At 65.9% G+C, this 115,343-nt stretch carries 93 protein-coding genes, 1 tRNA gene and 2 pseudogenes; 38 read left to right on the top strand and 58 right to left on the bottom strand.

Annotation, left to right across the window (positions count from 1 at the left end):
- Window positions 1–198: 198 nt before the first annotated feature.
- From B0E47_RS04435 to B0E47_RS04365, 16 genes are all read right to left on the bottom strand, one after another.
- A complete protein-coding gene (locus B0E47_RS04435; protein ID WP_077512795.1) occupies window positions 199–669 on the bottom strand; it encodes a nuclear transport factor 2 family protein in 471 nt (156 codons plus the stop codon).
- A 23-nt stretch (window positions 670–692) separates the two neighbouring features.
- Window positions 693–1,751, bottom strand: a complete 1,059-nt coding sequence (locus B0E47_RS04430) for a hypothetical protein (RefSeq protein WP_217318895.1) — start codon at window positions 1,749–1,751, stop codon at window positions 693–695.
- A gap of 57 nt (window positions 1,752–1,808) precedes the next feature.
- Complete coding sequence (locus B0E47_RS16705; protein WP_139351329.1) at window positions 1,809–2,081, bottom strand: hypothetical protein; 273 nt, start codon at window positions 2,079–2,081, stop codon at window positions 1,809–1,811.
- 17 nt (window positions 2,082–2,098) lie between these two features.
- Window positions 2,099–3,328, bottom strand: coding sequence for a hypothetical protein (locus tag B0E47_RS04420; protein WP_077512792.1), 1,230 nt, complete (start codon window positions 3,326–3,328; stop codon window positions 2,099–2,101).
- Window positions 3,329–3,424: 96 nt separating this feature from the next.
- The gene (locus B0E47_RS04415; RefSeq protein WP_077512791.1) at window positions 3,425–4,387 is read right to left on the bottom strand and encodes a hypothetical protein; all 963 of its coding nucleotides are present in this window, start codon (window positions 4,385–4,387) and stop codon (window positions 3,425–3,427) included.
- A 326-nt stretch (window positions 4,388–4,713) separates the two neighbouring features.
- Entirely contained in the window at window positions 4,714–6,486 is a 1,773-nt protein-coding gene (locus B0E47_RS04410) for a tetratricopeptide repeat protein (RefSeq protein ID WP_077512790.1), read from the bottom strand.
- A complete protein-coding gene (locus B0E47_RS04405; RefSeq protein WP_077512789.1) occupies window positions 6,483–8,312 on the bottom strand; it encodes a hypothetical protein in 1,830 nt (609 codons plus the stop codon). Before B0E47_RS04405 ends, B0E47_RS04410 begins: the two co-directional genes overlap by 4 nt.
- Before the next feature lie 42 nt (window positions 8,313–8,354).
- The gene (locus tag B0E47_RS16995) at window positions 8,355–8,603 is read right to left on the bottom strand and encodes a hypothetical protein (RefSeq protein WP_168171003.1); all 249 of its coding nucleotides are present in this window, start codon (window positions 8,601–8,603) and stop codon (window positions 8,355–8,357) included.
- Entirely contained in the window at window positions 8,600–10,438 is a 1,839-nt protein-coding gene (locus B0E47_RS04400; RefSeq protein ID WP_077512788.1) for a hypothetical protein, read from the bottom strand. Before B0E47_RS04400 ends, B0E47_RS16995 begins: the two co-directional genes overlap by 4 nt.
- On the bottom strand, window positions 10,435–12,201 hold the full coding sequence (locus B0E47_RS17095; protein WP_077512787.1) for a tetratricopeptide repeat protein: 1,767 nt from the start codon (window positions 12,199–12,201) through the stop codon (window positions 10,435–10,437). Before B0E47_RS17095 ends, B0E47_RS04400 begins: the two co-directional genes overlap by 4 nt.
- Entirely contained in the window at window positions 12,194–13,948 is a 1,755-nt protein-coding gene (locus B0E47_RS04390) for a hypothetical protein (protein ID WP_077512786.1), read from the bottom strand. Before B0E47_RS04390 ends, B0E47_RS17095 begins: the two co-directional genes overlap by 8 nt.
- Window positions 13,941–15,866 (bottom strand): hypothetical protein, encoded by a 1,926-nt coding sequence (locus B0E47_RS17090; RefSeq protein ID WP_077512785.1) that lies wholly within the window; start codon window positions 15,864–15,866, stop codon window positions 13,941–13,943. Before B0E47_RS17090 ends, B0E47_RS04390 begins: the two co-directional genes overlap by 8 nt.
- Window positions 15,863–17,860 (bottom strand): tetratricopeptide repeat protein, encoded by a 1,998-nt coding sequence (locus tag B0E47_RS04380; protein ID WP_254422816.1) that lies wholly within the window; start codon window positions 17,858–17,860, stop codon window positions 15,863–15,865. Before B0E47_RS04380 ends, B0E47_RS17090 begins: the two co-directional genes overlap by 4 nt.
- Before the next feature lie 79 nt (window positions 17,861–17,939).
- Window positions 17,940–19,613 (bottom strand): hypothetical protein, encoded by a 1,674-nt coding sequence (locus tag B0E47_RS04375; protein ID WP_139351328.1) that lies wholly within the window; start codon window positions 19,611–19,613, stop codon window positions 17,940–17,942.
- Window positions 19,610–21,433, bottom strand: a complete 1,824-nt coding sequence (locus B0E47_RS04370; protein WP_139351327.1) for a tetratricopeptide repeat protein — start codon at window positions 21,431–21,433, stop codon at window positions 19,610–19,612. Before B0E47_RS04370 ends, B0E47_RS04375 begins: the two co-directional genes overlap by 4 nt.
- Window positions 21,434–21,867: 434 nt before the next feature.
- Window positions 21,868–22,860, bottom strand: a complete 993-nt coding sequence (locus B0E47_RS04365) for a pteridine-dependent deoxygenase (protein ID WP_077512781.1) — start codon at window positions 22,858–22,860, stop codon at window positions 21,868–21,870.
- A 92-nt stretch (window positions 22,861–22,952) separates the two neighbouring features.
- Here B0E47_RS04365 and B0E47_RS04360 point away from each other — a divergent pair, with 92 nt between their 5' ends.
- From B0E47_RS04360 to fabG, 8 genes and pseudogenes are all read left to right on the top strand, one after another.
- Window positions 22,953–23,222: a phosphopantetheine-binding protein gene (locus B0E47_RS04360; protein ID WP_077512780.1), complete on the top strand. Its 270-nt coding sequence runs from the start codon at window positions 22,953–22,955 to the stop codon at window positions 23,220–23,222.
- A 100-nt stretch (window positions 23,223–23,322) separates the two neighbouring features.
- Window positions 23,323–24,042 (top strand): xanthomonadin biosynthesis protein, encoded by a 720-nt coding sequence (locus tag B0E47_RS04355; RefSeq protein ID WP_254422802.1) that lies wholly within the window; start codon window positions 23,323–23,325, stop codon window positions 24,040–24,042.
- Complete coding sequence (locus tag B0E47_RS04350) at window positions 24,039–24,341, top strand: hydroxymyristoyl-ACP dehydratase (protein ID WP_077512779.1); 303 nt, start codon at window positions 24,039–24,041, stop codon at window positions 24,339–24,341. Before B0E47_RS04355 ends, B0E47_RS04350 begins: the two co-directional genes overlap by 4 nt.
- A complete protein-coding gene (locus tag B0E47_RS04345; RefSeq protein WP_077512778.1) occupies window positions 24,338–25,294 on the top strand; it encodes an acyltransferase in 957 nt (318 codons plus the stop codon). Before B0E47_RS04350 ends, B0E47_RS04345 begins: the two co-directional genes overlap by 4 nt.
- Entirely contained in the window at window positions 25,221–25,877 is a 657-nt protein-coding gene (locus B0E47_RS04340; RefSeq protein WP_077512777.1) for a LolA-related protein, read from the top strand. Before B0E47_RS04345 ends, B0E47_RS04340 begins: the two co-directional genes overlap by 74 nt.
- Before the next feature lies 1 nt (window position 25,878).
- Window positions 25,879–28,185, top strand: a pseudogene (locus B0E47_RS04335) (MMPL family transporter); the annotation flags it as partial.
- A 183-nt stretch (window positions 28,186–28,368) separates the two neighbouring features.
- The gene (locus B0E47_RS16980) at window positions 28,369–28,773 is read left to right on the top strand and encodes a phosphotransferase (RefSeq protein WP_168171006.1); all 405 of its coding nucleotides are present in this window, start codon (window positions 28,369–28,371) and stop codon (window positions 28,771–28,773) included.
- Between the two features lie 15 nt (window positions 28,774–28,788).
- On the top strand, window positions 28,789–29,526 hold the full coding sequence (gene fabG, locus B0E47_RS04330) for a 3-oxoacyl-ACP reductase FabG (protein WP_077512776.1): 738 nt from the start codon (window positions 28,789–28,791) through the stop codon (window positions 29,524–29,526).
- Window positions 29,527–29,760: 234 nt separating this feature from the next.
- Here fabG and B0E47_RS17325 read toward each other — a convergent pair whose 3' ends face one another.
- Window positions 29,761–29,895 (bottom strand): helix-turn-helix domain-containing protein, encoded by a 135-nt coding sequence (locus B0E47_RS17325; protein ID WP_256363531.1) that lies wholly within the window; start codon window positions 29,893–29,895, stop codon window positions 29,761–29,763.
- A gap of 302 nt (window positions 29,896–30,197) precedes the next feature.
- On the opposite strand from B0E47_RS17325, the gene B0E47_RS04320 reads away from it, so the two are divergent.
- Window positions 30,198–30,812 (top strand): hypothetical protein, encoded by a 615-nt coding sequence (locus B0E47_RS04320; protein ID WP_139351326.1) that lies wholly within the window; start codon window positions 30,198–30,200, stop codon window positions 30,810–30,812.
- Between the two features lie 41 nt (window positions 30,813–30,853).
- Here B0E47_RS04320 and ilvA read toward each other — a convergent pair whose 3' ends face one another.
- The 20 genes from ilvA to B0E47_RS04230 form a co-directional block, all read right to left on the bottom strand.
- Complete coding sequence (gene ilvA / locus B0E47_RS04315; RefSeq protein ID WP_077512774.1) at window positions 30,854–32,410, bottom strand: threonine ammonia-lyase, biosynthetic; 1,557 nt, start codon at window positions 32,408–32,410, stop codon at window positions 30,854–30,856.
- On the bottom strand, window positions 32,407–32,655 hold the full coding sequence (gene ilvN, locus B0E47_RS04310; RefSeq protein WP_077512773.1) for an acetolactate synthase small subunit: 249 nt from the start codon (window positions 32,653–32,655) through the stop codon (window positions 32,407–32,409). Before ilvN ends, ilvA begins: the two co-directional genes overlap by 4 nt.
- A 182-nt stretch (window positions 32,656–32,837) precedes the next feature.
- Window positions 32,838–34,706, bottom strand: coding sequence for a biosynthetic-type acetolactate synthase large subunit (gene ilvB, locus B0E47_RS04305; RefSeq protein WP_256363530.1), 1,869 nt, complete (start codon window positions 34,704–34,706; stop codon window positions 32,838–32,840).
- 71 nt (window positions 34,707–34,777) lie between these two features.
- On the bottom strand, window positions 34,778–35,119 hold the full coding sequence (locus tag B0E47_RS04300; RefSeq protein ID WP_077512772.1) for a hypothetical protein: 342 nt from the start codon (window positions 35,117–35,119) through the stop codon (window positions 34,778–34,780).
- Between the two features lie 222 nt (window positions 35,120–35,341).
- A complete protein-coding gene (gene ilvC / locus B0E47_RS04295; protein WP_077512771.1) occupies window positions 35,342–36,358 on the bottom strand; it encodes a ketol-acid reductoisomerase in 1,017 nt (338 codons plus the stop codon).
- 91 nt (window positions 36,359–36,449) lie between these two features.
- Window positions 36,450–38,156, bottom strand: a complete 1,707-nt coding sequence (locus tag B0E47_RS04290) for a dihydroxy-acid dehydratase (protein WP_077512770.1) — start codon at window positions 38,154–38,156, stop codon at window positions 36,450–36,452.
- 273 nt (window positions 38,157–38,429) lie between these two features.
- Entirely contained in the window at window positions 38,430–39,524 is a 1,095-nt protein-coding gene (leuB, locus tag B0E47_RS04285; RefSeq protein WP_077512769.1) for a 3-isopropylmalate dehydrogenase, read from the bottom strand.
- Entirely contained in the window at window positions 39,521–40,102 is a 582-nt protein-coding gene (gene leuD / locus B0E47_RS04280; RefSeq protein ID WP_077512768.1) for a 3-isopropylmalate dehydratase small subunit, read from the bottom strand. The genes leuB and leuD overlap by 4 nt, the downstream gene beginning before the upstream one ends.
- A gap of 160 nt (window positions 40,103–40,262) precedes the next feature.
- Complete coding sequence (leuC, locus tag B0E47_RS04275; protein ID WP_077512767.1) at window positions 40,263–41,672, bottom strand: 3-isopropylmalate dehydratase large subunit; 1,410 nt, start codon at window positions 41,670–41,672, stop codon at window positions 40,263–40,265.
- On the bottom strand, window positions 41,669–42,670 hold the full coding sequence (locus tag B0E47_RS04270) for a branched-chain amino acid transaminase (protein WP_077512766.1): 1,002 nt from the start codon (window positions 42,668–42,670) through the stop codon (window positions 41,669–41,671). The genes leuC and B0E47_RS04270 overlap by 4 nt, the downstream gene beginning before the upstream one ends.
- Window positions 42,667–44,268, bottom strand: a complete 1,602-nt coding sequence (locus tag B0E47_RS04265; protein WP_077512765.1) for a 2-isopropylmalate synthase — start codon at window positions 44,266–44,268, stop codon at window positions 42,667–42,669. Before B0E47_RS04265 ends, B0E47_RS04270 begins: the two co-directional genes overlap by 4 nt.
- A 110-nt stretch (window positions 44,269–44,378) precedes the next feature.
- A complete protein-coding gene (locus B0E47_RS16975; RefSeq protein ID WP_168171000.1) occupies window positions 44,379–44,516 on the bottom strand; it encodes a hypothetical protein in 138 nt (45 codons plus the stop codon).
- Between the two features lie 201 nt (window positions 44,517–44,717).
- Window positions 44,718–46,118, bottom strand: a complete 1,401-nt coding sequence (gene thrC, locus B0E47_RS04260; protein ID WP_077512764.1) for a threonine synthase — start codon at window positions 46,116–46,118, stop codon at window positions 44,718–44,720.
- Window positions 46,115–47,104, bottom strand: coding sequence for a homoserine kinase (locus B0E47_RS04255; RefSeq protein ID WP_077512763.1), 990 nt, complete (start codon window positions 47,102–47,104; stop codon window positions 46,115–46,117). The genes thrC and B0E47_RS04255 overlap by 4 nt, the downstream gene beginning before the upstream one ends.
- Window positions 47,101–48,222 carry a homoserine dehydrogenase gene (locus B0E47_RS04250; protein WP_254422814.1) on the bottom strand — a complete coding sequence of 374 codons (1,122 nt, stop codon included), beginning with the start codon at window positions 48,220–48,222 and terminating at the stop codon, window positions 47,101–47,103. The genes B0E47_RS04255 and B0E47_RS04250 overlap by 4 nt, the downstream gene beginning before the upstream one ends.
- A gap of 347 nt (window positions 48,223–48,569) precedes the next feature.
- The gene (locus tag B0E47_RS04245; RefSeq protein WP_217318894.1) at window positions 48,570–49,274 is read right to left on the bottom strand and encodes a class I SAM-dependent methyltransferase; all 705 of its coding nucleotides are present in this window, start codon (window positions 49,272–49,274) and stop codon (window positions 48,570–48,572) included.
- A gap of 64 nt (window positions 49,275–49,338) precedes the next feature.
- Window positions 49,339–50,535, bottom strand: a complete 1,197-nt coding sequence (locus tag B0E47_RS04240) for a YncE family protein (RefSeq protein ID WP_254422801.1) — start codon at window positions 50,533–50,535, stop codon at window positions 49,339–49,341.
- Window positions 50,536–50,570: 35 nt separating this feature from the next.
- Window positions 50,571–51,404 (bottom strand): creatininase family protein, encoded by an 834-nt coding sequence (locus tag B0E47_RS04235; protein ID WP_254422800.1) that lies wholly within the window; start codon window positions 51,402–51,404, stop codon window positions 50,571–50,573.
- Between the two features lie 71 nt (window positions 51,405–51,475).
- The gene (locus B0E47_RS16970) at window positions 51,476–51,628 is read right to left on the bottom strand and encodes a hypothetical protein (protein ID WP_168170999.1); all 153 of its coding nucleotides are present in this window, start codon (window positions 51,626–51,628) and stop codon (window positions 51,476–51,478) included.
- A gap of 96 nt (window positions 51,629–51,724) precedes the next feature.
- Window positions 51,725–53,716, bottom strand: a complete 1,992-nt coding sequence (locus B0E47_RS04230) for a bifunctional 2',3'-cyclic-nucleotide 2'-phosphodiesterase/3'-nucleotidase (protein ID WP_077512761.1) — start codon at window positions 53,714–53,716, stop codon at window positions 51,725–51,727.
- Between the two features lie 183 nt (window positions 53,717–53,899).
- On the opposite strand from B0E47_RS04230, the gene B0E47_RS04225 reads away from it, so the two are divergent.
- From B0E47_RS04225 to B0E47_RS04205, 5 genes are all read left to right on the top strand, one after another.
- Window positions 53,900–55,612, top strand: a complete 1,713-nt coding sequence (locus B0E47_RS04225; RefSeq protein WP_077512760.1) for an LTA synthase family protein — start codon at window positions 53,900–53,902, stop codon at window positions 55,610–55,612.
- A 210-nt stretch (window positions 55,613–55,822) separates the two neighbouring features.
- Window positions 55,823–56,080, top strand: coding sequence for a hypothetical protein (locus tag B0E47_RS04220; protein WP_254422799.1), 258 nt, complete (start codon window positions 55,823–55,825; stop codon window positions 56,078–56,080).
- A gap of 99 nt (window positions 56,081–56,179) precedes the next feature.
- A complete protein-coding gene (locus tag B0E47_RS04215) occupies window positions 56,180–57,202 on the top strand; it encodes a glycerophosphodiester phosphodiesterase (protein ID WP_077512758.1) in 1,023 nt (340 codons plus the stop codon).
- A 105-nt stretch (window positions 57,203–57,307) separates the two neighbouring features.
- Window positions 57,308–58,054: a lysoplasmalogenase gene (locus B0E47_RS04210; RefSeq protein ID WP_254422798.1), complete on the top strand. Its 747-nt coding sequence runs from the start codon at window positions 57,308–57,310 to the stop codon at window positions 58,052–58,054.
- A complete protein-coding gene (locus B0E47_RS04205; RefSeq protein ID WP_077512756.1) occupies window positions 58,051–59,319 on the top strand; it encodes a sterol desaturase family protein in 1,269 nt (422 codons plus the stop codon). The genes B0E47_RS04210 and B0E47_RS04205 overlap by 4 nt, the downstream gene beginning before the upstream one ends.
- Window positions 59,320–59,352: 33 nt before the next feature.
- On the opposite strand, the gene B0E47_RS04200 is transcribed toward B0E47_RS04205, so the two are convergent.
- Window positions 59,353–61,851: a TonB-dependent receptor gene (locus B0E47_RS04200; RefSeq protein ID WP_077512755.1), complete on the bottom strand. Its 2,499-nt coding sequence runs from the start codon at window positions 61,849–61,851 to the stop codon at window positions 59,353–59,355.
- A gap of 309 nt (window positions 61,852–62,160) precedes the next feature.
- On the opposite strand from B0E47_RS04200, the gene B0E47_RS04195 reads away from it, so the two are divergent.
- On the top strand, window positions 62,161–63,672 hold the full coding sequence (locus B0E47_RS04195; RefSeq protein WP_077512754.1) for an amino acid permease: 1,512 nt from the start codon (window positions 62,161–62,163) through the stop codon (window positions 63,670–63,672).
- Between the two features lie 6 nt (window positions 63,673–63,678).
- Here the strand turns inward: B0E47_RS04195 and B0E47_RS04190 are convergent, their stop codons facing one another.
- Window positions 63,679–64,764: a GGDEF domain-containing protein gene (locus B0E47_RS04190; protein WP_077512753.1), complete on the bottom strand. Its 1,086-nt coding sequence runs from the start codon at window positions 64,762–64,764 to the stop codon at window positions 63,679–63,681.
- A 285-nt stretch (window positions 64,765–65,049) separates the two neighbouring features.
- On the opposite strand from B0E47_RS04190, the gene B0E47_RS04185 reads away from it, so the two are divergent.
- Window positions 65,050–66,951 (top strand): M61 family metallopeptidase, encoded by a 1,902-nt coding sequence (locus tag B0E47_RS04185; protein ID WP_077512752.1) that lies wholly within the window; start codon window positions 65,050–65,052, stop codon window positions 66,949–66,951.
- 309 nt (window positions 66,952–67,260) lie between these two features.
- Window positions 67,261–67,337 (top strand) — tRNA-Arg (locus B0E47_RS04180).
- A gap of 270 nt (window positions 67,338–67,607) precedes the next feature.
- Here the strand turns inward: B0E47_RS04180 and B0E47_RS04175 are convergent.
- The 8 genes from B0E47_RS04175 to B0E47_RS04140 form a co-directional block, all read right to left on the bottom strand.
- Window positions 67,608–67,967, bottom strand: coding sequence for a hypothetical protein (locus B0E47_RS04175; RefSeq protein ID WP_139351324.1), 360 nt, complete (start codon window positions 67,965–67,967; stop codon window positions 67,608–67,610).
- Between the two features lie 452 nt (window positions 67,968–68,419).
- On the bottom strand, window positions 68,420–69,721 hold the full coding sequence (locus tag B0E47_RS04170; RefSeq protein WP_077512750.1) for a S8 family serine peptidase: 1,302 nt from the start codon (window positions 69,719–69,721) through the stop codon (window positions 68,420–68,422).
- The gene (locus B0E47_RS04165) at window positions 69,718–70,350 is read right to left on the bottom strand and encodes a hypothetical protein (RefSeq protein WP_077512749.1); all 633 of its coding nucleotides are present in this window, start codon (window positions 70,348–70,350) and stop codon (window positions 69,718–69,720) included. Before B0E47_RS04165 ends, B0E47_RS04170 begins: the two co-directional genes overlap by 4 nt.
- Window positions 70,347–70,931 carry a sigma-70 family RNA polymerase sigma factor gene (locus tag B0E47_RS04160; RefSeq protein WP_077512748.1) on the bottom strand — a complete coding sequence of 195 codons (585 nt, stop codon included), beginning with the start codon at window positions 70,929–70,931 and terminating at the stop codon, window positions 70,347–70,349. The genes B0E47_RS04165 and B0E47_RS04160 overlap by 4 nt, the downstream gene beginning before the upstream one ends.
- Before the next feature lie 76 nt (window positions 70,932–71,007).
- A complete protein-coding gene (locus B0E47_RS04155; protein WP_254422797.1) occupies window positions 71,008–71,868 on the bottom strand; it encodes a hypothetical protein in 861 nt (286 codons plus the stop codon).
- 127 nt (window positions 71,869–71,995) lie between these two features.
- A complete protein-coding gene (locus tag B0E47_RS04150) occupies window positions 71,996–72,706 on the bottom strand; it encodes a c-type cytochrome (protein ID WP_254422796.1) in 711 nt (236 codons plus the stop codon).
- A 14-nt stretch (window positions 72,707–72,720) separates the two neighbouring features.
- Entirely contained in the window at window positions 72,721–75,351 is a 2,631-nt protein-coding gene (locus B0E47_RS04145; protein WP_077512745.1) for an MtrB/PioB family outer membrane beta-barrel protein, read from the bottom strand.
- Window positions 75,352–75,374: 23 nt separating this feature from the next.
- Complete coding sequence (locus B0E47_RS04140) at window positions 75,375–76,496, bottom strand: DmsE family decaheme c-type cytochrome (protein ID WP_139351323.1); 1,122 nt, start codon at window positions 76,494–76,496, stop codon at window positions 75,375–75,377.
- 340 nt (window positions 76,497–76,836) lie between these two features.
- On the opposite strand from B0E47_RS04140, the gene B0E47_RS04135 reads away from it, so the two are divergent.
- The 15 genes from B0E47_RS04135 (at window position 76,837) to B0E47_RS04065 (ending at window position 91,906) form a co-directional block, all read left to right on the top strand.
- Complete coding sequence (locus B0E47_RS04135) at window positions 76,837–77,274, top strand: FdtA/QdtA family cupin domain-containing protein (RefSeq protein WP_077512744.1); 438 nt, start codon at window positions 76,837–76,839, stop codon at window positions 77,272–77,274.
- Complete coding sequence (locus tag B0E47_RS04130; protein WP_077512743.1) at window positions 77,259–77,924, top strand: acetyltransferase; 666 nt, start codon at window positions 77,259–77,261, stop codon at window positions 77,922–77,924. Before B0E47_RS04135 ends, B0E47_RS04130 begins: the two co-directional genes overlap by 16 nt.
- A gap of 7 nt (window positions 77,925–77,931) precedes the next feature.
- A complete protein-coding gene (locus B0E47_RS04125; RefSeq protein WP_077512742.1) occupies window positions 77,932–78,885 on the top strand; it encodes a hypothetical protein in 954 nt (317 codons plus the stop codon).
- Window positions 78,872–79,804: a GNAT family N-acetyltransferase gene (locus tag B0E47_RS04120; protein WP_077512878.1), complete on the top strand. Its 933-nt coding sequence runs from the start codon at window positions 78,872–78,874 to the stop codon at window positions 79,802–79,804. The genes B0E47_RS04125 and B0E47_RS04120 overlap by 14 nt, the downstream gene beginning before the upstream one ends.
- The gene (locus B0E47_RS04115; RefSeq protein WP_077512741.1) at window positions 79,804–80,946 is read left to right on the top strand and encodes a DegT/DnrJ/EryC1/StrS family aminotransferase; all 1,143 of its coding nucleotides are present in this window, start codon (window positions 79,804–79,806) and stop codon (window positions 80,944–80,946) included. The genes B0E47_RS04120 and B0E47_RS04115 overlap by 1 nt, the downstream gene beginning before the upstream one ends.
- The gene (locus tag B0E47_RS04110) at window positions 80,943–82,193 is read left to right on the top strand and encodes an O-antigen translocase (RefSeq protein ID WP_077512877.1); all 1,251 of its coding nucleotides are present in this window, start codon (window positions 80,943–80,945) and stop codon (window positions 82,191–82,193) included. Before B0E47_RS04115 ends, B0E47_RS04110 begins: the two co-directional genes overlap by 4 nt.
- A gap of 2 nt (window positions 82,194–82,195) precedes the next feature.
- Window positions 82,196–83,122 (top strand): glycosyltransferase, encoded by a 927-nt coding sequence (locus B0E47_RS04105; RefSeq protein WP_077512876.1) that lies wholly within the window; start codon window positions 82,196–82,198, stop codon window positions 83,120–83,122.
- Window positions 83,119–84,309 (top strand): hypothetical protein, encoded by a 1,191-nt coding sequence (locus B0E47_RS04100; RefSeq protein ID WP_077512740.1) that lies wholly within the window; start codon window positions 83,119–83,121, stop codon window positions 84,307–84,309. The genes B0E47_RS04105 and B0E47_RS04100 overlap by 4 nt, the downstream gene beginning before the upstream one ends.
- 10 nt (window positions 84,310–84,319) lie before the next feature.
- On the top strand, window positions 84,320–85,144 hold the full coding sequence (locus B0E47_RS04095; protein WP_077512739.1) for a Wzz/FepE/Etk N-terminal domain-containing protein: 825 nt from the start codon (window positions 84,320–84,322) through the stop codon (window positions 85,142–85,144).
- Between the two features lie 149 nt (window positions 85,145–85,293).
- Window positions 85,294–86,181: a class I SAM-dependent methyltransferase gene (locus tag B0E47_RS04090; RefSeq protein ID WP_077512875.1), complete on the top strand. Its 888-nt coding sequence runs from the start codon at window positions 85,294–85,296 to the stop codon at window positions 86,179–86,181.
- A 25-nt stretch (window positions 86,182–86,206) separates the two neighbouring features.
- The gene (locus B0E47_RS04085; RefSeq protein ID WP_174566953.1) at window positions 86,207–87,418 is read left to right on the top strand and encodes an amidohydrolase family protein; all 1,212 of its coding nucleotides are present in this window, start codon (window positions 86,207–86,209) and stop codon (window positions 87,416–87,418) included.
- The gene (locus B0E47_RS04080; RefSeq protein WP_077512737.1) at window positions 87,418–88,116 is read left to right on the top strand and encodes a class I SAM-dependent methyltransferase; all 699 of its coding nucleotides are present in this window, start codon (window positions 87,418–87,420) and stop codon (window positions 88,114–88,116) included. Before B0E47_RS04085 ends, B0E47_RS04080 begins: the two co-directional genes overlap by 1 nt.
- A gap of 15 nt (window positions 88,117–88,131) precedes the next feature.
- Window positions 88,132–89,643, top strand: coding sequence for a radical SAM protein (locus B0E47_RS04075; RefSeq protein ID WP_077512736.1), 1,512 nt, complete (start codon window positions 88,132–88,134; stop codon window positions 89,641–89,643).
- 2 nt (window positions 89,644–89,645) lie between these two features.
- Window positions 89,646–90,782, top strand: a complete 1,137-nt coding sequence (locus B0E47_RS04070; RefSeq protein WP_139351322.1) for a glycosyltransferase family 4 protein — start codon at window positions 89,646–89,648, stop codon at window positions 90,780–90,782.
- On the top strand, window positions 90,779–91,906 hold the full coding sequence (locus B0E47_RS04065; protein ID WP_077512735.1) for a glycosyltransferase family 4 protein: 1,128 nt from the start codon (window positions 90,779–90,781) through the stop codon (window positions 91,904–91,906). Before B0E47_RS04070 ends, B0E47_RS04065 begins: the two co-directional genes overlap by 4 nt.
- Here the strand turns inward: B0E47_RS04065 and B0E47_RS04060 are convergent.
- The 5 genes from B0E47_RS04060 to B0E47_RS04040 form a co-directional block, all read right to left on the bottom strand.
- Window positions 91,903–92,826, bottom strand: a complete 924-nt coding sequence (locus B0E47_RS04060) for a flavin reductase (protein WP_077512734.1) — start codon at window positions 92,824–92,826, stop codon at window positions 91,903–91,905. The two genes, B0E47_RS04065 and B0E47_RS04060, sit on opposite strands and share 4 nt — an antisense overlap.
- Window position 92,827: 1 nt before the next feature.
- Entirely contained in the window at window positions 92,828–93,400 is a 573-nt protein-coding gene (locus B0E47_RS04055; protein WP_254422795.1) for a class I SAM-dependent methyltransferase, read from the bottom strand.
- Between the two features lie 100 nt (window positions 93,401–93,500).
- Window positions 93,501–94,328, bottom strand: coding sequence for a class I SAM-dependent methyltransferase (locus B0E47_RS04050; protein WP_254422794.1), 828 nt, complete (start codon window positions 94,326–94,328; stop codon window positions 93,501–93,503).
- Window positions 94,329–94,497: 169 nt separating this feature from the next.
- Window positions 94,498–95,715 carry a nucleotidyltransferase family protein gene (locus B0E47_RS04045; protein ID WP_077512731.1) on the bottom strand — a complete coding sequence of 406 codons (1,218 nt, stop codon included), beginning with the start codon at window positions 95,713–95,715 and terminating at the stop codon, window positions 94,498–94,500.
- Window positions 95,690–97,201 (bottom strand): radical SAM protein, encoded by a 1,512-nt coding sequence (locus B0E47_RS04040; protein ID WP_077512730.1) that lies wholly within the window; start codon window positions 97,199–97,201, stop codon window positions 95,690–95,692. The genes B0E47_RS04045 and B0E47_RS04040 overlap by 26 nt, the downstream gene beginning before the upstream one ends.
- A gap of 254 nt (window positions 97,202–97,455) precedes the next feature.
- Here B0E47_RS04040 and B0E47_RS04035 point away from each other — a divergent pair, with 254 nt between their 5' ends.
- The 4 genes from B0E47_RS04035 (at window position 97,456) to B0E47_RS04020 (ending at window position 103,924) form a co-directional block, all read left to right on the top strand.
- Window positions 97,456–98,493: a serine kinase gene (locus tag B0E47_RS04035; protein ID WP_254422793.1), complete on the top strand. Its 1,038-nt coding sequence runs from the start codon at window positions 97,456–97,458 to the stop codon at window positions 98,491–98,493.
- 59 nt (window positions 98,494–98,552) lie between these two features.
- Window positions 98,553–99,164 carry a peroxiredoxin gene (locus B0E47_RS04030; protein WP_077512729.1) on the top strand — a complete coding sequence of 204 codons (612 nt, stop codon included), beginning with the start codon at window positions 98,553–98,555 and terminating at the stop codon, window positions 99,162–99,164.
- A gap of 159 nt (window positions 99,165–99,323) precedes the next feature.
- Entirely contained in the window at window positions 99,324–101,087 is a 1,764-nt protein-coding gene (locus B0E47_RS04025; RefSeq protein ID WP_077512728.1) for an ABC transporter ATP-binding protein, read from the top strand.
- A 413-nt stretch (window positions 101,088–101,500) separates the two neighbouring features.
- On the top strand, window positions 101,501–103,924 hold the full coding sequence (locus B0E47_RS04020) for a TonB-dependent receptor (RefSeq protein WP_077512727.1): 2,424 nt from the start codon (window positions 101,501–101,503) through the stop codon (window positions 103,922–103,924).
- 166 nt (window positions 103,925–104,090) lie between these two features.
- Here the strand turns inward: B0E47_RS04020 and B0E47_RS04015 are convergent, their stop codons facing one another.
- The 4 genes from B0E47_RS04015 to B0E47_RS04000 all read right to left on the bottom strand — a co-directional run bounded on the left by B0E47_RS04015 (window position 104,091) and on the right by B0E47_RS04000 (window position 110,226).
- Complete coding sequence (locus B0E47_RS04015) at window positions 104,091–107,291, bottom strand: S41 family peptidase (protein WP_077512726.1); 3,201 nt, start codon at window positions 107,289–107,291, stop codon at window positions 104,091–104,093.
- A gap of 148 nt (window positions 107,292–107,439) precedes the next feature.
- Complete coding sequence (locus tag B0E47_RS04010; protein WP_077512725.1) at window positions 107,440–108,036, bottom strand: hypothetical protein; 597 nt, start codon at window positions 108,034–108,036, stop codon at window positions 107,440–107,442.
- Window positions 108,037–108,258: 222 nt separating this feature from the next.
- Window positions 108,259–109,083 (bottom strand): NADPH-dependent 7-cyano-7-deazaguanine reductase QueF, encoded by an 825-nt coding sequence (gene queF, locus B0E47_RS04005; RefSeq protein WP_077512724.1) that lies wholly within the window; start codon window positions 109,081–109,083, stop codon window positions 108,259–108,261.
- A 135-nt stretch (window positions 109,084–109,218) separates the two neighbouring features.
- Window positions 109,219–110,226, bottom strand: coding sequence for an aldo/keto reductase (locus B0E47_RS04000; RefSeq protein ID WP_077512723.1), 1,008 nt, complete (start codon window positions 110,224–110,226; stop codon window positions 109,219–109,221).
- Between the two features lie 105 nt (window positions 110,227–110,331).
- Here B0E47_RS04000 and B0E47_RS03995 point away from each other — a divergent pair, with 105 nt between their 5' ends.
- Window positions 110,332–111,231 (top strand): LysR family transcriptional regulator, encoded by a 900-nt coding sequence (locus B0E47_RS03995; protein ID WP_077512722.1) that lies wholly within the window; start codon window positions 110,332–110,334, stop codon window positions 111,229–111,231.
- A gap of 29 nt (window positions 111,232–111,260) precedes the next feature.
- Here B0E47_RS03995 and B0E47_RS03990 read toward each other — a convergent pair whose 3' ends face one another.
- Window positions 111,261–112,013 carry a glutathione S-transferase family protein gene (locus B0E47_RS03990; RefSeq protein WP_077512721.1) on the bottom strand — a complete coding sequence of 251 codons (753 nt, stop codon included), beginning with the start codon at window positions 112,011–112,013 and terminating at the stop codon, window positions 111,261–111,263.
- Between the two features lie 198 nt (window positions 112,014–112,211).
- Between B0E47_RS03990 and B0E47_RS03985 the strand changes: the two genes are divergently transcribed.
- Window positions 112,212–114,548 carry a DPP IV N-terminal domain-containing protein gene (locus B0E47_RS03985; RefSeq protein WP_077512720.1) on the top strand — a complete coding sequence of 779 codons (2,337 nt, stop codon included), beginning with the start codon at window positions 112,212–112,214 and terminating at the stop codon, window positions 114,546–114,548.
- A 54-nt stretch (window positions 114,549–114,602) separates the two neighbouring features.
- Here B0E47_RS03985 and B0E47_RS03980 read toward each other — a convergent pair.
- A pseudogene (locus B0E47_RS03980) lies at window positions 114,603–115,343 on the bottom strand (peptidase M56); the annotation flags it as partial.

Below are 115,343 nucleotides of genomic sequence, written 5' to 3'. Positions count from 1 at the left end.
CTGCAGATCGGCGATCTACTTGCTGCGCTGATCGACGAAGGACGTCATCTACGCGTAGCGCCAACCATCGATCTCCACCAGCAGCTCGCTGCGGCAGATAATGAAAGTGGGCAGAAGTAGATTTTTCCGCATCTGTGTTTCGCTCTATTGGCAGTGATGCATTCACGCACAGTCCGGTTCGCCAGGAATCTGCCGAGGCTAGCGCACCCAGGATTCGTGGCCGTACACGATGCGCCAGCCATCTGCGAATTTCCGCCAGATGCTGGTGACCGTAAAGGTTCCGACCGCCGGCTTCCCGTCAGGACCGGTCCGCCGCGAGGACAGGGTCGCGGTGGTCACCCATGCATCGGGCGCAAGTTGCAAGAACTCGGTCGCGGTAGTCGGCCTGTAAACCACGTCGGATTTGCCGCCGCGCCACCACTTCAACTGCTGCGCATACAATGCATCCCAGCCATGGATGACCCTGCCGTTGAACGCGAAAGCCAATTCCGGGCCGTGTTGGAAGGCCGCCATGAAACGCTTGGCGTCATGTGCTTTCGCTGCGCGCCCCATGTTGGCCTCGACAGCTTCGATCTGCTGCTGCGCCGACAACGATGCGGATTGCGCGCAAGCGATGCCCGCGAAAAGGCCCATGCAAAGCATCACAACCACCAGGCAAAACCGTTTCATGCGAGTTCTCCTCGATTCGAGCCTCAGGGCTCGCGCGAGGCGGCATAAGCCGCCACCGCGATCATGTCGCGCAAGCTCAGGTGCAACGCTTCCCGCTGCATCGGCGCGGCACCGGCATTGCTACGGCCGCCAGTCTGAAACAGGATTAGCTCACGGACGATATAGGTCGGCGACCGGCCCGCGAGCGGCGGGATATTGCCGACGCCTCGCAGATCGGCGCCGTGGCAGGATTCGCAGGCTTGCGCGGCGCCGATACCTTTCGCCGCGATCACCGCGCCGCGCGCGATGCTGCCGGGCGGCACGTACGCGATGAACCCGAAGCGCGTATCGCGCAATTCGGTGCGTTCCATGTCGGTAGAGGTTTCGATGATGCGCTCGCCGATCGGCTCGCGTGCGCCCCCGGCATCTGCCGCCAGCATCCAGTGCGCGATGTGCGTCTTCGGCACCGTCGGGGATTCGATCACCCGCGTCCACGGTTTGAACTCGAGCTTCGAGAAATAGGCCGCGGCGAGTCGGAGATCGACGTCGCCGACGTTGCGTGCCTCGGCTGGCATGAATTTCGCCGTGGCCGCCCGCCCGCTGGCGCGCTCGCCGCTGCGAAACGCCTTGACCTGCTCGATGATGTAAGCAGCGGGCAAGCCCGCAAGCGCCGCATTCTCGGGACGGCCTTGCCCGTTCGGCAGATGGCAATACGCGCAGGCCCACGCCGGCTTGCGGCCGCGGGCCACGATGCGCGGCATCGGCGGATGATCCTGCGGGAACCAGTCGGGTGCACCGAACATGGCGTCGTACTGCGCCAGCGTGTAGCTGCGCGTGCTGCCCGGCACATGCAGCGGTTTGTGCATATCCGGCGGCGGCGTGTTCGGGTCGGGCGGCGGATTGAGCGGAAACGCCCAGGTCATCGCGGTGCGGATTTCGGCATTCCTCGATGTCCGCGCATTCTGTGCAAGGACAACCGAGCTGCCCGTCACCAGCAACACAAGCGATACGGCTACTGAAATGGTGGTCCATTTCCCAATTTCGGTACGCACATCAAAACCCCGATCGACAAAGGAATGTTTTCGGATTCGCGTCGTCTGCAAACACAGGTGATTACTGCGCCGCCGTTTCCGGCGGCTTGTACGGCAATCCCGTCTTCTTCAGCACTGCCTTGAAGCGCGGATCGTCGCGGATCGGGTCGAAACCCGGATCCCACAATGGATGACCGTGCCGTTGATGGCGAAGACCAGGTTCGGACCGCGCACCATCGTCGCCATGAACGCATCGGTATCGTGCGCGTTCGCGGCCTGGAACATCTTCGCCATCTGCGGCCGGATCGCCTGTTCCGCCGCCGACAAAGCCGGTTGCGCGCAGGCACTTCCCGCAAACAAGCCCATGCAAACCATCACCACAACCGCAACGATTTTCTTCATGTGCGTTCTCCTCGTCCTCATGGATTGCTGAATACGGCGCCGTGCGGCATGGCGCTGCCTTGCCAGCCGTCCGGCCACGTGCGTGTGAAATCGATCACCGCCGGGTCAAGCTTCAGTTCGCCCGTCTGGCGGTCGATCGTTGCAAATCGCACCTTGGTATCGAGCGCACCGTAACCGGTGACGACCAAGCGACCTCCGCCCGGCTCGAGCGCCAGCCAGTGCGGATATTCGTCCGGCGGCAGCAGGATACGGCTGACTTCGCGCGGATGCTCCGGATCGCGCATGTCGAGACTCACGATGGCGTGTCCGCTTTGCGCGGCTTCCACCAGAAAATTGCCGACGGCCACCGGCACTTCGCATGTGCGGTAGCCGAAGTCGTAGACATGCTGCAGCGTAGGATGGTCGCCCGTCAGATTCCGGACCAGGAAGAGACCGCAATTGAAGGTCGGAACGACGACCGTCTTGCCGTCGGCAAGCAGGCGCGGCTCGGACGAATCCGCAGCCGTGTCGTAATACCAGTCGGGTTGCGGCGGCAGCGGCATGGTCTGCATCAGCTTCAGATCGGAAAGCCGCCAGACCTGCGCCACATGGCTGACCTGCGCAGCCATCATGTCCGCGCTGCCGGTGACGACGCGGTCGTGTTTTTCGTCCACCGCCAAGCTGTACGGGCGAACGTCGGGATGCCCGGCCACGGCTGCCGAAGCGGTCTTCACGACCTTGCCTTGCGGATCGAACTCGACCAACCCGCCTGCGGCATGGTTAAACCCGCCGGAATACTGGAACGTTGCCAGTGTGTTGCCGTTGGAGAGATGGACAAACGAGTGGGGGTAACCGAATGCGCCGACACTGCCGAATTTCCGCGCGAGGCGCGGATGCACGGGATCGCGAAGGTCGAAGACGTAAGTGCGATCCCCGAGCCAGTCGTTGGCGTACAGGATGTCGTTCGGGGGTTCCGCGTAGTTCGTGTGATGTGCCTGCGCCGCATCTCCGACCGGCAGCATCGCCACGAGTTTGCCGAACGATGGACCAGGGCGGATGTCGAACACCGCGAGGAAGTCCTTGCCCAATCCCAGACCGCTTCGCCGCGCGGGAATGTCGGCCGGCGTCATCTCCGGCACCGAGGCATGAGGATGTTGGGCTTCCATCGCCCACACAAAGAGATAGTGGCTGGAACCCGGCGCTGCGTCGGCGATCCGAGGGGAGATCAGAGCCAGCAGCAGCGCGCAGCAGGAAATGGTTTTCTTCATGGATCACCCCGCCATGTGTTGATGATTTGTCGCGAAGAAGGCCGAGGCGATTGCACGGTGGATACAGCGCCGCATCCCGCGTCGTGTTACTGGAAGTCAAGGTTTGCGCGAGGCCGCATACGCGGCGACGTCGATCATGTCATTCAGCGTCAACTGCGCGGCTTCCGCGCGCATCGGCGCCGCGCCGGGATTGGTACGGCGTCCCAGCCGGAACAGGATCAGTTCGCGTGCGATGTAAGTTGGCGAGCGCCCGGCGAGATACGGAATGTCGCCAACGCCTTGCAGCTTCGTGCCGTGACAGGATTCGCACGATGCCGCCGCGCCGGTGCCGTTCGCGGCGATGACCGCGCCGCGCGAGATGCTGCCCGTCGGCACGTAGGCGAGGTAGCGGACGCGATCGTCGGACAGGGAGTAGTCACTGAAACTTGCTGGCGTTTCGATGATGCGCTCGCCGATGGGTCCGCGCGCATCGCCCTCGTCCGGCACCTGCACGAAATATTTCCAGTGCATCTTCGGCACGCTCGCCGTTTCGACCACGTGCACGCGCGGAACGAACTTCGTCGCCGAGAAACAGTCGGCTGCCTGCTGCAGATCGGCCGGCGTCAGTGCGCGCGCTTCATCGATCATGTCGTGCGCAGTCGCGGGGCCACCGATGCCGCGCTTGCCGGCGTGGAACGCGGCTACCTGTTCCAGGATGTACGCTTTCGGCAGGCCGTCCAGCGACGCCGTGGCGGGGACACCGATGCCGCTGATCAGGTGGCACTCGGCGCAAGGTCGGGCCGGCTTGCGACCCACCTCCACGATGTGCGGCGCAGGCGGATGATCCTGCGGAAACCAGTCCGCGTCATCGATGCCATCCATCTGTGCCTGCGTGTAATTCACTGCGCTGCCGGTCACGTGCAGGACCTTGCGCGGATCGGACTTTGGCTTCGGCGCGTGCGGATCCGGCGGCGGCGGGAATACTGGAAACGCCCACGCTTCCGCGGCGCGGAATGGATCATCGCCCGCTGCATTCGCGGCCGTTGCGGCGATCGCCGCGCCGGCAACACATGCGAACACACACACTGCCGCACAGGCGGCAGCCCGAGCTTTCAAATGGAAACGCATGACATCCCCACCGCAGAAAAGGAGTGACTCCCTACCCGAATCGACGTGCGCATCATGCGCAGTCTTGATGCCATGCCGCGGCCGGTTGGCCGCCTCCCGCAGCGACGCCACGCTATCGGCGCGATTCCCGCCGCACAAGTGCCGCGAATGCGCACTTTCGGAAAGCCTTTGCACCGTCATGACCGATGCAGAGCGCAATCGGCGGGCGGGAAGACCAGGCGAATCCCGCCGGGGCAACGAAACCGGGTGCGCGGCGGCAGTGGCGGGCGTATTCCGCCTTACGGCAGCGCCTTGGCGCCGGTGGCCGGCAGGCCGACCTTTCGGCAGAACGCGGCGAAGCGTGGATCATCCTTGTAGCGCAGGATGAACGGATCGGTGAGCAATCGCTGGATGCCCGGATCACGGGTATCCCACGCGCGATCCAGCCACTGGAACATGTTGTCCGGGTCCTTGCGCAAGCCATACACCTCGGCGATCTGGTAAGCCGATCCGTCAGCGCTCTTTGCGATCAGGTTCTGCAGCGCCGCATCGGCCGCAGCACGGTCGTCGCCGACTTGCAGGGCGAAGGCCAGCGCGATATCGCGCCATGTGCCGGGCGGTTCCCGTTGCGCCGTGGCCAGCGCGGCCTTGGCTTCGCCGCGCTGGATCTGAATGAGCGCGAGCCCGGCGGGAAGGAACGATTTGCCCGGCATGACCTCGATGGCCTTGCGCGCCGCGAGCTCGGCCTGATCGAGCTGGCCCGCGGCAGCGAGGTTCCAGCCCAGCCAATACCAGGCGGCGCCACTGCGGGGATCGGTCGCGATGGATCGCCGGATCAATGGGATCGCCCGCCGTGGGTCTCCGAGTGCCCCGAGCACGAGGCCCAGTCCAAACTGCGGCAGGCTGTCATTGGGTGCAAGCTCCACGGCACGACGGTATTCGGCCTCCGCCCCGGTCCAATCGAAATCCGCCCACTGCAGCAGCACCGCGCGCGACACGTGCGCCATCGCCATGTCGGGATCCAGTTGCAATGCCCGCTCGGCCGCGGCCCGGCCCTTGACGAAGGCTTGCCGCTGTTCCTCGCCGCTCAGGAACGTGCCTCCGAGCGTCGCCCACGTGTAGGCCAGATTGGCATAGGCCCGTGCGTAATGCGGATCGATCGCGGTCGCCTGTTGGAAAAACGCGATCGCCTCGTGGGCGTCTGCCGGATCGATCAGGACGGCATGGAAGCGTCCGCGCGAATACGCGTTCCATGCATCAAGGCTTCCGCTGGGCGGCCGATCGCCCTGCGGTGCCGCCTTGCCGTTGTCGAGCAACTTCGCTTTCAGCGCGGCGGCGACCTTTTGAGTGATGTCGTCCTGCAGCGCGAACAGATCCTTGTACGGCCGGTCGTAGTGCTGCGACCACACCGCCGTGCCGTCGGCGGCTTTGATCAGGGTCGCGCTGACGCGCACGACGTCGCCGGCGCGTTGCACGCTGCCTTCCAGCAGATGCGCCACGCCGAGTTTCTCGCCGATGGTCTTCGGATCGTCGCTGGAATTGCGGAACTTGAACGATGAATCGCGCGCGATCACCTTCAGGCCCGCGAACTGCGACAACGCGGTGATCAGGTCTTCCGACAGGCCATCCGAAAAATACTGCTGGTCCCTTTCGCCGCTTTCGTTGCTGAGCGGCAATACCGCGATGGACTTGTCCGTGATTCCACCCGTTCCCCTGGGCGAGATGAATCGATCGGTCAGCAGCAGCACCACCGCCACGGCGAGCACCGCGATGATCCACTTGTCCAGCTTGCGCCCGGTCGAATGCGCGACCGAATCGTCCGGCGCGATTTCGCTCTCGCGCCTCAGCCCCTGCGGCGTCCATTCATAGAACCACGCGAACGCGATCCAGAACGGAAAGCCAACGCATGCGGCGATCACGAACCAGCGCGTGATCCATGCCGGCGCGCCAAGCGGCGGCCCGAGCTGCGAAATGCCCTGCGCCAGCGCCCACACGGCACCGGCGTACAACGCTGCCGCGCGCAGCACATTGCGGCGCTTGAGTTCTTCGAACAAGGAGTACCTTGTGCTCATGGTGCCGCCGCATCCTGCGGCACGTAAGGCAATCCCACCTTCTTCAGCACCGCCTTGAAGCGCGGATCGTTGCGGATGGGATCGAACGCCTCAATCCAGAGCAATTGCGGAACCGTGCTGTTGCCTCGCGCCGCGAATTCTTCCAGCGCATCCAGGGCGCGATCGCGCTCGCCCAACTGGATCAGGAACATGGCATGCACGATCGCGTCGCGAGGAATCTCTGCATTGGCCGATGCAGTTTCCAGGCTTTGTACCGCGCGCGCGCGCTGGGCCGGATCGGCGATACCCCGGACCAGCAACACCCTGGCTTCCGGATTGGTGCCGCCGAGTGCAGCCGCCGCGCGAGCCTGGGCCTCCGCTTCCGGATAACGCCGAAGGGCAAGATAGATGTTCAGCGCGGCGCGGTGGACGAACAGGCTCTCCGGATGCGCAGCCACGATCGCCCCGATTTGCGAAGCGGCAGTGGCGGCATCGTCGCGATGCAACCGCAACCGGAGTTGCACCCGGATCGCGGCGCTGATCCCGGACAGCGGATCGCGCTGCAGCGCGCGATCCAGTTCGACCAGCGCGGGTTCGAGCTGGCCCGCGCCGTCCAGGAATTGTGCGTACTGGTTCAGGGCCTCGGCGTCGCCGGGAGCGAGCGCCAGTGCCCGGCGCAAGGCGCGATCCGCGTCGGCCCAGCGCATCTGGTTGCCGTACACCATGCCTTGCGCGACAAAAGCCAACGCGGTATCCGGATTCAGCGTGAGTGCACGCTGCGCGGATGCCAGCGAATCCGCGTAGGCGACTTGGGCCGACGCGGGCCCGTAGCCTGGCAGCAGCGCCTGGGCTTCCGCCAATGCCGCCCATGCCTGCGCATAGTTCGGATCGATCGCGACAGCCTGCTGGAAAACGCCAACCGCTTCGCCCACCGAGCGCGCGGCCAGCAGGGTCAATCCACGCAAATAGAAATCGTGCCCACGTGGATCGACCGTCTTCTGCGCTACCAGCGTTGAGCCGCTTCCCTCCGCCAGTTGCACTTTCAGCTTGTCGGCGATCGCCTTGGAGATTTCATCCTCGACCGCGAAGATGCTGGTGAGTTTGCGATCGTACTTCTCCGACCACAGGTGATAGCCGCTGCGCGTGTCGATCAACTGCGCGGTGATGCGCACCTCGTCGCCGGATTTCTGCACGCTGCCTTCCAGCACCGTCGCGACATCCAGCACCTCCCCGACCTTGCGCAGGTCCTCGGCCTTGCCCTTGAAGGCGAATGCGGAAGTGCGCGCGGCGACTTTCAAATCCGGCACCTGCGCCAGCGCGTCCAGGATTTCCTCGGTGATACCGTCGCTGAAATAATCGTTCTTCGGATCGCCGCTCATGTTGACGAACGGCAACACCGCGATGGATTTTGCGGGAATCGGAATGGTTGGCGCGCTCGCCGCCACAGGCGCAATGGGTAGCCCGGATGAAGTCGCGGCAGCGACGGAATCCGGGATGGTCCTTCCCGGATTCCGCTGCGCTGCATCGGGGCTACGGATTTGAGCAGGTGCTGCACGTTCATGGCGCCACAACAATCCGCCGCCGATCGCCAATACCAGTGCGATCAGCAGCAATTCCGCGCCGGAGACGCGTTGTGCACCACGCTCGCCGTGGTACCACGCCAGCAGCAGCGCGATGACGAAGCCCAGCGCAATCACGGCGAACGCAATGCGCATGATGTCGTGCGGCCAGTCGTAGCTGTCCACCGCGAGACCGAGCGCTTGCAACAGCGCCCATCCCGCGGCGAGGTACGCCAGCGCCCATTGCACTAGCTTGCGCTGCTTCAGGCGTGCGAGAAGTTCACCCATGCTTGCCCCCACGCACCTTTGCGTAATACGGATCGGTGGTCTTCATCTTCTTGACCACTTCGATAAATCGCGCCTCGCAGCGGATCCGGCATAACGAAGCGCCAACGCGTGGCGGTCCCCGTGACCGGCGATCGCATCGGTCAACTCGCGTCCCCGCGCGGCGGCGCTCGGATTCAGCACCCCGGCGAGCCGCTCCAGCATGGCGCGTGCGCTGGCGCCCGCGTACAGCACCGCAGCGCGCCACACATTGCGGCGTCGCAATTCGAAAAAGGGGGACGGTCTGACGTTCATCGGCAGACGAATACGTCGGAGCTTTGGGCCGGCGCGGGTGTGCACAGGTCCGGCCAGCCGAACTGTTTCCAGTAGGCGACCATGCCGATGCGCTGCGCGAAGCCCTGGAACGCGGGATCCTGGCGCGCCTTGCGCGACCACGGCTCCGGCTGCCACAGCCAGTTGAGATAGGCATCCGACAAACCGCTGCGGCCGTGCTCGAAAAGATCGAACGAGTGCGCCGGATCGCCCAGTTGCAGCAGTATCGTCGGCGCCCAGTCGTCACCCAGATGCGCATCGAGGATTTTCAGTGCGATTGCGCGCTGCGTAGCCTCGCCATAGGTGCCCCGATAGATCGTCTGCAGATCGGCGCGGGAAATCTTCGTGCCCATCTGGCTCGTCGAGTTGGCGAACTCCCGGGCCGAGCCCGCCATGTCGCCATGCGCGGCGTCATAGAACTCCAGCATCAGCGCACCGAACGGCGAATCCGTCACGCCGGTGCGATGGATGTAAGCCAGTGCGCCGGCCTGATCGCCCTCGCGCCAGCGCAACATGCTCTTGTAGAACAGCAGCAGGACATTGGCGGGGTCGTCGGCCAGCGCCGTATCGATCCGCGCTTCCGCATCATGCGTGTGACCCAATGCCGCCAGCTCGTTGGCGGCCCAGTAGTTCACCGCGGAACTGCCGGGCGCCAGTTGCATGGCGCGCTGCATCGGCTCGACCATCGCCACGTAATGCCGCTGCGAGAACTGGTTGTAGCTCAGCGTCGCGTAGGCTTCCGCGTCACCCGGATCGAGCACGAGCGCGCGATGCGCGGCATCATCGGACATTTTCCAGCTCGCCTTCCAGTCGCCCCCCGTGTACTGCGGCACGACTGCATACGCGACTGCCATTTTCGACCAGGCGCGCGCGAACTTCGGATCCAGCGTCGTCGCCTTTTGCAGCAACGCGATTGCCTGCGGCAGACTGTCTCCGACGCGCTTGTTCACCAGTGCCTGCGCGGTGACGAAATCCGCATAGGCGTCCGCGCTGGTGGTCGCGATCGGGACCAGCCGCGCCTGCTCGCTGCCGGTCAGGACGATCTTCAGATGATCGGTGATGGCGCGCGCGATGCGCTCCTGCACATCGAAGATGTTGCGCATGTCGCCGTCGTAACTCTGCGACCACACTTCGAATCCATCGCCGGTGCGGACCAGTTGCACGCTGATGCGCACCGCATTGCCCTGCGTGCGCACCGAGCCTTCCAGCACGTTGGCCACGTCCAGCGCCTTGCCGATGGTGCGCAGGTCGGCATTGTGGCTGCCGTAATAGAACGATGAGGCGCGGCCTGCGACTTTCAGGCCCTGCACCTTCGCCAGCGCATTCAACAATTCCTCGGCCATGCCGGCGGAGAAATAACCGTGGTCGTGCGCGGGGCTGAGATCGTCGAACGGCAACACCGCGATCGACTTCGAGGAGATATCCGGCGCGATGCCGCCGCCGTCCAGCCCGGCGCCTCTTCGCCACACGAACGTGTTGGTCAGCAGCAGCACCACCGCGACGACCAGCACCGCGATGATCCACTTGTCCAGCTTGCGGCCGGTCGAATGCGCGACCGAATCGCCGGGCGCGATTTCGCTCTCGCGCTTCAGGCCTTGCGGCGTGAATTCGTAGAACCACGCGAAGGCGATCCAGAACGGAAAGCCGATGACGCCCGCGATCACAAACCAGCGCGCGATCCATTCGTAATCGCCGAACAGCGGCAGCAATTGCGCGAGCCCTTGCGCCAGCGCCCACACCGCGCCGGCGTATAGCACGCCCGCGCGCAGCACGTTGCGGCGTTGGAGTTCGGCGAAAAAAGACGGCCTCGCGCTCATGGCGAATGCGCTCCCTGCCGCGCGTACGGCAAACCCATCCGCGTCAGCGCCGCCTTGAAACGCGTTTCGCCGCGCACCGGGTCGAAGGCGGGTTGCCAGACGTTGTCCTGTCCGAACATCACCTCGTTGCCGATGTGTTGCAACGCGTCCAGCGCATCCTCGCGATCGCCCAGCAACATCAGCCACTTGATCCGCGCGGGTTGGGTCAGCCGCTGATGCGCATCGGTGGATGCCGCAAGAACCGCGCGCGTCGCCGCGGCGCGCTGTGCCGGATCGGCAATGCCATTCACCAGCAGCATATACACGTCTGGATTTTCGCCGGCGAGCCTGGCGCCGATATTCAATTGCGATTTCGCTTCCGCATAGCCGCGCAGGTAAGTCGCGACATCCGCCGCGATGAAATGGCCGAGCGCGTAGTCGGGATGAAGATCGGTCACGCGCCGGATTTGCGTCTGCGCATCGTCGAAACGGTGCAAGGCGGTGAGCACGTTGGTACGCGTGGCCCCGATGATTCCCGACAGCGGATCGAGTTTTTGCGCGCGATCGATTTCCGCCAGCGCATCCTGCAGCCGTCCCGCCGCGAGCAGGTATTGGCCATATTGATCGGCGGCCTCGGCGTCTCCGGGCGCGATCTTCAATGCTTTCCGGAACGCCTCATCCGCTTCGGACCACCTCCACAGCACGCGATAGTGCATCGCAAGCGCCACGTAAGCGGAGGCTGTGTCGGGATCTATCTCCAGCGCGCGTTTGGCGGCTGCTTCGCCCGCAGCCGCAGCCGTCGCCTGCGGTTCCAGGAAATAGTGAGGCAGCAGCAACTGCGCCTCTGCCAGCGCCGCCCAGGCCTGCGCGTAGTCCGGATCAATCGCCACCGCCTGCTGGAAATCGGCAACCGCTTCGCGCAACGCGGGACCGCGCGCCGCAATCAACGGCAGACCGCGCAGATAAAAATCGTGTGCTCGTGGATCAACAGCTTTCCGGGCGACCAGCGATTGACCGCTTCCGCCCGCGAATTGAACTTGCAGCTTGTCCGCGATGGCCTTGGAGATTTCATCCTCGACCGCGAAGATGCTGGTGAGCTTGCGGTCGTATTTTTCCGACCACAGGTGGTAGCCGCTGCGGGTGTCGATCAACTGCGCGGTGATGCGAACCTCGTCACCGGATTTCTGCACGCTGCCTTCCAGCACCGTCGCGACATCCAGCACTTCGCCGACCTTGCGCAAATCCTCGGCCTTGCCCTTGAACGCAAATGCGGAAGTGCGCGCGGCCACCTTCAGGTTCGGCAACTGCGCCAGCGCATCGAGGATTTCCTCGGTGATGCCGTCACTGAAATAATCGTTCTTCGCATCGCCGCTCATGTTGACGAACGGCAGCACCGCGATGGATTTGGCGGGAATCGGAGTGACGGGCGCAGTTGCGACAGCTTCCGGATTGCGCTGCGCTGCAGCCGGGCTAATCGCGGATGGCAGCACGCGTTCATAACGCCACAGCAAGCCGCCGCCGATCGCCAGCAGCAGCGCGAGAATCACGATTTCCGTGCCGCTGACGCGCTGCGCGCCGCGTTCGCCGTGGTACCACGCCAGCACCAGCGCGACGAGAAAGCCGATCGCCAGCGCGAGGATCAGCAGCTTCTCGATCTGGTCGGGCCACCCGAATCTCTGCGCGATGACATCCAGTACCTGGATCACCGCAAATGCAAACGCGATATACGCCAGCGCCCACTGCACCAGCTTGCGTTGCTTCAGGCGGGCGATAAACTCAGCCATGCGTGTTTTCTGCCGCTTTGTACGGCAGTCCCATCTTCTTCAGCACCGCCTTGAAACGCGGATCGTTGCGGATGGAATCCAGACCCGTGCTCCAGATCTGCATCGGCTCGGGAACGGCATGATCCGCTGCAAGGTCTTCCAAAGCGTCAAGAGCGCGATCGCGTGCGCCCAGTAAAGCCAGAAACTGCGCGAACGCAAACGAGTTGCTGCGCAGCGCGACAAATGAAGGCGAGGAAGACGTTTCGAGCTCCTGCACCACTCTTCCGCGCAGCCCCGGATCAGCCATGCCGCGTACAAGCAGCTCTGCCGCGTCGGGGCCGAAGCTTGATTGTGCGTGCACCATGGCCTGCGAAAAACGGCCAGCTTGCGCATCTGTAATCGTAGCGATGGTGTGAGCCAACCGGAAGTTCGGGTCGATGGCCAGGGCGCGGCCAAGTTGCGAGCTGGCTTCCTGGTTACGACGCAACGCAAACAATGTGCCAGCGCGCATCGTCGCAACGATCGCCGACAAGGGATCAAGCTCTTGCGCGCGTTCGAACTCCGCTTCAGCGCGCGTGAACTGGCCACAAGCAAACAAGTACTGTGCGTACTGGTCGATCGCTTCTGCATCACTTGGTGCCAGTGCCAATGAATGCTGGAAAGCAACATTGGCCTGTTCCCATTGCCAGCGCCTGAGATAGAGGACCCCCAAGGTTCCGTATGCCGATGCTGTACGTTCATCCAGCGCCAGCGCGTGTTGCGCGAAGGACATCGCGCGTACCTGCGCAGTTGACAGATCCGCAAGCCCGTAGCTCGGCAACAGCGCTTCAGCGTCCGCCATCGCCCCCCAAGCCTGCGCAAAATCCGGATCGATCGAGACCGCCTGCTGGAAGTCCGCGACCGCATTCCGCAAGCCAGGGCCGCGCGCGGCGAGCAATGTCAGTCCGCGCAGGTAGAAGTCGTGCGCACGTGGATCGACGGTCTTCTGCACGACCAGCGGTTGCGCGCTGTTCCATTGCACGCGCAGCTTATCGGCAACCGCGTTGGAGATTTCATCCTCGACCGCGAAGATGTTGTTCAACTTGCGATCGTAGTTCTCCGACCACAGTTGATAACCGCTGCGGGTGTCCACCAGTTGGACGGTGATGCGCACCTCGTCACCGGATTTCTGGATGCTACCTTCCAGCACCGTCGCCACGCCGAGCACCCTGCCAACTTCGTGCACGTCGCTTGCATTGCCCTTGAACGTGAAGGCAGATGTGCGCGCGGCCACCTTCAGGTTCGGAAGCTGCGCCAGCGCGTTGAGGACTTCTTCGGTGACGCCGTCACTGAAGTACACCTGCTGCGGATCGCCGCTGAGGTTCGCGAACGGCAGCACCGCGATGGATTTGGCGGGGATCGGAACGGCTTGCGCTGTCGCGATCAGCCCCGGATTCCGCTGCGCTGCATCCGGGCTACTCGTTGATGGCGACAGACGCTCGTAACGCCACAATAACGCGCCACCGATCGCGAGCAGCAAAGCAAGGATCAGCAACTCGGTTCCGGTGACGCGCTGCACGCCGCGCTCGCCGTGGTACCAAGCGAGCACCAATGCGACCACGAAACCCAGGGCGATGATCGCGAACGCAACGCGCATGACGCCGTGCGGCCAGTCGTAGCTGTCCGCCGCGAGCCCAAGCGCCTGCAACAGCGCCCATGCTGCGGCGAGATAGGCCAGCGCCCACTGCACCAGCTTGCGTTGCTTCAGACGTTGCCAGAGATCAGTCATGCACGCGCGCCTTTGCCGCCGCTGCGGCAGAAACCGGCGGCGAACCATGGTGCGCTGCGCGAGCGGGATACTTTATGGTTTCAGGCGGCGGCCAACGCAGTCCGGATTCGGCGAGCAGCGCCTTGAAACGGGGCGTGGCGTCCAGGTCGAATGGCGCGCCGCACTGACATTCGGTGACGACAATGGCAAGCAGCAGTCCGCCCGCCGGTCGCGCGTCCAGTGCAGCGGCATGGCGATCGGCTTCCGCGCGATCACCGGATAACGCCGCCACCACCGCATCGGTGACGTCCCAACTCTCGAACTTGGAGCTGTTTCGATCCACTTTTTGCAGACTGGCGTTGAGCTTTGCCGGATCCGTGCCAGCCGCCTCGCCCACGATCAGTTGCGCGATGTAGTACCCATCTCCGCTGGGTTCCATCGAGTCCAGCGTGGCCTGGGCTTCCGCAATCCGCCCCAGCATGGTCAGCGCAATGGCCTGGGATGACGTCGGCGTGGGGCCGCCACCAAACGTCGTCTCGGCTTTTGCCCATATGTCCAGCGCGCGCTGGGGATGACCGGTCGCCAGTGCCGCCGATACGCGCGTGTGGTAGTTGATGCCGTTCAGCGGGTCGCAGACATTGACGCGCGCGCCGAGATTCTCGATCAGGTCGCCATAGCCGAACGCGCTGGCGAATACCGGCATCCAGTTCGGTGCGCTGCAACCCGGTTGCTTGAGTGCGGTTTCGATGCGATCGGCCAAACCGTGCCAGTCGTCGCTCAGCATCTGCCGTTCGGCCAGTGCCAGGTCGCGCTGCTGCGGATCGGGGCTGGTGGCACCTGCGCGTTCCAGCGTGTGAAGGGCGGCGCGCTGGGCATCGAGGAGTTCCGCACGGCTGCGGCCATCGGACATCAGCGTGTGTTCGTAAAGATCCGCTTCGGCGTAATAGGCAAAGGAGAAGTCGGGGTCCAGCGCGGTGGCCTTGTCGAACTCGACATTGGCCTGCCGCAGTCCATCGATCAGGTTGACACCGGGTTTGGCATGCGCGTCGATGTACAGCTTCCAGCCTTTCTGATAAGCGATGAAGGCATCCACGTTTTTCACGCCGGCCGCACGCATGCGCGCGCGCTGCTTGTCGTCCAGCACGACGTTGAGCACGCCGGCGACCTGCTCGGCAATATCCAGTTGCACGGCCAGGCTGTCGGTTACCGTGCGATCGTAGGTCTGCGACCACAGCTGGGTACCGTCGGAGGCGCGGATCAGTTGCGCCGTGATGCGCGCCCGCTCGCCTTCGCGCCGCACGCTGCCTTCCAGCAGGTTGGCCACGCCCAGCCGCCGGCCGATCGTGGGCGAGTCCACGTCCTTGCCCTTGAACTGGAACGAGGAAGTGCGCCCGATCACGCGCAGGCCGTCGATGCGCGCCAGCGAGTTGAGGATTTCCTCGGACAAGCCGTCCGAGAAGTACACATTGTCCTTGTTGTCCGACAGGTTTTCGAACGGCAGCACGGCGATGGATTTGGCCGGGATGGCCGCGGCGGCCGATTGCGCTTGCGCGTTGCCGGCGGTTGATGCAGCGGAGGTCGTCCTCGGCATCGCTTGCGCAACAAGTGTGGTCGAGGTTTCCGTGACGTCGCGATTTGCCGAGACACCAGCAAACTTCCACAGCAAGCCCCCACCTACCGCCAGCACCAGCGCGATCAGCAGCAACTCCGTGCCGCTGGCGCGCTGGCGACCTTGGTCGCCGTGATACCAGGCCAGCAGCAGGGTGACGAAGAATCCGATGCACGAAGCGATGATCAGGATGCGCTCGACCGAATCCGGCCAGCCGAACTTCGCCGCCACGATGTCGACGCCTTGCAGCAGCGCGAATGCGAACGCGACGTAAGCCAATGCCCACTGCACCAGTTTGCGCTGCTTCAGGCGCGCGATGAACCCGGTCACGGCAATGCTCCGCTTGTTGCTGCCATTGACTGCACGCCGGAATATTTCGTGAGCAACGCCTGGAACCGCGGATCACTGCGCAACGGGTCCCACACCGGATCGAGCTTCAGGCGGGTCACGCTCATGACCTCACCAGCCGGGATCGCCATCAGTTGGTCGATCAACTGGAGCGCCTGGTCTTTCGCGCCCGCGTGGGCTTCCACCTCGGCCAGCCCCGCCAGGGCATACGCGCCGAAGTAGGCGTCCCTGGAAAGTGACATGACTTCCGATGCGCGACGCGCGGCGGCTATGGCATCCGCGTTGCGGCCCAGGCACACGTCCACCCACGCGACCTGCTGGAGGTCGCCGATGACATCGGGATGCTTCGCAAGTGCCGCGTCGAGTAATGGCTTCAATTGCGAGCAGTCGGGCTGGATCGCCGCTTGCCGCCCTGCGACAACCTGGATGGCCACGCGTGCGGATCGGCGGGTGAGCCGCCCCGCATCAGTGTCGACCGGCGCCGAATCCCATGCGCTCGACGCCGCATCAAAATGGCGTTCGAATACATCCGGGTAGACGATCGGATTGATCAGCGCAACAATCTCCCCGGCTGCAATGGGTGTATCGAGTCGCCAACCGGGCAAGGGATCGTAAGCCTTGCGTGCACCCGGAGCATCGCCCAATCCGATCAGGCGCGTTCTCCAAAGTCCATCCTTGTTGTCGGTCTTGCCTGGCTCGATCGCGAGTGCGCGCGTCAATTGCCGATCCGCTTCCCAATATCGCCGCATGATGCACAACGTCCAACCATACTGGCCGAGCAGGTAGGCGTCGCGCGGCGAGATCAACAGCGCCTGTTGCAGGGTTGCCAGCGCTTGCGGCCACCGGCCGCGGCGGCGATCGATGAACGCCAGCCCTCCAAGCGCCTGCGCATTGTTGGGCGAGAGTTGCAGCACGCGCTCGAATTGCGCGGCGGCATCGGCATAGCGGCGATAACCCCAGTAGTAATAGTAGCCGAGCGCCAGATGTGCATCCGGCAGGTCGGGCGCAATCGCCAGGGTGTGGTCGATCGTCGCCTTGACCTTGGCCAATGCTTCGTCGTTCAGCGGCGCGACAAACCAGTGGCCGACCATCTGCCAGTAGGCAAGCCGGGCATAGGCGAGCGCGAAGCCCGGGTCGAGCACGATCGCCCGGCGATAGTCGTCTTCGGCGAGCTTGAAGTCCGCGGCGTTCTGGGAATCGAATGCCTTGTTGGCCTGGTATTCCGCCTTGAAGAACCAATCGTAAGCGGCAGGGTTTTGCGTCGGGATCGCGGCGACGTTCTGCTGTTCGGTGTTCGTCAGTCTGGCCTGCAAGGCATCGGCCACCTTTTGCGCGACCTCGCCTTCGACCCCGAAGATGTTGTCCAGTGTGCGCGTGTAACTCTCGGCCCACAGATGGTTGTCGCTGCGCGCGTCGATCAACTGAACATTGATCAACACCTGATTGCCCGCTTTCTGCACGCTGCCTTCCAGGATCGTGGCGACGTCCAGTTGCTGCGCGATGGTCTTGAGGTCATCAGGGTGGCTGGCGTACTTCATGGTTGAGGTGCGCGAGATGACCTTGAGGTCGCCGATGTCGGCGAGCTTAGTCAGGATCAGGTCCTGCATGCCGTCGGCGAAGTAGGCATTGTTCTTGTCCGCGCTGAGATTCTCGAACGGTAGTACGGCGATGGATTTGGCGGGAATCGGCATCGCGGCCGCCACTGCCCGCGTAGACGGAACTTGCGCGGTCGCCATGGCGGCAGCCGAAATCGGAATGGGTCGCGGTGCTTGCGCGTAGCGCCACAACAAGCCACCGCCAACCGCCAGCAGCAATGCGAGAATCAACAACTCCGTTCCGCTCACCCGCTGCACGCCACGTTCGCCGTGATACCACGCGAGTACCAGCGTCGCGAAAAAGCCGACGGCGAGTGCGATGATGATGAAGCGCTCGACTGGGTCGGGCCAGCCGAAGCGCTGCGCAACAACATCGACCACCTGGATCAACGCGAACGCTGCGGCGATGTACGCCAGCGCCCACTGCACCAGCTTGCGCTGCTTCAGCCGTTGCAGGAACTCAGCCACGCGATCGTCTGCCCAGATAACGCCGCGCTTCATCCAGTCCCGGTAAGCCCGCATCGGCGACGTGCCAGATTTTCACGAGCCGCTGGTAGGTGGCGGCGGCAGCCGCGGTGTCGTGGCTCGCGGCTTGCGCCCGCGCCAGCCCCAGCAATGACTGCGTCCGGTTGGGCGCTTTCTTGAGCGCCGTCTCGAATTCGGTGCAGGCAGCCGCCGGTTTGCCCGCCGCGAGCAGCAATTCGCCGAGCAGTTCGTGCGGCGGCTTGACCGGCGCCGGCGGTCCGAAGTCGAAGGCCATATGGTCGTAACGCTTCGCGGCGGCACGCACGAGGTCCAGCGCATGCGCGTCATCGCTGCGCTTGCTCGCGAGTAATCCGTCGAGATCGTCGCGCAGGATCTTCAGGTAACCGGTTTGCTGTGGGTCATCGGGATTCGGCGGCTGGGTCGTCGCGGCCAGCTTGTCCAGGGCAGCCAGCGAGGTTTTCGCCAACGCCGCATCGCCACGTTCCGCAGCGGCATAGCCGATGGCGAAGTCATTCCACCCCGCCTCGCCGCCAAGCGTCGATGTGTCGATTCGCATCTGCGCCGCAGCGCCATTCCAATCATGCAACTCCACCACCGCCGTCGCGCGCATCTGCATCAGCGACCATTGGAACTGATCGCGGAACATCGCGGCCTGCTTCTTGTCCATCCCGCGCAACGCCGCGGTACCGGTGCGCCGGCACGCTTGCAGCAGGTTCTCCGCATCGTGCTGGCGTCCCTGCTGGAAATAGGCGTATTCCAGCCATTCGTCGTAATGGAAACAACGCACCTGCGGTTTGCCTGCCGCCTTCTCGTGCGCGTACATCACGCGCGTCGCGTTTTCGTTGGCCGTGACCACGTCGTCCCACATGCCCAGTGCCATGAAGATATGCGAGGTCATGTGCTGGGCATGACCTGCGTCCGGCGCGATCTTCGACAGTGCGCGCGCCGCCACCAGCGCACCGGCGGCGTGCTGCGGGTCGTCCATGCCATGGATCCAGTAATGCGCCGCGCCCGGATTCTGCGGATTGAGCTTGAAAATGTGCCTGGCAATCGCGGCCGCGCGCAGGTACGTCGGTACGTCGCGCACGCCTTCGCCGCGACCGAGCAGGGCGAGTGCATAAAACAACTGCACGTTGTTGTCGTGTGGATACGCCGCGGCCAGTCGCCGCATCGCATCGCAGTAGCGCGTATCGCGTTGCCGCTTGTCGCCTGCGCCGAAATACAGAATGTTCACCGTAGCGAGATAGGCTTCCTCGCGCGCGCTCGGTGCGCGGGCTTCGCGCGCCGCTTCCGTGGTGCCGAGTTTGCGCAGCGTGGCACGGCCGGCGGCCAGATCGAGTTCGTTCCACACCGGATGGTTGTAGGTCATCGCCTCGCCCCAGTAGGCCATGGCGAAACCGGGATCGAGTTTCTCGGCCTGCTGGAACGCCGCGTCCGCGTCCGGGTACTCGAACAGATGCAGCAACAGCAGGCCGCGCGCAAACGCGGTCTGCGCGGCATCCGATTCTGCGGAGGTTGGGAATGTCACCGTTCCCAGCCCCGCGATGGTCTGCGGCGTCGTGCCCCGTTCCGCCCACGCCATCGGCGCGAGCGCCATCGCAACGATCGCGACCGACATCAGAACGCCACACCGGAGCCGCGTGTTCATGGTGTTGTTCCTTGTTCAATGAGGGTGCCGGAAGCCGACGGCGTGGCGCTGGCGTATTTCTTCAGCAGCGCCTGGAAGCGTGGGTCGTGGCGGATCGGATCCCAGGCGGGGTCGAGCTTGAGCAGCGGCACCGAGATCACGCCACCGGCTGGCATCGCCAAGAGTTGGTTCAACAGCTTGATGGCCGCAGCCGAGTTGCCGATGCGGGCATTAACCTCCGCGAGAGCAGCCAGTTGTTGTGGCCCGTCGAGTGCATCTTTCGTGACGGGTTGCAGTGCAACCGCGCGTTGCGCCTCGTGGATGGCATGATCGTTCTCGCCCAGACCGGCCAGCACGAGGGCAAGATGGGTATGCAGGACCGCATTGTCCGGCGTGGCCTTGATCCAGGCTTCGAGTTGTGTGCGTGCTGTCGCAAAGGCCGTGCGCGCTTTCGCAGTGTCGCCTTGTGCCTGATACGCCTGCGCCTGATACAGCGCGTGTGGGTAATACCGGTTGGCGAACCATGCGGCCGGCGCCCTGACAATGACAGCCAGCGCCGCCGCGTAATCGCGTTGGTAAAGATCCTGCCAATACCACGCATCCGAAAGTATCCCGGATGACGCGACTGGCGTCGGCGCCGCCTGCAGCACTTCGCGCGCGGCCGCCAGATCACCCCAACCCAACTGCCATGTGCTTGCCAAGTTGGTCGCCACGGACACGTTCGCCGGGTCGCGCGACGCTGCACCCTGCAAGGTATCCCGCGCCTCGGCATAGTGGCGCTGCGCGATGTAGTAATCGGCGAGATTGTTGTCCAGGAAACCGAGCGCGCCGTTGCTCTTCGGCGCAAGCCGGATGGCGCGCTGATAGGTGGTCACCGCCTCGGCGAAACGGCCGGCGCCGCCGTAAGAATTTCCAAGACCCGCAAGTTCCCCAACGCCGGGATGCAGCCGTACGGCTTCCTGGCCTTGCTCGATGGCTGCGGCGGTGTCGCCATTGATGCCCAGCACCAAACCGAGAGTTCCATGCGCGTGGGCATCGTTCGGATTCAGCGCCAGCGCATGGCGCGCGGCGGCTTCTGCCTGCGGGATACGGCTACGGTCGCCATAGTCGTCATATTTCAGGTACGCCAGTGACAGCAGATCCCAGGCATCGCCGAAATCGGGGTCGAGTTGCGTGGCTTGGTCGGCCAGCGCGGCGGCATGCTCGAGCTCCTGCTTGTCGTAGGTACGGTTGGAATCACCCAGGTAATAATCGGCCTTCAGGAAGGCGTCGAGGGCGGCCTTGTTGTGGGTGGGCACCTTTGCGATGGCCTGCACCTCGGCCGGCGAGAGTTTGGCATCCAGCGCATCGGCGACTTTCTGCGCGACTTCACCCTCGACGCCGAAGATGTTGTCCAGTGTGCGTTGATAACTCTCGGCCCACAAATGATTGTCGCTACGCGCGTCGATCAACTGCACGTTGATCAGCACCTGGCTGCCCGCCTTCTGCACGCTGCCTTCGAGAATCGTCGCTACGCCCAACTGCTGCGCGATGGCTTTCAGGTTTTGCGGATGGCTGCCGTACTGCATCGTGGAGGTGCGCGAGATGACTTTCAGATCGCCGATGTCCGCGAGCTTGGTCAGGATCAGATCCTGCATGCCGTCGGCGAAATAGGCGTTGTCCTTGTCCCCACTCAGATTCTCGAACGGCAGCACGGCGATGGATTTGGCCGGGATCGACATTGCGGCTGCGGTTGGGACTGGCACGGCTTGCGCGGTCGCGACGGCGGCAACTGAAACCGGAACGGATAAAGGCGCTTGCGCATAGCGCCAGAGCGCTCCACCGCCGATCGCCAGCAACAACGCCAGAATCAGCAACTCGGTTCCGGTGACCTTCTGCACGCCACGTTCGCCGTGATACCAGGCGAGCACCAGCACGACAAAGAATCCGACCACCAGTGCCAGCGTAATGCCGCGTCGGATGCCATCCGGCCAACCGAATTGCTGCGCGATGATGTCGAGCCCCTGCAGCAACGCAAATGCCCCGGCTGCATAGGCCAGTGCCCATTGCACCAACTTGCGTTCTCTCAGTCGAGCGAAGAACCCTTCCACTGCCGCCCCCTGCCCCGATGCTGCGGCGAGTATAGAGCGGGCGATTCGGCAGCGCGGGTCAAATGATGGTCATGAGCGGGATGGAGGGGTCGCGGGAAGCGTGGGCAAAGACACCGAGGCTGACGAACCTCGGCAAACCAGGCTTGATGAAGTGCCATTCGCAGCGTCGCTCGGCCGCCTCTGTATCAGGCGTAGCGCCAACCATCGATCTCCACCAGCAGCTCGCTGCGGCAGATGTCGCCGTGCAGCAGCAGCACCGGCACGCCGGGCAGGCGGTGCTGCAGGAACGCGCGCACGCGCGGGGCGTCGGCAGCGTGGCGTACGTAGGTTTTCAGTGGCGAGCGGGTATCGAAGCCGGCGGCCATGCCGGCGCTGGCCAGCAGCGCCTCGAGGTTGGTCAGGGTCTCCTCCAGTTGGGCGTCCAGATCGTCCTGATGCGCCGAGGCGTGGCCGACCACCGCCGCGGTGCCGGAGATTGCCAGCGCGTCGCAGGCCGGCAGGATCATCGCGCGGGCGAAGCTGGGCGCCGTGCGACCGTACTGGCGGGGGTAGCGCCAGGCGCTGACCTGGCGCGGGTTCTCCACCCGGCTGCCGGAGCGATCGCAGGCCAGCAGGTAGACCTGCAGCCGCTGCGCCGTGTCGCGGTGGCCGATCGCGGTGGCGGCCGGGAAACCCTCGGCGAAGAAGTTGCCCATGCCGGCGGCACGACCCTCGCAGAAGCGCTTGTAGCGTTCCGCGTCGCCTTCGCCTTCGTTGATCGCGCCAAGATAGTTCCACACCCGCAGCACATGCTGGGCGCCGCGCGCGTCGACGAAGCGATGCAGCAACTCGTAGGCCAGCTTCGCGGTGGCGCAGGCGCCGCCATGCGCGAGCTCGTCCAGTTCGATCGCGGCGAACAGCCAGCCGCCGCCGGCCGACCAGCGCAGCGCGCCCTCGACGCCGCATTCCACCGGCGCGTCGACCTGCCACAGCTCCAGCGGCGCCGGGGCATCGAAGCTGTCCAGTGCGACTTCCAGATAACGCGGATCGGCGCTGGCGGGAGCGGAGCTCGAGAAGCCGAACACGGCGAGAGTTCCGGGTTCGTCCAGCACCGTCGCCGCCTGCGCCATGCGATAGGACACGCGCGGTGCCCGCCGCACCTGCGCTTCAATCTGAGGGGTTTCACATCCCTGAACCATGCTCGACAACCGGGACCGACAAGGGCGCTATGTTACACTCCGGCGCCACTGCCACCGGGGGGAGGCAATGCACTTGACGTACGGAATCGAGCATGGCGGAACAGACTGCGGCGCAGCACGAATTGGCCACCCTGGTCGTGGAATGCCTGAATCTCGACAGCGTCGATCCGACGCAGATCGACCCCGACGCCCCGCTGTTCGGCGGCGAGCTGGGACTGGATTCGATCGACGCGCTGGAAATCGCCCTGGCGGTCTCCAAGCGTTACGGCTTCCAGCTGCGTTCGGACAATCCGGAAAACCGGCAGATCTTCGCCAGCCTGCGCAACCTGTCCGCCCACGTCGAGCAGAGCCGCGCCGGCTGAGGCCGACGGTTCGCTGGCGTACTCTTTTCGTCTTCGTCACGCCATGTTGCGCGATCGGTGGCAAGCTGCCGCCTGCGGTCAAGCCCAGGTGGATTCCGGCGTGAACCAGGCCATGCCCAACCACGCAGCGACCACGCGGCGTTATGCGTTGCTGTTGCTGCTTGCCTATCCCGTGCTGGCGATTGCCGGCGCGGTGACGCAGCGGCAGATTTTCGCGTTGCTGGCGCTGGTGTTGCTGCTGACCGTGGTGATGCTGCCGCGTCTGCTGTCGCATCGCGTGTTGCCCTGGCTGGCGTGGCTGGCCATGCTCGCCGGCATCTGGATGTTGTCGCGCCATGGCGTGGCCGACCTGCTGCTGGAGGCGGTGCCGATCCTGATCAACGCGCTGCTGGCGTGCTGGTTCGGGCGCAGCCTGGGTACGGCCGAGCCGCTGGTGGCGCGTTTCGTCGTGGCGATCGAGGGGCCGGAGCGGCTGCGCCAACCTGGCGTGCTGCGCTATGCGCGTCAGGTCACCTGGTTCTGGACGCTCCTGCTCGCCGCTCAGGCCCTGCTGCTGACGTTTTTGCTGCTGTGCGCATCGCACAGCGGCCTGTTGTTGCGTGTCGGCGTGACGCCGCCGCTGCAGGTTCCCGAGCGCTGGGCCGCCGCGTGGCTGCACCTGGGTTGCTACGTGCTGCTAGGCGTCGCGTTCGGACTGGAATATATCTACCGTCGCTGGCGCCTGCGTCATCTGAGCCATCCCGGCCTGCACCAGATGCTGCTGCAACTGGCGCTGCACTGGCCGCAGCTGCTGCGCGGCCACCGCGCGGTGGCGCCATGAGTGATTACGCGCAGCCGATCCGTTTCGACGGCGCGCATCCCGCGCTGCCGGGGCACTTCCCGGGCCGACCGCTGGTGCCCGGCGTGCTGATGCTGGAGCAGGTGGCGCTGGCCTTGCGCGCCTGGCGCGGCGAGCGGCTGAGCCGGGTGATCGAGGCAAAGTTCATGGCGCCGCTGCTGCCGGATGAGTCGGCGCAGCTGCAGTTGAGCCAGGTCGGCGCGGATACGGCGCGGATCGGATTCAGGATAGAGCGCGCAGGCACCTTGCTGGCGCGCGGCATCGTCGAGGGAACGGCATGAGCGAGCACGAACATTGGCAGAGCCGGCCGGAAGGTGGTGGCCGCTTCGCGATCTGGCTGATCCGCGCGATCGCGCTGCATGGCGGGCGTCGGCTGGCGCGGCTTTGCCTGTATCCGATCACCGGGTATTTCTACCTGCGGCGTGGGCCGGAGCGACTGGCGTCGGCGCAATACCTGCAGCGGGTGTTCGGCCGGCCGGCCACGCCATGGCAGGTACTGAAACACATCCACGCATTCGCCGCCACGATACTCGATCGAGTGTTCCTGCTGGCGCACGGCGAGCAGCCGTTCGAATTGGAGACGCAGGGGCTCGATCTGCTGGACGAACGCATCGCGTTGGGTCGCGGCGTGCTGCTGTTCGGTTCGCATCAGGGCAGCTTCGAGGCCTTGCGCGCGATCGGCGCGCGGCGGCCGGCGATGCCGCTGCGGGTGGTGCTGGACAAGCAGAAGACCCCGGCGATGACCGAGTTGCTCGAAGCGCTGGCGCCCGAGGTGGGCGCCTGCGTGATCGATGCGGCGCAGGATGGCACCAGCATCGCGCTGGCGATGGCCGAAGCCTGCCACCAGGGTGCGGTGGTGGCGATGCTGGCCGATCGCGGCCGTGGCCATGAAGTGCTGCGTCGGGCCGAGCTGCTGGGCTCGCCGGCGCCGTTCCCGGTCAGCCCATGGCTGCTGGCACATACGCTGCAGGTTCCCGTGGTGCTGTGCTTCGGCCTGTATCTGGGCGGCAACCGCTATCGTCTGGTGTTCGAGCCGTTCAGCGAACGGGTGCAGATTCCGCGGCATGATCGGGGGCCGGCGCTGGATGCGCTGATCACGCGTTATGCGCAACGGCTGGAACATTACATCCACGTCGCTCCCTACAACTGGTTCAACTTCTATGATTTCTGGCAAGACATGCCTGCTGCTGAGCCTGCTGCTGCCGTGGTGGACGGTCACCGCGTCGGCGTCTGAGCCGGCGGCTGCATCGTCTTCGTCGCAAGCGCTGATCGCTGCCCTCGGCCAGCCGGCACCCGCGCATACGGCTTTTGCCGAAGCGCGCTTCCTGCAGGTGCTGGATCGGCCGCTGGTGGTATCCGGGCAATTGTCCTGGCTCGGCGGCGACAAGCTGCAGCGGCGCGTCGATCACCCGCAGCACGAAACCGCGACCATCGCCGACGGCGAAGTGACCCAGCAGCGCGACGGCAAGTCGCCGCGGCACTTCTCGCTGAAGCGCGCGCCGCAGTTGCAGGTGCTGCTGGACAGTTTCGTGGCCTTGCTCAGCGGCGATGCCGCGCGCCTGCAGCAGGCATTCGAGATCCGGCAAGGCGGTGATGCGGTCGGCGCATGGACGCTGACCCTGGTGCCGCGCGATGCGCGCGTGGCGAAGACTGTCGCCAGCATCCGCATCGACGGCGTGGGCAGGCAGTCGCGCTGCATGCACATGCAGGAGGCCGATGGCGATCTGGCGGTGGACCTGCTCGGTCCGCTGGCGGCGAAGATGCCGGCCGAGCCCACGCGCGAAGCCTTGCAGGCGCTGTGCCGGGGCAAGCCCTGACATGCGCCGCGGCGCACGTGCCACGCTGCTGGTGGTGTGGCTGCTGGCGCTGGCCGGGCTCGGCGGGGTGGTCAGCCAGCGACTGAAGATCAGCACCGACCTGCGCAGCTTCATGCCGGCACCGACCACGCCCGATCAGCGCCTGCTGATGGAGCAGGTCGGCGACGGGCCGGGTTCGCGTTTGCTGCTGCTTTCCATCTCGGGCGCGCCGGACGCGCAACTTGCCGGCTTGAGCCAGGGCCTGGTCAAGGCGCTGCAGCATGATCCGCGCTACAGCCAGGTGCTCAACGGCAACTTCGATCTTGCCGCGCTCGATCCGCAGCTGCTGCCGTATCGCTACCTGCTGTCGCCCACACTGGATACCCAGCCGCTGGACGAGGCCTACCTGCGCGACCAGTTGCAGCAGCGGCTGGATGATCTGTCCTCGCCCGCGGCGAGCCTGCTGAAAGGCCTGCTGCCGCGCGATCCCACGCTGGAGATGCTGAAGCTGGCCGAGCGCTGGGCACCGGCGAAATCGCCCGAACTGCGTGAAGGCGTGTGGTTCACGCCACGCCATGAAGCACTGCTGCTGGTGCAGACGGTGGCCGCCGGTTTCGATCCGGGCGCGCAACAACACGCCATCGACGGCATCGAGCAGGCCTTCCACGCGCTGCCCGGCAGTGCGGAAGCGAAGCTCGAGCTGAGCGGGCCGGGTTATTTCAGCGTCGTGATCGGCGCGCAGACTCGACACCAGGCCGACTGGATCGGGCGCATTTCCACCGTGGGCTTCATCGCGCTGCTGCTGCTGGCGTATCGCAGCATCAGTTCGCTGCTGCTGTCGGCGCTGCCGATCGCCAGCGCCGCGCTGGCCGGCATCGCCGCGCTGACCGTGGCGTTTTCCGAAGTGCACGGCATCACGCTGGCGTTCGGCTTCACCCTGCTCGGCGTGGCGCAGGAGTATCCGATCCGCGTGCTGAGCCATCGCCGCGCGGGCGAGGATGCGGTGCAAAGCGTGCGCGATCTGTGGCCACTGCTGCTCACCGCGATCGCCTCGGCCTGCATCGCCTATCTCGCGTTCTATGCCTCCGGCGTCAACGGTCTGAAGCAGCTGGCGGTGTTCACCATCGTCGGCCTGCTGGCGGCCGGTTTCAGCACGCGCTACCTGCTGCCACATCTGTTGCCGCAGCGCGTGCGCGACGTGGCGGACATGGGCTGGCTGATCAGGGCACGTCGCTGGGCAGACCGGCTACCGCGTCCACGCTGGATCCCGCTGCTGGTGGCGCTGGCGATCGTGGTGATGCTGGCGTTGGCGCCAGGCCCGTTCTGGCAAAACAACCTGGCCGCGCTGACCCCGGTGCCGCCAGCGATGCTGGTGCACGACGCGCGCCTGCGCGAAGCGCTCGGCGCGCCGGACGTGCGCTATCTGCTGGTGCTCGAGGCGTCGACCGAGCAGGACGTGCTGGCGCTGTCGCAAACCTTGCAGCCGCAAGTCGACGCGCTCGTGGCGCAGCACGCCGTCGATGCCGTCGAACTGCCGTCGCGCTATCTGCCCAGCGTGGCCGTGCAGCGCGAACGCCAACAGAAGTTGCCCGATCGCGTCACCTTGCAACGTGCATTGAACGAAGCGTTGCAAGGATTGCCGTTCCGCGCCGACTTGTTCCAGCCGTTCATCGATGATGTGGAGACGGCGCGCCAGCTGCCACCACTCACACCGGAGCGTTACGCACAGACACCGCTCGGCCAGCGCGTGGCCGCCATGCTGGTGAAGCGCGACGGTCACTGGCTTGGTCTGGGTACCGTCAGTGGCGTGCACGACGTGGCGGCGCTGCAGGCGCTGGGCGCAAACAGCGCCGGCAAGGTGCGCCTGCTCGACCTGAAAGCCGCCTCCGAATCATTGGTGGCGGCCTACCGCACGCGCATCCTGCAGGCGCTGCTGGTCGCCAGCATCCTGCTGGTGCTGACCATCACGATCGCCCTGCGCAGCCTGCGCCGCGCCTGGCACGTGCTGGCGCCGATGACTCTGGCCACCTTCCTGGTGCTGGCGGTGGAGCGCGTGGCCGGCATCGAGATCTCGCTGTTCCATCTGGTGGCGCTGATCCTGGCCGGAGGCTTGGGCCTGCACTACGCGCTGTTCTTCGAACGCGATACCGGCGACCCGGCCGAACAGCGACGTACCCTGCACGCCACCATCGTCTGCGTGTTGTCCGCGCTGCTGGTGTTCGGCATGCTGGCCTGGGCCAGCATCCCGGTGCTGCGAGCGATCGGGCTCACCGTGAGCCTGGGCGTGGCCTTCCACTTCTGCCTTTCGATCCTGATGGCGCCGCATGCGAGGAGCCTGTCGGGCCTTGGTGGTCGAGGCGAGAAGTCGGCTGTGGGAGGACAGATTTCTGACGATTTGCCGGTCCATAGTGGTTCTATGGACCAAAAAGCGGCAGGAATATGGACCACACAGACGGATTCGCAGCCCGGCCAACCAAGGTCCGGCAGGCTCCTTAAGACTGACTGGGCCGTAATGATTCCGCACACGGGCGCGATGTGCCTGCTCGATGCCGTGTGCGCATGGGACGAGCACACGATCCACGCCATCAGCGCCGGCCATGCGCGCGCCGACAACCCGTTGCGCGGCGAACTTGGCCTGCATGCCGTGCACCTGGCCGAGTACGGCGCGCAAGCGATGGCCGTGCATGGCGGCCTGCTGGCGCGCGCGCGCGGTGTCGCGCGCGCGCGCGCGGGGCGCCTGGTCAGCCTGCGCGACGTGAAGCTGTTCGAGGAATACGTCGATCGACTGGACGGCCATCTGGACGTCCACGCCGATTGTCTTTACGCCGACGATGGCGGCGCCCAGTATGCATTCCGCATCGAACACCGCGGCCGGCTGCTCGCCAGCGGGCGTGCCGCGGTGATCCATCCAGTCTGAGCCGAGGTCAATCGCATGTCAGCCAAAACTTTTCCTCGACGCGCGCTGGTCACCGGTGGCAGCGGCGAACTTGGCGGCGCGATCAGCCTGGCGCTGGCCAGCGGCGGCTACCACGTCATCGTGCACGCCAACCGCAGCCTGCATCGCGCCGACGCCGTGGTGAACGCGATCCACGAGGCTGGCGGCAGCGCGCAGGCCACCGCCTTCGACGTCAGCGATGCGCAGGTGACCCACGCGGCGCTGGCGGCCTTGCTCGACGAAGGCCCCATCCACGCCGTGATCAACAACGCCGGCATCCACGACGACGCGCCGATGGCCGGCATGAGCGCCGAGCAGTGGCATCGGGTGATCGACGTGTCCCTGCACGGCTTCTTCAACGTGACCCAGCCGCTGCTGCTGCCGATGTCACGGCAACGCTTCGGCCGCATCGTCTCGCTCAGCTCGGTGGCGGCCCTGCTCGGCAACCGCGGCCAGACCAACTACGCCGCCGCCAAGGCCGCCCTGCACGGCGCCAGCAAGTCGCTGGCGCGCGAGATGGCCTCGCGCGGCATCACCGTCAACGTGGTGGCACCGGGCGTGATCGAAGGACGCATGGCCGACGCGGCGTTTCCACCCGAACGTATCCGCGAGGTGGTGCCGGCCCAGCGTGCGGGCACGCCGGAGGAAGTGGCGGCGCTGGTGGCGTTTCTGTGCGGCGACTCGGCCGCCTATATCAACGGGCAGGTGATCGGGGTGAATGGGGGGATGGGCTGAGCGAATCTCACCGCGGGGCATTCTGGATGAATTTCAGATAGCAGATTTCGACTCCACCTGACTCGATGCCATGTCAAATTCGGAGGCTGCCGGATCGTTGTCAACTCGAAACTCGGCTGCAATGTGTCAAAACAAGACCTGACCCTCAGGTCGTTCTGCGTGCTCGCCGCATGCCGGCGCTTTGCACTCTGCCGGTGGGCGGCGCGCGCTTGATACTTGGCCGTGTCACCCAGGTTACGTCGAAGCTCGCGACTGATCGTCGTCGCCGGCGCGCTTCAACTCCACGCCGATCTCGTGAGCTGAAAATCCGCCGCCATGCAGATGCTGAATCTTATAGCGTTCGTCCTGGCTCAGGTGTGTGTAGCTCATGTGCAGTTCCACTTGGCGGTGAAGCTGTGCAGGCTACCGCACCTGCGCCGCTCTACCGCTTGGGGTGGTGCACTTCAGAATTGAATTCGCCCCCCATGTAGATGCTGAATCTGATAGCGTTCGTCTTGGCTCAGGTGCGCGTAGCTCATGTGCAGTTCCACTTGGCGGTGAAGCCGTGCAGGCTATCGCACCTGCGCAACTCTACCGCTTTGGGTGGTGCGCTTCAGAATTGAACTCGCCGGCGATCAAGCTGGAACGTGATTCTTGAGGCGGTTTTCTACGATATTTCAGGGGAGTGATCGATGAAGCTTTCTGGTTTTACTGTTACTGCTTTTTGCGTCTTCACGTTCGCAGGTTGCGCAAGCGGGCCTGCACCACAACGCACCGCGCTTTCTACCGATCAGACAATCAATTCTCCTCCGCCGGACAAGGCCCAGATCATTTTTCTCCAGCCGTTCAAGCCGCTTGGCGGCATGGCCGAGACGCCTCTGTACGATATTACGGGAGGCAATGCCAAACTTCTGAATGTTCTCCCGTCGAAAGGGAAGGTGGCTGTTCTTGTGGACCCGGGGAAGCACATGTTCATGGCCAATGACATGGGGGTACATGTCTTGAGTGCAGATGTGCAGGCTGGCAAACGCTACTATGTGTTGTCCCGGTTCATTGCTTATGTCGGGTATCAGCTCCGGCCTATTCGAAATGCCGGTCCGTCCGAATACGGAATCAATAATCCAAAATTCAAGACGTGGCTCGGTGAAACAAAAGTCATGGGCATGACCGCTGCTGGCGAATCTCTGTATTCGAATGCCTCCGCTGTGAGCAAGCTCAAAGCCGCGGGACTGGATAGATGGGAGCGGCTATCTCAAGACGAGCGAGAACAGTTGACGCTCAATTCCGGCGACTACATCGACGAGTAATCCGGATACGAAAAGGCAACAGATTCAGGCGGGATGTGCCTTCACGGTTCGCGCAACAGCAACCGGTACGCCGGATGCGCGCTCTCGTCGATGTGCGGGTAGCCGCTGTTGACCAGGAAGCGTTGGAACAACGCGCGTTCGTCCGGTGGCACCTGGATGCCGACCAGGATGCGGCCGTGGTCGGCGCCGTGGTTGCGGTAGTGGAACAGGCTGACGTTCCAGTCCGGGTGCAGCTGGTCGAGGAAGCGCACCAGGGCGCCCGGGCGTTCGGGGAATTCGAAGCGGTATAGCAGCTCGTCGCGGGCCAGCGGCGAGCGGCCGCCGATCATGTGGCGCAGGTGCAGCTTGGCCAGTTCGTCGTCGGTGAGGTCGAGCACGTCGAAGGATTCTGCACGAAACGCATCCGCCAGCGCTTCGCGTTCGGCACGGCTGGCGATCTGCACGCCGACGAAGAGGTGCGCGGCGCGGGTGTCGCCGATGCGGTAGTTGAACTCGGTGATGCTGTGCTGGCCGAGGGTGGCGCAGAAGCGGCGGAAGCTGCCGCGTTCCTCGGGGATGGTCACCGCGAACACCGCCTCGCGCTGCTCGCCGACTTCGGCGCGTTCGGCGACGAAGCGCAGGCGGTCGAAATTCATGTTGGCGCCGGAGACGATCGCTACCAGCGCGCCAACGCCCGTACCGTGGGCCGCGACGTACTGCTTGAGACCGGCCAGCGCCAGCGCACCGGATGGCTCGGGCACGCTGCGGGTGTCGTGGTAGATGTCGCGGATCGCGGCGCAGATCGCGTCGGCATCGACCCGCAGCATGGCGTCGACATGCTTGCGGCACAGCGCGAAGGTGAGTTCGCCGACCTGCTTCACGGCGGTGCCGTCGGCGAACAGGCCGACCTCGTCCAGGCTGACGCGCGCGCCGCATTCGAGCGAGCGCGCCATCGCATCCGAGTCCGCCGCCTGCACGCCGATGACCCGCACTTGCGGCCGCAGCGCCTTGATGCAGGCGGCGACGCCGGCAAGCAGGCCGCCGCCGCCGACCGGCACGAACACCGCCTGCAGCGGGCCGGGATGCTGGCGCAGGATCTCCAGCGCGATCGTGCCCTGGCCGGCGATCACCGCGGGATCGTCGAACGGGTGCACGAAGGTGGCGTGGTTGGCGGCTTGCAAGCGCGCGGCCGCGGCCTGCGCATCACTGTAGGAGTCACCGGTCAGCACTACCTCGACCATCGCGCCACCAAGGCGGCGCACTGCATCCACCTTTACCTGCGGCGCGGTCACCGGCATCACGATGGTGGCGCGGATACCCAGCTTCGCCGCGGCCAGCGCCACGCCCTGCGCATGGTTGCCGGCCGATGCCGCCACCACGCCGCAGGCGCGTTGCGCCGGGTCCAGTTGCACCATGCGGTTGTACGCGCCGCGCAACTTGAACGAGAACACCGATTGCTGGTCCTCGCGCTTGAGCAGCACGCTCTGGCCAAGCCGGGCGCTGAGCAGCGGGGCCTCGTCCAGCGCCGACTCGTGCGCCACCTCGTAGACGCGCGCGGCGCGGATCTGCGCCAGCAGGTCGCCGTCATCATCGGCGACGAGTGGCGCGACCGCATTCACGCGGCGAGTGCCGTGGTCGGGTTGGCGACCTGCAGCACGTCGACCAGCTTGCGGGTCTGCTGCACGATCCGGGCGAGGCCGTCGTCGTCGCATTGCAGGCTGAGGATCAGCCGCGATACCGCCGGATCGTGCGTGGGACCCACGGTGAGCGTGTCGATGTTGTAGCCGCGCGCGGCGAACAGCCCGGCCACGCGCACCAGGGCGCCGGATTCGTTCTGCATCAGGATGGACAAGGTGTGTTTCATGGCGGGGGCTCCGGTTAGTGAACCCCTCTCCCTTCGGGAGAGGGTGCCGACAGGCGGGTGAGGGTTCGGGGCGGAGCGGGGTGTCGCGGCTCGCCCGAACCCTCATCCGGCCCTTCGGGCCACCTTCTCACCCGCAAGGGGACTCCCTTTGGTCGCCGAGGGAGAAGGGACAGATCAAGTGCTCAAAACATGTGCGACGGTGTGTCCTCGTGAACGGTGGGTGCTGAGCGCGACGCGATGAAATCGCCGGTAATCATCTGCGCGTAGCTGGCGCCGGGCCCGACCATCGGGTATACCCCGGCATCCGGGTCGATCATCACTTCGAGGAAGGCCGGGCCATCGAAGGCGAGGAAGGCGGCAATGGTCGATTCCAGGTCCTCGGTGTGTTCCAGCCGGCGTGCCCAGGTGAAGCCATCGGCCTGCGCGGCGAGCACGAAGTCCTTCTTGTGCAGGCTCTTGTCGGAGGCGGCGAAGCGGCCCTTGAAGTACAGCTTCTGCCACTGCCGCACCATGCCGTCGCCGAGGTTGTTCAGCACCACCACTTTCAGCGGCAGGTTGTAGGTGGTCACGGTTTCCAGCTCGCCGATGTTCATGCGGATGCTGGCATCGCCATCGATGTCGATCACCAGCTTGTCACGTTGCGCAAACTGCGCGCCGATCGCCGCCGGCAGGCCGAAGCCCATCGTGCCCATCGAGCCGGAGGTGAGCCATTGCCGCGGTGCGCGGAAATCGAAGTATTGCGCCGCCCACATCTGGTGCTGGCCGACGCCGGTGCTGACGATGGCACGCCCCTGTGTGTGGCGGTTGATCGCCTCGATCACGGCGCAAGGCTGGATCAGCGCGCTGGCACGATCGTAGTTCATGGCGTGCTGGCGCTTGAGCGCGGCCACTTCGGCATGCCAGCCGGCCAGCGCCGGCTTGATCGCGTGCGCCGTGCCGTATTCGGTGAGTCGCGCCAGCGCCCGGACCAGCGGGCCGACATGCTGCCAATCCACCGGCTTGACCTTGCCGATCTCGGCCGGGTCGATGTCGATCTGCGCGATGAATTTCGCGTGTGGCGCGAACCTGTCCGGCACGCCGGCCACGCGATCGTCGAAGCGCGCACCCAGCGCCAGCACGAAATCGCAATCCTCGATCGCGTAGTTTGCGTACGCGGTGCCGTGCATGCCGAGCATGTGCAGGGCCAGCGGGTCGGTAGTGTCGAAGGCGCCCAGTCCCATCAGGGTGGTCGTCACCGGCACGCCGAACGCGTCGACGAAGGCGCGCAGCGCACCGGCCGCGCCGGCTGCGATCACGCCGCCGCCGGCGTAGATCAGCGGTCGCCGTGCCTGCTTGAGCGCGGCGAAGAACGCGGCACAGTCGGCATCGCTCAGGCTGGATTGCTCCACCGCGCGCAGGCGCGCCCGGTAGCCGCTCAACAGCAATTCGCCGCTGCCTTGCCAGGCGACGTCGGCGTTCTGCACGTCCTTGGGCACGTCGACCACCACCGGACCGGGACGTCCGCTGCGTGCCAGGGTGAACGCGGTGCGCAAGGTCGCTTCCAGCCGGGATGCATCGGTGACCAGGAATACGTGCTTGGCACATGCGCCCATGATGTTGCTCACCGGCGCCTCCTGGAACGCGTCGCTGCCGATCGCCGCGGTGCCGACCTGGCCGCAGATCACCACCAGCGGAATCGAGTCGGCCATCGAATCGCGCACCGGCGTGACGATGTTGGTGGCGCCTGGCCCGGAAGTGACGATCGCCACGCCGACCTTGCCCGAGGCGCGCGCATAACCGGCGGCCATGAACCCCGCGCCCTGTTCGTTGGCCGGCACGATCAGCGGCATCGGCTCGCTGCCGTCTTCGCGCGGGTGCAGGGCGTTGTAGCGGAACACCGCGTCGTACACGGGCAGGATCGCACCGCCGGAATAGCCGAACATCACGTCCACGCCTTCGTCGGCGAGTACCTGCACGATCGCCTCGGCGCCGCTGGACGGCGTGCTCGCGCGCGGCGGTTGATCGACGTTGAAGGCAGTGGCAGCGCTGGCTGTCAGGGGTGCTGTAGTCACAATGCATTTCCTGGATGCGCCGGATGGGCCGGCGGCTCGTGCAACGGTGGATCGGCAAGCCGTGCGGGCTTCTAGTTGCGGATCAGCTCTTCGGCCACCGGCTCGTGCGCCGGCACGCCGTAGGTCGAAATGATGCGCAGCTCCTGCGCCAGGGCGGAGAAGTTCTCCCACGCGATGCCGTTGACGTCGGCCTCGCAGGTGAAGCCGTGCGCATCGTCATCCTCGAAGCCGACGTGGCGCAGCTCGCCGGCGTGCTCGGGCTGCTGGTTGATCGAGAAATTGAGCTGGTCGGTGCGCCACATCGCGTAGGTTCCGGCGACCACGGCCTGCGGTCGCTGGCCCAGGCGTGCGCTGTAATCGGTGATGGAAGCGTCCAGGTCGGCAACGGCCAGGGCGATATGGAAGCGTTTCATGGCAAACCTCGTGTATTTCGACAGTGATGTGATGGGCCGCCGCGATGCACGCCAACAGCCCGGATCGGGCTAAGAGCCTGTGGAAAATTCCACTTCCTGTGGAATTTTCCCGTCGCAGGCCCGGTACATGCCCGGGCCTGCTCACGCGAATCAATCACTGACGTGACCGATCCGCGTCCGGCCATCCCTGGCCGGGCTTCGAGTTTGAAAAATCACAAACTCTCAGCCCACTTTCTTCAGCGGCTCGACGGCGGGTTTCGTTGCGCTCGGCTGCAACCACGGCATCTGCGCGCGCAGCTTCGCGCCGACCTTCTCGATCGGATGGTCGAGATCGGCCTGCTTGAGCTTCTTGTAGTTCGGCAGGCCGGCGGCGTATTCGGCCGTCCAGTTGCGCGCGAAGGTACCGTCCTGGATGTCGGTCAGCACCTCCTTCATGCGCGCCTTGACGCCGGCGTCGACAACCCGCGGACCGCTGACGTAGTCGCCGTACTGCGCGGTCTCGGAAACGAACTGAAGCATCTTCGCCAGGCCACCCTCGTAGAACAGGTCGACGATCAGCTTCAGCTCGTGCATCACTTCGTAGTAGGCGATTTCCGGCTGGTAGCCGGCTTCCACCAGCGTTTCGAAACCCTTGATCACCAGTTCGCTGGCGCCGCCGCACAGCACCGCCTGCTCGCCGAACAGGTCGGTCTCGGTCTCTTCCTTGAAATCGGTCTTGATGATCATCGCGCGGCCGCCGCCGATGCCGTCGGCGTAGCCTTTGGTCTTCGCCTCGGCCTGGCCGCTGACGTCCTGGTGCACGGCCCAGATGCACGGCACGCCGCGACCGCGCTCGTACTCGCTGCGCACCAGTGCGCCGGGGCCTTTCGGTGCGACCAGGATCACGTCGATGTCGGCGCGCGGTTCGATCTGCCTGAAGTGCACGTTGAAGCCGTGCGCGAACAGCAGCGCCGCGCCGGGCTTGATGTTCGGCTCGATCGCTTCCTTGTACAGCGTGGGCTGCACCATGTCGGGGGTGAGCACGGCGACGAGGTCGGCGCCCTTCACCGCCTCGGCTGGCTCGGCAACCTTGAAGCCGTCGGCTTTCGCCTTGTGCCAGGTCGGGCCGTTCGGGCGCAGGCCGACCACGACGTCGAGGCCGGAGTCGCGCAGGTTCAGCGCGTGCGCGCGGCCCTGACTGCCGTAGCCGAGCACGGCGATGCGGGATTGGGCGAGTGTGTTCGAAGTTTGGGGGCTCATGCGGTGTCTCCTGATTGAGCCCCTCTCCCTTTGGGAGAGGGGTTGGGGTGAGGGTTCGGTAATGGTGAGAAGTCGCGGCGATGCCGAACCCTCATCCGGCCCTTCGGGCCACCTTCTCCCGATGGGAGAAGGGCTCCACTTCGTGCGGCGGGGAAATCTGCGTGGTGGCGCCGTCAGAGGCGGAACCGACCAGCAGCGCGTACTTGGCCAGTGCGCCGCGGCTGACCTTCGGCGCGGGTGGTTGCCAGTGGGCGCGGCGTGCGGCCAGGTCGGCGTCGGTGGCGATCTCGCGGCGGGCGGCGTCGATCACGATGCGGTCGCCTTCGTGCAGCAGCGCGATCGGACCGCCGCGCGCGGCTTCCGGTGCGATGTGGCCGACCATGAAGCCGTGGGTGGCACCGGAGAAACGGCCGTCGGTGATCAGCGCCACGTCGTCGCCGAGGCCGCGGCCGATCAGCGCGGCGGTGACGCCCAGCATCTCGCGCATGCCGGGGCCGCCGGCCGGGCCTTCGTTGCGGATCACGATGACGTCGCCCTTGCCGATGGCGCCGGCCTGCACCGCGGCGAAGGCCTGTTCCTCGCCTTCGTAGACGCGGGCGCGGCCTTCGAAATGGGTGGCGCCCTTGCCGGCAAGCTTGAGAATGCAGCCTTCCGGTGCGAGGTTGCCGTACAGGATCGAATAGCCGCCGCGCGGCTTCAGCGGCGCGTTGACCGGATGCACCACGTCCTGCGTTTCGGCGCGTGGTGCTTCAGCGGCTTCGGCGAACAGCGAGCGGCCGGTGACGGTGGGTGCGTCCTCCAGCATGCCGGCGGCGATCAGCTCTTGCGCCACCCGCGCGCTGCCGCCGGCGCCGAACATTTCCACCGCCGTATAGCGCCCGCCGGGTAGCAGGTCGGCGATCACCGGCGTGTGTGCCGAAGCGGGTTCGAAATCTTCCAGCGACCATTCGACACCGGCTTCGCGCGCGATCGCCAGCAGGTGCAGCACCGCGTTGGTGGAGCCGGCGGTGGCGGCGACCATGCGCGCGGCGTTGCGCATCGAGGTGCGCGTGATCAGTTCGCGCGGCGTGCGGTTCTCGCGCAGGCATTCCATCACCAGTTCGCCGCAGCGGAACGCGGCGGCGCCCTTGGCCGGGTGGGTGGCGGGAATGTCGTTGAAGCCCATCGGCGACAAGCCCAGCGTGGACAGCACCATCGCCATCGTGTTGGCGGTGAACTGGCCGCCGCAGGCGCCGGCGCCGGGGCAGGCGTCGCGCTCCACCGCAGTCAGTTCCTCGTCGCCGATCTTGCCGGCGCCATGCGCGCCGACCGCTTCGAATACCTGCTGGATGGTGATCGGATGGCTGTCGTGGGTGCCGTGCGCGATCGTGCCGCCGTACAGCGCCACGGCGGGAATGTTCAGCCGTGCCATCGCCATCGCCGCGGCGGGGATGGTCTTGTCGCAGCCGCACAGCACCACCATCGCGTCGAGGCAGTGGCCGTCCACTGCCAGCTCGATCGAATCGGTGATCACTTCGCGGCTGATCAGCGAGGCGCGCATGCCCGGCGTGCCCATCGCGATGCCGTCGGTGACCGCGATGGTGTTGAACTCCACCGGCGTGCCGCCGGCAGCACGGATGCCAGCCGCCGCCTCGACCGCCAGCTCGCGCAGGTTGAGGTTGCACGGGCTCACGTTCGACCAGGTGTGCACCACCGCCACCAGCGGTCGCGCGATCGCTTCGTCGTCGAGGCCGGTGGCGCGCAGCATGGCGCGGGCGGGCGCGCGGTCGGGGCCGCTCTTGATCATGTCGCTACGCATCAAAAAATCTCCGAAGGACAAAATCCCTTCGCCCCTGTGGGGAGAAGGTGCCCCGAAGGGGCGGATGAGGGGCGGGTGCTCGCCGTGGCGCTGATCGAAGCGCAAGAAAAAAGCGCCCCCTGCGTGCCGGGGAGGGTGACTGGACGGAGCGCGAGAGGGGCGCCATCGCGGCGTTCGCAAACCGTGCGGTGTCGGCAACACGCAGGGGGCGGCAGAAAATACGGACACGTCCATGTATCCGCTTGGGAAAGGGTGGCGCGCAGCAGGGCCGGTTCATGCGCATGCGCGTGCTCCGGCGGAGACGATGGCGCAGCTGGCATGGCGGTCGAGCGCGGCCAGCACCGCAGCCACCACCGCATCGGTGCCGGCCGTGCCGCCGATGTCGCGGCTGCGCGGGCCGTCGCGCAGCACCTGGTCGACGGCGGCTTCGATCGCGAGCGCCTCGGTCTCCAGTTGCAACGAATGACGCAGCAGCAACGCGGCGGACAGGATCGCGCCGACCGGATTGGCTGCGCCGGTGCCGGCGATATCCGGCGCCGAGCCGTGGATCGGCTCATACAGCCCGCGCCGGCCATCGCTCAGCGATGCCGACGGCAGCAGGCCGAGCGAACCTGCCAGCGCGGCGGCCTCGTCGGTGAGGATGTCGCCGAACAGGTTCTCGGTAACCACCACGTCGTAGGCGTTCGGGCGGGTCAGCAACAGCATCGCCATCGAATCCACCAGCTGATGCTCGACCTTCACGTCGGGATAGTCGGTGGCGAGGCGCTGCACCGTGCTGCGCCACAGCCGCGAGGTTTCCAGCACGTTCGCCTTGTCCACCGAGGTGAGGTGGCGGCGACGCGCACGCGCCAGTTCGAATGCACGGCGCACCACGCGCTCGATCTCGGCCACGGTGTACTTGCATTCGTCGGTGGCAGTGTCGGCTGTGCGCGTCTTGGCGCCGAAGTAGGCGCCGCCGGTGAGTTCGCGCACGAACAGCACGTCGACGTTCTGCAGTTTCTCGTTCTTCAGCGGCGACAGATCGGCCAGCGCCGGGTGCACTTGCAGCGGACGCAGGTTGGCGTACACGCCCAGCGCGGAGCGCAGCGCCAGCAAGCCCTGTTCGGGGCGCACCGGTGCGTTCGGATCGGACCACTTCGGTCCGCCGACGGCTCCGAGCAGTACCGCGTCGGCCCGCTTGCAGGCAGCCAGTGATGCAGCCGGCAACGGCTCGCCGGTGGCGTCGATCGCGGCGCCGCCGATCTGCTGCTCGTCAAACGTGAACACGTGCTCGTAGCGCGTGGCAACGGTTTTCAATACGGCCACGGCGGCAGCAGTGACCTCGGGGCCGACGCCGTCGCCGGGCAGGGTGACGATGCGTGCCTTCATGCCGCTTGCTCCTGTCGTTCGTAATGAGTGATGGCGTCGGTGTGTTGCAGCAGGTAGCCAAGCTGGTCGACGCCGTTGAGCAGGCAGTGGCGTGCGAACGGCTCCAGAGCGAACGGGATGCGACCGCCGTCGGGAAGCGCGATGTACTGTTCGCGCACGTCGATGCTGAGCTCGGTGCCGGGGTGCTTGAGCAGCCAGCGGTGCTCCAGTTCGTCGATGCCGATCGCCAGCAGACCGTTCTTCAGCGCGTTGCCGCGGAAGATGTCCGCGATCTCGCTGCACAGCACCGCGCGGATGCCGTAATCCAGCAGCGCCCACGGCGCATGTTCACGCGAGGAGCCGCAGCCGAAGTTGCGCCCGGCGACGAGGATCGAGCAGCCGCGTGCTTGCGGTCGGTTCAACGGAAACGCCGGGTTGTCGCTGCCATCGGCCTGGTAGCGCCAGTCGTGGAAGCACAACTTGCCCAGCCCTTCGCGCGTGGTCGTGGTGAGGAAGCGCGCCGGGATGATGCGGTCGGTGTCGATGTTTTCGTCGATCAGCACGGCGGTGCGGGAGTGGATGTGGGTTACGGGCTGCATGGTTGGCTCTTGGTAGAAATGAGAGGGGGCGAGTGAGGAGTGAGCGGAGAGGAGTGAGAAGTGAGAGAAGAGCGGAGGGCAAGGACATGCGAAGAGGAACTGCCGACGTACGGGACTTGCTCTCTCTCACTTCTCACTCCTCTCCTCTCACTCCCGCTTTTCATGCCGCTTCCACCAGGTACTCGCGTGGATCCGCGATGCGCCCGGCGATCGCCGACGCAGCGGCAGTCGCTGGGCTGGCCAGCACGGTGCGTGCGCCCTTGCCCTGGCGGCCTTCGAAGTTGCGGTTCGAGGTGGACACCACCAGCTGGCCCGGCTGGGCCAGATCGCCGTTCATCGCGATGCACATCGAGCAGCCCGGCACGCGCCACTCGGCGCCGGCGGCAGTGAATACGTGATGCAGGCCTTCGCGCTCGGCGTCGCGGCGTACCGCTTCGGAGCCCGGCACTACCAGCATGCGCACGCCGCTGGCGATGTGCCGACCGTGCAGCACGCGCGCCGCTTCGCGCAGGTCGGACAGGCGCGAGTTGGTGCAGCTGCCGACGAATACCACGTCGACCGGCGTGCCCTGCATCGGCTGGCCGGGCTTGCTCTGCATGTAGTCGAGCGCGCGGCGTTCCTGCGCATTCGTGGCCGCCGGTACCGGCGCATCCATCGCGATCGCCATGCCCGGATGGGTGCCGTAGGTGACGGTGGGTTTCACCGTGCTGGCATCGATGCGTACCTCGCGGTCGTAATGTGCGCCGGCGTCGCTGCGCAGCGCGCGCCACGTCGCCACCGCCGCGTCCCATGCCGAGCCCTGCGGCACGCGCGGTCGACCTTTCAGCCATTCGAACGTGGTCTCGTCCGGCGCAATCAACCCGGCGCGCGCGCCCGCCTCGATCGACATGTTGCAGACGGTCATGCGCTCGTCCATCGTCAGCGCCTCGATCGCCGCGCCGCGATATTCCAGCACGTAGCCGGTGCCGCCATCGACGCCGATCGTGCCGATGATGTGCAGGATCAGGTCCTTCGCGCCAACACCCGGCGGCAACTGGCCGTCGACGTGGATCGCCATGGTCTTCGGCTTGCGCTGCAGCAGGCACTGCGTGGCCATCACGTGGCCGACCTCGGTGGTGCCGATGCCGAACGCAAGTGCGCCGAACGCGCCGTGGGTGGAGGTGTGGCTGTCGCCGCAGACGATCGTCATGCCCGGCTGGGTGGCGCCCAGCTCCGGTCCGATCACGTGCACGATGCCGCGGTCGGCGCTGTCCCAACCGTGCAGCTCGACGCCGAACTCGCGGCAGTTGGTTTCCAGCTGGGTCACCTGCGCCTGCGCCTCGGCGTTCGCATACGGCCGGCTGCCGTCGGCATTGGTCGGCAGGGTCGGGGTGGAATGATCCAGCGTGGCCAGCATGCGATCGGGCCGGCGCAGTTTCAGGCCGCGCTCGCGCAGTTCGCTGAACGCCTGCGGCGAGGTGACTTCGTGCACCAGGTGCAGGTCGACGTAGATCACCGCCGGTGTGTCGGCGGTTTCGGCGGCGACGACGTGGGCGTCCCATACTTTTTCGAACAGGGTTCGTGAGGTCATGCCGCGACCTCCGTGGTAACCGGCTGTTGATGAGGAGTCCGGCCATGGATGGCCGGTTCTTGATCTTCGCGGTCAGGGACGACCGCATTAACCAAACTTAACCAGCCGTAGCGATCCTCGGTGCGTCCATCGAACAAACCGAAGAACGCCTGCCGCAACTGCTGCGTGATCGGGCCTGGCACACCCTTGCCGATCGCCTTGCGATCGACCGAGCGCACCGGCGTGATCTCGGCGGCGGTGCCGGTCATGAACACTTCGTCGGCCGAGTACAGCGCCTCGCGCGGCAGGTCGCGCTCTTCCACCGCGATGCCGAGATCAGCAGCCAGCGTGAGTACCGCGTCGCGAGTGATCCCGGCCAGGATGCCGGCGCTGGATGGCGGCGTGAGCAGCTTGCCGCGCTTCACCAGGAACAGATTCTCGCCGGCACCTTCGCTGAGCAATCCGTTGTGACCCAGCGCGATGCCCTCGTCGTAGCCGTTGCGACGTGCTTCCAGTCCGATCAGCTGGCTGGACAGGTAGTTGCCGCCGGCCTTGGCCCAGCTCGGCAGCGTGTTCGGCGCGGGACGGTTCCACGACGACACGCAGACATCGGCGCCACGTTCCGCCGCCTCGCCCAGGTACGCACCCCAGTTCAACGCGATGATCGCCACTTCGACCGGCGCGCCGTCCTTCGCCAGCACGCCCAGTCCGCCGGCACCGCGGAACACGATCGGCCGCACGTAGGCCGACGGCATCCGGTTCGCGCGGATCACGTCGAGGCAGGCGGCGTTGATCGCGTCCTCGCTGTAGCCGATCTCGATCTCGTACACGCGCGCCGATTCGAACAGCCGGCGGGTGTGCTCGGCCAGGCGGAAGTAGGCCGGGCCGCGCGGCGTGGCGTAGACGCGTTCGCCCTCGAACACCGACGAGCCGTAGTGCAGCGCGTGCGCGCTGACGTGGGTGGTGGCCTCGGCCCACGGCTTGATCTGGCCGTTGTGCCACAGGAATGGCGTGCTCATGCGGTGGCTCCCTTGGCGTGCGTGGCGGCCGTGGCTGGTGTGGTTCGGGCAATGCGATTGACGATGACCAGCGCAGCCAGCGCGGCTGCTTCGACGATGTCGGTGCTGCTGCCATGACCGCGCCAGGTGCGCGCGGCATGGCGGGCGCTCAGTTGCGCATGGCCCTGGGCGCCGGCGCCTTCGCCCAGCGCATCGATCTGGAAGCGGGTCAGGTCCAGCGGCGTGCCGGTGGCGCGTTCGATCGCGCGCAATACCGCATCCACCGGGCCATCGCCGATCGCCGCTTCGCCCACCTGGCGGCCATCGTCATGGCGCAGCTTCACCGACGCCGAGGCGCTGCCACCGAGGTGCGAATTGGCATGCAGTTGCAGCAGGTGCCACGGGCCGCTGGCGTGCGGATCGTGGCCCAGCGCCAGCGCTTCCAGATCCTCGTCGTGCAGCTCGCGGCCGTGGTCGGCCAGCGTCTTGAAGCGGGTGAAGATGTCGTCCAGCGCCGCATCGTCCGGGGTGTAACCCAGCGCCTGCAGCCGCTGGCGCAGTGCGGCGCGGCCGGAATGCTTGCCCATCACCAGGCTGGTTTCGGCGATGCCGACATCCTGCGGCTGCATGATTTCGTAGGTGCCGCGATGCTTCAGCATGCCGTGCTGGTGGATGCCCGACTCGTGCGCGAATGCGTTGGCGCCGACGATCGCCTTGTTGCGCGGCACTGCCTGGCCGGTCAGCTCGGTCAGCAGGCGCGAGCTTGGATACAGCTGGCGGGTGTCGATGCGGGTATCGACGCCGAAGTGCGGCGCGCGCACCTTCAGCGCCATCACCACTTCCTCCAGCGCCGCGTTGCCGGCGCGCTCGCCGATGCCGTTGATGGTGCACTCCACCTGGCGCGCACCGGCGCTCACCGCGGCCAGGCTGTTCGCCACCGCCATGCCGAGGTCGTCGTGGCAGTGGCTGGAGAAGACCACCTTGTCCGCGCCGCGCACGTGCTGGCGCAGGTAGCGGAACAGTTCGACGATCTCGCCCGGCGTGGTGTAGCCCACCGTGTCCGGTGCGTTGAGCGTGCTGGCGCCGGCGGCGACCGCCGCGCTGAACACTTCAGCCAGGAATTCCGGTTCGGTGCGCAGTGCGTCCTCGGCCGAAAACTCCACCTCGTGGCAGTGGCCGCGGGCGCGTTCGATCGCGCGCACTGCGGTCTCCAGCACCTGCGCCTTGCTCATGCCCAGCTTGTGCTCGCGATGCAGCGGGCTGGTCGACAGGAACAGGTGGATGCGCGAATGGCGCGCGGTCTTCAGCGCACGGGCCGCACTGTCGATGTCGCCGTCCTGGCAGCGCGCCAGCGCGCATACCGTGGTGTTGTTCAGCGCCCCGGCGATTTCCGCAACTGCAGCAAAATCGTCCGGCGAAGCCTGCGGAAAGCCCGCCTCGAGGATGTCCACGCCCAGCGCCTCGAGCTGCTGCGCCATACGCAGTTTCGCGCGCCGGTCCATCGAGAAACCGGGCGCCTGCTCGCCGTCGCGCAAGGTGGTGTCGAAGATCCGCACGCGTTCGGCGACTACATCGTCGTCGCTGGCGGGGGTGTTCTGCTGGTCGGGGTTTTTCATCATGGCTCCGCTGTGTGGGCGTCGCCGAAGGCATAAAAAAACCCCGCATCCGTTACCGGGTGCGGGGTTCTTTGGGTGTTTTCAGGTTTTTCTAGCTACCTGGACACATGCCCTCAGCCCGCACCTCCGTTGGTAATAAGGAGTACGAGTACGAGGGCAAGAAGGAGCGTGCCGCCGAGCTGAAGCAGGCCGTCGACCGTCGCGAGACGGTTCATTTCGGCGGTGCGGCAATGGCTGTTGCGCTGCGACATGGATCGACCGTAAGCGATGCCGAGGGTCTCTGTCAACAAAAATCTTTATGACGAAAGCTTCTAAGTCGCCAGAACAGTGTTTGGACGGCTAGGTGTCCAAATGGATACAAATGAAACCATCGCAACAATTCGCGATGGACGCAGCCGACTTGCGAACCGGACCTGCGCCGCGGGAACCATGCCCGGCGCGCGCCCCGTCAGTCAGGCCGTGCCGGCGCCGCTCAGTACCTCGTGCAGGGCAGTGTCGGTCGCCGTGATCAACTCGGCGCGGGATGGGCGTGCGAGCATCGTGGCCAGTGGCTTCGGGACGGCGATCGGAGCGTTGATGAGCGGTTCCACGATGCTCTCGAACTTGGCCGGATGCGCGGTGGCCACTACCGCCCATGGTCCGCGCTCGCCCTGTTCGCGGAGGCGGTCGTGCACGTGCATCGCGGTCGCCGTGTGCGGACAGAATACTTCGCCGTGCTCGCGCGCATGGTGGGCGATGGTGTGCCGGATGGTGGCGTCGTCGACGCTGCTGGCGGACAGTGTCCGGCGCAGCTGCGCCCCATCCGGAAACGTCCAGCACAGCCGCTCGAAGTTGCTCGGTGCGCCCACGTCCATCGCGTTGGCCAGGGTCGGGAGAGCTTCGCGAGGCGTGTATTCGCCACCGGCAAAGTAGTCGGGCAAGGTGGCGTTGGCGTTGCAGGCCAGGCGCAGCTCGCCGATCGGCAGGCCCATCGCGCGTACCCACAGGCAGGCCATCGCATTGCCGAGGTTGCCGGTGGGGATGATGAAATTCAGTGGCGTGTCGTGTTCGCGCCGCCATGCGAGTGCGGCGTGGGCGTAGTAGCTCATCTGCGGCAGCAGTCGGCCGAGGCTGATGCTGTTGGCCGAGGACAGCGGCACCTGCGCCTGCAGCGCCACGTCGTTGAGCGCGGCTTTCACCATGCGCTGGCAATCGTCGAAGCGCCCGGCCACGCGCAGCGCCCGCACGTTGTCGCCGAAGCAACCGAGCTGGTGGGCCTGGCGTGGCGAGACCAGGCCGTCCGGGTACAGGATCACCACGCGGGTGTTCGGCTGACGATGGAATGCGGCCCCCACTGCCGCGCCGGTGTCGCCGGAGGTGGCGACCAGGATCGTCAGCGGGCGGGCGTCGTTGCGCGGCAGGCGGCGCAGGCAGGCGGCGAGGAAGCGTGCACCGAAATCCTTGAAGGCCGAGGTGGGGCCGTGGAACAGCTCCAGCAACAGCGTATCGGGATGCGCCGACAGCGGACGCAGTGGTGCGTCGAAGGTGAAGGCCTCGGCGCAGATCGCCGACAGTTCAGCGGCCAGTGGATCGCCGGCGAAGAACGGCATCAGCAAGGTGGCGGCGGTATCGGCCAGCGAGCCGTGTGGATCGAAAGCAGCCGGATCGATCGACGGCAATGCCTCGGGCACGTACAGGCCACCGTCCGGGGCCAGCCCGGCGGCGATCGCCTGGCTGATCGGCACCGCCGGACTGCCACCGCGCGTGCTGACGTAGGAGCCCGCTGGCGGGCGATGCTTCTGCTTTGATCCCCGCCACCGATCAAGAACCAGAGCATCGCCCGCGAGCGGGCTCCTACGAAGGGTGGGGGTCATGGCTGGACCTCGTCGGATTCAACCAGGCTGGCAGCTGGCCCGTCGATCGGGGATACCCGGATATCGCTGTCCAGCCCGGCGATCGCGAACGCTTCGCGCATCGCGCTGCCGGCGGCCTCGGCGTCGGCGCGGCTTTCATACCAGCCGAACACGCTGGGGCCGGCGCCGGAGATGCTGGCGCCGAGGGCGCGATGGTCGAGCGCGGCCTGCTTCACCTGCGCGAAGTGCGGAATCAGCGGCGCACGGCGTGGTTCGACCAGCACGTCCTTGAGGCCTGCGCGCACCAGGGCGGCATCGCCGCGGTAGCAGCCGGCCAGCACCAACGCGAGGTTGGAACTCTGCGCCACGAATTCGCCGAGCTCGTAGTGACCGGCCAGCGCGGCGCGCGCCTTGCGCGTTTCCAGCACCAGATGCGGATGGACCAGGGCGCAATGCCATGCCGCGGGAACCGGAATGCGCAGCAGGCGATCATGCGTGGCCAGTACCAGGCCGCCGAGCAGCATCGAGCCGAGGTTGTCGCCGTGGCGGCTGCCGCTGGCCACCGCCTCGCCGTCGAGGGCGAATGGATACAGGGCTTCGCGCGGCAGCGGTTGTTCCAGCAAGGCGTTGGCGGCGACCAGCGCGGCCACGCAGGAGGCGGCCGAACCGCCCATGCCCGAACCCAGCGCGATGCCCTTGTGCAGAACCAGTTCGAAACCCCAGGGCAGGTCGAGCGCACGCTGCAGCGATAGCAGCGCGGTGCCGGCGGTGTTGTGCAGCGGGTCGAGCGGCAAGCCGTCGACACAGCCGCGGATGGCTGCGATGCGCACCACCGGTTCGTCGATGCGGCGCACTTCGGCGCGATCGCCGGCGCCGGCCAGGCTGTGGCCGAGCAGGTCGAAGCCGACGCCGACGTTGCCGACGCTTGCCGGGGCGAAGGCGCGTGCGACGCGCGGGGTGATGGAGCGATCTGGCGACATGTGCGGTTCCGGCAACAAGATGTTCATGCCTGCACCGCCAGCGATTCGGCGATGCGCAGCAGGTCGGCGAACACGCCGGCCGCGGTGACTTCCGGCCCGGCACCCGGGCCCTGCACCAGGAGTGGATTATCGCAGTAGCGGCGGGTACGGAACTGCACCACGTTGTCGGTCAGCCGCGAATGGGCGAAGGCGTGGCTGGCCGGCAGCACCGTCAGCCGCACGCTGGCGCGGCCGTGGCGATCCAGATCGGCGACATGGCGCAGCACGCCGCCGGCGGCGTGGGCTTCGGCAAGCCGGGCCGCCATCGGCGCATCCAGTTCGTGCAGGCGCTCCATGAACGATTCGCGCGGCAGGCTGGCGAGCGCGGCGGGTACCAGGCTTTGCAGGTCGACATCCTCCAGCGACAGCGGCCAGCCCACCTCGCGCGCCAGGATCACCAGCTTGCGCGCCACGTCGAGACCGGACAGGTCGTCGCGCGGGTCGGGTTCGGTATAGCCCAGCGCATGCGCCTCGCGCACCAGTGCCGAGAACGGATGCTGGCCGTCGTGGCGGTTGCACAGCCAGGCCAGTGTGCCGGAGAACATGCCTTCGACCGCGAGCAATTCGTCGCCGGTATCGAGCAGGTCGCGCAGGGTCTGCACCACCGGCAGGCCGGCGCAGACCGTCGCCTCGTAGCGGAAACGCGCGCCACCGGCGCACGCCGCGCGGATCGCCTGCCAGCGCGCCAGCGGGCCGCTGCCGGCCAGCTTGTTCGGCGTCACCACATGGATGCCGTCAGCCAGCCAGCGCGGATAATGCGCGACCACCTCGTCATTCGCGCTGCAGTCGATCAGCAGCGCGTGGCGGCCGTCGTTGCCGCGGACGTGTTCGGCAAACGCATCCAGGTCGTTCGGCCGCCAGATCTGCGCGCCGTCGTGGCGACCGTTGAGTTCGGTATCGTCGCAGTCCAGCCACATGCGCTTGCTGGCCACCACGCCGCACAGCCGGAGTTCCAGTCCGCCGTCGCGCACCAGCCGCGGCTGTGCGGCACGCAACTGTGCCAGCAGGGCGCCGCCGACCCGGCCGGGGCCGATCACGCCGACCGCCAGGACCTTTCGACGCCGGGTGGTCGCCGCTGCCGGCAAGGGCAGCGGGAGCCGCTGCAGGTGTTCGACGAATTCGGATGCACAGACGTTCACGATGACCTCCGGTTGAGGCCCGTGCTCGCTGGCGGATCGGCTTGTGCTGGGGAGTGCACCGGCCCGCCTCATCGAGGGCGGGGCCGTTGCGTAGTGAAGAACCTATTCGCGCACGGACACCCACCCCGACCGAGTCGTGGTGGTGGTCGTAATCGTGGTGGCGATGGAGCAGGCATTGACGCCGACCGGCAACCGCACGTGCCCGGGGGAAACCGGGGCAGGATGCATGCGTGCTGGCGTGGAAAGCGGCGACATGGCATCGACCTTAGAGCGGATGCTGCAATGCGGTCAACAGGTTCATTTGCAACTTCTGGCTATATGCGCGACGGCAGTGACCCATCCGCCGGCTGCGCGATGAAGATCACCGACGCCGGTTTTCGGGTCTGCGGATGCAGCGGCTCGCGCAGCTCCCGCAGTCGCAGCCCGCTGTCGGCGAGCAGTCGTAGCCAGCTTTCCAGGGTGCGGAAATACCACGGTGCCGGATCGCTGAAGCCGGCGCCGAAACCCGTCCACGAACCCTCGCGCCAGCCGTCCTGACAGGGATGGTTGCCGCAGGCGACGAGCGGGTGCAGGGTCTGGATCAGCAGGCGGCCGCCCGGCTTGAGCAGCGAACGGACGGCGCCGAGCAGGCCGTCCACGGATTCGTTGCCAAGCAGCGAAAAATTGCAGACGACCGCATCGACCATGACATCGAGCCTGCCCGCGGCGATGTCCTCGTACGACATCGCGCGGAAATCGCCATCGCCGGCTTGCCGTGCCTGGTCGATCAACGCGGGAATGGCGTCGATCCCGGTCACATGGATTCGATGCGCAGACAGTGCACGGGCCAGCCAGCCTTCGCCGCAACCGATGTCGAGCACCGAATCTGGCGAAGCGGTGAGCGTGGCATCGAGAATCGCCCGATCGGTGACCAGCCGGCGGCTCTCGATCTGCCGCTCGCGCACGGCGATCGTCCATGGCGTGGCGTTCCTGCTCCATGCGTCGACGATCTTCGCCTCGCTGAGCGGATCGATGCTCATGTCATCCCGCGTGGATCGATGCGCGTGCGGGGCGCGCCCGGAAAAGCCGAGGGCGCGCTGCCGCTCAGCGCATGATCCCGGTATGCCCCAGTGAATAGCGCCCCGGCTGCGGCCACACGGTCAGGCCGTGCGGCTCCATGCCGACCTTGATCGTCCTGACCTTGCCGGTGTGGGTGTCGATCGCATAGACCACGTCGTCGAAGCGTCCCGACAGCCACAGCACACTGCCATCGGCGTTGACGTTGCCCATGTCGGGGCTGCCGCCGCCGGGAATCGGCCAGTTCGCCACCACCTTGCGCGTGGCGTAGTCGATCACCGAGACGCTGCCCTTGCCCCGGCGCGCGCCGTGAATCCGGTGCGATCCGCGATTGGTGACGTACAGCCGGGTGCCGTCGCGGCTCGGATACAGGCCGTGGGTGCCGGGGCCGGTGTGGATGAAGCCGATCTTCGTGAAGCTGTCGCCGTCGATCAGGAACACGCCGTCGGCCATCATGTCGGCCACGTAGAACACCTTGCCGTCGGGCGAGACGCGCACGTCCTGCGGCATGCCGGTGCGCTTGTCCAGTTGCAGGTAGCCGAGCACCTTGCGGTTCACCATGTCGATCTTGGCCAGCCTGCCGCCGAACTCGCAGGTGAAGATCGCGTAGCGCCCGTCGATCGAGAAGTCGGCGTGGTTGATGCCCTTGCAACCCGGCACCTCGAGTCGGCTCTTCAGCGCCATCGTGTGCGCATCACGGAAATCCAGCCGCGCGAACGCCTCCGCCACCACGATCGCTTCCTTGCCATCCGGGGTGAAGTACATGTTGTAGGGATCGTCCACGGCGACCGCCTCGCCCGGTTTGCCGGTCATCGGATCGATCGGGGTGAGGCTGCCGTCGTTGCGGCCTTCGGCGTTGTTGGTCACCCACAGCGTCTTGAGATCCCATGAGGGCACGATGTGCTGCGGGCTGCGCCCGACCTTGAACTTGTACAGCACCTTGAACGTGGCGGGATCGATCACGTAGACGTCGTCCGAACGGATATTCGGCACGTACACCCGCTGCAGCGCGCCCTTCACCGCCGGGCTGAAGGCGTCGGCGCCGGACTCGCTGTACAGGTTGGCCGGGTTCAGCACCGGCGGCATGCCGGGCACGGTGGTCACGGCGGTGGCGGCATGCGCTGCGGTGCCGAGCAAGGCACTGAAAGCGAGCGCGGCGGCGCAGGCGGCGCCATGCCAGAAGCGGGGTAGATGCGTGTTGATGGCGAATGTCCTGGTCAGCAAGGTCGGGTGGAAGTCGGCGCGAGTGCGGCGGCGTGTCAGTGTTCCCGGATGTCCTTCCGGATTGCCTGGATGGTCTGCCTGACGATCAGGTCGACCCCCAGCTGGCCTAGCGCCGCGGTCGCGCGGCGCGGGTCGCCGCCATAGACGCCGTCGGCGGCATCGGGTTTGCCGGCGCCATGCAGTCTATCCACTCGCACCATCTGCGGCGCGACTGCCAGCTGAAGGGACGTATCGGCGAGGCCCGCGTGGGTGCCGATCTCGTCATCGCGGAAACCCTGCCGGCGCAGGATCTTGTCGTAACCGGAGGAGCTGGCCGCGTAGTATTCCGGCGGCGCGAACACGCGCGTGGCCGAGCCGGCCCAGCGCTTGTTCAGATGCGCGACCACGCGCTGCAGATCCTTCTGGTAGCCGCCGTGGTCGCCCAGCAGCACGATATGGCGGAAGCCGTGCACCGCGAAACTGTTCGCCGCCGCTTCCAGCACCTGCTCGAACGCGGCATCCGGCACCGTGATCGTGCCCGGAAAGCGCATGTGGCCGCTCGGCGGCGCGTAGCTGCCTTCGGGCACATAGGCAATGACCGGGGCCACCAGCGCATTGCCCAGCCCTTCCGCGATCTTCTGCGACAGCCACGCCGCCCGCGCATTGTGCTTGCCCAGCGCGACATAGGGGCCGCTCTGCTCGGTGCCGCCGATCGGAATGATGATGGTGGTGCTGCCGGACTGGATGCGGTCGCGCAGTTCGGTCCAGGTGAGGTCCTGCAGCAGCACCGTGCGCGGCGGCTGCGCGCAGGCGAGCGGCGCCAGCAGGAGCAGGAGGGTGAAGGCGAGGAGTTGTCGACACGAACGGCGTGTCAGGGAGGGCTTGGGCACGGCGACTTGACTGCTGGTGGACGGTAGGGGGAACAGTGAGACAGGGGCGCGTCTTTGCGCAAGGGCGTGCCTCACTCCCCGTCGGTCGCCGGCACGAAGTCCTTGAGCGACTCGAGCTCCTGTTCCAGCTTGCGCAGCTTCTCGTCGATCTGCGCGCGTTGTTCGCGCAGCCGCTCGATGGTGTGGGCAAGCTCGGTGCGGCGGATGTCGAGGATGGTGGCCATGGGATTTCGTTCTCTTCTTGCAGCGTCGCGCCTTGGTGCGCTTGCCGCGTATTGTGCACCTGGCGGCTTGGGCAAGGCACTGGCCCCCGGCCAGCCTCAATGCGACAGGTCAATCCGGTAAACCGCCGTCCCGTCGCCGTTGTCCTTCACCCATTGGATGTTTGTCAGCCCGGCCGCCCTGGCCACGTCGAGCTTGTCCGCCCGCCCCGTGAACACCACCGTGCCCCGCGTCTTCAAGGGCGCAAACGTCCATGACGTGGGCTCCAGGTCGCTCGCGCCGATCTGCCGCTTGTGCTCGATCCACTTCGCCAGGATCTCGCGCGTGCCATCGGGTGCGGCCAGCACGATGTTGGCGCCGTCGAGGCCGGGGAAGTTGCCGCCGCCGCTGGCGCGGTAGTTGTTGGTGGCGATGATGAACGGCTCGGTCGGCGTGACCGGCCTGCCCTTGTAGGTGAGCGAGGTGATGCGCTGGCCGACCGGCTTCGATACATCGATGATGTAGTGGATGCCGCCCTGGATCTGGTCGAAGTTGTAGCCGGTGAAATGACTGTTGATCAGCGCCTGCTCGCCGGCTTGGTCGGGGTCGATGCGGTTGAAGCGTTCGGCCGATTTTTCCAGCCACGCCCTGAGGCCGGCGCCGTCGGTCTTCACCGCGGCCAGCGTGTTGGGATAGAAATACAGGTCGGCGGCGCTGCGCAGGGTGAGCGGGCCGGCGGCGACGTCGGTGTAGTCGTCGGGGCCGCCGAAGCCGCTGCGGAAGGCGGCTGCCGCGGAAAGCACCGGTACGCCGGCGAGCTCGGGATGGGTGCGGGGCAGTTCGCGGCGCACGTAGTCGATCTGCGCGGCATTGACCGGTGCCAGCGCGCTCATGTTGCCTTCGTCGGCGAAGTAGCTGCTCATGGGCACGCTGCTGCTGCCGATCGGCGTGTTGACATGGGCGATCGCCGCCTGGTGCACGGATTCGACCAGCGGCGCGATCGCCGGGTCGGCCGGCACGCACTGGTTTTTCTCCGGACAGATCGGGCGCACTTCGCTGTGGGTGTTGTCGAGGTCGACGACCCAGCGGCCGTCCTTGCGGTTGAGCACCAGCGCGATCACGCCAAGGTCCTTGCCGAAGAAGCCGCCCATCACCGCCGGCACGTTGCGGACGAAACCAAGTCGTGCGTCGACGTCCTTCATGCCGGCGTAGCGCGGGCCGGGAAACTGCGTGTGCGAGTGACCGAGCAGAAGCACGTCGATGCCCGGTACCCCGGCGAGATACCAGCCCCCGTTCTCCATGGCGTTGGTATAGGGATGGGTGTCGAGGCCGCCGTGCAGGATCGCCACGATCAGGTCGGGATGCTGCGCCTGCAGTTCGGGCAGGTATTTCTGCGCGGCCTCCACCACGCCGCTGACGGTGACCTTGCCGGCCAGGTTGTGCTGGTCCCACTGCATGATCGGGGGCGGCGCGAAGCCGATGATGCCGACGCGCAGCGGCACCCTGATCGCGCTGCCATCCGGCGTATAGGCCTGGATGTTCTTGCTGACGATCGTCCACGGCTTGAAGATCGGCTTGCCGTCGCGCGCGCTGAACACGTTCGCCAGCACCAGTGGATAGTGCGGGCCGGCGCAGCGGTTGTCGTGGCCGCCGTCCACGTTCATCGGCGTGCCGGTGACCTGCGACAGAAAGCCCAGGCCGTAGTTGAACTCGTGGTTGCCGAGCGTGCCGCCGTCGTAGCCGACCGCATCCATCGCCCGGTAGACCGCCAGCTCCTGGTCGCAGGCGACCGGTTTCACCAGCGCCTGGTAGTCGGCCAGCACGCTGCCCTGGATGGTGTCGCCGGCATCGAACAGGAAGTTGTCGGGAAACTCCTTGCGGGCGCGCTGGATCAGCGTGGCGGTGCGTTCGAAACCCACCGTGGGGTCGGGCTTCAGCTTGTAGTAGTCGTAGCTGAGCACGTTGGAATGAATGTCCGTGGTTTCCAGGATCGCCACTTTCGCGCGTGCGCCGTCCGGCACCTTGCCGGATTTCCAGGGCAGCCCGGAGCAACCGGCGAGCAGGAGGGCGCCGATGGCCAGTAGCGGGAGGATTCTTGAAGTCGGGAGCATGGGCGTTCCGTGGGCCTGCACAATCGAGCGATCAAAATTAGCAGATCGAGGCCGGGGGTTGCCGCCCAACCCGGATTCCCAACGCCGGTGTAACGGTTCGGCGGGAAAACTGCCGGCGACCGCCACATGATCGTAAGATGACGCATCGGTGACATCCGGTCCTGCAGGGGGACTTTCCAGCTCATGCGTCCAATTCCATGGCGCCGCGCGCGCGGCCCTGCAACATGCGCGACAGCACTGGCGATCTTCACCGTCTGCCTGGCGCTCACCGCATGGCAGGAACCGTTGCCGCTGCAGCGCGGTTTCATCGCGGCCCTGATGTTGTGCACGGTCGGCGCCCTGCTGTTCCTGTTCGCGCGCCTCGCCACCGCGTTGCTGGTCGGTGGCGGCCTGTTCCTCGCGCTGAAGTTCATCGCGGTCATGAAGCTGCGCTATCTCGAAGAGCAGCTGATGCCATCGGACTTCATCTATTACGTGCGCAGCAGCCTGCTCGATACATTGCGTCACTATCCGCATCTGTATCTGCTGGGCATCGGCCTGCTGCTGGCGTTGCCGCCGCTGCTGTACCTGACCTGGCGCTGGGACTGGCGCCTGCTGGCCGGGATGCGCCCGCGCGTGGCGCTGATCGTGCGCAGTGCCGGGTTGGCGTTCGGCGTGCTGGCGTTCTGGTGGTGCATGCTGCCGAACGGCCCGTTTGCCGTGGTGCATGCGCGCAATACCTGGGAGAAGCTGTCCGACGACGCGCACCTGACCAATTTCTTCGTCAGCTTCCGCGACGCCGCGGTGCGGCTGCCGCCGATGAGCAGCGATGCGGTGGCCGAACAGGCCTGGGGCGCGACCGCGCAGAGCGGACCGGGCAGCCGCCCGGCACCTTATCCGGACATCGTGCAGGTGCTGGAGGAGAGCACCTTCGATCCGTCTATCTATGCCAACTGCAGCGTGCCCGCCTGCCGGTTGGGCATGTTCGCTTCCGACGCACGCACGCGCGGCACCGGCGTGCTGCGCACGCATACCTTCGGCGGCGGCACCTGGGTCAGCGAGTTCGCCGTGCTGACCGGCATGCCGCAGGACATCTTCGGGCCTGGCGGCATGTATGCGCCGTACGTGCTGGCGCCGCGCGTGCGCGATGCGCTGCCGCAGATGCTGCGCCGGCTCGGCTACCTCACCATCGCGATCTACCCGACCGTCGGCAGTTTCATCAACGGACGCAACGCCTATCGGGCCTATGGCTTCGACCACATGTACGACGTCAGCGAACTGGGCCTGGACGAGTGGGAGGAGACCGACAAGCAGATGTTCGACGCGGCGAAGCGCGTTTACGACAGGGTGAAGAAGCCGGGCCAGCCGGTGTTCGTGATGATCCTGACCCTGAACCAGCACGGTCCGCACGACGACGATCCGATGTCCAGTCTCCCCGCGCCGTTCCGCAACCTGCTGCACGGGCTGAAACCGGACGTGGCGCTGAACTTCGATACCTACCTGTCGCGCCTGCACGATTCGGACCTGGCCATACGCGGGCTGGAGCGCGACTTCCTCGATCGCGCGCAGCCGACCGTGCTGATGCACTTCGGCGACCACCAGCCGTCCTTCGACGGCATGATCCGCGACCTGCCGCGCAGCCTGCCGCCCGCGCTGCAGCTGTATCGCGACTACCTCACCTATTACATGATCAAGAGCAACTTCGACGGGCCACCACTGCCGCACTACCCGATGCTCGACATCGCGTTTCTGCCCAGCATGGTGCTGCAGGCCGCCGGCCTGCCGCAGGACCCGTACTTCGCGGCCCTGAGCCAGCTGCGTGAACGCTGCGACGGGCTGTACGACGATTGCGCCGTACCGGGCCTGCTCGACTCCTATTACGGCTGGATCTTCGGGCGGCTGCACGAATATCAGTGAGCGTGCGACTTCGTTTCGCCCTGTTCCGCGCGATTGACCCTGCACGTCAGCAACGGACCTGGTGGTGTCGCGGTGCGATGCCGGCCGTGCGCGCGGCGGAGAGGCCCTGATCGGCCGGTATGGCCCGTGCTGGCGGCGTTCCGGCCGTTCTCGGCCCAAAGCCGGCCGGAGTGCGTCGGCGCTGGCAGGTGTCTTGCTTGATCGTGTCGCATGAGCCAACGCGTCCCGGACAAGTCCATGCTTTCCAGCAACCGATCGAACGACCAGCGTTTCAGCGCCGCCGACGAAGCGCGGGATCTGGAGCAGCAGATGGCTGCACTCGATCTGTCGGCGGCCGACAAGCATTTTCTGCGCGCCTTGCACCAGACCGAGAAGCAACTCAACGAGGCCTTCGACGCGGCGCAACGCCCGGGTGACCTGCAGCAGCAGGTGAGCCGGCTCTACAAGCAGCTGTATCGCCCGGACTGACCTGCTCCGCACAGCGCGGCATGCGGATAGCGCCTATGCTGGGCAATCCTTTCCGTCGCCGGGATATCGTCCGTGCCGGTCGCCCGTCACCATCGTGAAATGCCGCTCGCCGCCAGGGTGCTGGTGATCGGTCACCGCGGCGCGCCGGCATGGCGGCCGGAACACACGCTGGCGTCCTACGCCAGGGCCATCGTCGACGGTGCGGACTTCATCGAGCCGGATCTGGTGATGACGAAGGATGGCGTGTTGGTGGCGCGCCACGAGAACGAGATTGGCGGTACCACCGACGTGGCAAGCCATCCCGGGTTTGCCGGGCGCAGGACCACGAAGACGATCGACGGTCACGCCGTGACCGGCTGGTTCAGCGAGGATTTCACGCTCGCCGAGCTGAGGACCCTGCGCGCCCGCGAGCGCCTGCCGCAGTTGCGCGGCACCACGTACGACGGCGAATTCCAGATCGTGACGCTGGAGGAAATCATCGATTTCGTCGCCACCGAGTCGACCCTGGCGGGGCGTCCGCTCGGCATCATTCCGGAGATCAAGCACGGCAGTCATTTCCAGCGTATCGGCCTGGCGATGGAGGACCGGCTGCTGGCGATACTGGCCGCGCACGCGTACACGCGCACGGCGCCGGTGGAGATCCAGTCGTTCGAGATCGCGAACCTGAAGTATCTGCGCGGAAAGCTGGGTCCCGGTCACCCGAACATCCGCCTGCTGCAGTTGCTGGACGCGCCCGCCGCGCAGCCGTACGACGTGGTCGCCGCGGGTGGCGGGCTCGACTACGCGCGGATGGTGACGCCGGACGGACTGCGCGACATCGCCCGCTACGCCGACGCGATCGGCCCGGACATCGAGGCGATCATGCCGTGGCGCGCCGACGGCAGCCTGGGCCGGCCGACCCGCCTGGTGCATGACGCGCACGCGGCGGGACTGGAAGTGCATCCCTACACGTTCCGGCCGGAGAACCAGTTCCTGGCGAAAGACTTCTGGCGGGGCGACGATCCATGCGCGTTCAACCAGGCTGGCCTGATTGCACAGATCGAGGCCTATCTCGATGCCGGCATCGATGCGTTCTTCACCGACGATCCGGCGAGCGGGCGCAAGGCGGTCGACGCGCGCTGAGTCGTGCCGGCCGGTCGCCGGGCCGTGAACACACGCAGGCGTACGGAGCGTGCGAAAGATCGCTATGATCGAGCCATCGTCGCCGCCCGCCAACCCATGGTCGCCATGCCTGCTTCTGTCGCTCCCTCATCGCGCACGCGCGGGATCGCGCTGGCCGTGTCCTGCGCGGCCGCCGCCGCCATCCTCGGTGGTGCGCTGGGCGCTGGCGGAGGGGAGGCGGCATGGCAGTGGCTGCACTGGATCGCCAAGCCGCTGGCCACGCTGCTGATCCTCGCCGCGGCAGCGTCCGCCTGGGCGCCGGTGTCGCGGCGCTACCGCGCATGGATCGTCGCGGGCATGGTTTTTTCGCTGGCCGGCGACGTGCTGCTGATGTTGCCGGCAGACCTGTTCGTGGCGGGGCTGGTGGCTTTCCTGGGCGGGCACTTCTGTTTCATCGGCGCGTTCCTGGGCGACAGTCGACTGGCAGTGCGTCCGTTGGCGTGGTTGGCCTGCCTGCTGCTCGGTGGGGCAAACCTGGCGCTGCTTTGGCCGTCCATTCCCGCGGCGCTGCACCCGGCCGTGGCGGTGTACGGCCTGGTGCTGTCCTGCATGGGCGCGCAGGCGCTGGGCCGCGCCTGGCGGCACGCCGGCGACGCGCTGGCGCGGCCGGCGCGGCGTGCGGCGATCGGTGGCCTGCTGTTCATGCTCAGCGACAGCCTGCTGGCCTGGAACCGTTTCCACGCGGCCATTCCGCTGGCCGCGCTGTGGGTGCTCGGCAGTTACTATGCCGCCTTGTGGTTCATCGCCCGCTCGGTAGGGCGGGACGAGGCTTCCATCGAGGCGGGTGCGATGCAGACAGGTGGCCGGACGTGAATACCTCGGAACTGATCATCACCTGGGCGACGCCGTTCTTCTTCGCGCTGATCGCGATCGAGTTCATCGTGGCGCGGCTGCGCGGCCGGCGTGCCTATCGCAGCAACGACAGCATCAACAGCATCGGCCTGGGCGTGATGTCGCAGATCGCCGGCGTGTTCATGAAGCTGCTCACGCTGGGCATCTACGCGTGGTGCGTGCAGCACGTCGCGCTGTTCACGCTGCCGGCGACCAGCCTGTGGGTGTGGGTCAGCGGTCTGCTGCTGTACGACTTCCTGTACTACTGGCTGCACCGATTGGGGCACGAGGTGAACATCCTGTGGGCGGCGCACGTGGTGCACCACCAGAGCGAGGAATACAACCTCTCCACCGCGCTGCGCCAGACCAGCACCGGCGGCCTGCTCGGCTGGGTGTTCTACCTGCCGATGGCGGTGCTCGGTTATCCGCTGGAAGTGTTCGTGGTGATCGCGCTGATCGACCTGCTGTACCAGTTCTGGGTGCACACCGAGCAGATCGGCAAGCTGGGCTGGTTCGACCGCGTGTTCTGCTCGCCGTCCAACCACCGCGCGCACCACGCCACCAACGACCGCTATATCGACCACAACTACGGTGGCATCCTGATCCTGTGGGATCGTTTGTTCGGTACCTTCGTCGAAGAGGATGACGTCGACCGCCCGGTCTACGGCACCCGCTCGCCGCTGCGCAGCTGGAACCCGCTGTGGGCGAACGCCGAGGTGTACTGGGCGGCGGCGGTGGACGCCTGGCACGCAAAGCGCTGGCGCGACAAGCTGCAGCTGTGGTTCCGGCCGCCGGGCTGGCGCCCGGCCGACGTGGCCACGCGTTTCCCCAAGCCGGCCTACGACATCAGCCGGGCGATCTTCAACCCGCCGATGCCGCCGGCGCTGGCGGGCTACTGCCTGCTGCAGTTTGCCCTGCTGCTGGGCATGGCCACGCATTTCCTGGGGCTGACCGCGCACGCCAGCCTTGGCACCCTGCTCGGCTATGCGCTGTACATGGTGGTCAGCCTGTGCGTGCTCGGTGCACTGATGGAAAGCCGGCGCACAGCGTTCTGGCTGGAAGGTGCGCGCACCCTGCTGACCGCCGCGCTTCCTCTGCTGCTGGGGCGCTGGTTCGGCGTCGCCCATCTGGACGGCTACGCCGCAGTGGCGATCGCCGTGCTGTTCGGCGCGAGCACGCTGGCGCTGCCGTGGATGGCAGGCCTGCGCCCGCGCGAAGCACTGCACCACGACGCGGTCACCGGCTGAGCTTGCCGCGTCCGCTGCGAGGCATGCCGTTCTTCAGAACTTGTAGCGCGCTTCCACGCCCCACATCCGGGGCGCCGTGACATACGCGTACGGCGTGCCCAGCACGGATTGCGAGATGGTGCCCAGTCCGCTGACGTAGCGTTGGTCGAACAGGTTGTTGACGTAGGCGCCCAAGCCCCAGTGTCCGTCGCCTGCGTTCCAGTCGATGCGCAAATCGGTGCGCTGTTGCGCCGCGCCGAGATCGAAATTGGTCGGCAGCGCGCACTTGCCCTGGTACACCGAGGCATCGTTGCAGCGCATGCGACCGCGATAGCCGTAACTGGCATGGAACACCAGGTCGCCCCGGGCGACGCCGTGCCAGGTGTACGCGCCGCTCACGCTGTAGGAGAACTTCGGCTCGTCCACCGGCTCGCCGGACACGTCGAGGTAGAGCGCATTGCCGGCACTGTCGAGCCCGGCCGGAATACTGGCGGTCGAATACTTGGAGTCGATGTAGCTGCCATTGAAGCCGAACTGCAGGTCGTCGAGCGGCTGCCATTGCACCTGCAGGTCCAGGCCGGTGGCATCCTGGCTGGTGTTGCTGACCTGGTAGGTCGGTACGCCCAGTCCGCTGGTCGAGGGCACCACCACCAGGGTCTGCTTGTTGGTGTAGCGGTAGTGATAGACCGACGCGTCCAGCAGCAGGTGCTGCTCGGGGAAGGTGCTCTTCACGCCGACCTCGGCATTCCACACTTTTTCCGGTGCGAACTGCGAGCCCGGCTCGGTGCCGTTGTAGCCGCCGGCCTTGTAGCCCTTGGCGAGCGAGGCGTAACCCATCAGGTTCGGGGTGAAGTGGTAGTCGGCGACCAGGCGCGGGCTCATGTCGCTCCAGCGGTTGTCCTTGCTGACCAGCTGGCCCACCGCGTTGGGGAAGATCTGGTTCTGGGTGAGGATGGCGAGCAAGGCCTGCTCGCTGAGCTTGCCGCCGGTGAGTGCAGGCGCCAGGGCGAGGATGCCGGCGGCCTGCAGCTGGGCGATGGTGGCGTCCAGTTGCGGCGCGTAGCGCACCGGCGTGTACCAGTCGAAGTATTTGCGATCGTGCGTGTAGCGCAGGCCGGTGGTGATGTTGAACTTGTCGGTGACGTGCCAGATCGCGTCGCCGTACACGGCATACGAATTGAAGCGGCCGTTGTTGTTGATCGTCTCGGTCCACGAATCACCGAGCAGGCGGTAGGGCAGGTTGAAGGCCTGCAGCAGCGAATCGAAATAGTGGAACAGGGTGCCGTCCGGGGTGAAGTTGGCGCCGAGTCCGCTGTTGATCGCCAGCGTGTCGTAGGTATCGGTGTTGACCGTGGCGAGGCTGGTCTGGCTGGCGTGCTCCATGTAGAAGCTGGCGCCGCTGACCCAGTCGACGCGCTCGTTGCTGCCGTTGAACTTGAATTCCTGGTACAGCGTGCGCCCGTCGCTGATCACGCCGGTATCGAGGTGGGTGGTGATGTGGTTGGTGCCGTCGCCGTCCTCGACGTGCGAGATGTTGTAGGCCGCGTAGTTGGTGGTCGAGGTGAAGCCGCCCCAATCGAAGCTATGGTCGAGGGTGAGCGTCCAGCCGTTGTACTGGCGGCGCTCGCGGCCGCCGTCGCTGTCGTTGAAGAACGGCGCGTGGATCGGGTTGTAGTAGGTGGCTGGATCGGCCGGGAACGGTGCGCGCTGGTACAGGTCGGTGGACGACAGCGGGATCAGGCCGACGTCCATGCGCGAGGGTTGCTTGAGGCGGTCGTGATCCCACGACAGGTGCACCGTGGTGGCGGGAGTGACCTGCCAGCGTGCCACGGCGCGCGCGCCCCACTCGTCGTCCTTGCCGTAGTGGCGGCCGGTCACGGCATCCTTGAGATAGCCGTCGCTCTGGTTGTCGAGCACGCTCAGGCGCACCGCCAGGTCCTGGTTCACCGGCACGTTGAGCAGGGCATCGCCGTAGCGTCGGCCGTATTCGCCATAGCGGACGCGCGCGTTGCCCTCGAACTTGTCGGTCGGTTCGTTGGTGACGATGGAGATCGCGCCGGCGGCCGTATTGCGGCCGAACAGCGTGCCCTGGGGCCCTTTCAGCACCTCGATCCGGGCCACGTCGTTGAGCGCCATCAGCGCGCCGCCGGAACGGGTCTGGTAGACGCCGTTGACGTAGACGCCGACCGCCGAATCGGTGCCGATGCCGAAGTCGTTGGTTTCGATGCCGCGCAGGCGATAGGTCGGCTGGGTCGGGTCGCTGCCGTCGACCACCAGCCCCGGCACGAACAGGTTGGTCTGGCTGAGGTCGGTGGCGGCGATCACGCCCAACTGCCTGGAGGTGACGATGTCCATCGCGATCGGCACATCCTGCACTTCCTGGCTGCGGCTTTGCGCGGTGACCGTGATCTTGCCCAGTTCGGTGGCGTGGACGCTGGAACTGGCCGGGGCCGGGGCGGCATCCTGCGCCGATGCAAGAGGTACGGCGCCGGGCGCGCAGGCGGCGAGCGCGCAGGCGATGCCGACGGCGAGTCGGTGGTGACGGATGCGCATGAGGCGGGTTCCCCTGGTCGGATGACGGTGGCATCCGCCGTGGGCGACTGCCAGATACGTGGCCGTATGTTCACCCGCCGGCCGGTGCCGTGTACAGGTGCGCTGCAGCACGGGCGGCAAGCGACGGCCGCGTGGCTGCCCGATTTGTCGTCGCCGGCTTGAATGGCCCTGGTTCCGGCCGCGCGGGCATTCCCGCCAGATTTTCCATATGGACGTCTGGACGTCCATAACGCGATAATTCAGAAGGTCGCGTATAGCCAAACGCGTCCGACTTGCTATGCTGGGCGCCGATTCCAAGGGGAGCTCCATATGGGTTTCTTCAGCAACCTGGTGCGGCACAAGTCGGTCGAGCAGTTGCAGGCGGAGGTGGGTTCACGGGGGGATTTCCGCCGCGTGCTGGGTTTGTGGCAGCTCACCGCGATCGGCATCGGTGGCATCATCGGCGTCGGCATCTTCGTGCTGGCCGGCCAGCAGGCGGCCACCAATGCGGGGCCGGCGGTCGCGCTCAGCTTCATCATCGCGGGACTGGGCAGCGCTTGTGCGGCGCTGTGCTATGCCGAGTTCGCCGGGCTGATCCCGGTCACCGGCAGCGCGTACACCTACGGCTATGCGGTACTCGGCGAGTTCGTCGCCTGGATCATCGGCTGGGATCTGCTGCTGGAATACGCGCTGGTGGTCGCGGTGGTGGCGATCGGCTGGTCCGGCTATGTGCAGGTGCTGTTGACCTCCGCCGGCGTGCATCTGCCGGAGTGGGCGCAGCAGAGCATGAGCGCGCAGACCATGCAGTACTACCTGCAGCAGGTGTTCGGCACGCACGGCGCAACCGCGATCGCCGCGCCGAGCGACGGCCACCGTTTCAACGTGATTGCCGCTGGCGTCTCGGTGGCGGTGGCGGTGCTGCTGACCGTGCGCACTGAATGGGGTGCACGCTTCAACACGGCCGTGGTGACGATCAAGGTGATCGGCGTGCTGCTGGTGGTGCTGGTGGGTGTGTTCTACATCAACACCGCGAACTGGCATCCGTTCATTCCCGCGCGCGTGGTCGATGCCACCACCGGGCTCGGCCACTTCGGCTGGCAGGGCGTGCTGACCGGTGCCAGCGTGGTGTTCTTCGCGGTGTTCGGCTACGACACGCTGACCACGGCGGCGGAAGAGGCCAAGCATCCACAGCGCGACCTGCCGCGCGCAGTGCTGCTGTCGCTGGCGATCGCGATGGTGCTGTACATCGCGGTGTCGCTGGTGCTCACCGGCATCGTGCCGTACAGCACGCTCGGCGGCGATGCGTCGGTGTCCGATGCGTTCGAATCGATCGGCCTGCACTGGCTCAGCATCGTCATCGCGATCGCCGCGGTGGTCGGCGTCACCAGCGTGCTGTTCGCCTTCATGCTGGGCGCAGCGCGGATCTGGTTTGCGCTGGCACGCGACGGCCTGCTGCCGGCATGGTTCGCCAAGGTCAGCCCGCGCTTCGGCACACCGGCGCGGCCGACCATCATTCTTGGCCTGTTCACCGCGCTGGTCGCCGGCCTGCTGCCGATCGGCGAGGTGGCCGAGCTGGTGAACATCGGCACGCTCAGCGCGTTCATCATCATCTGCGGCTCGATCATGCTGCTGCGTGCGCGCCGGCCGGACCTGCAGCGCAACTTCCGCACGCCGGCGGTGTGGTTCACCGCGCCGCTCGGCATCGTGTTTTCCGCCGTGCTGATCTACGGCCTGCCATGGATTACCTACGAGCGCTTCTTGATCTGGATGGCGATCGGCCTGGTGATCTACTTCGTCTACGGCATGCGGCACAGCAAGCTCGAGCTTGCCGGGAAATCCTGAGTCGGTTCAGCCCGCCGCGACGGCCGTGACCACCCGGTCGCGGCCGTCGCGCTTGGCCTGGCGCATCGCGTGGTCGGCGCGGGCCAGCAGGCCCTCGATACTGTCGAAGTAGTCCGGACGGCAGGTCGCCACGCCGATGCTGGCGCTCAGATGGCCGCCCGGATGGTGGCTCCCGCGCACGGCCAGGCGCAGTTGCTCGGCACGTGCCAGCGCCTGCTCGCGGTCGACGCCAGGCAGCAGCATGGCGAATTCCTCGCCGCCGATGCGGCCGATCAGGTCATCCTTTCGCCCCTGCCCGCGCAGGCGTCCGGCCAGCGTCACCAGGGCGGCGTCGCCCGCGGCGTGGCCATGCTCGTCGTTGATCCGTTTGAAATGATCGGCATCCAGAAACAGCATGGATACGGGCTGCTGCCGGCGACGGGCTTCCTGCAGCGCCTCGCGGCCCAGATCGAAGAAGCGGTTGCGTACCAGCAGGCCGGTGAGGCCGTCGGTTTCGGCACGCTCGCGCAGCAGGCGCTCCAGCTTGAATTGCTCCAGCATGGTGCGCGCCATGAAGGCGCGCAGGACGGTTGCCAGCGACAGCGAAACCGCCATGTACACCGCGTATTGCAGTACCTGCACGCCATCGTCCGTGTGCAGCAGCACGGGCAGCGGGCCGAGCGCGCACAAAGCCATCGCCACCAGAAAGTCCCAGCGCCCGAACCAGATCACCGACGATGCCACCGGCAGAAGCAGGCCGGGCAAGGGCCCGTGTCCGCTGCCGGCGTGGTAGTCGATGCCGGTGAGATTGATGCCGATCTCCAGCAACACCACGCACAACAGCGTGAGCATCCTCAGCGTGAGCGGCTCGCGGCATTCCCGGACGGCGATGATCACCAGCAGCAGCGGCGCCGCCGGAGCCAGCTGCCAGAACAACTGTGCAGGCCCCGCACCAAGCAGGCCGCGCACGACCACGCCCATCAGCCAGGAGCACAGCGCCACCACCATCAGCGCGTGGATCATCGGACCCATGCGCTGCGCCAGGTAGCCGGCGTAATCGCGGCGAAACGACGCGTCGTCGGGTAATTGCCAGTGGCTGGACGGGGCTTGCATACGGGCGCGGCACATAGGGTGGCTGGGATGTTGGCCAAGTGATGCACGATAGATGCCAAGAGGTCGCGCCTGATTGGTCGGCCGCTCGCGGCGCCCCCGGCATGACCTTCGGCAGGGGTTTCGTGCGGGCCCTCCCCACTAGCATCGGGAACCCCGCCGGGTATTTCGTGGTGCGGCAAGGTCCGCGCCAGCCCGCCCTTTCGGCCGTCGGCGGGGTCGCCGATGCCTGCGATACCAGCGTCATCGGCGCCGCGGCGCCCCTTCGTCTTTCCTCTGGAGTCCCTTTTGAAATTCACCCGTCTCGCCGCCGCCCTCGCCGCCAGCGCCTTCGCCCTGGCCAGTTTCAGCGCGATTGCCGATGTCCCGGCACCGCAGAATGTGCCGTACCAGGGCAGCTTGAAGATCACGGTGGACGCCACCGACCTGGCCCATCGCATCTTCCGCGTGCACGAGGTGATTCCGGCCAAGCCGGGCCCGCTGACCCTGCTGTATCCGCAGTGGATCCCGGGCAATCACTCGCCGACCGGCCCGATCGACAAGCTGGCCGGCCTGGTGATCACCGCCAACGGCAAGACGCTGGCGTGGCAGCGCGACCCGCTGAACGTCTACGCCTTCCACGTCGAGGTGCCGCAAGGGGCGACCCAGGTGGAAGCGCAATTCCAGTTCCTGTCGCCGCAGGACCGGCGCGAGGGGCGGGTGGTGATGACGCCCGAAATGCTCAACCTGCAGTGGAACGCCGTCACCCTGTACCCGGCCGGCCATTACGCCAACCAGATCAACACCGAAGCCAGCGTGAAGCTGCCTGCCGGCTGGCAGGCCGGCACCGCGCTGGAGGTGGCATCGAAGGATGGCGACACGATCCACTTCAGGCCGATCGACTACGAAAACCTGGTCGACTCGCCGATTTATGCCGGCAAGTACTTCAAGCGGCTGGACCTGGATCCGGGCGCCAAGGCGCCGGTGCACATGGACATCGTCGCCGATGCCCCGAAGTACCTGGAGGTGAAGCCCGAACAGCTGCAGCCGTTCCGCAATCTGGTGCAGCAGATGTACAAGCTGTACGGCGCGCACCACTACGACCACTACGACTTCCTGGTCTCGCTCAGCGACAAGATGAGCGGCAACGGCCTTGAGCACCATCGTTCCAGCGAGGACGGCACCTCGGCCGATTTCTTCACCGAATGGAAGAAAAACGCGCTGAGCCGCGACTTGTTCTCGCACGAGTTCAACCATTCCTGGGACGGCAAGTACCGCCGCGGCGCCGACCTGTACACGCCGAACTACAACGTGCCGATGAGTGACACCCTGCTGTGGGTGTACGAGGGTCAGACCCAGTTCTGGGGCTACGTGATGGCGCAGCGTTCGGGCCTGTGGGATACCGCCCAGAGTCACGACATGTGGGCCTATGTGGCCGCGACCTACGACCGCGGTCGCCCGGGCCTGGCCAGCTGGCGCAACGTGCAGGACACCACCAACGACCCGACCATCGCCCAGCGCGCACCGTTGCCGTACCGCAATTACCAGGGCAGCGAGGACTACTACTCCGCCGGCCAGCTGATCTGGCTGGACGTCGACGGCAAGTTGCGCGAACTCAGCCACGGCAAGCATTCCATCGACGATTTCGCCAGGGCGTTCTTCGGCGTCAATCCCGGCAAGTGGGATGTCGACACCTACACCTTCGAGGACGTGGTGAAGACCCTCGACGACATCGCCCCGTTCGACTGGGCCGGCTACCTGCGCACGCGCCTGGATGGCCATGGCCCGCTGACCGGCGGCATCGCTTCGCACGGCTGGAAGCTGGTCTACACCGACCAGCCGTCCGACGCGGTGAAGGCGGTCGAGGCGCGCCGCCACCATGCCGACCTCACCTATTCACTGGGCCTGTCGATCAGCAAGGATGGCAGCATCGGCGACGTGTTGTGGGACAGCCCCGCGTTCAAGGTCGGCATCTCGCCCGGCATGAGCGTGATCGCGGTGAACGGCCACGACTACGATGCCGACGAGCTCAAGGATGCGGTCACTGCCGCGGCGAAAGACCACAACCAGGCCATCGAACTGCTGGTGAAGAACTTCAACGAGTACAAGACCGTGCGCATCGACTACCACGGCGGCCTGAAGTACCCGCACCTGGTGCGCGACACCAGCAGGCCCGACACCCTGGCCGAGCTGCTGAAGCCGCGCCAATGAAATAAAGCGCTTTTCGCGTTCGCCCCTTCTCCCCACCGGGGAGAAGGTTGGGATGAGGGGCCGGTGCGCGCGCCTCAACAAAACGACGCGCCGCCTGCCGTCGCCTCCTCTCCCCTGCGGGGAGAGGGTTGAGGTGAGGGGCCAGTGCTCCCCGGGAGCCACTCGAAGAAAAGCATTGCTCCGCCCCGGCTTGCACGAAATCCCCCGGCGCCAAGGCAGCCGTGCATGTCAGCCCACCGCAGCGAACTCGGCTATACTTCCGCTCCCCGCGGTGCCAGCCATCGGCCAACCCGCGTGCGATCACACAATGCGCCTGTAGCTCAGCTGGATAGAGTACCGCCCTCCGAAGGCGGTGGTCGTGGGTTCGAATCCCGCCGGGCGCACCATTTCCCATCCCCCTGGTTCGTCATGTGCGTTTAACCATGACGTGGCCGCGCCACTCCGGCATTCTTTCGAGGGCAATGCCCATCTTCCTGCGGATGCAGGCGGACTTCCCCTTCGATCCCTGGGCCAAGGCGCGATGATCATGCGCCCCGTACCCTGTGCCGCATTTTCCGGCCTCGATCGTGCGCAGATATCAATGGCGTTGGATGACAAATGCCGTACTCTTTCGGGAGCAAGGATTTCGCATGTTGCAGCGTGTGACCGGGCTGCCTTCAGCGCTGCGTGGATGCCGATGCCGGAGGGTGCTGGTCACGCATCAGCAACTTCTTGATGAAGTCATGTACCTCGTCTTTCGATACCAGACCGCGGTGCCGGCCATCTATGGCATCGAAGTTCTTCGCGATGAATGAAACATTGCCATTGGCGGCTTCTTCCCGGCTCAGCAAACCGTCATGGTTTTTGTCGGCGATATCGAAATTCGTGTCCAGCACGGTCACGGCCCTGACGATTCCATTAAGGCCCGTATTCGCCATGGCTGGCACGTAAAAGTTGGCGCAGACGATAAAGGAAAGAACAACGACTTTTAAGCGCGACATAGGGTGGTTTCCATGGGCAAGCCAGCGATCAGACATCTTACGTCTACATTTTCATGTTGCAACTTTCAGCTTTGAATTTGCGAAGCATTCCATAGCCTTGGCCCCCTTCGACGAATGCACCACGTCCGTGCCGAGATCCGGGTGGAAACCGTCTGCACGCAGACTGGCCTCGATCGAGACAGGGTAGGCTCGCCAACCGCCATTTCACAGTGAAGTGCGGGGTGGCGCATGAGTTGATCGAAGCGAATTGGTGATACGCGCGCGAGATGACGATGGCGCCGACTCGGGCGCCGGAGCGCTGGATGTCACTGGTGCCAGTGTCGAAAAGCATCGACATCTCAGCGCCATCCATGCCCACTCGGTCCCGTGCACCAGCCGGATGCAACGGTGGTTGGGCAGCTACATCAGGCATCGGGCCGATGCCGCGTCGTGGGCGTCCTGTTGAATCGTCTGAGCCACGAAATTCAACATCAGGTGAGCAATTCAGCTCAAGGAGTAGCTTTCTGTGTACTGCGGAGTGCCGTCACTGCTGCTGCTGCGTTTACCTGGAGCGTCCCATCGGAGACTTTGCTGCTGCGTAGCAAAAGACCATGGACCGTGCGCGCATCCAGATTCGGTGCGAGGGACAGCAATAAAGCGGCAATGCCGCTCACATGCGCGGCAGCCATGGATGATCCGGAAGTGAAGTCATATCCCCCGCCGGGCTGGGTCGTCAGAATGTCGTTTCCTGGGGCGCTCAAGACACCGGACGCTGCAGTCGATGCGCCATTTACGCGAACGACAATGACCCCTGGCACGTTGTTGGGAAACCCGTCGAGGGTTCCATCCGGCGGCATCGCCGCGATCACGATGCGGTTCTGGCTCAGCAACTTGGCAAGCAACATATTGAGCAGCGGATCTGGTGGGCCACCCAGGCTCAGATTGATGATACGGACATTTGTATCAAGAACTGCCGCCAGCGCTTTGGCGAGGGTGAACGAGTTGCAGCGCGCGCCGGCGTTTGGAGCCGGCTGATACCAGCATGCCTTGTAAACGCTCAGTATGGCCTTGGGCGCGATCCCCACGATCCCCTGATGATTGTCGGCATCTGCAGCGACGACACCCGCGACTTCCGTGCCGTGGCTGTCGCGATTGAAGGCCGACGCATCGTCATCAACCAGGTTGTGCGCATCACGGATGCGCCCCTGCAGATCGAGATGCGTCATGTCGACGCCTGTATCGATGATCGCGACATGTACTCCATTGCCCTGGCTGATGTTTTGCGCGAGGGCGGCGTCGGTTTCGACGAAGCCGCGCTGGAGATTGACGTAAGGATCGTTGTACGGGTGCGCGGCCCGGGGTCCTTCCGAGTAGACGGAATACTCGTTCAGTGGCTGCGCAAGTTGCACGCGATCGTCCTTGGCGAGCGCCTTGAGCAAGGCATCCTGGGTCATGCCGGAAGGTGGCTCGAACACGACGCAGTACACGCCGAGGGCCTTGATCGGCCAACCGGTGAGTTCGCGCAGTCCGTAACTTTTCTTCAACGCCGCCAGCGTGGAGGCCGCGCGCTGACCCGCGCCGTAATACCTTGGTGCGGCGTAACCCAGCAAGCTGGAGCCGGCGTTGGTGGAGGGTGACTCAAGCGGGTTGGCGACAGCCAGCACGATGTCGCGCTGGCTGTTCATCGAGGACACGCTGGTGGTCGATGCGTGGCCGAGATTGGCGTGGCTGTCCGGGGACGCCATGAGGCGCGAGGACGCGCACGCGCTCAAAGCCGCGACTGCGACAAGGGTGAGGAAGCCGCATTTCATGGTGTGACGGCAACGGGCTCCGCGAGGCGGATGCCGCGAGTGGCGCGCAGCTGCTGCAACGCATGAGTCGTTGAGGTGGAGCTCGTGGGCGCGACCGTGTAGGCACCCACATCGTTGGGACCAGCAACGACCTGCAATCGAAGGGCATGCAGTAGTGCGTTCCAGTCGGCCACCGTCATGGCCGCATCAGGCACGACACGGATTGTGCCGGGGGCTGCAGGCGCGGACTCTTGACTGAGTGTGCGATACACAGGACTGCCGCCGGTCGACCACAACTTCACGCCCAAGGCACCGATACTGAGCGCCTGGATCAGCACCACGGCGACCAGCGCCCGACTCAGCCAGTTTCGCGATCGCGAACGATACGGCGCCTCCTCGGCATCCGGCGTATCGAGGCGACCCAGCAAGCGCCTCAATCCGACATTCGCGTCGATTGAAATATCCGTGGGCAGCGACAGGGCTTGCCGCAAACGACTTTGTTGCGCGAATTCGGTACGGCACGACTCGCACTGCGCCAAGTGACCTTCCAGCCATTCGCCTTGCTCGTGCGTGGCACTGTTCTGCAGTACCCAGGGCATCGTGTCCCAGGCACGGACGCAGTCGCGGCCGGAATGCTTCGGGAACGTCATGGCGCGTTCTCCTTGTGCTTGGGCGAGTTGCCTGCCAGCGCTGGAAGCACGTTGCGCAGCTTGACGCGCGCGTGGAAGAGACGTGCCTTCACCGTGCCTACGGGGCACTGCATGATGACGGCAACATCGTCCAGGGTATGACCCACGCCATAGACCAGTTCGATCACCACGCGTTGATCCGCGGACAGATGATCGAGCCCCTTGCTCAGCCAGTCGCGCAACTCGCGATCTTCATCCAGATCATGCTCAGGGGTGCGCTGTTCCGACCGGGGGTCGTCTTCGACCGGCTCGTCACCGTGTTGCCGCAGCGCCTTCAGCCCACAACGATAGGCAATGCCCATCAGCCACGTGGAAACACGTGAGTCGCCATGGAAGCTGCCGGCTTTCTGCCAGGCGACCCAGAAGCAGTCATTGATGACTTCTTCGATGACGTCGGGGCGCCGTGTCAAGCGGGACAGGAAGCGGCACAACCTGCCGTGATAGCTGCGATAGAGCACGCTCAGCGCGGCGCGATCACCCGTCGACATGCGTTGCAGCAGCATGCGGTCGGTGACGTCAGCGTCGATATCGTCGTCGTTCATGGCTCGGTGGAAGTGATCGGACTGCGGTGGGTTCGCTACGTAAGTACTGTATCAACCCCAAAAGGTTGCCTGTGGCTCAAAAAGACCACGAAATCGTGGCGACCCAGGATGAGGTATCCAGATTGGCCCATTGCTGCTGTGTTTCCGGCGCTGCCACGATCCGGTCGAGTTCCATCTGCCAGGGTCCACTATTCCACAATAGCCCCGCGTGGCCGTAGCTGTAGTGATTTGCGCGGGCGGAGCCGGTGTGGTCGGTGTAGGAGTCGGTGTAAACATGATGGTAGGGGCTATAGGGAGCCGTGAGGGATTGGGTGATGCCCGCACCGGCGGAAAGGGAGAAGTGCCGCGTCAATGGCCAATGGAGATTGATGTCGGCAGCACCACGCGGCTGTTGGGTCTTGGCGCCGATGACGTGGATGGCCGACAGGCCGAAAGTCAGCACATCCCGGTAGCTCCAGTTGACCCCCGCTTCGGCTCGATCAAAGGTTCTTGAGCTGCCGTTGCTGCCGGGATATCGGTAGTAGAGCAGGCTCACCTGCATCTGCCAGTCGCTTGAAAGAGACCAATAGCGGGATGCCTGGACCAGGGCTTCCACCAGGCGGCTTGGCGAACGCACTTCCGTACTTCCCGACAGGCCCAGCGACCAACCTGATGGAAGGGTCTGGGATGCAGTGTCCTCGGTCGGAAAGGTCCAGGAGGCGGCTCCCTGCAAGATGGGTGTGTCGCCAGTAATCGCCTGGCCCCGGTCAACCAACTGCGAGCTGAGTGCCACGGTGCCGTTGAAGCTGGTTGATTGAGCATGCAGCGGCATGGAAAGACATGCCGCCATGGCCAATGACATGAGGCCATGGCGGATGCTGGCGACAGCAGCCCCCCGGATGCCAGGGGCACAGTGGTGCAGCCTGACTTTGCCCCGGAGTGGGTGATGCTCAGCCATGGCGCCTACCTGTTTATGACGTTCAAAACCGCGCCGTGGGAGCGGACAGAATAGCGTGGAGTGTAGCCGGGCCAGCCGGAGGGCTCTCCATCCTGGGCACGCTGCCGGCTCTGGAAACATTGCCTGCTCACTGCGTTGCGATGTAGGTCGACAGTGCCTGTATATCCGCATCGCCGAGCGTCTGCGCCACGCCGTGCATGATCAGCGCGTTGCTGGTGCCGCTGCGCGCACCGCTGCTGAAATCGCCCAGCGCCTTGGTTACGTAGAGCGCCGATTGTCCGTGCAGTCGCGGGAAAGTCGACCAGGGTGGCTTCGGTGCATCGCTAGAGTAAACGCGTGGGCCCTGCCCGGTCGGGCCGTGGCAACCCTGGCAGGGCGGCACGCCACGGGTCGGGTCGCCGTTGAGGAAGATCTGTTCTCCACGTGAGACGGCGTCGGCGTGGCCACTCGGCTTTGGCGGCAGCGAGGAGTAATACGCGGCCAGGTTTCGCATGTCTGCATCGCTCAATGCGGCGGCCTGACCGCCCATGATCGGGTCGCTGCGCTGGCCATTCTTGAGGGTCTTCAATTGCACATAGAGATAGGTCGCCGACTGTCCGGCCAGGTTCGGGAAATTCGGCGCGATAGCCAAGCCCTGCGGCCCGTGGCAGGCCGCGCATACGGCTGATTTTGCGAGGCCGGCTTGAGCATCGCCGGTGATCGGCTGCTGCTGGCGCAGGTCGGTCCATGCTGCTGGCCTGGGCGTGGCGGCAGCATCGGACGCCGCGGTGGAAAACACCGGCATCGACAGGATCACGGCGGCCGCTGCCAGAGAGAGAACACGGTGCATGGAAGACATGGCGGCGTTCCCCCTCAGAGCTTCACGGTCACGAAGGCACCCACCAGCAAGGCATGCCAGTGCGGCTGTGGCCCCAGTTCGGTGAACACGCGGTTGCCCACGATGAGGTCGGCAGGCGTGTTGAAGCCGGCGTAGTTCCAGTCGGCGTGGTTGCCGAACTCGTATTTCCCATACAGGCGCATGCCCACTCTCCGGTTCAGCGCCAGATTCAGATTGGCGGTGAGCGTCTGCATGCGATAGACATTGGCGGGGAAACTGTTGCCGATAGTCGCCGCGGTCAGGATCGATCGGTACACCGTGGAAATCGCCGCCAGGCTGGCGTAGTCGTAGCTGTTGAGGCCGCGCGAGTAGGTGTAGTCGTAGCTGAGATCGAGCCGGACGCGCGGCGAGAAGACGTGGTTGAAATGTGCGCCGGCGTCGACGTCGCGCTCGTTGTCGGTCGCCGTCCAGAAATTCGCATACGGGAAAAACGGGCCGCCGAATTGCATGTCGGCCTGGTCCGGCGAGGAGAAGGTCAGCGCCTCGTTGTCATTGACGTTGCCCTGCTTGAGCCGGCTCGATTCGATGCCTGCATGGACACTCATCGACGTCGCCGCCGTCGGCTCCCAGTCCCAGGCAACGTCGGCGCCGGTCGTGTCGTAGGACTGCCGTCCGATATCCGCTCCATAACGAAGGCGGTTGCCATACAGCGTGGCGGTGAAGGTGGCCGTGGTACCCAGCGGCTTGGTCAGGATCGCCTTGAGCTTGCTCGCCTCGAGGTTGCTCATGTCGTACTTGTACATTTGGGCGACGGTGAACGCGGTATAGCCAACCGCGGGCAGCAGGTATCCCGGCATCGATGGCGAATACGCGGCGAGATACGGGTCGGGGTTGTAGGGGCCGCCACTGCGCTTCTGGTATTCGTAGCTGAGACGCAGGGTGGCGTTGCCGAGCGATCGGGTGTCCCAGCCCAGCTTGACGTGCTGGTCGTTGATATAGGTGCGTTCGCGCGGATGTGGTGTCTGATGGTCGAGCAGGTAGCTTGCGCTCAGCGTGTTGTTCCGGTTGATCCGGTAGCTGCCGCCCAGTTCCGTCTTGCGGTCGTCGTAGCTGAAGGGGATGTTGCTTATCTGCGCGAAGTTCGACTGGTACAGCGGGCTGCCTGGTTGGAACAACTCGGTGCCGCCGGTGACGATCGGCTCCGCACCGTTCTCGGGCACATAGCCGTACTGTCCGGTCAACGGGTTGTACATGGTGTAGCGCGTCATGTTGTTTTCGTCGCGTTGACGCAGGTTGGCGTGCCAGCTGAGCTTCGCGGTGGGCCGGAAATCCACGCGCAGGTTCAGCAGGCCGCTATCGATGCGCGCATCGCCGTCCTGCCGCGACAGCGCGGCCGTGGTGTTCCAGTCCGCGCAGGCAATACCGGTCGTGCCGAGGAACTGCCCGCTCGGGCAATACAACGGGTTGAGCGGCGCCTGCAGTGCATCGTTCTGCCGCATGCTGCTGTAGGCTGCCGAAACAGAGAGCTGGCCGCGCCAGAACTTCAGCGGATGCGAGGCCTCCAGCCGCACGTTGTAGTAATTGTTGTCCGGCTCCAGCGACCAGGTGCCGCCGGTGACCACGGAAGTGGAGCCCGGCGCCACGGCAAAAGGCACGGCGTAGTCCAGCGTGCTCTTGTGGTCGCGGAAGAACGAGCCAGTCAGGGTGAAGTTGAGCAGCCAGCCCGAGGCACCGCCCTTGTTGCGCAGGCCGAGGTTGACGTCGGTGGTGGTGAAGTCGACCGGCCGCACCGTGTCGTACTGGCCGCCGAACGTGCCCGGGATGCTCGGCGTGCCCGGGCCGCCGGGGCCTGGAGCCACGAAGAAATAGGTCAGGTACATCGGGCCGCCCCAGTCGCGGTCGCCGGTGCGTTTCTCGTTGGTCACGCCGGCGTAACCGATCCAGTTCCGGGTCAGCGCACCCTCCCAGCTGACGCCCTCGCTCTGGCGCGTCACCGACAAGGTTCGACGTGGCCGGTTCGCTTCCGCGGCCTGCACCTGGGCCGGCGTGCTGCCGGTGGCAAGACCGTTCGGCAGGGTCAGGTCGGTCGAACCCACGCCATTCCACAGCGGATAGGCCGTGGTGCTCAGGGTGTGCGGGATATCGCGATAGAACGCCTCGATGTGGTAATCGCCGTAACGACCGGCGCGCAGGCGGTAGTACTGGTCCTGACTGCTGATCCGGCTGCCGCGGAAATCCACGTACTGGCCGGTCGTGCGGTTCTGCGCGGAGAGCGCGAGCATGCCCAGCGCGGCACCGTTGTTCCAGCCCGAATACATGCGGAGGAATTCGTCGTTGCGATCGCCGCTGAGGTGGAGATAGCCGAACTCGGCCAGCCCCGTATAAGTCCAGTCGCCCGCGCCGAGCGGGGCCGCGTCGGGTATCTGGTGAGGGTAGGGATAGAGCATGCCGGTCGGTGTGCGCAGCTGGCCGGCATGCAGCCAGGACATGCCGGCCGGATCGGGCGTGGCGAACACGCCCCAGCCGGTGGGGTCGAGACTGTTGCCGAACTGGATATTGCCCACGCGCTGGCTGTCGCTGGCATCGCTCTGCGCCAGCAACGGCAAGGGGCCGACCACGCCAAGTGCCAGGCCCAGCAGCGCAGTCAGAGGTTTACGCTTCAGCATCGCTCGGCCTTCGCCTGATTCGTTCACTGGTGGAACTTGGCACCGCTGGGGTTGTTCGAGCCGTGGATATTGCTGTGGCAGCTCAGGCAGCTGCGCCCCATCACGCGCTCGTCCGGCGCCAGCCCGTTGCGCAGGTTCTGACGCGTCAGCAGATCGTTCGGGTGGTCGCTGTTGGTGTGGCACTGCTGGCACAACATCGGTACCGGCAGCACCAGCAGGCTTTCCTGGTTCGAGCCGTGCGGGGCGTGACAGTTGAGGCAGTTCTCGCCGACCGGCGCGTGTTCGAACAGGAATGGACCGCGTTTCTCGGCGTGGCAGGTGGTGCAGGTCTCGTTGACGGTGTCGGTCTTCAGCAGCGGCGCGGTGATGCTGCCGTGCGGGTTGTGGCAGTCGACGCAGGAAATCTGTCCTTCCGGCAGCGGCATGTGCGAGCGGCGGTTGAACTGGGCGCGAACGTCCTGATGGCAGCTTGCGCACACCTGGTTGATGGAGTCGTTCGCCAGCACGCCTTCGGCCGACTGCCGTGTCATCGGGTTGTGGCAGTCGGTGCAGGACAGCCCGCGCTCCTGGTGCACCGAGCCGATCCAGTGCTGGCGCGCGCCGCCGACGTGGCAGCTCAGGCAGGTACGTGTCTGGGTTTCGATCGGGGTCTTCGCATCGTGCGTGTAGGCGATGATCAGGCCGGGCGCGGCGGGGTTCTTCGCATGCTCCGAGCCAGGGCCATGACAGGACTCGCAGGCGGCCTGTGGCCCGGAGCGGGCGCTGCCCGCGCGGAACGAGGCTACGTGCAGGCTGTGCGAGGCCTGGATGCCTTCCAGCGCGTGGCAGGCGACACAGCTCTTCGCGCCGATCGCGTCCGCGCTCGGTGCCAGCGGGTTCGGCGGGATCGAGGCCGCGTCGAACGGCGTGGCGGGGCCGTCGTCGAATGCGTGCGCGTGCATGTCGTGATGCATCGATGCGCCGGCGCCCATGTCGGTGGATGGCAGCATGCGTGCGATGTCGCTTTCGCTCAGGCGGCTGGACGGCTGGTGCGATGTGTCCGCACTGTCGCCGGCACTCTGCTGCGCGTGCGCACCGGGCGACCACAGCAACACGCCGCCCAGGCCACCCGTCACGGCCAGCAGCGCCGCCAGCGACAGCGCCATGACACCCGTCGCCCGACGAGTCCTCATCCTCACCAAACTGCCTTTGGGTGTTGCCGCCATCCAGCCGATCTCCATGCATCGCCCATGGTTTGCTTCATGCCCAGCGAGGCCCGTGCGTGCGGTGCTGTAGAGAGCCTGGTGTAACTGGGTGCCGGTTGAGCCGCGAAAGGTTGCATCCGGCAATAGTGGCCATGCAGGCCGCTCCTCATTCCCGCACGGCCACCAATCCGAAGCGAAGTTGCTGCGTTGACACCGCCGATGGCGAAGCAACCTTTCGCGGGCCGTTCGGCACTCAGGTAAACAGGTCGGTCATCTCAAAGCCCACGGCGTGGCCAAGAACATGGAAATCGAGCGAATCCAGCTGCAGCAGCATGGCGACGCCGCCGGCATGCTCGTCGCCCTGGAAGAGGAGCGCAACGTACCGTTCGTGATTCGCCGCGTGTACTACATCTTCGGCACTAAGGACGCCGTGCATCGGGGCCGGCATGCGCATCGCTATCTGCATCAACTGGCGGTGGCGGTGCGTGGTTCGGTCACCTTCCTGCTGGATGACGGCAGTGGCCCGGTGGAAGTCGTGCTCGACAATCCCTCGCAGGGCCTGCTGCTCGGCCGCATGGTGTGGCGCGAGCTGTACGACTTCAGCGAAGACTGCGTGCTGATGGTGCTGGCCGATCAGCTGTACGACCGCAGCGACTACATCACCGACTACGACGATTTCCTGCGCGAGGTCGCAGGCTCCGTGTATCCCGAGGACATGGCAGCATGCCTAGGCCGCTAGTCCTGATCGGCGCGGGCGAGTTCGCGCAGATCGCGTGCGAATACTTCGAACACGACAGCGACCGCGACGTGGTCGCCTTCAGCGTCGAAGGCGAATACCTCTCGCAATCGACGCTGGCAGGTCGCCCCGTAGTGGCCTGGGAGACGCTGGAAGCGCATTACCCGCCGGCAGAGGTCGACGTGTTTGTCGCCATCCCGTCCAGCCAGCTCAATCGCCTGCGCACGCGCCTCTATCTGGATGCGAAACGTCGCGGCTACCGCTGCGTCACCTACGTCAGCACGCGTGCCTTCGTGTGGCGCAATGCCGAGCTGGGCGAGAACAGCTTCATCTTCGAAGGCAACGTGATCCAGCCGTTCGTGCGCATCGGCAACAACTGCATCCTGTGGAGCGGCAACCACGTGGGGCATCGCACGGTCGTGCACGACAACGTGTTCGTCGCCTCGCACGCGGTCATTTCGGGTTATTGCGAGATCGGCGAGAACAGCTTCATCGGCGTCAACTCCACCTTCAACGACCACGTGAAAGTCGCGCCTGACAATGTGATCGGTGCCGGCGCGCTGGTCACGCGCGATACCGAGCCGGGCCGGATCTACGTCGGCTCGCCGGCCAAGGCGCTGCCTGGCAAGTCCAGCCTCGACGTGAGGCTTTGAAGAACGCATGGCCGAGTGGACCAAGAAGGGATTGGTGTTCGATACCGCGCGGCATGGCGTGGGCGGCTGGATGCTGCATTCGGCGCTGACACCCACGCCGTGGCGCATCGACGGCGACACCATCCGCGTCTACGCGGGTTTTCGCGACGCCGACGGCGTCAGCCGCATCGGCTACGTCGACGTGCGCGCGGATGATCCTGCGTCCATCGTGCGCGTCAGCAGCGAGCCGGTACTCGACATCGGGCGCGGCGGCTGCTTCGACGACAACGGCGTGATCCTCGGCGACGTCGTCGATGCGCCGGGCGGCCTGCACCTGTTCTATGTCGGTTTCCAGCACGTGGCCAAGGCCAAGTTTCTCGCGTTCACCGGCCTGGCCGTCTCCACCGATGGCGGCGATCATTTCCGGCGCGTGCAGGAAACGCCGATCCTCGATCGCGGGCCCGGCCGCAGCACCATCGGCGCGGTGCACTCGGTGGTCCATGAAAACGGCCGCTGGCGCATCTGGTATGCCGCCGGCGACGACTGGGAAAGCATCGGCGGCCAGCCGTTTCCGCGCTACCACATCCGCTACGTGGAGACGGACGATCTCGCGGTCATCCCGCACGAGGACCAGGTCTGCCTGCTGCCGCGCGGCAGCGAGTACCGCATCGGCCGGCCGCGCGTGTACCGGTTCGGCGGCAGCTACGTCATGTACTTCACGCGCGGCAATCTCGGCGGGGAATATTTCCCCGGCGTGGCGTACAGCGATGACGGCATCCACTGGGAGCGTCGCGACGAGGCGCTGGGCCTGGGCCTGTCCGCCAGCGGCTGGGATTCGCGGGTGATCTGCTATCCCGCGCTGATCCGCCAGCGCGACAAGCTGCTGATGTTCTACAACGGCAACGACATGGGGCTGGATGGATTCGGCGTGGCCGAGGCCAGTCACGCCCGCCTGGATGGTGGTGCGGATGTTCACGGTTAGGCCCTACGCGCAGGCCGACGCGAACGCCTGGGATGCGCTGGTCGAGCGCTCGCGCAACGGCAACCTGCTGCATCGACGCGGCTACATGGACTATCACGCGGACCGCTTCGTCGATCAGTCGCTGATGGTCGAGCGCAGCGGCGAAGTCGTGGCGGTGTTCCCCGCGAATATCCAGGATCGCACGGTGACAAGCCACGGCGGCCTCAGCTATGCCGGCCTTATCAGCGGCGACGCGCTGCGCGCCGAATCGACGCTGGCGGTGTTCGGGCAGATCGGCAGCCACTACCGCACGCTGGGCGTGGAACGTGTCGTCTACAAGGCGATCCCGCATGTGTTCCATGCCTGCCCCGCCGAAGAGGATCTGTATGCCTTGCATCGGCTGGGCGCGCAGTTGAAGCGCCGCGATCTTTCCTCGGTCATCGCGTTGCAGGAGGCATTCCATTTCACATCAGGTCGCCGGCACGCCATCGACAAGGCGAGGAAGGCGGACATTTGCGTGCGGTACGGGGTCGACCCGGAAGGCTTCCACACCTTGCTCACCGACGTGCTGCGCAAACACGACGTCGTGCCGACCCACAGCCTGGCGGAGTTGCGGCTGCTGCAGGCGCGTTTCCCGCAACACATCGTGCTGCATGAGGCGCGCCGCGGGGAGGACTTGCTGGCAGCCGTGCTCGTCTACGATTTCGGCAGGGTCGTGCATACCCAGTACATGGCCGTGTCGGAGGAAGGGCGGCAGCTGGACGCGCTCAGCTTCCTGCTGGCCGAGCTGATCGAAAACACGTATGCGACGCGGCGCCATTTCAGCTTCGGCATCTCGACCGAGCAGGAGGGGCGCGTACTCAACACCGGCCTGGTCGCACAGAAGGAATATTTCGGCGCCCGCGCCGTCGTGCACGATTTCTACGAGTGGCGGCTGTGATGGAGATCGACCTGATGGACGTCGCCCGGATCGACGTTCCCTTCCTCAGCCTGCGTGACGTCAATGCGCGCCATGCCGACGAGCTGAAGGCCGCGGCCGCGCGCGTCATCGATTCGGGCTGGTATGTGCTGGGCGAGGAACTGGTGGCTTTCGAACGCGAGTTCGCCGCGTACGGCGGCGTGCGCCATGCCGTGGGTGTGGGCAACGGGCTGGATGCGTTGTCGCTGATCCTGCGCGGCTACAAGGAACTCGGCGCGATCGGGGAGGGCGACGAGGTCATCGTGCCCGGCAATACCTTCATTGCCAGCTTTCTGGCGATCAGCGAGAACCGGCTGGTACCGGTGCCGGTGGAACCCGATGCGGCCAGTTTCAACCTGGATCCAGCCTGCGTCAAGGCGGCGATCGGACCACGCACGCGCGCGATCATGGCGGTGCACCTGTATGGCCAGCTGGCGGACATGCCTGCGCTGGCGGCGCTGGCCCGGCGGCACAAGCTGCTGCTGATCGAAGACGCGGCGCAGGCGCATGGCGCGATGCGCGACGGGCGCAAGGCCGGCGCATTCGGCGATGCGGCGGCCTTCAGTTTTTTCCCCACGAAGAACCTCGGCGCACTCGGCGACGGTGGCGCGGTGCTGACCGACGACACCGTGCTGGCGCAGCGCATCACGGCGCTGCGCAACTACGGTTCCGACGTGAAGTATCGCCACGAGTTCCAGGGCCTCAACTCGCGGCTCGACGAAATGCAGGCGGCGATGCTGCGGGTGAAACTGAAGTACCTCAATGACGACGTCGCGCGGCGTCGCCGCGTGGCGCGGCGTTATCGCGATGGCATCCGTCATCCGCAGATCCTGCTGCCGCAGGTGGTGCGCGAAGAACTGCACGCCTGGCACCTGTTCGTGCTTCGCTGCACCCGGCGCGATGCGCTGCAGCGGCACCTGCAGTCGCGCGGCATTCAGACCCAGGTGCATTACCCGCTGCCGGCGCATCGGCAACCGGCGTATCCGTCGCTGCGGCATGTCCGGCTGCCGCTGACCGAACGACTGCACGACGAAGTGTTGAGCCTGCCGATGGGGCCGACCTTGCGCGATGACGAGGTGGAGCGGGTGATCGCCGCCTGCCAGTCGTTCGAATGCCCGCCATGAACATCGTGCGCACCGGCTTCTACACCGCCATCGCGACGGCCGCGCGGCTGCTTGCCGGCCTGGTGGCGATCAAGCTGGTGGCGTGGTTCGCCGGCCCCGAGGGCGTGGGCAAGCTCGGCCAGTTCATGAGCCTGATGTCGCTGCTGGCGGTGCTGGCCGGCGGCGGCATCAGCGCAGCCATCGTGAAGTACGTTGCCGAATACCGCGACGACCAGGAACGCCTGGCGCGTCTGCTCTCGGCTGCGCTGTGGTATGCGTTCTGCGCGTCCTGCCTGATGGGCGGCGTCGCCGTGCTTTTCAGCCACGAGCTTGCGCTGTGGCTGCTGGGCGATGCGCAGTATGCCGGCCTGATCCGCCTGCTGGCCGTCGCCCAGCTCGGCATCGCGCTGCTCAACTACATCCTCGCGGTGATCAACGGTTTCATGGACGTGCGCCGGCTGGCCTTCATCCAGGTGCTCGGATCGATGGTCGGCATCGTGGTGATGGTGTGGCTGTCGCGCTGGCTGCATCTGTATGGCGCGCTGCTGGCGCTGGTGATCAGCCAGCTGCTGTGGCTGGTCGTCGGCCTGCCGGCGTGGTGGCGCAGCTCGTACTTCCGACGCAGCATGCTGCGCATGCGCTACGACCGCGAGATGAGCTTGCGGCTGGCGACATTCTCGGTGATGACGATCAGCTCGGCCCTGCTGCCGCCGTTGGTGAACATCGCGGTGCGCGATCACCTCGCGCTGCAGTTCGGCTGGGAGCAGGTCGGCTACTGGCAGGCGGTGAGCAAGGTGTCGGACGCCTATCTGCTGTTCCTCACCACCGCCATCAACATCTACTACCTGCCCAAGCTGGCGTCGACGCATACGCGCGAAGCGCTGCTGGCCGAGTTGCGCACGGCCTACCGCTACATCCTGCCGGCGGTGATCGTGCTGGCGGCCACCGTGTATTTGCTGCGCGGCTGGGTGACGTGGCTGCTGTTCACTCCGGACTTCGTGGCCGCCAATGCGCTGTACGGCCCGCAGCTGCTTGGCGACGTGATCAAGATCGCCTCCTTCGTGCTGTCGTACCTGATGCTGGCCAAGGCCATGACGCGGCTGTTCGTGCTGTCCGAGTGCGTGTTTGCGGGCACCTATCTGCTGCTGGTCTATGTGTTCACCGCGCACTTCGGCGTGGTCGGTGCGATGTATGCGTTCGCGGTCAACTATCTGTTGTACCTCGCCTTCAACGTGGTGGTCGCGCGACGTTACCTGGGGAGGCTGTGACGATGGCCGACGAGATGCCGCTGGTCTCCGTGCTGATCCCCGCGTTCAATCACGAGCGTTTCGTGCAGCGCTGTCTGGACAGCGTGCTGGAAGATCCCTACCCGGCCAAGGAGCTGATCATCATCGATGACGGTTCGACCGACGCGACCGCGGAGCGCATTGCCGACTGGGTGGCGACGCACTGCATGGATCTTCCGATCGAGTACGTGCGGCGGGAGAACCGGGGCATCGCGGCGACCTTGAACGAACTGGTGGCGCGTGCCAGCGGCGAGTTCCTGCGCCCAGGCGCCAGCGACGACTATCTGCTGCCCGGCGGACTCGACGCGCAGGTCCGTTACCTGCTGGCGCATCCGGGCAAGGGCGTAGTGCTCGGCGATTCGATCGTCGTCGATCAGGACGGCAGGAAGATCCACGACAGCGGCATGTGCGATCTGCACGGCGCCGACAAGAAACTCTATCGCTCCGATGACGGCATCCGTCGCGCGGTGATCGGCCAGTGGGCCATCGGCGGGCCGGTCGCGCTGATCCGCAAGAGCGCGCTCGACATCGTCGAGCGCTGGAGCGAGGGCCTGCGCATCGAAGACTGGGATCTGTTCCTGCGGCTGGCGGCGCAGGATGCGCTGGGCTTCATCGACGCCGGCGTATGCGCTTACCGTATTCACGGCGGCAACCTGAGCAAGACCCGGCACACGGCGACGCGGGTCGCCAATCTTGCCGAGTCGCGCCAGGTCGCGCTGCGTCGCGCCTGCCTGTTCGACGAACCGTACAGGACGCTGCTGCTGGCGCAGTCGCACCGCATCGGGGCCAAGATTTCGTTCCTGCAACGGCGGTTGTGGCCGCTGGCACTGCACATGCTGGCGTATCTGGCGCTGCTGGTGCTGGCAAAACTGCGGCTTCCGTCCGTGCATCCGGCCGCGGGGGCGACATGAAGCGGCTGTTGTGTCTTCCCTCGGCGTATCTCGGGCTGCCGATCCTGCTGGCTTGCGGGCTGACCTGGCTCACCTACGATCTCCCCGCGGATTACCTGCCGGGCCTGCTGCTGCTGGCGGCGAGCGCCACGGCCATCGTGTGGTTCGACGTGCGGGCGCGCGTCAGGGTCCCCGGACCTGCATTGTTCCGCGCGCGTCAATACGCGGGGACCCGCGATGCGTTCGTCGCGCTGGCCTTCGCCGGCCTGATCGTCCTGTTCTGCCTGCTCGATCTCACCCTGTTCCCGATTCCACTGCTGGACAAGCCGTCGTCGTATGCAGTGATGACCGGTGGCCGCGAGCACATCCGCCACGTCTCCGACATGTGCTGGGTGCTGCCCCCGATCGGGCTGCTCTGTGCCAGGAGTCGATGGCTGCGCAACGCGCTTATCGTCATCGGCTTCCTGTTCCCGGTGCTGGTGATCGACCGCAACCGGCTGTTCGCCAGCGTGTTCTCGTTTGCGCTCCTCATCGTGTTGCGACGGGACGAGGCAAGAGCGCTGCCGTGGAAAAGCGTCGGCTTGCTGGGGCTCGCCGGCAGCAGCGTTTTCTCTGTCCTCGGCATCCTGCGATCCGGACCGCTGGATCACATCACGCTGCCTTTCAGTGCCATGTACCGGGCGTTGCCGCTGGGCTTCAAGTGGCTGCTGCTGTACGGCAGCGCCGGCCCCTACAACTTCAGCGCGATCCTGGCCAAGCATTACTCCAACACCAGCTTCCTCATCAACCAGGTGGTGCCGCTGCATGGCTCCGTCGTGACCGCCGGCACGGATATTCCGCTGGACGCGCCGACCATCAACGTGGGCACGGAGTTCTTTCCGTTCCTGATGGCGCTGGGCCCGGTCGGCGCGGTGGCCGCGATCTTCGTGCTGTACGGCCTGTTGCGGTGGAGCGTGCGGCGACTGCGCCGCACCGTGCCGCTGTTTTCCCTGCTGATCTTCCTGCGCATTGCCTATGTCTGCGTGATGTCGCCGTTCGCGCCGCAGGCATTCACGTGGACGAACGTCGGTTTCATCGGCCTGTGTCTGGTCATGCAGGTCCTCGTGGCATGGCTGCCGAACCGGCGGCTGCAGGAAGCGACCGGCGATGGGCCGGGGCGTGCTTCCGCAACGGCCGTAGCAAGCCTGTCTCCCTCCTCCTTCCAGTGAGCACCGAACCATGGAACAAGACGAAATCTATCTGATCGATCTCTGGCGGATCTTCTCGCGCGAGTGGAAATGGTTTGCGGCCGTGCTGGTCGTGGTCCTGATCTGCACCTATGCCTTCGCGCATCGGGCGAAGAACCAATGGGAGGCAACTGCCTGGATCCAGATCGGGCAGGTCGGCCAGGCGCCGTCGGGACAGGACCTCAAGATCGAGTCGCTGGCCCGGGTTCTCGAGCGCCTGCAGATGGTGCCATTCGAAAACGAGGTGATGAACAGCCTCGGCGTTTCGCCCGACTCAGCCGAAGCCAGGCTTTATCGCGGCAGCATGAAGCTGGATCCGTTGCCTTACGCTGGCCCGCTGATCCGGATGAGTTTGCGTGCGTATTCACCGCAAGAGGCTCGTCAATTCGCGCTGGCGACGGTCAATCAGCTGCATGCCATTCACCAGCAGCTTGAGGCCACGCCGCTGAAGCTGGCGCGCGCGCGTCTTGGTCAGATCCAGGCCGATCTGCGCGATGCGCAGGCCGAGCGGGATCGCCTGCAGCAGGCCGTCGCGCCCGCCGGCAAGGGGCTCCAGGACCCGCTGCTCGCCAGTGTGTTGCTGACCAGCAAGAACACGGAGATCCGTAGCCTGGAGCTGTCTAGAAGCGATCTCGTTGATCGCCTCAGTACCACGTACACGTATGAGACGTCGCTGCTGGGATCGGTCTATGTTCCCGAGAAGAGGGCATCCCCGAATCTGGCTTTGATCTGGGGCGCCGGCATCCTGTTCGGGGCCTTCCTGGCCGGGTTGGCCGCGCTGGCGCGAAACGCCTTGCGGCGCCGGGTGCGTGCGTAGTGCCGTTGTCGACCGGTCGCATTCAACCAAAGCGGCCGATGGCGGCACTCACCAGGCAGATGAATGAACGTGCCGAGAGGAATGCCACGGATCGACCGGAAGCTGGCCCTGACTGTCACGGGTTGACTTGCGGCGGCATGGAGATCGATATGAACGGGCAACACAAGCTTGAAGTCGTGCACGTGGAGGTGGCTGCCGCGAACGCGCCATCGCGTCGCCAGCGCAATGCGCCGTTGAACGAGGCGCAGCTGCTCGAAACGCAGCGCGCCTTCGACAGTGTCGCCGCCGACTACGACGGCCCGCGTGGCAACAACGAACTGATCCAGCGCATGCGGCTGACCCTGTGGGATGCCGTGCACAGCAGGCTTCAAGCCGGTGCCCGCCTGCTCGATCTGGGATGCGGCACCGGCATCGACGCGCTCGAATTCGCGCGGCGCGGTTTCCACGTGGTGGCCACCGACTGGTCGCTGCGGATGGTCGAGCGCACGCGGGCGCGCGCCGAAGCTGCGGGCCTGCAATCCCGTGTCACGGCGGCACATCTGGGCGTGCAGCAGCTCGACCAACTCGAGGGCGGCTTCGACTGCATCTATTCGAATTTCGGCCCGCTGAATTGCGCGCCGGACCTTGGCGCCGTCGCGGCCGAATGCGCGCGCCTGCTGCGTCCCGGCGGCAGCCTGGTGTTCTCGGTGATGGGCCGGATCTGCCCGTGGGAACTGGGTCATTACGCGCTGCGCGGCCGCTTCAGGCGGGCCGGCGTGCGTGCCGCGCGCGGCGCGACGGCGGTGGGGATGAACCAGCAGACGATCTGGACTTATTACTACCTGCCGCGCGAGTTCTACCGCGCGTTCGCCGAACACTTTTCGCTTGAGAGCTATCGCGCGCTGAGCCTGTTCATGCCGCCGCCTTACCTGGTCGATTACTACCGGCGCCGGCGTCGCTGGTGCGAGCGGCTGGGCCGGCTCGACGACCGCTTCGGCGCAATGCCGCTGCTGCGCGACATGGGCGACCATTTCCTGATCGTGATGCGGAGGCGCTGAAGCCGTGGACATCCTCCAGGCCGCGATGGACGTCAGCCTGTGCCGTGCGGTATCGGTCACCTCGGCCAACTGCTCGCGCGCGCCGCTGCCAATACGCGGAGGGCGGATCGGCTCATCGCTGGCGGCGCGGGCGTATCGGGTCGATCTGCGCGATCACCTGATTTTTCCCGGCCTGATCAACGCGCACGAACATCTGCACGTCAATACCGTGCCGCCCCTGAAAGCCGGCGCACCGTTTCCCAACAGCTACGCCTGGATCGAAGCGTTCCAGGTGCATTTCGAGGAACCGGCTGTGGCCGCCGCATTGCAGGTGTCGAAGGCCTTGCGGCTATGGCACGGCGCGCTGAAGAACCTGCTCGCTGGCACTACCTGCGTGGCGCATCACGACCCTTGGCATCCGGCGCTCGACGCGACCAATTTTCCCGTCAGCCTGCTGCGCAATTACGGCTGGAGTTACGCACTCGGCTGGCCCGGTTATGGCCCACCGGTCCAGCAGAGCTTTGCCGCCACGCCGGCCGATCGCCCCTGGCTGATCCATCTGGCCGAAGGCACCGATGCGACCGCGCAGGCCGAACTGGCCGAGCTCGATCGACTGGGATGTCTGGCAGCCAACAGCGTGCTGATCCATGGCGTGGGGTTGCGTGAGCAGGACATCGACCGGGTGATCGCCAGCGATGCCGCGGTGATCTGGTGTCCGACCAGCAATCGCGCCCTGCTTGGCCGCTCGCTCGATCCCCGGCGTCTGCACGCGGCCGGCCGGTTGGCACTGGGCAGCGACTCGCGGCTCAGCGGCGCGCGCGATCTGCTGGAGGAAATGCGTGGCATCGCGGCGCGCGGCGAACTCGGCGCCGCGCCGTTGCTTGAACTGGCCACGGTCGACGCGGCACGCATCCTGCGTCTGCCGTTGCGCGGCAGCCTCGGGCCGGGTGCGCCGGCGGATCTGGTGGTGGTTGAGGACCGTGGCGGCGATGAACACCGCAGCCTGGTGGGCATCGAGCGCAACCAGATCCGCGCGGTGGTGCGCGACGGCGTTCCGCGCATTGCCGATCCCGATTTCGCCGAGTGGTTTGCAGCTGCCGGCGTGGACACCGTGCCGGTGACGCTGGACGGCAGGCCGAAACTGCTGGCCACGCTGCTGGCCGATCCCGCCCTGATTGCGCTCGAACCCGGGCTCGAACTGAGCGTCAAACGGAACGAGGGCGAGCGCGATCTCGCCATCCTAGCGCGATGCTACTGATGACACGCCCGCCGATCCTCGCACCTGCGGAGGCCTACGCGTTGTGGGCACCCGGCTATCCGGCGCATGCGCACAATCCGGTGATGCAGGCCGAGCAGCGCGCGATGCTCGCCCTGATGCCCGAGGATCTGCCGGGACAGGCGGTGCTCGACGTCGGCTGCGGCAGCGGACGCTACATGTTGCATGCGCTGCAGCGTGGCGCGGCGCGCGTGATCGGTGTGGATCTTTCGCCGCAGATGCTCGTGCGTGCCGGCGCCGAGCTGGCCGCATTTCAACCCGATGCCGAAGTGGATCTGATCCAGGGCAGCGTGGCCGCACTGCCGGTTCCGGATGCGCGGGCGAACCTGACGATCTGTGCCCTGGTCGTCGGACATCTCGACAACCTGCACCAGTCGCTCGCCGAACTGCAGCGGGTGACCCGGCCCGGCGGCACGTTGCTGTGCAGCGACGTGCATCCGATCGGACACGCGCTGGGCTGGCGGCGCGATTTCAAGGCCGGCGACCGGCACTACGCCGTGCGACATACGCAGCATCTGTACAGCCACTGGCATGCGGCCTGCACCGCGCTCGGACTGGCGATCGAACGCGTGCTGGAACCGATGCTCGATCCGGCCGACATCCCCGCCGGTGCGCACTTCGACCGCACGGCGCTGGAGGTTCCGGTGGCGCTGGTGTTCCAGCTGCGCCGGCTCGCCTGAAATCAGAGACGTCCGATGACTCATCGTCCCAACACATTGCTGGTCAACCCGACGGTCACCACGCGTCCGCGCTTTCCGCTGTCGCTGCTGAACCTGGCCGCCGCGCTGGACCGCTTCGGCGACAGCCGCATCGTGGATGGCAATATCGATCGGGAGCTGGTGGACGCGACCCTGGCCGCGGCCGGGGAACGACACTACGACGCCGTCGGCATCGGCATCATGGGCGGCCCGCAGCTGGCGCCGGCGATCGCCGTGTCGAAGGCGATCCGCGAGCGTTATCCGTCGATGTCGATCATCTGGGGCGGTTACTTCCCCACGCTCTACACCGACACCACGCTGGCGGCGCCGTATGTGGATTACGCAGTGCGCGGGCAGGGCGAGGAAAGCCTGGTCGAACTGGTGTCGGCGCTGGGCCGCGGTGGCGATGACGAGGCGCTGGCCAGGATCGGCGGCCTGTCCTGGCGTCGCGCCGGCGAGATCGTGCACAACCCCAATCGCCGCTTCCAGCACGGCGATCCCTCGCTGGTGCTGCCGTATGAAAAGCTGGGCGATCCGGACAAGTATCTCGCCAGCACCTTTCTCGGGCGCCGCACGGCCGTGCACCAGGCCTCGATCGGCTGCCGCTTCCGTTGCACGTTCTGCGGCGTAGCGGCGATGTTCGGCGGCGCGACCTCGCTGCCGGCGACCGAGCGGCTCGAACGCGAACTGAATTATCTCAAGTACGAACTCGGTGCCGATTCCATCCTGTTCTACGACCACAACTTCTTCGATCGCGAGCAGGACATGATCCCGATGCTCGAGATCATGGCCCGGCTCGAAATGCCCTGGTGGTGCTTCGCGCGCGCCGATGCCCTGCTCAAGCTTTCCGAAAGCACCTGGGAACTGGTGCGCAGGAGCAAACTGCGCATGGCCTATATCGGTGCCGAGTCACCCAGCGGCGCGATGCTGAAGGAAATCCGCAAGGGCACGCGCCCGGACCAGACCTTGGCGGTGGCCGAGCTGTGCCGGCGCCACGGCGTGATTCCCGAGTTCTCTTTCATGCTGGCGCCGCCGGTGAACACCGAAGAAGAAACCGAGCTGACCTTCGAGTTCATCCGCGAGCTGAAGCGGATCAACCCGGCGTCGGAAATCATCACCTACATCTACACGCCGCTGCCGGAGAGCAGCAAGCACGAACGGGAACGCGGCAAACATCCTGCCGCGCCCCTGCTCGACCTGCATGGCGAGCCGGTGGTCTTCCCTTCCACGCCGGACGAGTGGACACAACGCAAGTGGGTGGACTACGCCTGCCATGCCGACGCGCCCTGGCTCAGCGAGAAGCTGCGCCAGCGCATCTATGATTTCGTCACCGTGCTGCGTTGCCGCTATCCCACCGTGCAAGACGTGCGCTCACCGCGCTGGGCCAAGCGCAGCTTGAGCGCAATGGCGTCGTGGCGTTATCGCCACCGGCGCTACGATCATCCGTGGGAACTCGACATCGCCAATCGCTTCGTGCAACTGCGCACGCCGCAAATCACCGGCGCGTAGCGATGGCGGCCCTGCACGTCGCACAGCTCAACTTTCTGCCGGCATCCGCGGATCTCGCACCGAGCCAGGTGCTCGAGCAATGGCATTCGCTGGTGGACATCGCCGACGTGGTGGCCAGTTCCGGCACCCGGGTGTCGGTGATCCAGGCGGCGGCGTGCGAGGATCTGATCACGCGTCACGGCGTCGACTACCACTTCATCGACATCCGCGGACTGGAAGTGGCGAGAAACCGCGCCCGCCGCTTCGCCAGCCTGCTCGACGACCTCAAGGTCGATGTGCTGCACGGGCATGGACTGGCTTTCGGCGAAGAGGCGTTTGCGCTGTCGCAATGCCTGCCGCAGCTGCCGATCATCATGCAGGACCACGCCGACCGGCCGCCGCGCTGGTGGCGAAGGCCGCAGTGGCGGCGTTGGCATGCGGCCACATCCGGCGTGGTCTTCACCGCGCCCGAGCAGGCGCAACCGTTCACCCGCGCGCGCCTGTTCGATCCGCTGGCGCGAATGTTCGCGATACCGGAATCCAGCTGTCGCTTCGCACTGGGCGATCGTGAGCAGGCGCGTGCCGAGACCGGGCTGCATGGCGATCCCTGCGTGCTGTGGGTGGGGCATCTGAGCGCCGGCAAGGATCCGCTGAGCGTGCTCGACGGCGTGTCGCGCGCGGCAGCGCAGCTGCCTGACCTGCAGCTGTGGTGTGCGTTTGGCAGCGCGCCGTTGCTCGACCAGGTGCGGCACCGCATCGAACACGATCCGCGGCTCAAGGGGCGCGTGCACCTGCTGGGCAAGGTGGCGCATGCGCGGGTCGAGGTCTTGATGCAATCTGCGGACGTGTTTGTCTCCGGCAGCCACTCCGAGGGCTCCGGCTACGCGCTGCTGGAAGCGCTGGCCTGCGGCGCGATGCCGGTAGTCACGGACATTCCTTCGTTTCGCGCGCTGACCCGCAACGGTCATGTCGGCAAGCTGTGGCCCTGCGGCGATGGGGTACGGCTGGCCGAGGCGCTGGTCGATGCCGCGGCTGACCGACCGTCGCCGGCACAGGTGCGCGCGCATTTCGACGCGACACTGTCGTTCGCCGCGGTGGGTCGCCTATGGGCCGCCGCCTACGAGCAGGTTCGCGACGACCGGCGACGGAGAAAGCCGTGAAGCTTGCGCTGGTGGTGCCGGGTGGCGTGGATCGCAGTGGCGAATTCCGCGTGATCCCGGTACTGCTGGCGCTGATCGAGCGACTGGCGCGGGGGCACGAAGTGCATGTCTTCGCGCTGCAGCAGGAAGCCGTCGCGGGCCGCTGGGAACTCGCCGGCGCCACCATCCACAACATCGGCGAGCGCTGGACGCGACTGCGCGCGATCGCGGCGATCCGCGCGGAACATCGCCGCGCACCGTTCGATCTGATCCACGCGATCTTCTCCGGCTCCTGCAGCCTGGTTGCCGTCACCGCGGCAAAACTTCTGCGGCTGCCTAGCCTGGTGCACATCGCCGGTGGCGAATTGGTCGCCCTGCACGAGATCGACTACGGTGGACGACGGCTGTGGAAGGGACGGCTGCGCGAAGCAGTGATCCTGCGCGGCGCCGATGTCATCACCGCGGCCAGCGCGCCGATCATCGATGCGCTGCAGGCGCTCGGCCTCAAGGCGCAGCGGGTGCCGCTCGGCGTCGACCTGCAGGCCTGGCCGCCGCTCGCGCCGCGCACGCGCGGCGCGACGCGGGCGCGATTGATCCACGTTGCCAGCCTCAACCGCGTCAAGGATCAGCCGACGCTGCTGCGGGCGCTGGCGGTGCTGGCTGAGACCGGGCTGGAATTCCAGATGGACATCGTCGGCGTGGACACGCTGCAAGGCGAGATGCAACGACTGGCTCGCCAGCTTGGGCTGGAACAGCACGTGCACTTCCATGGATTCAAGACGCAGCGCGAATTGCGCCCGATGATGGAGGGCGCCGACCTGCTGGTGATGTCGTCGTTGCACGAGGCTGGCCCGCTGGCCCTGCTGGAGGCCGCAGTGGCAGGCGTGCCTGCAGTCGGCACAGCGGTCGGGCACTTCGTGGAGTGGTCGCCTGCGGCGGCATTGGCTGTGCCCGTCGGAAACGCGCCGGCACTCGCGGACGCCATCCAGCGAATGCTTGGCGACGAGGAGCTGCGGCTGCGCGTGGCCGCGACGGCGCAGTCTCGAACGATCCGCGAGGACGCCGATTACACGGCCCTCGCATTTGAAGCGATCTACCTGCGTTTGCTCGGCGATACTTCGCATGTAAGTGATTGCACGGGCTAGGCCTCCCCAAACGGTGCGCGCTGCCGGCGACGGTAGGCCTGATGAAAGCCTGCCGTGTGATGCAGCTGCGTGCCTTCTTCCAGCTGTTCGTCGGAAACGATGCGGCCAAGGAACAACATGTGCGAGCCGACCTCCTGGCTATGCACGATGGTCAGCTCCTGAATGCGCAGCGCCGCGGCAGCGGCAGGAATGCCGAATTCCCGCGACGGTCGAACTGGGAACGGCAGCGCACTCCAGTCCTGGAGCGGGTGCTTGTGATGCTCGGCGAGCTTGTAAATGGCTGCCTTCATCGGCGCAGGCATGTTGGACAGCGCAACCTGGCGCACTTCACGCATGACGGGTACGGAAATGTTGGTGTTACGCAGCGCTAGCGAAAAAAGTCCGCTCCGTTGCAGCGGGCCGATCAAGTCCATGGGAAAGATATTCTGGTGACCCGGCGCGTCGACCGAGACAAGCACGACCGGCCGCGGGCACAGGTAGGCGATCATCAGCTGCTGTACTGCGGTAGGCTCCGGGGCGAAGTGCTGCGGTGCGCGACTCTTCCGCATGAGGCGGTTCTGCAACCAACCGTTCCATGGGCGCAGCGGCCAGCCGAGACAGCGGTGCTCGCCAGCGGCGACGTGGTAGAGCGTGAGCGTCGATTTTTCGATAACGATCGACGTCGCCTGCACCAGACGCAAGAATCCGAGCAGCTTTCCGCTGGCGCTGTCGCGGTACTCGAGTACCGGATGTTGACCGGCATCGAGACTGGTCGCGATCACCAGTGGCACGAGCGAAGCCACGGTGTGATCCGCGGTGACATCGGCCGAGTGGCCATCCCAATGCAAGGTGGCCGTGACCACCTGTTGCGGAGGCGCCACGGCAACCACCGACCATTGCGGCAGGGGGCGCACGTACGGTCTTATCCAGTCCTTCCACATGTCAGGTCCGCCGGAACTGCAAGAACATGTACGGATCGGTAGCCCATCCGAAGCCATGCGGAATGAGGCGTTCCAGCAGGAAATGCGGTTTCGCTGCCCGCGCCACGATGCGTGGCGTAAAACGATGGATGCGGCTTTCGCTGGCGATGGCGTAGTGGCCACGGCGCAGAAGATTCATGACGTTTGCCCGCCACCAGCCGTAACGCGCATCACCGAGGTAATAGGGGTTGAGCATGCTGGCCAGGACAAAGCCGCCATGGTGGACCACGTGCGACAGCTCCTCGAAAAGTGACGTGTGATCCGCGAAATGGTTGAGCACGGCGAAGTTCGCCGTGACGGCCTGCACCTTGCAGGCAAGTGGCGACGCCACGGCGATCATGGTTTTGCGGGTGATTTCGTCGCGACAGTACTGAACCAGATATTCGCACATCGCTGCCGACGGTTCATGCACGAAAGTCAGGTGCCCGTCGGCGGCATAGGTCTTGGCATCGATACCGGTGCCGGCGCCGAAGTCGAGCACGGCTGCTCCCGCCGGCAGCAGATCCAGCGCCAGCTTCTGAAACCTTTCGCGCACCCGCCGGTCTCGCGGCGAGGCCAGCATGAATTGGTGGTACTGCTCTCCGGTATGCACGTCGTCGATTACCTTGCTGGCCCACTCATGGTCTTCGTCACGGTCATGCGCCTTTGCGCGCTGCGTAAAGCCGGAACTTCGAGGGCTCCCGTCTGCCACGAAGTTTCGCCACGAGGGGGCGCATCGCCCAACGCAGGCCGTACCATGGACGATGTACTTGCCAGCGGATCGACAGCGCATCTTCCATGCTGCGCAGGCGCGCGTCGGTAAGGTAGGCGAGCGTGGTGATGGCATCGACCGCCACGCCATGACTTTGCAGGAAGGCTGCGCGACGCTCGGCAAGCATCTGTCTGCCGCTTTCTTCGCGGGCGTACCACGGCGTATCGATGATGATTATCAGGCCGCCCGTTCTCACGCAGCGCAGCGTTTCGCGCAGGCTGGCCTCGTAGTCTTCGGCGTAGTGAAACGAGGCATTGAACACGGCGACATCGAACTGTTCGTCGGCAAATGGAAGCCGGCGGATCTCGGCCTGGAAACGCGGAAAGAGTTTCGGCAGGCGCGTCCGATAGTGCCGGGCGGCGCCCAGTCCATCCTGATCATTGGTGAGCAGGTCCACGGCACAGGGTCGATATCCGGCCAGCGCCAGGCGATAGCTCATCCAGCCGTTGCCCGCACCAAGATCCAGGATCCGGCTGCCACGCTCGGTGCCATCCAGCAGATGCCGGACAAGGTAGTCGTAGCTGCGCGCCCTCATCTGCCACTGCTCGCGGTTTCTTCCGGACGTATCCCGGTAGGGCAGGCCAAGGTAGAAGTCAGCGCTCGCGCTGCCGCGGCCCTCCGACTCCCGTATCCGTTCGTAATCCGCGATGAAGCGGGCGTGGTGCGCAATCGACTCCGGCGGCAGCGCATGCGCGATGCCGTCGTCGATCACGATGGAGAACCTGCATGCAGGGCATTCCAGTCGGTCGATGCCGGTGCCGCAACGGGGGCAGCGCAGCCGGATGCCTGACAGCGATGAATCTTCGCCGACAGGGCAGGCGTGCTGCGCGTCCATTGCCCATCGCTCTCCGGTTGCGTGTCGAGTCATTGACAGGCCGGCGTCAGGTCGCGGAAGCCGGCACGTCCAGTGCCGCGCGCACCACGTACAGCGTGTCCATGCGCGGCACGTGCCGGGTGAGCAGGGTGAGGATGCGCCGGCCCTGGTTGTGCCGAACCCAGCTTTGTCCCTGCAGCCACAACTGCGTCCGCACCATGTCGGCACGCTCCCTGACGGCTTCCTGTGGAGGCTTGACGCGATTCCTGACGTAATGTCCGACTTCGCGCAAGGAACGCGACCATTCGATGCCGGCGAGCGCATGCAGCCACAGATCCGAGCACGACACCTGGGTCAGCGTCTGATGACGCGAGATGGCCCGCAACAGCGGAGGACAGTTGCGTTCGAGCCGGACAAGTACGACGTCGGGAATTGCGCCCGGGTAGTAGCGTGCAACCAGGCGCAACGGTGGCAACGCCCACCATGGAGCGTCGGCCGCATGTTCATCCCACAACACGTTCCAGTCGTCCGCGCCCATGCGCGTGGCCAGCAGCGCGATGTCGTTCAGATGCAGCAGGCGCAGGCTGCGTCCACAGATGTTGCCCGCCGCGTGCAGCAGCAGGTGATTCATCAAGGCGCCGTTCGACGGATATGGATTCAGGCCGGGCACAGGCTCGCGTGGATAGATCTGCCCGGTGATGTCGATCGCCGATACCGGCAGCCGCTCCTGGATGCGGGTGTGCAATTCGATATTGACCGGCGTGTCGCGATGTTCGCCAAGTCCTGCGGCGGGCTGGCCCGTCGCCGGCTTGAAGACCTGATGCTTCCACGCAACGAACGACTCCACGTAGCCGAGCTCCTGCAGCAGCTTGATCGTCGGCGCGGCATCATGCTCGCGGACCAGCAGATCGATGTCGGCCATCGGCCGCTCACCCGGCATATAGATGCCCATCGCATGCAACGCGGAGCCCTTCAGCGCGACGACGGCCAGCTCGGAGGCGCGTGCGCCGCTGTCGATGCGTTCCAGCAGTGACGCGATGCGTCGATGGCGCAGCTCGACATGTTCGCGCTGGCTCTCGAGAAACTGTCTCCACTGCGGGTTTTGCCAGCGGGAAACTTTGCACAGCAGCGGCGACACGCCGTGTGCGGCGGCGGCGGCCGCGGCCAGTCGCCATTCGAGATCGCTCCATTCCGGCGTCGTGCTGCCTGGCTGCGCCAACTCCGCGGCAAGCGCTTCGGTGGTGCGGCGCAGGCCGGCTCTAACGGTTCTGAGCGGTGGCAGCATGACGTAGCGCCTGGGGATGGCCCTGCTCCGTCGCGGGCGGCATGGTGGCGTCTTCGTTGCGGTGTGCCTGCTCGCAGGCAATCAGCGCATGCCATCGCGCATCGAGCGCTGCAGTGTCCTGACGGTAACGCTCCGGTTCCATGCCGACTTTCGCTTGCTGCAGGGTGACCTGCTCGTGCAGCAGGTCGCGCACGCGACGATAGAAGTCCGAGTCATAGGCGCCACGGAACATCATGGCCAGGTCGTCGCTGTCCTGCCAGTTCGTCTTCGCGCCGAGCTGGGCCTTGACCCGCTCGTAGAATTTCGTGCCGGGCAGCGGATAGGAAACGCTGACGCCGATGTCGTCCGGCGCGGCCTGCGCAACCAGTTCGCGGGTGGCCAGCAGATCGGCCAGTTGCTCGCCCAGGTAGCCGAGCTGGATGAAGAAGCCCACGCGGATGCCGCGCTCGCCCAGCCGCATGCGGGCGGTGATCAGGTCGGCGACCTTGGTGCCCTTGGTCATCGCGTCCAGCACGCGCTGGCTGCCGCTCTCCGCACCGATCCAGGCCTCTGCGCAGCCAGCCTGCTCGAGCGCATTGGCCATGCGCTCGCTGATCAGGTCGGCGCGGGTCTGGATGGTGAACGGCACCGATCCGTCGGCAGCGCGCAGGTGCTCGGCGAACTCCGTCACCCAGTCGACGTGGAAGCCGAAGATGTCGTCGGCCAGCCAGATGTGATCGGGTCGGAATGTCTGCTTCAGGTAAGTCATCTCCGCCGCGATGTCCTGCGGACCGCGCTGCTTGTAGTGGTTGCCCCAGATCGGCTTGGCGCACCAGTTGCAGCGGAACGGACAGCCGCGCGACGCGGCCATGTTGAGGCTGAAGTAGCCGTGCCGTTCGTGCCACATCGCGCGATAGCGTTCGATATCGACCAGATCCCACGCGGGCCGCCCGGCGAGTCGCGGATCCGGCGGCTGTGCGCCCAGGCGTACCAATTGCGTCTGTCCATCCACCAGTGTCGCGACACCAGCCAAGCCGGATGTCCACTGTGCGGTGGCGATCTGCGGATCGCGGTCCAGCCGTTCGATCAATTCGACCAGCGCCGCGATGCCTTCACCGATCAGCACGGCATCGGCGCCTGCCGCGAGAAAGGCATCCGGATGGTCGGAAGCGTCGGAGCCTGCAACGATCACCCGGGCGCCATGAGTGCACGCCTCGGCGATCATCTGGCAGGCTGCCTCGCGCATGCGGCCGAGACACATCTTGGTCAGGTAGTTGAAGTTGTCCTCGTAGATGACCACCACGTCCGGCTGTGCGGGCTGCAGCGATGCCTGATAGTCCTCGACGCCGTCGGCCAGCATCGCGTCGAACAGGCTGGTGGCGTGTCCCATCTCCCGCAGCAGCGCGGCGACCTGGATCGTGGCGAGCGGGGGATAGGGCTTGCCGCGCTCCCATTGCTTCCGGTCGTAACTCAGGAAGTAGGAGTGGCCAACCTGGATATTCAGCATCGCGAAGGGTCTCGTAAGCCGTGGGGCAAGCGGCGCCAGCGCATCGGTGCCGGGGGTGCCGGCTCCAACGATCAACGTTGACTGGACGTGGGTGCCTGTGCGGGCGGCTTCGGTTGCCTTTGTGCGAAAAATATTCGGATGCCGTGCGCTGCAAACGGTCATCGACGCAACCTTTTCCTGGCGAGGCGGCACCTACGGGCCGACCCATTTGCATCGACGCAAAGCGGTGCCCGGCAATCGGAAGGCTGAAACTTTTGATCGACGACGATGGCCTTGGTTTCTGCGCTGGCGTTCAAGACGCCGGCGCAGACCCTTTTTGCGAGCGGCCCGCCGACCGCCGCCATTCGGTGTGCCGGCAGATCCTGGGTGGATGCTTTCGCTTCGAAAGCACCAGCGCCGTGCTGCTGGATCTGGTCGAGGCCGCTTACGCCGGCCTGCCGTCGCACCACCTGCCGATGGCTGCGCCGGAATTTCGCATCGAGCTGCGCCTGTTGCCGCGACAGGTTTCGCCGAATCCTGCCGAACCGCCGATGGTGCGGGTGCAATCCGGCGCGGGCCTGCTCTGCGGCGTGATGGATGCGTCGAACTATGTGGTGTTGGCGCCAGAACAGCGCCGCGGCCTGGTGGTGGCATCCGAAGACATGCTCGGCCATCCCTATCATCTGCGCTACGAACTCATCGAATTCGCGGTCTTCACCCTGGCGACGCGCGGACTGGGTCTGGTGCCGCTGCATGGCGCCTGCGTCGGCGCGCAGGGGCGCGGCATCCTCCTGCTGGGAGCCAGCGGCTCGGGCAAATCGACGCTGGCCTTGCACAGCCTGCTGCAGGGGCTGGATTTTCTCGCCGAGGATGCTGTCTTCGTGCAACCGGAGAGCATGCTCGCCACCGGTGTCGCGAATTACCTGCACGTGCAGGCCGATGCGCTGCGGTTCATCAGCGACGAAGCAACCCGGCGATGGATCAACCAGGCGCCGGTCATCCGCCGCCGCAGCGGCGTCGAGAAGTTCGAGGCCGATTTGCGGCAAGGCCATGGCCGGCTCGCAGCGGTTCCACTGGAGCTGGTCGGCGTGGTGTTTGTTTGCGACCAACCGGCGGATGATCCCGATGTCTTGTTGAGCGTTATCCCGCAGCACGAAATCGCCGACGGGCTGCGCGCCGATCAGGCGTATGCGTCCGGACAGCCGGGCTGGCATCGCTTCGAACAACAGATGATGCAGCTGGGTGCTCATCAGCTACGCCGGGGGCACCATCCGCGGGATGCCGCCACCGCGTTGAGCCGGCTTCTGGGATGATGCCGTCGAACGCGTCCGGTGCCACACTGGAAAGGGTCACTTCAATGAGGGTCACAAAAATGAACAAGCGTCTTGCAGGATCGATGGCACTCGGCGCGCTGATCGCGCTGGCTTCGGCGACACCGGCTGTTGCCGCACTCGGGCCCGGCGCCACGGCACCGACATTCACGGCCCAGGCCAGCCAGGCTGGCAAGGAGTTCACCTTCTCCCTCGCTGACGCCCTCAAGAAGGGGCCGGTGGTGGTGTACTTCTATCCGTCGGCCTATACGGGCGGCTGCGATCTCGAAGCGCATACCTTTGCGGTCAACCGCGACAAGTTCGACGCGGCCGGCGCGACCATCATCGGGGTGTCGGCTGACAGCATCGAGCGCCTCGATGCCTTTTCGGCGGATCCGAAATACTGCGCGGGCAAGTTTCCGGTCGCTTCCGATGCCGACGTCAAGGTCGCGCTTTCCTACGACCTGAAGGCCATCGCGGCGCAGCCGGGCATGAACGATGTGCGCGGCGTGGCGATCGATCACGCCTTCATCCCGCGCACCACTTTCGTCATCGACAGCCACGGCAAGATCGTCGCCGCGCTATCCTCGGAGACCGATCATCTGCGGCCGGACGAGCATGTGAAACGGTCGCTGGCCATCGTGCAGCACCTGCAGGCTGGCAAGACGCCGTAAGCCGCTCAGGCAACGCGACGGCGTTGCGCAACCTTTTCCCGTGCCGGCCGCACTTACCGACATGGGAAAACCTGCCCGGAGTAGTGCCGCTCTGAATCGCCACGAAGTGCCAATGATGCCGCGGTCGATGCCGCCGGCCAGCGGCGCGGGCCTGTAAGGATGTCGGGCCAGTCATCGTCGGCATCGGATCGGGTCCTCGATCTGCTGCGTTCGCTGATGCGCACGCTCAGCGCCAGCGAACTCGCGGAAACGGCGGCGTATGTGGTGTTGTCGCTGGGCGCGGCGTTTGCCGGCAGTCTCGCGGCGGTGCTGCTGGTGCCGCTGGTCCAGCCGGGGCATACGTTGCCGTTCGGCAGCGTGTTGTTCGACGCACATCGTAGTGTCGAAATGCAGGCGCTGATCTTCGCCGCAGCGATGGTTGTGTTTGCCTTGCTGCGCTGGCAGGCGGCGCGCCTGGGCGCGCGCCTGGTAGGTCGTTACGGCATGAGCCTGCGCCGTCGGGTACACGCGCGCCTGGTCGACGCTCCCCTGACGTCGTTGGCGGATTCGACGTCGGCGGAAATCGCCAACGTCCTCACCCATAACGTCGAGCTCATCGTGCAGGGTTTCAGCGCCCTGCAGCAATTGCTGATCGCCGGCGTCACCGCCGCCGTCAGTCTCGGTTTCGCGTTCTGGGTATCGCCACCCTTGATGCTGGCGGCGCCGCTGATTGCAGCTCTGGGGTTGCTGGCATCGCGCGCCTATGGCCGCGAGCAATCGTTGGTCGGTCGCCAGTACGTCGTGGACATGACGCGATTGTTCTGGCACAGCGAGGATTTTCCGCGGCGCCTGCGCCACGTCCGCTCGTTCGGCAAGGAGGATGTGGAGAAGGAAAGTTACGGCGCCATTTCCGCGCGGCTGTGCCACGGCTACCGGCGCCAACTGGAGCTGGTGGCTTCCGGGCGGCTGATGCTCGAACTGCTGGCAGCCGCGGGGATTGCGGCGCTGTTCGTGCTCGCCCATCGCTGGCACGGCATCGATCAGTCGTCGCTTATCGCGGTGTGTCTGCTGCTCGGACGCCTGCTGCCTTATCTGGTGTCGACTCGGCAGAGTTTTCAGCAGCTGCGTTCGGCCGCGCCGGCATTCGAATTGTGGCAGCGCTATATGAATCTGGATTCGGCCCGGTCATCCGTGGCGCCATCGCGCGCGGTGACTTCCGGTAGTGCGCTGCATATCGAGCGGATGCGCTTGATACCGCCCACCGCCGGTCTCGATGTCGGCGACCTGATGCTGGTGCCCGGAGAACTGACTCTGGTTTCCGGTGACTCCGGCATCGGCAAGAGCAGCCTGGTCGACGTTCTGGCCGGCATGATGACGCCGGAGGCGTTTGTGGCACGCGCAGATGGGCGGCTGATCGATTTTGACGAGTACCGCGAGCTCGTGCGGCATGGTGCCTACGTCAGCCAGAGTGTCCGGCCCTGGCAGCATTCCGTGCGCGAATGCCTGTTGTGGGCGGCACCCGAAGCCACCGATGAAATGTTGCGCAGCGTGCTGACGGACGTGGGACTCGACAAGCGTTTGGCGAGTTCGCAGCGCGGACTCGATACGGCACTGCACAGCTCGTCGAGCCGGCTTTCCGGCGGCGAGTTGCAGCGACTGCTGCTGGCCCAGGTCATCCTGCGCCAGCCTTTCCTTGCCCTGTTGGACGAGGCTACCAGTGCGCTTGATGCAGCCTCCGAGATCGTGGTTCTTGCAGCGCTGAAGCGCCGTCTGCCGCAGACGGTGCTGATTGTGGTGTCGCATCGGCCCGGCGTGGCGACAATCGCGGACCAATGTCTGGACATCGGCAACGATCTCGTCGCGACGGTGACCAGGAAAGCGGATCTCCGGCGCGCAGCGCCTTTGTTCGGTTCATCGGATCGGTTCAAGTCCTGGATGCAGTGACCCGGGAAGTCGTGCGCCATGCCGTGACGACCGTACGGAATGCCGACCCATGACCACGCGCTGATCAGGCAAGTGCGACCCGGTCTTCGAGCCGATGGTGGATTACGCCAGCCACGCCATGAAATCGGTCGCGTGAGGTAGCCACGGTGGCGGAGAAGGGCGGTTGGCCATGTTGGCAAACGGCATCCAGTCAGCGCTGCAGCACTGAACCAGCCACTACCGCAGCGCAGCAAGCTTGCTGCGCTTCATCCGTAGTAGCGTTCGCCCGAGGGGAATGTGGCGGCAACACCCGTGTTGACCTGCCGGATGCGGCGGGTTTCGGCGGGCGCGCCGGGACATTCCGCTGTCACAATCGGCCGACAGTGACCTTTCATGTTCATGGGTGCGTAGCGATACGCCTTGCAGGGGAAACCATGTTGAATTCGAATAGCGGTGCGTCTGCGTCGAAGCTGCGCCATCGTCGATTGTCCCTGTCGGTCCATTGCCTGCTGCTGGGGTTGGCGCCGCTGGCGGTGCAGGCGCAACAGCAGGCGGACGCGCCCGCTCCCGCCAGCACGGCGCCGTCGTCGGCCAACGCGATCAACCTCAACCGGATCGTGGTGACCGCGCAGAAGCGCGAGCAGCAGGTGATCGACGTGCCGATCTCGATCTCGGCGTATTCGGGAAATTTCCTGAAGACACTCGGGATCACCCACATGGATGACCTGAGCCGTTACGCACCGGGCGTGCAGGTGCAGGTGCAGAGTCCGAACACGCCGGGCATCGCGATCCGCGGCATCACCTCCGACGATACCGCGTCGAACACGCCGGGGCGGGTGTCGGTGTTCCAGGACGGGGTGGACATCAGCCGCGCGGTCGGTTCGATCGTGGCGCTGTACGACATGGATCGCATCGAGGTGTTGCGCGGGCCGCAGGGTACGCTGTTTGGTCGTGGCGCGGAGAGCGGCGCGCTCTCGCTGATCTCGAACAAGGCCAGCGACACCACCGCGGGCGGCTTCACCACCGAGTTCGGCAACTACAGCAGCCGCATGCTCACCGGCTATTTCAATACCCCGCTCGGCGCCAATGTTGACGGGCGCGTGGCGATCTACGACAGCGCGCACGATGGCTACATCCGCAACCTCGCCGGCGGCCAGCTCAATGGCGAGGACACGCGGGCGATCCGGGCCAGCCTGCACGTGAAGACCGGCGACCAGAGCGGCATCGACGTCATCGCGAATTATCAGCTCGACACCCCGCCGGGCACGGATTTCCGCAGCCTGCTGCCGAACCGGAACGGTTCGACGGATCTGTTCGGCGATGCCGATCTCAACGAGGGCAGTGCGCTGGGCATCCGGCGCAAGATCTACAGCCTCACCGCGCTGGGCAGCTTCCGCCTCGACGACAACTGGACGCTGAACACGATCACCGGCCTGCGCCGGCTCGACTCCACCGAGTCGTTCGACGCCGACGGCTCGCAGCTCGACATGCTGAATTTCGGCAATCATTCGCGCAGTCACCAGGCCAGCCAGGAAGTGCGCTTCAACTACGACAGCGGCGGACGCTTCACCGGTTTCGTCGGTGCCAACTACTTCTACGAGAACGGCAGCCAGGTCGTGCCGTTCCATACCGACGAGCGCAGCCTGCTGGTCGACCTGATCCCGTTGGCGCGCAGTCTCGATCCGGGCGTGGTCAACCTGCTGTTCGGCCCGACCGACCCGCCGCTGCTGACCTCGAATTTCCAGCCGAACCAGCCGTACAGCGTGATCCCGCTGCTCAACAGCCCGCTCAACCCGAACGAAAGCGAGGGTTTCGAGAACCACGGCAGCACGCGCTCGACCGAGCTGTTTGCCGATGGCACCTGGCGCGTCAGCGACCGCTTCGACATCACCGGCGGCCTGCGCGTGTCGCACGAGAACATCACCGCCGGCTACCAGGTGTTCGACGCCAGCGGCGCCAACGCAGCCAGCATCGGTTCGGCTTTCGCGCTGTTCGGCGCCGGCGTCAACGGCATCACCGCGCCCAATGATCTGTTCGCGCCGACCCACGGCCTGCTGACCAATGCGAAAAGCACCAACTCGATGGTCGGCCGGCTGATCGGCAGCTGGCACGTCAACGACGACGTCAATGCCTACGTCAGCGTGTCGCGCGGGCGCCGGCCGGATGCGCTCACCTTCAACGTCAATCCGGATGGCAGCTATACGAAGGCGGTGCTGCCGGCGGAAACCTTGTGGAACTACGAGGTGGGCATCAAGGGCGTGGCGTTCGAAAACACCTTTGCCTACGATCTCTCGGCGTTCTACTACAACTACACCAACTTCCAGAGTCAGGTGTACCGGAACGGGCAGTACATCGCGGTGAACTCCGGCCGCGCGCACTCGCCGGGCTTCGAGGCTTCGTTGCAACAGGCGTTCGGCGACAACGTCAGCGCGTTCTTCAACTACAGCTACCTGCATGCGCGCTTCGACGGCACCGACCAGAACGGCAACCCGCAGCAATACGCGGGCAACCACCTGCGCCTGGCACCGGACAACTCGGCATCGCTGGGCCTGTTGTGGAATGTCCCGCTGGGCGACGGCCGCGCGTTCTATTTCCGGCCCAGCTACACCTGGCACTCGCGGGTGTATTTCGAGGACGACAACAACCCCGCGTACGCACAGGCCGGCTACGGCCTGCTCAACCTGCGCACCGGCGTAAGCCTCGAAAATGGCCGCTGGGACCTGGGTTTGTGGGGCAGCAACCTGAGCAACCGCAAATACCTGATCGACGGCGGCAACACCGGCGAGAACTTCGGTCTGCCGACCTTCATTCCCGGTGCGCCGCGCACCTTCGGCGTCAGTGTCAGCGGCAAGTTCTGAGCGGCCATGGTCCTCCCTTCTCCCGTCGGCGACCTTGGGGAGTCCCCTTGCGGGTGAGAAGGTGGCGCGAAGCACCGGATGAGGGTGCGGGGCCGAGGTAAACATTACGCTCCGACCGAACCCTCACCCCCACCCCTCTCCCGACGGGAGAGGGGCTTTCAAAGGTTCAATTCGCGCCGCCGAGTGTGCTCAGCAGGCTGTGCACCGCGGCGTCCAGGTCGCTGTCCCTGTGCTGGAAGGATTCGCCCAGCGGCCGGCTGACCGGGATGTCGACCGGGCGCGGATGGCCTTCCATCGGCTGGCCGTGGTTGTCGGTGATGGTGATGAAGGGCAACCGCACCGTGCCGCCGTCGATCAGCTTGCCCGCTGAGGTGTAGATGATCCAGCCGGCGGTGGGTTCGCCGACGATCTTGCCCAGGCCCAGTGCGCGGTAGCCTTCGGAGAAGTCCTCGCCGTCGGACAGGGTGACCCGGTTGGTGATCAGCACCGTGGGCCGCTCCAGCGCACGCTGGCCCAGGATGCTGCGCGCGGGCTCGGACTTGTCAAAGCCGCGGAAGGTCATGTTGAGATAGGGCCGGCGCGAGAGCACGTCCAGCGCGTAGGCGTTGACGAAGCCGCCGAAGTTGTTGCGGATGTCGATCACCACGCCGTCGCGGGTGGCGTTCTGCGCATCGAGGTCCTTGTAGAAATCCTGCAGCGATGCACTCGACATGTCGCGCAGGTGCACGTAGCCGAGGCGACCGTTGCTGGCCTTCAGCACGTAGGCGCGGTTGGCCACTGTCCAGGCCCGATAGGCGAGGTCGGCCAGCGCATGGCTGTCGACCGGCTTGACTGCGACGTCGTGCGGATGGGCGCCGCCGGCATCGTCGGCGATGCGCAGGCTGACCTTGTCGCCGATGCGATGGGCCAGGCGCTCGGCGAGATTGCTGTTGGCGGCCAGCGGCTCGCCGTCGATCGCCAGCAGGTAGTCGCCGGGCTTGATGCCACCGGCGACGTCGGCTGGCGACAGCGGCAGTACGTCATCGATGCGGAAGTGGCCATGCTGTTCGTAGGCGGCGCGATCGAACGTCAACCCCAGCCAGCCGGTGATCGGCTCGCGGTGTTGCGGTGGGCGGGCGCCGGAGTGCGAGGCATCGAGTTCGCCGACCATCAGGTTGAGCAGCCGGTACAGCGCCGCGGGCGTCGTCGCCGTGGCCACCAGCGGCGCGTAGGTGACGTGCACCTGGTTCCAGTTCACCCCGTGCATGGCCGGGTCATGGAAGGTGTTGCGCAGCCAGCTCCAGGCCTGCTCGAACACCACCCGCTTCTCGCTGTCGAAATCCACTTCCAGCGCGGCGTCGACGGCCAGCGTCTCCGGCTTGTTCTTGCCGTCCAGCGCCAGCGACTGGATCTTGCCGGCGTCGAGGTAGAACACGCGCTTGCCGTCGTGGCTGAATTGCGCATCCTCCTTGTCGCCCGGCGTGCTGGTGAGCTGGGTCGCCACCGGCGGCTCTTTCGCCAGCGGATCGAGCGACCAGCTGTACAGGTTCTGCTTGCCGGCGACCTCGGCGGTGAGCAGCAGGGTCTTGCCGTCCGGGCTGATCTGCGCCGCGCCCACGTCGAGCCCCACCGGCAGCAGGCTCAGCCGTTCGCGGATGCCGTCGGCGGCGATGCGCACCGGCCCCTTGGCCGGCTGGTCGTCCGGTGCGGCCTTGCCGTCGTCGTGCTGCTTGTCACCGGCCGGCTTCGCCTTGAACAGATCCTGGAAGCGGTCCTCGCGAAACACCGGCGTGCGCGGCAGCAGGTCGACCTGCGCGACTTGCCCTTCCTCGGTACGCTGGCCGGTGGTGAAAAACAGGCTGCGACGGTCCGGACTCCACAGCACGTTGTCGGCGCCCGTGTTGGCCAGCGAACTCAACGCGACCTGCCTGCCGTCGGCGAGCGATACTGCCTGCACGTTGCGAAACATGCGCGGCCCCCAGCTGAGGTAGGCGATCCAGCGACCATCCGGCGACCATGCAAACGGCTGGCTCGAATCGAGCGGGCGCGGCAGGTCGATCGGCGCCTTCGCCAGCACCCGCAGCTTGCCGTTGGCCAGGTCCAGCACGCATAGCTCGCGGTCGTTGCGCAGAAAGGCCAGTTGCTTGCCATCGGGGGAGAACCGCGGCGCGGTGTCCTCGCCGTCATCGCTGGCGAGTGCGGTCTCCTTGCCGCTGGCGAAGTCGTACAGATAGAGCTGGCCGTGGCCGTCGCGTTCCGAGCCGTAGACCAGGCGGCGGCTGTCCGGCGCCCAGGCCAGGTCGTATTCCGCCGCCGCGGTGCGGGTGAGCCGGCGCGCGTGGCCGCCCTTGTCCGCGTCGGTGGCGAACACCTCACCGTGGGCGATCAGCGCCAGCTTCTTGCCATCCGGCGACAGCGCGATCTGGCTGAAGCCGTGGCTCAGGTTCTCGTATTTCGCCTGCGGGCCGCTGATGGCGCCGGACAGCTCGATCGCCAGCGGTGTGGTCTGTCCGCTGGCCGGATCGAGCGTCCAGATGCCGAAGTCGCGCTCGAAAGCGAGCACCCTGCCGTTTGCCGAGAGGCTGGGCCACAGCACGCGACCGTCGGTGAAACGGGTCACGGCCGCTTCGCTGCCACCGCCCAGCGGCATCCGCCAGATGTTCTCCGCGCCGCTGCGGTCGCTCATGTAGAACAGCGCGCGGCCATCCGGCGCCCACATCGGCCATTCGGTGCGGGCGTCGTCGGGAGTCAGCCGGGTGTACTGGTGGCTGCCGTCGTCGCGCAACAGCCAGATCGCGCCCTGGTCGATATGACTGTGACCGTGCCGCCACCATTGCCAGTCGCCCATGCCGCCGCCGACCAGGGCCAGCGACGCGCCGTCGGGCGCGGGCGCCGCCATCGATTCATTGCGGTAGCTCTCCATCGATACCGGCATCGGCGTGCCGCCGCTGGCGCGCACCCGATAGACGCCGGCCATGCCGCCGACGTTGTCGCGCGAGGAACTCAGGTAGATCCACTGGCTGTCGCGCGACCAGGCATCGAGCTGGTTGTTGCCGTCGGCCCAGGTCAGCCGACGCAGGGTGCCGCTGGCAAGATCGAGCAGATAGATGCCGCTGCCTTCGCCGCCGGTATCGGACTGGAACGCCAGCTGTTTGCCATCGGGCGAGTAAAGCGGGCGCGAGTCCGCGCCGCCATCATCGGCCACCAGCAGGTGGGCGTTGCCGCCGCCGCTGGCCACGGTCCAGATGCCGCCATTCGCGACGAAGGCGATCTGGCCGCCGTCCGGCGATACCGACGGTTGCGACATGGCCACTTTCGTGGATGCCGTTGCCTGCAGCGGCAACGCGACCAGACCGAACAGCATCCACAATACGGAATGCAGGCGCATACGGATTCCCCGGGCAGAAGGCCAGCGCCCAGTCTAGGCGTCCGCGCTCGACCGCGCCTGCACCATTGGTCATGCCATCGCGCAAGGTCGCCGGGACGACCCGGCCGCCTGCCCGACATCGTCCGTTGGTGCGTCCTGCGCCGCCCGCTCAGCGCTTGCCGATATTGAAATCCTGGCTGGCGACGGGCTTGCCGTCGATCGAGATCTCGACCTTGTACTTGCCTTCCGGCCACAGGTCGGGGTTCTGCACCTTGAAGGTGGTGATGGCCGGACCATCGGTGGCGACCGACTGGCTGATGTTACTGACCAGCTGGCCGCCGCCTTCCAGGTAACTCCACTTTGCGTTCAAGGTGGCGCCGCTGCTGCTGCCGACCGTGGCGACGCTGGCATACAGTGTCTTGTCATCCGACGCGAAACGGTCGGCCACACGGGTTACTTCGTGGCCCGCATTGACCGCATCGCCCAGGGTCAGTTTGCCGAATGCAAAGGGAGGCGCGGCCGAGGTAGCCGCAGCCGGTGCCACCGCGGCGCTGGTGCCGGCGGTTGCCGGCGCGGCCGCCGGCATCGCGGTGCCCGGCTTGGCCGGCGCTGCTGGCGCCGCCACGGTGGCGGCCGCGGCCGCACTGCTGGCGGCAGGCGGTGCCGTGGCTGGTGGGGCTTCGTGCTTGCCGCAGGCACCGAGCAGCAGCAGGCCGCCCAGGCCGGCGATCTGCAGGAGAGGGGTGGTCAGGCTTGGTCGTTTCATCGGAACTCCACTGGCAATGAGTGGGTGCATGCCACTTCGTGGCGCTCGCCGCCGCGTGATCCATGCACCGGGGTCAGGGTGCCGAGGCTAACGCGGGGCAAATGAAGCGTCGATTAGCGGGCGTGTCTTCGCGCTTGAACTTTCACGCTGCCCTCACGCCGGCAGGCGATCCGGACCGGGTCAGCACCTTCGATGCGGCGCCGTGACGTCGGCCGGTCGGGGTCACTGGCGCACGGTGCGCGGGTTGCCCGGGGTGGCCGGCGTGCTGCTGCGAAACGGGTTGATGTCGAGGCCGCCGCGTCGCGTGTAGCGCGCGTACACGCTGAGCTGCAGCGGCGCGCAGCGCTGCATGAGGTCGACAAACATGCGTTCCGCGCATTGTTCGTGGAATTCGTTGTGGGTGCGGAACGAGACCAGGTAGCGCAGCAGGCCGGCGTGATCGATCGGCGCACCGCGGTAGGCGATCTGCACGCTGCCCCAGTCCGGCTGGCCGGTGACCGGGCAGTTCGAGCGCAGCAGGTGCGAGACCAGGGTTTCGGCGACGGGTGTGGCGGTGGCGTCGGCCTGCAGGAAGCCGGCGTCGGGCGGGCCGTAGTGGTCGATGGCGATGTCCTGCCCGTCGAGCAGATGGCCGTCCAGATCGACGACGGGAAGTGCCACGGCATTCGCGTGGCGCAGTTGCACGTTGACCACGGCACCGGCGGCGGTCGACAGGTCGTGCATCAGCGTGGCGGTCAGCGCGTCCGCATCGGTGATGCGTTCCTGCGCGAAGCCGTTCAAGTACAGCTTGAACGACTTCGACTCGATGATGTTCGGTGACACTGCCGGCACATGGAATTCGGCCATCGCCACGACGGGCTTCCCGCGCCCGTCGAGCCACGACAGCTCGTAGGCATTCCAGATGTCGACGCCGTGGAATGGCAGCGGCTCGGCCACGCCGATCTCCGCGCGCTTGTCGGCGCGCGGGATCGGAAACAGCAGGCTCGGGTCGTAGCGGTCGGCGTAGACGGTGGCCTTGCCGAGCGGGGAATGTTCGGGAGTGCTCATGCGGTGAAGTTTAGCCGCTTCCCCGCCGGCATCCCTCGTTCCCGTAGGAGCCCGCTGGCGGGCGATGCTCTTGCTTTGGAGGTCCGGGGCAAGAGCATCGCCCGCCAGCGGGCTCCTACGCGGAATGCGGGGCGCTTACACGTTCACCATGTGCATCATCGCGTCGGCGTAGCGGTTGCCGGCGGCGGCATCCGGCGGGAACACCGCGTCGATCGCCGCGAGTTCGACGGCGCTCAGCTGCACGTCGAGCGCGCCGAGGTTTTCGTCCAGCCGGCTGCGCTTGCGTGTACCGGGGATTGCCAGCACCTCGTCGTCCTGCGCCAGTACCCAGGCCAGGGCCAGCTGTGCCGGTGAGCAGCCCTTGTCGGCAGCGAGCGACTTCACCTGCTCGGCCAGTTGCAGGTTGCGGGAGAAGTTGTCGCCGATGAAGCGCGGGCTGCTGCGGCGGTAGTCGTCGGCGTCGAAATCGTCCGGCGAGCGGATCGCGCCGGTGAGGAAGCCGCGGCCCAGCGGCGAGTAGGCGACCAGGCTGACGCCGAGCTTGCGGCAGGCGGCGAGCATGCCGTTGGTCTGCGGATCGCGCGTCCACAGCGAGAACTCACTCTGCAGCGCGGCAATCGGATGCACCTTGCATGCGCGTTCCAGCGTGGCACCGGAGGCCTCGCTCAGGCCCAGGTAACGCACCTTGCCGGCGCCGACCAGCTCGGCCATCGCGCCGACGGTTTCCTCGATCGGCACGTTCGGGTCGACGCGGTGCTGGTAGTACAGGTCGATGGTGTCGATGCCGAGGCGCTGCAGGCTGGCGTCGCAGGCGGCGTGCACGTAGTCGGGGCGGCCGTTGACGCCGCGTGCGGCCGGGTTGGCGGGGTCGCGCACGATGCCGAACTTGGTGGCGATGAAGGCCTGGTCCCGTCGGCCCTTGATCGCCTTGCCGACCAGGACCTCGTTGGTGTGCGGACCGTACATATCGGCGGTGTCGAGCAGGTTGAGGCCGCGATCCAGCGCGTGATGAATGGTGGCGATCGATTCGACGTCGTCGTGGGCACCATAGAACGCGCTCATGCCCATGCAGCCGAGGCCGAGGGCGGAGACTTGCGGGCCGGGCTTTCCGTTGTGGGTCTTGCCGAGGGTGCGGGTCTGCATGGTTGTCGCTCCGGTGGGTGAAGGTGGGTGCATGGTGCGCCGTGACGATGGCCGGATAAATATTCAATAATGGTCATCACCGTTTAATCTTGAACAACAATCGCCATGGACCGTCTCGAAGCCATGCGGCTGTATACGCGGATCGTCGAACTGGGCAGCTTCATCGCCGCGGCCGATGACCTGAACCTGCCGCGCGCCACCGTCACCCACGCGATCAAGCGGCTGGAAGCCCGGCTCGGTGCGCAGCTGCTGCAGCGGACCACCCGCCGCGTGCGCAGTACCCGCGATGGCGAGACCTATTACGGACATTGCGTGCGATTGCTGGCCGACATGGACGAGGTCGAGACCGATTTCCGCGAGGCGCTGGTGCAGCCGAAGGGTCGCCTGCGGGTCGACCTGCCGGCGACGCTGGCACGGCTGCTGGTGATCCCTTCGCTGCGCGATTTCTTCGCGCGTTATCCGAAAATCCAGCTGGACATCGGCACCGGCGACCGCTTCGTCGACCTGGTGCGCGAAGGCGTGGATTGCGTGCTGCGCATCGGCGAGCTGGGCGATTCGGGGATGATCGGTCGGCGTGTGGCGACGCTGCAGCAGGTTACCGTGGCGAGCGCCGCCTACGTGCGCCGGCATGGCCTGCCCGAGTCGCTGGCCGCGCTGCAGGACGGCCATCTGGCGGTGAACTGGGTGTCGCCGACCACCCATCGCGCCGAGCCGCTGGAATTCATGGTCGGTCGCAAACGGCGCGACGTGACGTTGCCTGGTTGCATCAGCGTCAGCGGCGTGGATGCCTACCTCGGCTGTTGCGAGGCCGGCCTGGGCATCGCGCAGATGCCGCGTTATCGCATCGATGAGGCACTGAAGAGCGGCCGCTTGCGCGAAATCCTGCCGGCGCATCCGCCGCCGTCGTTGCCGATGACCATCCTGTATCCGCAGCAGCGGCAGATGCCGGCGCGGTTGCGCGTGTTCATCGACTGGCTGGTGGAGCTGACTGCCACGCAACGCTGAGACCGCTCCCGCGGATGCGAGCGCATGTCTTATGACGCGCGCGGCGGCCCGGGGCGTGGCGCGCTGGTGCCGAACGTGTCGCTGGTCAGCGGTGCGCCGGCGCTGATCAGGGCGCCGCGCTGTTCGGCCAGCGGCAGGCGCAGCATGCAGTCCTCGAAGCCGGCCAGTTTCAGGAACGCGGGCAGTGCCTGCACCTGCGCCACCAGGGCGGCCATCAGCGGCCAGCGTTCGGCGTCGATGTCGTAGCGTACGAACGAGGCGGTGCGGAAGAAGCTCGCGATGCTGATGTCGGCGATCGACAGTGCGCCGAACACGAAGCCGCCGTCCGGCAGCAGGCTTTCCAGATAGTCGAGCGCGGCGGGAATCTCCACTTCGCGCGCATGCTGCACCACTGCCTCGTTGACCGGCTCGTGGAAGACATGACGCTTGATCGCCAGCTGGTAGAACAGCCGCCAGATCAGTCCGTCGGCCAGCCGCGTGTCGGCGTATTCCTCCAGCCAGCGGGCGCGCGCTCGATCGGCGATGTCGCGCGGGTAGATCGACGACGTGGGGTGCTTGTCTTCCAGGTACTGGCAGATCACCGAAGAATCGTTGAGCACCAGTTCGTTGTCGATCAGCACCGGCACGCGCCGCAGTGGGCTGAGTCGGGTGAATTCTTCGTTGCCGAAGAACGGCACGATCGGGTCGACCTCGTAGTCCAGCTCTTTCAGCTCAAGGCATACGAGCACCTTGCGCACATAGGGCGAGAGGTAATTGCCGATGACTCTGAGACGCTGCGACATGGGGTCACCTTGAGGGTTCGGCGCAGCCGGGTGGCCACGGTGGGAGAGCGGCACAGTTTGCCGCAGTCGGCATGCCGGCGTGACGAAAGCAACTTCTGGCACGGGGTTGCGGCGGCGATGTCGCGCTAGCATCAGCCGGTTCGACGCGGCGATGGCCGACGGCCGTCGCGCGTCATCCGGGTTTCCATGGAGAGAGGCATGCATTCGATGATCGGCAAGTCGCGCCTGTTCGGCGTGTTGGTGATGGGGCTGTTGTCCGGCAATGTCGCCGCGCAGGGGCGCACGTTGAGCGCGAGCGATTACGCGCAGGCGGAGCGCTTCATGAGTTACAACACGGTGCCGCTGGTCGATCACGCGGTGACCAGGGTCAACTGGCTGAATAACAGCCATTTCTGGTATGTCGACCATGACGCCAGCGGCGATCACTTCGTGCGGATGGATGCGGCCAGCGGCCAGACCGCGCCGCTGTTCGATCAGGTCAGACTCGCCGCGGCGCTGGGCAAGGTCCGTGGCAAGCCGGTCGATGCGAAGAAATTGCCGGTCACCGGCTACGCGGCCAAGCCGGACGGCCGCATCGATGTCACGTTGCACGGCAAGCACTACTTGTGCGACCTCGCTGCCGCCGAGGCCAGCTGCGTCGATCGCGCCACGCTGGTGAAGACCGGCAAGGAGCCCGGTGCGCTGTCGCCGGACAAGCAGAGCGAGGCCTTCATCCGCGACTGGAACCTGTGGCTGCGCGACGTAGCCAGCGGCAAGGAGACGCAGCTGACCACCGACGGTGTGGAGAATTTCGGCTACGCCACCGACAATGCCGGCTGGAAGCACACCGACAAGGCGATCGTCGAGTGGTCGCCCGATTCGAAGCAGATCGCCACCTTCCAGCAGGACCAGCGCAAGACCGGCGAGATGTACCTGGTCAGGACGAAGGTCGGGCACCCCGAATTGCTGAAGTGGAAGTATCCGCTGGTCGGCGACAAGCACGTCACGATGATCGAGCGCGTCATCATCGACGTGCCCACGCACAAGGTCGTGCGCCTGCAGATGCCGCCGGACCAGCACCGCTCCAGCCTGTGCGACGACGTCAGCTGCGGCCCCAACGGCGGCTGGGACGACGCGAAGTGGGCGCCGGACGGCAAGACGCTGGCCTTCGTCTCCACCTCGCGCGACCACCGGCATGAGTGGTTCCGCATTGCCGACGCAAAAACCGGCAAGGTGCGCACGGTGTTCGAGGAGGTGGTGCCGACGTACTACGAGAGCGGCAACGGCGCGGTGAACTGGCGCTACCTGCCCGGGACCCACGAAGCGATCTGGTTCAGCGAGCGCAACAACTGGGGTAACCTGTATCTCTACGACCTCGACACCGGCAAGCTCAAGCACGCGATCACCAGCGGCGACGGCAATGTCACCGAAGTACTCAAGGTCGATCCGAAGACGCGTACCGTATGGTTCCGCGGAGTGGGCCGCACGCCGGGCGTGAATCCGTACTACCAGCAGTTCTGGAAGGTCAGTCTCGACGGCGGCCAGTCGACCCTGCTGACGCCGGAGGCAGCCGACCACACGATCAGCCTGTCGCCCGATGGCCGGCATTTTGTCGATGCGTATTCGACCCCGACCACGCCGCCGGTGACCGTGCTGCGCCGCGCGGACGACGGGCACCTGCTCGCCACTGTGGCGCGTGCCGACATCGGCCGGCTGCGGGCTGCCGGCTGGGTGGCGCCGATCCCGTTCACGGTGAAGGCGCGCGATGGCAAGACCGACCTGTACGGCATGATGTTCAAGCCATCGAACTTCGATGCCTCGAAGAAGTACCCGATCATCGACTACGTCTACCCCGGCCCGCAGACCGGCTCGGTGAGCGGGCGCAGCTTCCTCGCCTCACGCAAGGACCACCAGGCGATGGCCGAGCTGGGCTTCATCGTGGTGGCGATCGACGGCATGGGTACGCCGTGGCGTTCGAAGGCCTTCCATGACGCCTACTTCGAGCACGTCGAGGACAACACCTTGCCCGACCAAGTGGCCGGGCTGAAGGAATTGGGCAAGCGCTATCCGTGGATCGACCTCGACCGCGTCGGCATCTGGGGTCATTCCGGCGGCGGCAACGCCACCGCGGGCGCGATGTTCCACTACCCGGATTTCTTCAAGGTCGGCTGGGCCGAAAGCGGCAACCACGACAACCGCAACTACGAGGACGACTGGGCCGAGAAGTGGCAGGGCCTGCTGGTCACCGACAAGGACGGCAAGACCAACTACGACGCCCAGGCCAATCAGAGCTTCGCAAAGAACCTCAAGGGCCGCCTGATGCTCACCTACGGTACGCTGGACGACAACGTGCCGCCGTCCAGCACGCTGCTGGTGGTCGAGGCCCTGATCAAGGCCAACCGCGACTTCGACATGATCGCGATCCCCAACGTGCATCACGGTTATGCGGCCGCCACGCCGTACATCACGCGTCGGCGCTGGGATTATTTCGTGCGCTACCTGGCCGGCAATACGCCGCCGATGGAGTACCAGTTGAAGGCGTGGCCCTGGGACTGAGCTGAGTCTCGACGCCGTGGTAATACGGCGTCGAGCGGGCATGCGCGTCCGGGGTCAGCGCAGGCTCGTCTTCTGAGCCAGACCCTTGGCCAGGGCTTCGTCCAGAAGTTGATTCATCGCCAGCTCGGCACGCTGCTGTGCCTGTTGTTGCTGGCGGTCGAGTGCCTGCTGCTGCTTTTCGAAGCCCGCCTGCTGGGTCTCCAGCGCCCGTTGTTGTGTGGCTTGACGTGCGTCCAGTTCGGCGTGGCGCTTGTCGAGTTCTGCCTGGGCGGCATCCATCTCGCGTCGCTGCGCCTCCTGTTCGTTTTCGCGTGCGTGCTCGTCCGATCCCGCCGCTTCGCGTGTGGCGACGCGGGCGGCCATTTCCGCCTGACGCCCGGCCAGCTCGGCCTGTCGCTGTGCAAAGGCGGCATCCTGTGCCGCAAGGCCTGCCTGCCTGCCGGCGACCGCGCCCTGCTGGCCTGCGAGTTCGCCCTGCTGACGCGCCAGCGTGGTCACCGGCGCATAGATGCGGCTGGCGCGTTCCAGCATGCTCTTGTCGCGGATGAGGTAGGACTGGTCGCCGCGGCGGAACCACAGCATCGACTTGTTGGTCGCGTGGAGTTTCCTCACGACATCGAGATCTGCGTTCGAGCCATTGATGGTGACCGTCGAGTCGCCATCGATCAGCGCGAAGCCGTTTTGCGCGTGGTTCGTCGTGTCGATGTCCACATGTCGCGCGGAGAAGCTCGTGTCACGAGGCGGTGGCGGAGGGGGCGGTGGCGGAGGCGGAGCCATCGGCGGTAGCGGTGCAGG

Origin of the sequence: Rhodanobacter sp. B05 (assembly GCF_002001085.1) — a bacterium.
Taxonomy (GTDB): Bacteria; Pseudomonadota; Gammaproteobacteria; order Xanthomonadales; family Rhodanobacteraceae; genus Rhodanobacter.
This window is presented reverse-complemented; position numbering and strand designations above follow the sequence as displayed.

Excerpts from the sequence above, each read along its gene's own strand:
- B0E47_RS04095 (WP_077512739.1), top strand. The coding sequence starts at position 84,320 with ATGGAACAAGACGAAATCTATCTGATCGATCTCTGGCGGATCTTCTCG.
- B0E47_RS04135 (WP_077512744.1), top strand. The coding sequence starts at position 76,837 with ATGGAAATCGAGCGAATCCAGCTGCAGCAGCATGGCGACGCCGCCGGC.
- B0E47_RS04345 (WP_077512778.1), top strand. The coding sequence starts at position 24,338 with ATGAGCGAGCACGAACATTGGCAGAGCCGGCCGGAAGGTGGTGGCCGC.
- B0E47_RS04225 (WP_077512760.1), top strand. The coding sequence starts at position 53,900 with ATGCGTCCAATTCCATGGCGCCGCGCGCGCGGCCCTGCAACATGCGCG.
- B0E47_RS16975 (WP_168171000.1), bottom strand. The coding sequence starts at position 44,516 with ATGTCGCAGCGCAACAGCCATTGCCGCACCGCCGAAATGAACCGTCTC.
- B0E47_RS04140 (WP_139351323.1), bottom strand. The coding sequence starts at position 76,496 with ATGGCGCTGTCGCTGGCGGCGCTGCTGGCCGTGACGGGTGGCCTGGGC.
- B0E47_RS16970 (WP_168170999.1), bottom strand. The coding sequence starts at position 51,628 with ATGGCCACCATCCTCGACATCCGCCGCACCGAGCTTGCCCACACCATC.
- B0E47_RS04170 (WP_077512750.1), bottom strand. The coding sequence starts at position 69,721 with ATGAAATGCGGCTTCCTCACCCTTGTCGCAGTCGCGGCTTTGAGCGCG.
- B0E47_RS04300 (WP_077512772.1), bottom strand. The coding sequence starts at position 35,119 with ATGAAACGCTTCCATATCGCCCTGGCCGTTGCCGACCTGGACGCTTCC.
- B0E47_RS04075 (WP_077512736.1), top strand. The coding sequence starts at position 88,132 with ATGACTCATCGTCCCAACACATTGCTGGTCAACCCGACGGTCACCACG.
- B0E47_RS04320 (WP_139351326.1), top strand. The coding sequence starts at position 30,198 with ATGAAGCTTTCTGGTTTTACTGTTACTGCTTTTTGCGTCTTCACGTTC.
- B0E47_RS04265 (WP_077512765.1), bottom strand. The coding sequence starts at position 44,268 with ATGATGAAAAACCCCGACCAGCAGAACACCCCCGCCAGCGACGACGAT.
- B0E47_RS04400 (WP_077512788.1), bottom strand. The coding sequence starts at position 10,438 with ATGAGCGCGAGGCCGTCTTTTTTCGCCGAACTCCAACGCCGCAACGTG.
- B0E47_RS04060 (WP_077512734.1), bottom strand. The coding sequence starts at position 92,826 with ATGTGGAAGGACTGGATAAGACCGTACGTGCGCCCCCTGCCGCAATGG.
- B0E47_RS03995 (WP_077512722.1), top strand. The coding sequence starts at position 110,332 with ATGGACCGTCTCGAAGCCATGCGGCTGTATACGCGGATCGTCGAACTG.
- B0E47_RS04365 (WP_077512781.1), bottom strand. The coding sequence starts at position 22,860 with ATGGTTCAGGGATGTGAAACCCCTCAGATTGAAGCGCAGGTGCGGCGG.
- B0E47_RS04025 (WP_077512728.1), top strand. The coding sequence starts at position 99,324 with ATGTCGGGCCAGTCATCGTCGGCATCGGATCGGGTCCTCGATCTGCTG.
- B0E47_RS04015 (WP_077512726.1), bottom strand. The coding sequence starts at position 107,291 with ATGCGCCTGCATTCCGTATTGTGGATGCTGTTCGGTCTGGTCGCGTTG.
- B0E47_RS04080 (WP_077512737.1), top strand. The coding sequence starts at position 87,418 with ATGACACGCCCGCCGATCCTCGCACCTGCGGAGGCCTACGCGTTGTGG.
- B0E47_RS04410 (WP_077512790.1), bottom strand. The coding sequence starts at position 6,486 with ATGAGCACAAGGTACTCCTTGTTCGAAGAACTCAAGCGCCGCAATGTG.
- B0E47_RS04045 (WP_077512731.1), bottom strand. The coding sequence starts at position 95,715 with ATGCTGCCACCGCTCAGAACCGTTAGAGCCGGCCTGCGCCGCACCACC.
- B0E47_RS04340 (WP_077512777.1), top strand. The coding sequence starts at position 25,221 with ATGATTTCTGGCAAGACATGCCTGCTGCTGAGCCTGCTGCTGCCGTGG.
- B0E47_RS16980 (WP_168171006.1), top strand. The coding sequence starts at position 28,369 with ATGATTCCGCACACGGGCGCGATGTGCCTGCTCGATGCCGTGTGCGCA.
- B0E47_RS04175 (WP_139351324.1), bottom strand. The coding sequence starts at position 67,967 with ATGTCTGATCGCTGGCTTGCCCATGGAAACCACCCTATGTCGCGCTTA.
- B0E47_RS04090 (WP_077512875.1), top strand. The coding sequence starts at position 85,294 with ATGAACGGGCAACACAAGCTTGAAGTCGTGCACGTGGAGGTGGCTGCC.
- B0E47_RS03985 (WP_077512720.1), top strand. The coding sequence starts at position 112,212 with ATGCATTCGATGATCGGCAAGTCGCGCCTGTTCGGCGTGTTGGTGATG.
- B0E47_RS04270 (WP_077512766.1), bottom strand. The coding sequence starts at position 42,670 with ATGAGCACGCCATTCCTGTGGCACAACGGCCAGATCAAGCCGTGGGCC.
- B0E47_RS04220 (WP_254422799.1), top strand. The coding sequence starts at position 55,823 with ATGAGCCAACGCGTCCCGGACAAGTCCATGCTTTCCAGCAACCGATCG.
- B0E47_RS04150 (WP_254422796.1), bottom strand. The coding sequence starts at position 72,706 with ATGTCTTCCATGCACCGTGTTCTCTCTCTGGCAGCGGCCGCCGTGATC.
- B0E47_RS04195 (WP_077512754.1), top strand. The coding sequence starts at position 62,161 with ATGGGTTTCTTCAGCAACCTGGTGCGGCACAAGTCGGTCGAGCAGTTG.
- B0E47_RS04000 (WP_077512723.1), bottom strand. The coding sequence starts at position 110,226 with ATGCAGACCCGCACCCTCGGCAAGACCCACAACGGAAAGCCCGGCCCG.
- B0E47_RS04255 (WP_077512763.1), bottom strand. The coding sequence starts at position 47,104 with ATGAACATCTTGTTGCCGGAACCGCACATGTCGCCAGATCGCTCCATC.
- B0E47_RS04010 (WP_077512725.1), bottom strand. The coding sequence starts at position 108,036 with ATGAAACGACCAAGCCTGACCACCCCTCTCCTGCAGATCGCCGGCCTG.
- B0E47_RS04405 (WP_077512789.1), bottom strand. The coding sequence starts at position 8,312 with ATGGGTGAACTTCTCGCACGCCTGAAGCAGCGCAAGCTAGTGCAATGG.
- B0E47_RS04145 (WP_077512745.1), bottom strand. The coding sequence starts at position 75,351 with ATGCTGAAGCGTAAACCTCTGACTGCGCTGCTGGGCCTGGCACTTGGC.
- leuD (WP_077512768.1), bottom strand. The coding sequence starts at position 40,102 with ATGCAGCCCGTAACCCACATCCACTCCCGCACCGCCGTGCTGATCGAC.
- B0E47_RS04420 (WP_077512792.1), bottom strand. The coding sequence starts at position 3,328 with ATGAAGAAAACCATTTCCTGCTGCGCGCTGCTGCTGGCTCTGATCTCC.
- B0E47_RS04210 (WP_254422798.1), top strand. The coding sequence starts at position 57,308 with ATGCCTGCTTCTGTCGCTCCCTCATCGCGCACGCGCGGGATCGCGCTG.
- B0E47_RS04085 (WP_174566953.1), top strand. The coding sequence starts at position 86,207 with ATGGACGTCAGCCTGTGCCGTGCGGTATCGGTCACCTCGGCCAACTGC.
- B0E47_RS16995 (WP_168171003.1), bottom strand. The coding sequence starts at position 8,603 with ATGAACGTCAGACCGTCCCCCTTTTTCGAATTGCGACGCCGCAATGTG.
- B0E47_RS04020 (WP_077512727.1), top strand. The coding sequence starts at position 101,501 with ATGTTGAATTCGAATAGCGGTGCGTCTGCGTCGAAGCTGCGCCATCGT.
- B0E47_RS04105 (WP_077512876.1), top strand. The coding sequence starts at position 82,196 with ATGGCCGACGAGATGCCGCTGGTCTCCGTGCTGATCCCCGCGTTCAAT.
- B0E47_RS04030 (WP_077512729.1), top strand. The coding sequence starts at position 98,553 with ATGAACAAGCGTCTTGCAGGATCGATGGCACTCGGCGCGCTGATCGCG.
- B0E47_RS04100 (WP_077512740.1), top strand. The coding sequence starts at position 83,119 with ATGAAGCGGCTGTTGTGTCTTCCCTCGGCGTATCTCGGGCTGCCGATC.
- leuB (WP_077512769.1), bottom strand. The coding sequence starts at position 39,524 with ATGAAGGCACGCATCGTCACCCTGCCCGGCGACGGCGTCGGCCCCGAG.
- B0E47_RS16705 (WP_139351329.1), bottom strand. The coding sequence starts at position 2,081 with ATGAAGAAAATCGTTGCGGTTGTGGTGATGGTTTGCATGGGCTTGTTT.
- B0E47_RS04360 (WP_077512780.1), top strand. The coding sequence starts at position 22,953 with ATGGCGGAACAGACTGCGGCGCAGCACGAATTGGCCACCCTGGTCGTG.
- B0E47_RS17325 (WP_256363531.1), bottom strand. The coding sequence starts at position 29,895 with ATGAGCTACACACACCTGAGCCAGGACGAACGCTATAAGATTCAGCAT.
- B0E47_RS04040 (WP_077512730.1), bottom strand. The coding sequence starts at position 97,201 with ATGCTGAATATCCAGGTTGGCCACTCCTACTTCCTGAGTTACGACCGG.
- B0E47_RS04070 (WP_139351322.1), top strand. The coding sequence starts at position 89,646 with ATGGCGGCCCTGCACGTCGCACAGCTCAACTTTCTGCCGGCATCCGCG.
- B0E47_RS04390 (WP_077512786.1), bottom strand. The coding sequence starts at position 13,948 with ATGACTGATCTCTGGCAACGTCTGAAGCAACGCAAGCTGGTGCAGTGG.
- fabG (WP_077512776.1), top strand. The coding sequence starts at position 28,789 with ATGTCAGCCAAAACTTTTCCTCGACGCGCGCTGGTCACCGGTGGCAGC.
- B0E47_RS04115 (WP_077512741.1), top strand. The coding sequence starts at position 79,804 with ATGGAGATCGACCTGATGGACGTCGCCCGGATCGACGTTCCCTTCCTC.
- B0E47_RS04190 (WP_077512753.1), bottom strand. The coding sequence starts at position 64,764 with ATGCAAGCCCCGTCCAGCCACTGGCAATTACCCGACGACGCGTCGTTT.
- B0E47_RS03990 (WP_077512721.1), bottom strand. The coding sequence starts at position 112,013 with ATGTCGCAGCGTCTCAGAGTCATCGGCAATTACCTCTCGCCCTATGTG.
- B0E47_RS04160 (WP_077512748.1), bottom strand. The coding sequence starts at position 70,931 with ATGAACGACGACGATATCGACGCTGACGTCACCGACCGCATGCTGCTG.
- B0E47_RS04120 (WP_077512878.1), top strand. The coding sequence starts at position 78,872 with ATGTTCACGGTTAGGCCCTACGCGCAGGCCGACGCGAACGCCTGGGAT.
- ilvN (WP_077512773.1), bottom strand. The coding sequence starts at position 32,655 with ATGAAACACACCTTGTCCATCCTGATGCAGAACGAATCCGGCGCCCTG.
- queF (WP_077512724.1), bottom strand. The coding sequence starts at position 109,083 with ATGAGCACTCCCGAACATTCCCCGCTCGGCAAGGCCACCGTCTACGCC.
- B0E47_RS04155 (WP_254422797.1), bottom strand. The coding sequence starts at position 71,868 with ATGGCTGAGCATCACCCACTCCGGGGCAAAGTCAGGCTGCACCACTGT.
- B0E47_RS04245 (WP_217318894.1), bottom strand. The coding sequence starts at position 49,274 with ATGAGCATCGATCCGCTCAGCGAGGCGAAGATCGTCGACGCATGGAGC.
- B0E47_RS17095 (WP_077512787.1), bottom strand. The coding sequence starts at position 12,201 with ATGGCTGAGTTTATCGCCCGCCTGAAGCAACGCAAGCTGGTGCAGTGG.
- B0E47_RS04350 (WP_077512779.1), top strand. The coding sequence starts at position 24,039 with ATGAGTGATTACGCGCAGCCGATCCGTTTCGACGGCGCGCATCCCGCG.
- B0E47_RS04125 (WP_077512742.1), top strand. The coding sequence starts at position 77,932 with ATGGCCGAGTGGACCAAGAAGGGATTGGTGTTCGATACCGCGCGGCAT.
- B0E47_RS04375 (WP_139351328.1), bottom strand. The coding sequence starts at position 19,613 with ATGAACACGCGGCTCCGGTGTGGCGTTCTGATGTCGGTCGCGATCGTT.
- ilvC (WP_077512771.1), bottom strand. The coding sequence starts at position 36,358 with ATGAGCCCCCAAACTTCGAACACACTCGCCCAATCCCGCATCGCCGTG.
- leuC (WP_077512767.1), bottom strand. The coding sequence starts at position 41,672 with ATGACCTCACGAACCCTGTTCGAAAAAGTATGGGACGCCCACGTCGTC.
- B0E47_RS04290 (WP_077512770.1), bottom strand. The coding sequence starts at position 38,156 with ATGCGTAGCGACATGATCAAGAGCGGCCCCGACCGCGCGCCCGCCCGC.
- B0E47_RS04165 (WP_077512749.1), bottom strand. The coding sequence starts at position 70,350 with ATGACGTTCCCGAAGCATTCCGGCCGCGACTGCGTCCGTGCCTGGGAC.
- B0E47_RS04200 (WP_077512755.1), bottom strand. The coding sequence starts at position 61,851 with ATGCGCATCCGTCACCACCGACTCGCCGTCGGCATCGCCTGCGCGCTC.
- B0E47_RS04230 (WP_077512761.1), bottom strand. The coding sequence starts at position 53,716 with ATGCTCCCGACTTCAAGAATCCTCCCGCTACTGGCCATCGGCGCCCTC.
- B0E47_RS04435 (WP_077512795.1), bottom strand. The coding sequence starts at position 669 with ATGAAACGGTTTTGCCTGGTGGTTGTGATGCTTTGCATGGGCCTTTTC.
- B0E47_RS04110 (WP_077512877.1), top strand. The coding sequence starts at position 80,943 with ATGAACATCGTGCGCACCGGCTTCTACACCGCCATCGCGACGGCCGCG.
- B0E47_RS04130 (WP_077512743.1), top strand. The coding sequence starts at position 77,259 with ATGCCTAGGCCGCTAGTCCTGATCGGCGCGGGCGAGTTCGCGCAGATC.
- thrC (WP_077512764.1), bottom strand. The coding sequence starts at position 46,118 with ATGACCCCCACCCTTCGTAGGAGCCCGCTCGCGGGCGATGCTCTGGTT.
- B0E47_RS04215 (WP_077512758.1), top strand. The coding sequence starts at position 56,180 with ATGCCGCTCGCCGCCAGGGTGCTGGTGATCGGTCACCGCGGCGCGCCG.